The organism is Streptomyces sp. NPDC088794, assembly GCF_044750545.1.
In the GTDB taxonomy this organism is placed as follows: domain Bacteria; phylum Actinomycetota; class Actinomycetes; order Streptomycetales; family Streptomycetaceae; genus Streptomyces.
Window position 1 is genome coordinate 222429 of record NZ_JBIVKB010000001.1, and the last position, 110117, is coordinate 332545.

Sequence of the window (110117 nt, forward strand, 5' to 3'; positions counted from 1 at the left end):
CCGCAGCATCGACACCGCCGCGATCTACGGCAACGAGGCCGGCGTCGGCGCCGCCCTCGCCGCCTCGGACCTCGCCCGCGACGACCTCTTCGTGACCACCAAGCTGTGGAACGCGGACCAGGGTTACGACGCCACGCTCCGCGCGTTCGACGCGAGCCTCGCGAAGCTGGGCCTGGAGTACGTCGACCTGTACCTGATCCACTGGCCGACGCCGGCCCGGGACCTGTACCTCGACTCGTGGAGCGCCATCGAGAAGCTGGCCGCCGACGGCCGGATCCGTGCCGCCGGTGTCTCCAACTTCCAGCCCGCGCACCTGCGTCGGCTGGTGGACAACTCGTCGCTGGTGCCCGCGGTCAACCAGATCGAGCTGCACCCCGGCCTTCAGCAGAGCGAACTGCGGGCGCTGCACGCCGAGTTCGGGATCGTCACCGAGGCCTGGAGCCCGCTGGCCCAGGGCGCGGTGCTGGGTGAGTCCGCGCTGACAGAGATCGCCGGGCGGCACGGCAGGTCGCCGGCCCAGGTGGTGCTGCGCTGGCACCTTCAGCTGGGCAACGTGGTGATCCCGAAGTCGGTGACGCCCGCCCGTATCCGCGAGAACATCGACGTCTTCGACTTCGTGCTCGCCGACGAGGAGATGGCCGCGATCGCGGAGCTGGACCGCGGGCTGCGCACGGGTCCGGACCCCGACACCCTCAACTGACCGTCGAGCGGCCCTGGTTCATCAGATCCAGGGCCGCGTTCGCGGCCGCGGTGACGACGTCCGGCCGGGCCCCCGCCGCCTCGGCCACGTCGGTCACCAGCCGGACGTCCTTGCGGAGCAGGGGTCCGGCGTGGGCGGCGATGCGGTCCAGGGTGCCGCCGGCCGACGCGATCCTGGTGAGGGCGAAGCTGGCGCCGCTGCCGTGCGCGACGACCTGGGCGAGCGCGCCGGCGTCCACGGCCAGGTCCCGGCCGAGGGCGAGGGTGTCGGCGGCCGTGGCCAGGTTGGCCGTGAACAGCACGTTGTTCAGGAGCTTGGCGAGCTGGCCGGTGCCGAGCGGGCCCATGTGGACGACGGGATCGGCGTAGGTCTCGAACACGGGACGGCAGTAGGCGACCGTGCCGGGCTCTCCCCCGGCCATCACCACCAGCCGTCCCTCGGCCGCCGCAGGGCCGCCCCCGCTGACGGGAGCGTCGATCAGTGTGACGCCGTGGGTCCTGGCCCGGTCGGCGAGGCGCCGGCAGGTGTCCGGGTGGACGGTGCTGTGCACGGCGACCACCCCGCCCTTGCGCAGACCGGCGAGAACTCCGTGCTCGCCGGTGAGGATCTCCTCCACGTCGGCGTCGTCCACGACACAGACGCAGACCAGGTCGCTGCCGGCCGCCAACTCCGCCGGGGACGAGGCGCGTTGGGCGCGGGTGTCGGCGAAGGGGACCAGGGTGGCGGGGCGGCGGGCCCACAGGGCGGTCTCGTAGCCCGCGTCGACGATACGGCGGGCCATGGGGCCGCCCTGGCTGCCCAGGCCGATGAATCCGACGCGCATCAGCGGGTCTCCTGTTCATGGGGTGCGGGGGTGGGGGTCGGCTCCGGTGCCGGCGGGTTCGGACGCCAGCACGTGCCGAGCAGGCCGGTGGTCGCCGCCACGGCCGCGCCCAGCGCGATGGCGCCGCCCGCCCAGCCGGTCACCGCGATGCCGGCCGCCTCGTCCACCGAGACGTCCCCCGGCCCCAGCACCGCGAGGGCGAGGGACAGGACGGCGAGGGTGAGGACGTACTCGTAGCCCTCCTTGAAGACGAAGAAGCCGTTGGGCCGGTGGGCGAGGAGGCCGGCGACCAGCATCACGGAGATGACGGCCGCGCAGGCCAACGGGGTGACCAGGCCCGCCAACAGCAGGACCCCCGCGCCGACTTCGGTGAGCACGCTCGCCCACGCCTGGAGCGTGCCGTGGCGCAGGCCGAGGCCGGTGAACCAGCGGGCGGTGCCCTCGATGCGGCCGCCGCCGCGCCAGTGGTTGAGGCCGTGCGCGATCATGACGGCGCCCAGGACCAGGCGGATCAGCAGCAGCGCGGTCGTGTCGGCGTGGCTCATCCGGCCCTCCCCTGCCGTGAGTGCGCGGCGATGTCGCTCTCGTGGGCCACGGCGCACTCCTCGGCGAACGACAGCACCTTCAGGTGGTAGGCGCGGGCCGAGTGGCCGAGGCTCAAGTTGTGGCCGCTGTCCGGCTGTTCGTTCGTCCGGACCCGGGGTGCGGCGGTGAAGAGGGCGGCGATGTCGGCCAGCACCTCGGGCCCGGAGCTCCACACCTCCTCGTGGTCGCCCAGGCTGAACTGCACGGGAACCCTTACACGAGCGGCCAGTTCGGGGAACTCATGACGCCAGCCGCGCGCCGCCGACTCGTACTCCGGAGAGGCGGCGGCGATGCTCGCGCCGCCCAACACGTCCGGCGGGTAGAGGTGGTTGGGGCCCCACAGCACCTTCCACAGGAGCGACCGGGCCCGCCCGGCGGGACGCAGTTCCTCGTCGTTCAGCTCCAGGAAGCCGGTGGAGCGGGGGTGGTGGTGCCGGCCGGTGCCGGCCAGCTCCAGACCGAGGAGTTCACGGCCCCGCGCGTCGGCGGCCATCCGTACGGCGAGTTCGCTGCCCGCGGAGTGGGCCAGGACGAAGACACCGGAACCGCGCGGGCGCGTGGACAGCAGCCGGTCCAGGACGCCGAAGGCGAGGTCCACCCGGCGTGCGGGGTCGGTGAGTTGCCGCGCGTCGGGCAGCGAGGCGCCGTAGCCCGGGCGGTCGAGGGCGAGGACGGAGAAGCCGAGCGCGGCGCCGGTGCGCAGCAGCGAGAGCCGCGCGTGTCCCGGGCAGTCGAAGTACGTCGATCTGGTCCCGCCGCCGTGCAGCGCGAGGACGACGGCACGTGGCTCGGAGACCCAACTCGCCCGGTACGAGAGGGAGATGCCGTCGATGTCGACGACTCCGGGCACGACGGGCGGGTCGCCGTCCGCCGCCGTCGGCCGTGTCACGTGTCCGTCCTGAGGAGGATGACCCCGCTGGGCGTGAGGCCGCCCGAACTGACGACGGCGACCCGGGCGTCCGGGACCTGGCGGACTCCGGCCGCTCCTCGCAGTTGGACGATCGCCTCGTGGACGAGGCCCATGCCGTGGGTGCGTCCGTGCGAGAGCTGGCCGCCGTGGGTGTTGAGGGGCAGTACGCCGTCCCGTGCGATGTTCTTTCCTCCGTCCAGGAAGTCCTTCGCCTCGCCGATCCCGCAGAAGCCCAACGCCTCTATCCAGGAGAGGCAGTTGAAGGTGAAGCCGTCGTAGAGCTGGGCCACGTCGACGTCGGCGGGGCGCAGCGAGGTGCGGGTCCACAGATGCGCGGACTGGCCGATGACCTGGGGTTCGTGGGTGAGGGTGCTCTGGTCCCATTCGAGGCGCTCGGTGATCTGCGTGCCGACGGCCTCGACGAGAACGGGGGGTCGGGCCAGGTCGCGGGCGGTGTCGACGGCTGAGACCACGACGGCGACGGATCCGTCACAGGGGACGTCACAGTCGTAGAGCCCGAAGGGTGTGGTGATGGGGCGGGCCTGGAGGTAGTCGTCCATGGTCATCGGGTCGCGGTAGATCGCGGTGGGGTTGAGGGCCGCGTTGGCGCGCTGGTTGAGGGCGATCCAGCCGAGGGTCTCGCGGGTGGTGCCGTAGCGGTGGAAGTGGCGTTGGGCGTTCTGCGCGAGGGTGTGGGCGGCGGAGACGGCACCGAAGGGCTTGAGCCAGCCGGGGTCGGAGCCGCTCGGTGCCGGGATCCTGCCCTGCTTCACCAACTCGCCGTACGTGGACTCCCATACGGTGCGGAAGCAGAGCACGTGCCGGGCGAGTCCGCCGGCCACGGCCAGCATCGCGGCGATGAGCGAGCCGCCGGGGCCGAAGGTCTCGCCGCCGCCGTTGTACCAGCTGGGCCGGATACCGAGGGCGGACTCCAGCGCGGTGACGCCGCCTTCGGCGAAGCCGCCGTACGCCCCGGCTCCGGGGTAGGTGGACAGGCCGTCGATGTCGTCGAGGGTGAGTCCGGCGTCGGCGACCGCCGCCCCACAGGCCTCGACGGTGAGGGAGAGCGGCTGGACCATCAGGCGGCGGCCGAGCCGTGAGCTGCCGATGCCGGTGATCGCGACCTTGTCCTCGAACTTGTCGACGGTGGCCATGGGCCGGGACCTGGGCGGCGGCCCGTCCTCGGGGAGCGGCGCCGGGTCGCCCTGGTCGGCCGCGGGGCGGAACAGCGGCAGCCATACGTCGTCGTCGACGGGCTCGAAGACGACCTCCATCCGCATGCCCAGGGCGAGTTGGCCGGGGTCGCACTCGACGGCGTTGGTGGTGAGCCGGACCCGGGGGTCCTCTTCGAGGGCGACCTGGGCGACGACGTACGGCGGTGGCAGTCCTGGCGGGGCGAAGCGGTGGTTGACGGTGAAGCCGATGAGGGTGGCGCGGCCGGAGACGGTCCGGACGCCCAGGTCGTGGCCGCGGCAGTAGCGGCACACGGGCTGGGGCGGATGGATCAGGGAGGCGCACGAGGCGCACTCCTGGATCCGTAGCCGTCCGTCCGCCCCCGACGTCCAGAAGAACTCGTTCTGTTCGGTGATCAGGGGGACGGGACGTCCCGGGGCTCCGGCCACCTGCACTCCTTCGTCTCTGACCTGTGTCTCGGCGGACGCGTCTCCCGGCCCGCGGCTCAGCGCGCGCGTCTCTCGGCCTGCGGTTCAGCGGACGATCCGCGCCTGTCCCGCCCGTACCGTCACCGGCTCGGCCAAGCGCTGTTCGTCGCAGGCGCGTTGGAGGATCTCCAGCGTCTCGTCGAGCGGCGGACCGAGCCGCTTGCCCGGGGTGAAGGTCGCCGGGAGGTGACGCATGCCCTGGATGATGCCGATGGTCTCGTAGTGGACGGTGCCGGCCGGGTCGCAGCTGAAGTCGGGCATCCGGTCCAGCACGGCCGTCACCATCCGCTTGAACACGGTGCGCGCGACGTTCGAGCCGATGCAGCGGTGGATGCCGAGGCCGAAGCTGCTGTGCCGGTTGCCCCTGCGCTCCAGGTCGACCCGGTCGGGGTCGGGGAAGACCGCGGGGTCCCGGTTGGCCATCGCCCAGGACAGCCACAGGCGTTCACCCTCCTTGAACTCCTGCCCTGCGATCTCGCAGTCGGCGGAGAACGTACGGCCGTCGCCCGGCGCCGGCGTGAAGAAGCGCAGGAACTCCTCGGTGGCCGGGTCCAGCAGGGTGTCCCGCTCGCTGCTGAGCCGGTTCCGCTCACCGGGGTTGTCCGACAGCCATTCCAGGGCGTGCGCGGTGAGCGCCGTCGTCGTGTCGAAGCCGCCGCCGATCAGCAGGGCGAGGACGCCGACCAACTCCAGGTCGGACGGGGTCTTCCCGTTGATCTCGGCCCGGGCCAGTGCGTCGATGAGGCCGGGCCTGGGGTTCTCGCGGATCTCCACGAGGGACAGGTACAGGGCCTGGCCCATGGCGCGGCTCAGGTCCGCGACCCGGGGCATGTCCGGCGAGTTGGGCGGGGTGTAGACCGAGGCGTGGGCGGGCTCGTTGTAGACGGTCCAGTCCTTGAGCGGGATGCCCATCATGGCCAGCGTGAGCACGGCCGGCACCACGTTGGCGAGGTCGTCGACGAAGTCGATGCGGCCTTCCTCGATCTTCGCGTCGAGACAGGCGCGGACCACCTCGTCGACGACGGGGATCCAGCGGGCGACGGCCGCCGGGGAGAGGTAGGGGTTGAGCGTCTGGCGGTAGTAGCGCTGTTCGGGCGGGTCCATCTCCAGGAATCCGCCCTGCACTTCGCGGGCGCGGGGCGGCGAGGGGATGGTGATGCCCTTGTAGCCGCGCCGTATGCCCTGCACGTCGTGGTCGTTGGACAAGTACTCGGCGGAGCGCGCCAGTTCGAAGACCTCGCGGTTGCCGCTGGCGACCCAGTGGCCGCCGTGGGTGTCGGTCCAGGCGATGGGGCACCTGCCGTGCAGTTCGTGGGTGATCTCCTCGAACCGGTGCCGGTACTCGGGGGTGTGCCGGTCGAAATGCACCCGGTCCTTCTTGCGCTCGTCGTCCTGCTCGCGCCTACTGACGTTCTCGCGCTCGTCGCCACTGGCCTCGCTCATGGGTTCCGCCCTCCCTTCAGAACAGCTGGATGGCTCGTTCCGGGCAGGAGTGCGCGGCTTCCCGCACCTCCGCTTCCTGGTCGGCCGGGACTTCTTCGCTGACGGCCGAGGAATGGCCGTCGATCTCGTCGAGCTCGAACGCCTTCGGAGCGATCATGGCGCAGAGCGTGTGGCCCTGGCAGCGCTCCGGGTCGACCCGGACCTTCACTTCTTCAACTCCCTCTATTTCTGCGCGACTTGGCTCCATCGGGCGGCGTCGGTTCACTTCCGCCAGTCGTACCACTTGAGGTAACCGCCGGCGTCGACGCGCAGTTGGGTGCCGGTGATGTAGCGGGCCTCGTCGGAGGCGAGGAAGAGCACCGCGTTGCTGATGTCGACCGGTTCGACGAACGAGACCGGCATGGCCTGCTGCACGGAGAAGGCCGGCTCTGCGTCCTGCCGGGTGGGGTGCTCGAGGTCGGGCCGGAAGGACTTGTACATCGGGTCGCTCTGGAGCATGCGGGTGTCGACGTTGGTGGGGTGGACGACGTTGGCGCGCTGGTTCAACGGGGCGAGATTGCGGGCGAGTTCGTGCACGTACTCCGACAGGGCCCGCTTGGCGAACGCGTAGCCGGAGCCACCGGGGTTGGCGCCCGGGGTGTCGACGATGCCGTGTTCCATGAGGGCGGCGGTCGAACCGGTGGCGATGACCGAGGCGCCCTCGCGCAGGTGCGGCAGGGCGACCTGGATGGCGTTGATGGTGCCGATCAGGTCGACGTCGACGGCGTCGCACCACGCCTGTAGCTTGGGCTCGCCGTGCAGCGGGGCGATGCCCGCCTGGGCCACCACGATGTCCAGGCCGCCGAGTTCGGCGAGCCCGGCCTCCAGCGCCTCGCGCAGTTGTGCCGCGTCGCGTACGTCGGCCTGGCGGGCGACGATCCGCCGGCCCCGCTCCTCCACCAGCCTGGCCGTCTCCTTCAGGTCCTCGGGGGTGGCCATGGGGTAGCCGACCGTCTCGAAGTCGCGGCAGATGTCCACCGCGATGATGTCGGCGCCCTCCTCGGCCAGCCGTACGGCATGGCTGCGGCCCTGTCCGCGCGCGGCGCCCGTGATGAACGCGACCTTGCCCTCGACTCGTCCCATGGCGGGTTCCTTTCCTGTCCTGTAGCAGTGGGCAAGAATCACCCTTCCGAATGCGAGAACCATACTTTCAACGACGTGTCGGCCGGAAGGGCCGTGTCCGGACTTTGTGTCATCGCGCGACAGCCCTGGGAAATGCCCTGCTCGGGTCGTGACGGACCCCTGGCGCCACGGTAGGGTTCTCACCTGAATACTCACGCGATCTCAGCCTGAGAGAACCTCATTTCCACACGGCGTGGAGGAGTTCATGGAGCGCAAGACCTTCGGAGAGGTGATCGCATGAGCGGTGAAGGACCGCTCGCCGGGATCCGGGTGCTGGAAGTGGCGATGTACGGCTTCGTGCCGTCCGCCGGCGCCGTGCTCGCCGACTGGGGCGCGGACGTGGTCAAGGTCGAGCACGCGGTCACCGGCGATCCGCAGCGCGGGCTGCGGCAGACCGGCACGTTCAAGGTCGAGGGCGACCCCAACCCCAATGTGGAGCACGCCAATCGGGGCAAGCGCAGCATCGGCCTCGACATGGCCAGGCCCGAGGGCAAGGAGGTGCTGTACGAGCTGACCCGGCGGGCGGACGTCTTCCTCACCAGCTTCCTGCCCTCCGCCCGGCGGAAGTTCGGCATCGACGTGGCCGACATCCGCGAGGTGAACCCGGACATCGTCTACGCCCGCGGCAGCGCGCTCGGTCCCCGGGGCCGGGAGTCGGACCGGGGCGGGTACGACATGACGGCGTTCTGGGCGCGGGCCGGCACCGCGGCCAGCCTGACGCCGGCCGGCACCGAGGGCATGATCACCCCGCCCGTGCCCGCCTACGGGGACACCATCTCCGGCACGAACCTCGCCGGAGGCATCGCGGCGGCGCTGCTGAAGCGCGAGCGCACCGGCGAACCGTCCGTCGTGGACGTGTCGTTGCTCGGCAGCGGCGTGTGGGCGATGGGCCACGGCATCGCGCTCTCCCTCCACCTCGACCGGAGCTGGGTCGCCTCGCCGCCCGGGGCCCACAACTCCCCCGCCAATCCGCTGACGGGCCTGTACCGCACGGCCGACGGCCGCTATCTGTCGCTGGTGATGCTCCAGCCTGGCAAGTTCTGGGCCGACGTGTGCCGTCACCTCGACCGGCCCGAACTGGCCGAGGACCCGCGCTTCGCGACGGCCGAGCAGATCGCCGCCAACACCGAGGAGGCGGTCAAGATCCTCCGCGAGGTGTTCGCCACCCGCACGCTCGCGGAGTGGACGGAGCGGCTCGCGACACTGGCGGGGCCCTGGGCGCCCGTACAGGACTCCGTACAGGTGGGCGTGGACGCGCAGGTCCGGGCGAACGAGTACATTCTGCCGGCCGGCGAGCTCGAACTCGTGGCGAATCCGGTGCAGTTCGACGTCACCGCCCCGCACCTGGGCCCGGCACCCGAGTTCGCGGCGCAGACCGAGGAGATCCTGCTGGAGCTGGGGCTGGACTGGGACCGGATCCTGGAGCTGAAGGCGGCGGGCGCCATCACCTAGTGACCGGCCTTCGGTACCGTACGGCTGTCAACGCGCGTGTCAGCGGGCCCACTTCGGCGTCCAGAGGTCACCGCCCGAGCGTGCGGTGCCGAGATGGGCACGGAGCAGGGCGAGCGTGGGGTGCGGGTTGTCGGCGCGCCACAGGAGCGAGTGCGGGTACGCCGGTGTCGGGCCGTGCAGTGGGATGCGCCGCAGGTCATGGTCGGCGGGCCAGACCATGCGCGTTCCTTCACCGACGAGGGTCGCCAGGTGCGGGGAGTCCGCGATCGTGTCGAGGAGCGGCTCGGTGCCGAAGTCGGGGCCCGTCACCTCGATGGTGAGTCCGAAGGCGGCGGCCAGGTCGTCGTAGAAGACGGCCCATTCGGTGCCGGCGACATTGCCGGGCATCCAGATCCGGTGCCCGGCCAGCCGCGCCGGAGTCACCTCACGGGCGGCGGCGAGCGCGTGTCGCGGGCCGGTGAGCAGTTGGAGCGGCTCGTGGTGGACGCGCGCGGCCGAGAGTCCGTCGGGCAGTTGCCGGGCGGGGCGGGTGAGCGCGCGGAACGACGCGTCGACGGTGCCCGAGCGGACCGCGGCGATCGCCGCCTCGGCGTCGAAGAGGGTCACGACGTCGAGGGCGGCCTCGGGGTGGGCCCGGTGGAAGTCCCGTAGCAGGTCGGCGGGTGCGAGTCGGCGTCCGATCACGTCGACGCGGAGCGCGCGTCGGCCGGGTTGCACCGAGGCCGCGGCCCGCTCCTCGGCGCGCAGCAGGTCGCGGGCGTGCGGCAGGAGGACCTGCCCGTCCACCGTGAGGACGGCTCCGCGCGCCGTGCGGGTGAACAGCCGCACGGCCAGTTCCCTCTCCAGCGCGGCGACCCGCTTGGAGACCGCCTGCTGGGTGATCGACAGGGAGAGGGCGGCCTCCCGGAACTGTCCGGCGTCGGCGACGGCCACGAAGGTGCGTACGGCATCGAGATCCACGGGGTCAGTTCTACCGCCGACTCCAGGGCTCGTCGGCCACTTCCGGAGTTCGCCGGCCCCACATGGGCGGCTGCGCGTGACAACTACCGGTTGTCGCGTGCCGGGCAGGATGGTTGTTTGATCTGCTCCCGGTTGACCGCTTTGATGTGCGGGTCGGCAACGGGTGCGGGAGGGGTTGTTCGTGGGCACGGGGGAGAAACGGTCGCTGGGGCGGCGGTTCAGGTGGTTGTGGGGGGCCTATGCCGTCAGCTCGCTCGGCACCTGGCTCGCCTTCGACGCGTTCGCCTTGATCGCGGTGCTCGTCCTGCATGCCGGACCCCTGGAGGCGTCGACCCTGGCGGCGGCCGGGCTGGCGGTCGGGGCGGCGGTCGCGGTGCCGCTCGGGCCCTGGATGGAGTTCCGGCGCAAGCGGCCGGTGATGATCGCGATGGACCTGGTCCGGTGCGGGGCGCTGCTCACGGTCCCGGCCGCCTACGCGTTCGGCGCGCTCACCTTCGTACAACTTCTGGTTGTGGCGGTTCTCACCGCGGCGGCCGACATCAGCTTCACCGCGGCCAGTGGGGCCTACCTCAAGGCCCTGGTGCCGCCGGAGGACCTGCTCGTCGCCAACAGCCGCTTCGAGGCGACGATGTGGACCACGACCGTGCTCGGCCCGCCGCTCGGCGGCGCCGCGATCGGGTTGTTCGGCCCGGTGCTGACGGTGCTGACGAACGCGGTCAGCTTTCTCCTGTCGGCGCTGGGGCTCCGCGCCATCGGCGGCAAGGAGCAGCCGCCCGCGACCGGGGGCCGGGCGTCGACGGGCGGTCTGCTCGACGGGTGGCGGTACATCCTGGGCCACCCCGATCTGCGCCCGCTGTTCTTCAACACGGTCCTCAACAACGGTCTGATCATGGCGGTCTCGCCGCTGCTCGCGGTCCTGATGGTCGGCGACCTCGGATTCCCGCCCTGGCAGTACGGGCTCGCCTTCGCCGTGCCCTGTCTGGGCGGCCTTCTCGGCTCGCGGATGGCCCGCGGACTCGTCGCCCGCTACGGCCGACGGCGCGTTCTGCTCACCTCCGGGACACTGCGCGCCCTGTGGCCGGTCGGGCTGGCCTTCATCGGGCCCGGCGTGTCCGGCCTGGCGCTCGTCATGGCCGTCGAGTTCGGGCTGATCGTCTGCTCGGCGGTGTTCAACCCGGTGTACTCCACCTTCCGCCTCGAACGGACGGCGAACGACCGGATCGCCCGTACGCTCTCCGCCTGGTCGGTCACCAGCAAGGCCTCGATCGCGGCGATGACCGCGGTGTGGGGGCTCCTGGCCGGCGTCATCGGTATCCGCCCCGCGATCGCGCTGGCCGGCGTACTGCTGCTGGCGACACCGCTGTTGCTGCCGCGCGTCGACCGGGATCCGGCGGCACGGGAGGCCGAGGCGGCGCCGGCTTCGCCGTGACAGGAGTCGATACGCGCGCATAGCGCCGCTGGGCGCCCTCGGGGTAATCTGACGCGTCGGAAACATCGTTCTCCATCTCAGAGAATCTCCCTGGCGAAATTGAGAGAAGGGCCTCAGCGATGGCAGTCACCGTCACCGAACTCACCCCCACCACCGGCGTGGAGATCTCGGGCCTGTCCGGGAGCCGGCTGGTCGACCCGGGGGTCGCGGCGGAGTGCCGGTCCGCCCTGGAGCGGCGCGGGGTGGTGATCTACCGCGAGGCCGACGTCGACGACGACGAACTGGTCGCGTTCAGCCGCCTGTTGGGCGAGGTCGTCCCGCTGCCGATGGGCGGTCACGCCACCCACCCGGAGATCCAGCGGATCACCCGCGACCCGTCCAAGAGCCCGCTGGCCGCCTACCGCGAGTCGACCTTCCACTGGCACATCGACGGGACGACGGAGGAAGTGCCCAACAGGGCGACGCTGTTGACGGCACGTCGGATCGCGGACGACGGCGGGGGCGACACCGCGTTCGCCAACACCTTCGCCGCCTACGAGGCGTTGTCCGAGACGGAACGGAAGGAGCTGGACGGCGTGCGGGTCGTGCACAGCTTCACCGCCTCGCAGTTGCTGGTCACCCCGGACCCCTCGCCGAAGGAACGGGCCGCCTGGGACCGCAACCCGGCCCGCGAGCACCCGCTCGTCTGGACCCGGCGCAGCGGCCGCAGGTCCCTGCTGATCGGGGCCACGGCCGGCGAGGTGGTCGGCCGCGAGGCGAAGGAGGGCCGGGAGTTGCTGGACCGGCTCCTCGACTGGGCCACCCGGCCGGAGTTCACCCTCCGCCATCGCTGGCGTCAGGGCGACCTCGTCATCTGGGACAACACCGGCATGCTGCACCGGGCCCTGCCCTATGGCGAGGCCTCCGCCCGGCTGATGCACCGCACCTCCCTGGCGGGCGAGGAGGAGGTGGCATGAGCGAGCGACGCACCGCGATCGTCACGGGCGGCGGATCGGGCATCGGGCGCGCGATCGCGCAGCGGCTCGCCGAGGACGGTTTCGCCACCGCCGTACTGGACCTGAACGAGGACTCGGCCGAGCGGGTCGCCGAGGAGTCACGGCAGAAGGGGGGCGAGTCGGTCGCCTTCGGGGGTGTCGACGTGTCCGACCGTGGGCAGGTGAACGCGGCGGTACAGCGGGTGCGGGACACGCTGGGCGGTCCGGTGGTCGTGCTGGTCAACAACGCCGGGGTGAGCGGCTTCGACCCGTTCCTGAAGATCGCCGACGAGACCTGGGACCGGATCATGGCCGTGAACCTCAACGGCCCGTTCTACTGCTGCCAGGCGGTCGTGCCCGACATGAAGGAAGCCGGGTGGGGGCGGATCGTGAACATCTCGTCGTCCAGCGCCCATTCGGGGCAGCAGTTCATGACGCACTACGTGGCGTCCAAGGCCGGTCTGGTCGGCTTCACCAAGTCCCTCGCGCTGGAGCTCGGTCCGGCGGGCATCACCGTGAACACCATTCCGCCCGGCTTCGTCGACACCCCGATGCTGCGCGCCTCCGAGGAACGGGGCCTGCTGGGCGGCTCGGTGGACCACCACGCGGAGCGCACGCCGGTACGGCGGCCGGGGCGACCGGAGGACATCGCCGCCGCGTGCTCGTTCCTGGTGTCGGAGGAGGCCGGCTACATCACCGGTCAGGTGCTCGGCGTCAACGGCGGACGCAACACCTGACGTTCAGCGGAGGTTCGAGGCTTCGGAGATTCGGGGGCTTCGAGGCTTCGAGGCTTCGGGGCATCGGGGCATCGGGGCATCGGGGCATCGGCGTCACCGCAGACAGGTCGAGCCGAAGCCCTCCAGGAACTCCAGCGTGAACGAGGCCGCCCGCGCCGGGCACGACACCACCGTCCACGTGACACCGGCCTTCTCCAACTCGGCGAACGCCTCCCGGTGTCGGTCGGGCTCGACGGCCGGTTCGACGTCACCGTAGGAGTGGACGACGTCGATCCCGCCGGAGCGCCCGGCCGCCGCTTCACGCAACTCGGCGATCTGCACGGCCAGTTCGGCCACCGACCCGAGCACCGGCGTCCGTGCCGTGGCGCTCAGCTGCGCCCCTCCGGACATCGGCATCCAGCCCTGCGCCCGTTCGGCGACCCGGCGTCGGCTCAGCTTCGAGTTGCCGCCGATCCAGACCGGGATCGGCTGCTGCACGGGCCGGGGCCGGGCGATCACGTCACGGGCGCTGAAGTGCCGCCCCTGGTAGCTGAACCGCTCACCGCTCCAGTGCAGCGGGAGGACGTCCAGGACCTCGTCGAACAGGGCGTTGCGTTCGTCCATGTCGACGCCCAGGGCGTGGAACTCGCTCTTCTGGTAGCCCGCGCCGAGCCCGAGGATCAGGCGTCCGCCGGAGAGCTTGTCGAGGGTGGCGGCGGCTTTGGCGAGCAGGAAGGGGTTGCGGTACGGGGCGACCGCCAAGTACGTGAGCAGGCGCAGGCGTTCGGTCGCGGCGGCCGCGTAGGCGAGCGCGACGAAGGGGTCGAGGGTCTGGTGACCGCCGTTGTCGAGCCAGCGGGCGCCGGGCACGGGGTGTTCGCTGAGCGACAGCCCGTCGAAGCCGGCCCGCTCGGCCGCGGCGGCGACCTGGTGCAGGGGGCCGGCGTCGAGCACGTCTCCGTCGGTTCCGGTCGTCTCCGGGTAGTGGAAGATGAAGCGCATCGGTCACCTCCGTGGCCGCTCGGCGGGTGCGAGCGACGCTTTGTGGGGCGTCCATGCTCTCGCGGGCCGCCCGAAATTCATCCACTGCGGGGGCGAACACCACTTCGGTCAGGGGGACTTGACTCGATCGACGGCCTCCCAGCCGTCGAAGCCGAGCACAATCACCCCGTCCAGGGCATCGCGCGCGCCCGTCTCGACGTCGATGATGTCGTCGTGACACCAGGGAGTGTCGGGGCCGTTGAAGCGGACGGCGCGGAGGGGCGGACCCCGGTCCGGGCTCGGCAAGGCTCCGACGGCGATGGCCCGTGCCGCCTCGGCCGGTTCCGTACGCCCGGCAAGAGGTTGCCCCACCGTCCGCTCCCGGTCGTTCATCTCCGGCGGGCCGTGAGCCGCTCCGCCGCAGCCCAGTGGGCGTCCGCCGCCCACAGTCGCGCGAACGCGCGCACCGCGTCGTCCGCCGAACCGCCCTCTCCGACCACGCGTTTGACCTCGCCGGCCGGGCCGGTCGCCAGGGACCGGGCCAGTGCGCGCCAGCCCTCCTCGAAGGCGGGCCGCGGCAACACGCGGTCGATCAGGCCGAGTTGCTGTGCCTCGACGGCGTCGAGGACCATGCCGGAACCCGCGAACATCAGGGCGCGCCCCCTGCCGACCAGGGCGGCGAGCCGTTCTGCGCCGCCCCACGCCGGCATGATCGCGAGCGTCACCTGGTTGAAGCCGATCCTGATGTCGTCCGCGGCCACCCGGATGTCGGCGGCGACGGCGACCTCGGCCCCGCCGCCCAGGGCATGCCCGTTGAGCGCGGCGACCACGGGCGCGGGGAAGCCGGCGATGCGGTCGCAGATGCCCCGCATCCGCCATGCCATCGCCGCCGCGTCCTCCTCGGTACGGATGGCGGCCAGTTCCTTGAGGTCGCCGCCGGAGACGAACGCCTTCTCGCCCGCTCCCCTGATCACCAGGGCCAGTGCGCCCGCCGCCGCGTCGAGCGCCTTCTCCAACTCGTCCATCGTGGCGAGCGAGATGGCGTTGCGGGCATGGGGGCGGTCGATCGTGAGGACGGCCAGGCCGTCGTCCAGTTCGAGGTCGATCACGCGATTCCCCCCGAGGGATATTGGCATTCTCCAAATCCGAGAATAGCGTATGCGCCGCCGATCGCCACCTCGAAGAGCCGCCCGCGTACGGAGGTAGCACCCACATGCGAAAGATCCCCGCCGAGCTGGTCGAACGCTACGAAACCGAGGGCTGGTGGACCCGGGACACGATCGGGGAGCTGCTGGCCCGCGGCCTGGCCCACGCGCCGGACGTCCCGTTCCGGGTGCACTCGGCCGTCCGCCCCTGGTCCGGCACCTTCCGGGACGTCGAAGGGACCGCCCGCAGACTGGCCGGCGGACTGCGCGAGCGGGGCGTGGGCCCCGGTGACACCGTCGCCTTCCAGCTGCCCAACTGGATGGAGGCCGCCGCGGTCTTCTGGGCCTCGGCCCTGCTCGGGGCGGCCGTCGTGCCGATCGTCCACTTCTACGGGCGCAAGGAGGTCGGCTACATCCTCAACGCGGTCCGGCCACGCGCATTCGTCACCGCCGAACGGTTCGGTCACCTGGAGTTCCAGCCGGACCTGTGCGCGGACGTGCCCGTGGTGGGCGTGGTGGGTCGCGACTTCGACGAACTGCTCAGCGACGCGCCGCTCACCGGCACACTCCCCGCCGACCCGACGGGCCCCGCCCTGATCGCCTTCACCTCCGGCACGACCCGTGACCCCAAGGGCGTCGTCCACAGCCACCAGACCCTCGGCCACGAGACTCGCCAACTGGCCGCGAGCTACCCGCCCGACCGCGGCGACCAGCTCACCGCCGCGCCCGTCGGCCACTTCATCGGCATGGTCAACGCCTTCCTGATCCCAGTCCTCGACGGCACCCCGGTCAACCTCACCGACGTATGGGACCCGGGCCGGGCGCTCCGGCTGATGACCGGCCACGGGCTCCACATCGGCGGCGGCGCCCCGTACTACGTCACGAGCCTCCTCGACCACCCCGACTTCACCACCGACCATCTGCGGTTCATGCGGTACGCGGGACTCGGCGGTTCGTCGGTCCCGGTCGCCGTCACCACACGCCTGGCCCGCCTCGGGATTCACGTCTTCCGCGCCTACGGCAGCACCGAGCATCCTTCGATCACCTCGTCCCGGCACTCGGCTCCCGAGGCCAAGCGGTTGTTCACTGACGGAGACGCGCTGTCCGGGGTGGAGATCAGACTGGCGGAGGACGGCGAGATCCTCAGCCGGGGTCCCGACCTCTGCCTCGGCTACACCGACCCGGCCCTGACGGCGCGGGTGTTCGACGACGAGGGCTGGTACCGCACGGGCGACATCGGTGTGCTGGACGAGGACGGCTATCTGACCATCACCGGCCGCAAGTCCGACCTGATCATCCGGGGCGGCGAGAACATCAGCGCGGTCGAGGTGGAGGACGTGCTGCTCGCGCTGCCCGGCGTCGCGGAGGCCGCGGTCGTCGCCGCGCCCGACGCACGGCTCGGCGAGCACGCCGCCGCCTTCCTGCGGATGCTGCCCGAGCACCCCGTACCCACCCTCGACGAGATGCGCGCGCACTTCGAACAGGCCGGTCTGGCCCGGCAGAAGTGGCCCGAGGAGCTGCACGAGGTCGAGGACTTCCCGCGGACCGCCAGCGGCAAGGTGCAGAAGTTCCGGCTCCGTCAGGACATTGCCGTACGCACGTGAAGAGAATACGATTCTCTCAATTCGCAAAGGAGGATCTCATGTCGTCGCGTGCTCTGCCGTATCCGCTCTTCGACGCGGACAACCACCTGTACGAGACCGAGGAGGCGCTCACCAGGCACCTCCCGAAGCAGTACGCGAGTGCGATCCAGTACGTGCAGGTGAAGGGCCGTACGAAGATCGCGATCCGGGGTCGGATCAGCGACTACATCCCGAACCCCACCTTCGAGGTGGTCGCCCGGCCGGGTGCGTGGGAGGACTACTTCCGCAACGGCAACCCGGAGGGCAAGTCGCACCGCGAGCTGTTCGGCGAGCCGATGCGGTCGATCCCCGCCTTCCGTGAGCCCGGGCCGCGGCTGGAGCTGATGGACGAGCTGAGCATCGGGCGGACGCTGATGTTCCCGACGCTGGCCAGCCTGATCGAGGAGCGGTTGCGGGACGACCCGGAGCTGATCCATGTGGTCGTCCACGCACTCAACCAATGGCTGTACGAGACCTGGCAGTTCAACTACAAGGACCGGATCTACACCACCCCGGTGATCAGCCTGCCGATCGTCGAGAAGGCGATCGAGGAGCTGGAGTGGTGCCTGGAGCGTGGGGCGCGGGTCATCCTCGTACGCCCCGCGCCGGTGCCCGGGTTCGGCGGGTCGCGCTCGTTCGCGCTGCCGGAGTTCGACCCGTTCTGGAAGCGGGTGGAGGAGGCCGGGGTGCTGGTCGCCATGCACTCCTCCGACAGCGGCTACTCCCGGTACGCGAGCGACTGGGAGGGCCGGCAGCAGGAGATGACCCCGTTCCAGGCGCAGGTCTTCCGGATGCTGGGCGAGTGGCGGCCGGTCACCGACGCGGTGGCGTCCTGGGTCTGCCACGGGGCGCTGTTCCGGTTCCCGGAGCTGAAGGTAGCCGTCATCGAGAACGGCTCCTCCTGGCTGGTGCCGCTGCTCGACCAGCTCACCGACATCTACAAGAAGCAGCCCAAGGGCTTCCTGGGCGACCCGGTCGAGGAGGTCAAGCGGCGCATCCACATCAGTCCGTTCTGGGAGGAGGACATGGCCGCGCTCTCCGGGATCGTCGGGGTGGAACGGGTGCTGTTCGGCTCGGACTACCCGCACCCGGAGGGCCTCGCGGACCCGGTCTCCTACATCGACGCCCTCCAGCGCATGGACCCGGCCGACCAGGCGAAGATCATGGGCGGCAACCTCGCCCGGCTGATCGACGCGTGAGAGCCGATCGACGCATGACGGTCGATCGGCGCGGGACATGGGAGAGCATCCCCGAGATGGTGCTCAGCGCGGGCGACCGCTTCGGTGCCGCCGAAGCGGTCGTCGACGGCCCGCTCCGTCTCACCTTCTCCCAACTCGTCGAGCGGGTACGGGTGGCGGCGGGCGCGTTCGCCTCGCTGGGCGTCGGGAAGGGCGACCGGGTCGCGATCTGGGCGCCCAACTCGGCCGAGTGGATCGTGGCCGCGTTCGGGCTGCTGACCGCCGGGGGCGTGCTGGTTCCGGTCAACACCCGGTTCAGGGCCGAGGAGGCGCACGACATCGTCGTACGCAGCGGCGCCAAGGCCGTGCTCGTCCAACAGGGCTTCCTGGGGCTTGAGTTCACCGGACCGCCGGGTGTGCCGGTGATCGACCTCACGTCGGACTTCCTCACCAGCGGCTCGCCGTTCGAGCGCGCGGTGGCCGGCGACGACGTGGCGGACATCGTGTTCACCTCGGGCACGACAGGGCGCCCCAAGGGCGTGCTGATGACGCACGCGCAGACGCTGCGGCTGTACGCCGAGTGGTGCGACCTGGCCCAACTGCGGCAGGGCGACCGGTACTTGATCGTCAACCCGTTCTTCCACATCTTCGGCTACAAGGCCGGCTGCGTGGCCTCCCTGATCCGCGGTGCCACCATCCTGCCCGTCCCGGTGTTCGACGTGGACGTCGTGCTCGACCTGGTGGAGCGCGAGCGGGTGACGATGCTGCCGGGCCCGCCGACGCTCTACCACTCCCTCCTGGAGGCGCAGTCGAAGGGCGGCCGGGACCTGTCCTCACTTCGTACGGCGGTCACCGGGGCCGCCGACATCCCGGTGGAACTCATCCGCAGGGTCCGCGAGGAGCTGCCCTTCCGGTCGATCATGACGGGCTACGGGCTGTCCGAGGCCGGCACGGTCACCGCCTCCCGCCCGGGCGACTCCTTCGAGGACATCGCCACGACCGTCGGCACCCCCTGCGACGGCGTCGAGATCCGGATCGCCGGCGACGGCGAGGTGCTGGTGCGCGGGTACAGCGTGATGCGCGGCTACCTCGACGACCCGGCCGCGACGGCCGAGGCGATCGACCCGCACGGCTGGCTGCGCACCGGTGACCTCGGCTCCCTGGACGAGCGGGGGCACCTGAGGATCGTCGGCCGCAAGAAGGACATGTTCATCGTCGGCGGCTTCAACGCCTACCCGGCCGAGATCGAGGGCTTCCTGCTCAAGCACCCGGCGGTGGCGCAGGTCGCGGTGATCGGCGTACCGGACGACCGGATGGGCCAGGTGGGCAAGGCCTTCGTGGTCCGGCACGGCCCGGTGTCGGAGCAGGAGCTCATCGACTGGAGCCGGGAGCACATGGCCGGGTTCAAGGTGCCGCGGACCGTGGAGTTCCGTGAGGAGTTGCCGCTGACCGCGACGGGCAAGGTGTTGAAGGACCGATTGCGATGAGGGACGAGGACGGGAGCGGACGGCCGCTCCCGCGGGAGAACGGAGATCCACCGTGACGACGACGAACCACGAGGCCGACCTGACGGCACGGTTGCCACTCGCCGGCATCGAGCGCCTGGACGACGAGATCATCGCCCTCCTGGCCCGCCGCCGCGCGATGGCCCAGGAACTCCCGCCCCCGGCCCGCTCCCGCGCCGCCGACCCGGACTTCGCGGAGACCGTACGCGGAATGACGGACCGTTACCGCCAGGAGCTGGGCGGCGCGGGCGAACTGGTCGCGCGTGCGGTGATGGTCCTGTGCGACCCCAGCCGGGAGTCCTGACGCGGCGCTCTCGCACACCGTCCACGGCACCGGGCGCCCTCGTCCACTCGACGGGCACCGGTGCCGCATTGATGTGCACAAAGGCGTCCCGACGTTGACACCCTCGCGTATTTGGCCGTACAAATCTGCGCAGAGGAGACAAGGCCGCCGCCTGCGGCCCGGGGCGTACCAGGACCAGGAGGCACGACCGTGCAGCAGCTCCCCCTGTCCGGCATCACGGTGGTCAGCCTGGAACAGGCCGTGGCCGCCCCCTACGCCACCCGCCAACTGGCCGACCTGGGCGCGCGTGTGATCAAGATCGAGCGGCCGGGCGAGGGGGACTTCGCACGGCGCTACGACACCACCGTGCACGGCCACTCCAGCTACTTCGTCTGGCTCAACCGCTCCAAGGAGTCCCTGACCCTGAACGTCAAGGACCCGCGCGGCCGGGAGATCCTGCACCAACTCCTCGTCGGCGCCGACGTGTTCGTGCAGAACCTCGCGCCGGGCGCCGTCGGCCGGCTCGGACTCGGCGTCGACGTCCTCACCGAGCGGTACCCGCGGCTGATCCCGTGCACGATCTCCGGCTACGGCACGGACGGGCCGTGGGCCGACCGCAAGTCGTACGACCTGCTGGTGCAGTCCCAGACGGGCCTGGTCTCGCTGACCGGCACCCCCGAGGAGACCGCCCGGGTCGGGATCTCCGTCGCCGACATCGCCGCCGGGATGTACGCCTACACCGGCGTCCTCACCGCCCTCTACACCCGGGCCACCACCGGCCGGGTGCACCCCGTCGAGGTGTCCCTCTTCGAGGCGCTCGCCGAGTGGGTGAGCCAGCCCGCCTACTACACGCGCTACGGCGGCACCCAGCCCGCCCGCCTGGGCACCCAGCACGCCACGATCGCCCCCTACGGCGCCTTCCCGACCGCCGACGGCAAGCAGGTGCTGTTCTCCATCCAGAACGAACGCGAGTGGGCGATCCTGTGCGAACGGTTCCTGCTGCGGCCGGAGTTGACCGACGACCCGCGTTTCGCCACCGGTCCCGACCGGGTCGCCCACCGCGCGGAACTCAACGCGATCGTCGCCGACCGGTTCGCCCGCTCCGACGCCGAGGAACTCCTCAAGGACCTTGAGGCGATGGGCATCGCCGGTGCCGGGGTCAACGACATCGCCGCGTTCCTGGACCACCCGGTGCTGTCGGGCCGCGACCGCTGGCGGGAGGTGGCCGTGCCCGGCGCCACCGTGCAGGCGCTGATGCCACCCGCCGACCTCGCCGGAGTGCCCGCGCGCATGGATCCCGTGCCGGACGTCGGCGAGCACACCGAGGCGATCCTCACCGACCTCGGCCGTACCCGCGACGACATCGAGGCGCTGCGCGCCGACGGCGTCGTCTGACCAACGCCGAACAGGAAGGACCCCGATGAGCGTTCTGGACATCCTGTCCGACGACGAGCGGCTGATCGTACGCACCGTGCGCGAGTTCGTGGACAAGGAAGTCAAGCCCGTCGTGCGGGAGTTGGAGCACGCGGACACTTATCCGGAGCACCTCGTCGAGCGGATGAAGGAACTCGGCGTCTACGGCCTGGCGATTCCGGAGGAGTACGGCGGCACCCCTGTCTCCACCCCCTGCTTCGTGCTCGTCACCGAGGAACTCGCGCGCGGCTGGATGAGCCTGGCCGGCGCGATGGGCGGCCACACCGTCGTCTCCAAACTCGTGCTCCTGTACGGCACCGAGGAGCAGAAGCGACGCCACCTGCCGCGGCTCGCCACCGGCGAGGTCCGCGCCACCATGGCGCTCACCGAGCCGAGCGGCGGCTCCGACCTCCAGGCGATGACGACCGTCGCGCGCCGCGAGGGCGACGAGTACGTCGTCAACGGAGCGAAGACCTGGATCACCAACTCCCGCCGCGCCGGCCTGATCGCGCTGCTGTGCAAGACCGACCCGGCCGCCGAACCGCGCCACCAGGGCATCTCCGTCCTGCTGGCCGAGCACGGCCCCGGCCTGATCGTCTCCCGCGACCTGCCCAAGCTCGGCTACAAGGGGGTGGAGAGCTGCGAGCTGTCCTTCGAGAACTATCACGCCCCCGTCGACGCCCTGTTGGGCGGTGTCGAGGGTCGGGGCTTCGGTCAGATGATGAAGGGTCTGGAGACCGGACGGCTCCAGGTCGCCGCCCGTGCGCTGGGCGTGGGCCGCGCGGCCCTGGAGGACTCGCTGCGCTATGCCCAGGAACGGGAGTCGTTCGGCAAGCCGATCTGGCGTCACCAGTCGGTCGGCAACTACCTCGCCGACATGGCGACCAAGCTCACGGCCGCCCGTCAACTGACGCTGCACGCCGCCCGGGAGGCCGACGCCGGGCGCCGGGTGGACATGGAGGCGGGCATGGCCAAGCTGTTCGCGTCGGAGACGGCCATGGAGATCGCGCTCAACGCGGTCCGGATTCACGGCGGTTACGGCTACTCCACCGAGTTCGACGTCGAGCGGTACTTCCGGGACGCGCCGTTGATGATCGTCGGCGAGGGCACCAACGAGATCCAACGGAACGTGATCGCAGCCCAGTTGGTGGCGCGAGGCGGGCTCGATGGCTGAGCGGGCGCAGCGGGAGAGCACGTATCTCAGACTCGCGCGCGAGCTGCGGACGGCGATCCTGCGCCACGACTTCCCCGACGGGGTCCGGCTGCCCACCGAGGCCGAACTGGCCGCGCGGCACGAGGTGAGCCGGCAGACCGTGCGGCGGGCGTTCCAGGACCTGGTCGCCGAGGGGCTGGTCCACCGGGTGCCGGGGCGCGGGACGTTCGCGATGCCCCGCGAGGAGCAGTACCTGCGCCAGTTCGGCTCGGTGGACGACCTGATGGGGCTGTCCGTCGACACCCGCATGGACGTCGTCACTCCCCTGCACGCCCGGGTCGACGTCGACGCGGCGGGCCGGCTCGGCCTCAACACCGACCGGGTGCACAAGCTGTCCTTCCTGCGGCTCCACGACGACGTGGCGTTCTGTCACACCTCCGTCTGGCTGCCGCCCGCCGTCGGCCGGTTGCTGGAGCCGGTGCCGGAACTGGCCTCGCCTGGCACGCCGAACGCCTTCACCGTCATCGGACTGCTCGACCAGCGGCTGCCCGAGCCGATCGCGGAGGCCGAGCAGAGCATCACGGTCGCCGAGGCCACCGCGGAGATCGCCGGACACCTGGGCTGCGCGCCGGGCCGACCGCTCCTGCGCATCGACCGCGTCTACCGGACCGCCGCCGGACAGGTCGTCGAGCTGGCCATCAGCCACTTCCTGCCCGAGCACTACTCGTACCGCGTGCGACTGCGGCGCAACGACCGCTGACGCGACGTCTCTGACCCGGTGTCTCCGGCGCGATCCAGCGGAGTTGTCCGCCTCAGGAGCCGACTCAGTACGACCTCGGCAGTCCCAGCACGTGCTGGGACACGTAGTTGAGCACCATCTCCTGGCTGATCGGGGCGAGTCGCAGCAGCCGTGACTCCCGGAAGTATCGCTCCACGTGGTACTCGCGGGCGTAGCCCATCCCGCCCAGCGTCTGCACGGCCCGGTCCGCGGCCTGGAAACCGGCGTCCGCGCAGAGGAACTTGGCCATGTTGGCCTCGCGTCCGCAGTCCAGGCCGCGGTCGTAGCGCCAGGCGGCGTTGCGGGCCATCAGGCGGGCCGCGTCGAGGCGGGTGAGGGCCTCGGCCAGCGGAAAGGCGATGCCTTGGTTCTGGCCGATCGGACGGCCGAAGACGACCCGGTCGCGGGCGTAGCGGGTGGCCGCGTCGAGGGCGGCCCGGCCGAGGCCGAGTGCTTCGTGGGCGAGCAGGATGCGTTCGGGGTTGAGGCCGTCCAGCAGGTAGCGGAAGCCTTCGCCCTCCTCGCCGATCCGGGCGCTCACCGGGACCCGCAGGCCGTCGATGAAGATCTCGTTGGACGCGACGGCGTTGCGGCCCATCTTGGGGATGGGCCGGATGTCCATGGCGGTGCGGTCGACGTCGACCAGGAAGACCGAGATCCCCTTGGTCGGCTTGTCCACGTCCTCGCGCGGGGTGGTGCGGGCCAGGAGAACCATCTTCTGCGAGTCCCCGGCCTTGGTGATCCAGATCTTCCGGCCGTCGACGACGTAGTTCTCGCCGTCGCGGCGGGCGAAGGTGGAGATGCTGGTGGTGTCGGTGCCCGCGTCGGGCTCGGTCACGCCGAAGCAGACGTGCAGTTCGCCGGTGGCGGCGTGCGGGAGGACCTCGCGGCGCAGTTGCTCGCTGCCGTGCCGGGCCAGGACGTTGAGCCCGAAGATGGTCAGGTGCATGGTGGAGCAGCCGTTCATGCCGGCACCCGAGGCGGCGACCTCCTCCAGGAGCAGCGAGGCCTCCAGGACGCCCAGTCCCCCGCCGCCGTACTCCTCGGGGACGGCGATGCCGAGCCAGCCGGCCTTGGCGAAGGCGTTGTAGAACTCCCAGGGGAACTCCGCCCGTTCGTCCTGCCCGGCCCAGTACTCCGGCCCGAAGGAGGCCGCCAGCTCGCGGACGCCCCGGCGGATGTCCTCCTGCTGCTCGGTCAGTTCGAAATCCACGAAGCCCCCTGCCGAACAGGTATGGAGAATGTTATTTCCAGGATAGTAGAATACCGTTCGCAGTCGAGGAGCGGAAGGAAGGGTGCGCACCTTGAACATCGCGATGCTGCTCGACATGGCCGTGGCGGGCGATCCGGACCGGGTGGCGATGGGGTCACGCGGTCCTGGGACCGGGACGACCTGCACCCAGCTCCGTCGTACCGCCGCCGGGGTCGCGACGGTCGTCCATCGCACCGGTGCGCGGGAGTTGGTGTTCGCCGGCGTCAACGGCCCCGCGTTTCCCGTCCTGCTGTTCGCCGCGGCCCTCGCGGGCGTGCCGCTCGTCCCCGTCAACTACCGCTTGTCCACACAGGCGTTGACCAACCTGCTCGTGCACACCGAGCGGCCCCTGGTGGTCGCGGACGAGGCGTTCGCCGCCGGGTTCGAGGGGGTTCGGGTACGGACACCCGAGGCACTGTTGGTCGAGGGGCGGGCGGCGGATCCCGCCGAGGGGCTGGAAGGGTCTCCGGACGACCCGGCGGTACTGCTGTTCACGAGCGGGACAACGGCCGCGCCCAAGGCGGCTGTGCTGCGCCACCGGCATCTCTCCAGCTACATTCTTCAGACGGTCGAGTTCGGCTCGGCCGCCCCCGATGACGCGGTGCTGACGAGCGTGCCGCCGTACCACGTGGCGGGCGTCGGCTCGGTGCTCAGCAACCTCTACGCCGGACGGCGCATCGTGCACCTCGGTGCCTTCGAGCCGGCCGCCTGGCTGGCGCTGGTGCGCGCCGAGGGCGTCACCTCGGCCATGGTGGTGCCGACCATGCTGGCCCGTGTCGTCGAGCACCTGGGCGGCGGCCCGGCCGACGTACCGACGCTGCGCTCACTGGCGTACGGCGGAGCCCGGATGCCGCACACGGTCCTGGAGGCCGCGCTGCGGGCGTTCCCCGACGCCGGGTTCACCAACGCGTACGGCCTCACCGAGACCAGTTCGACCATCGCCCTGCTCGGTCCGGACGACCATCGGGCGGCGCTCGGCTCCGACGATCCCGCCGTGCGGGCCCGGTTGCGCTCGGCCGGGCGGATGGTGCCGGGAGTGGAGGCGCGGATCCGGGACGAGACGGGGGCTGTCCTGCTGCCCGGGGCGGTGGGCCAGTTGTGGGTGCGCGGCCCGCAGGTGTCCGGCGAGTACAAGGGATCGGGCGAGCACAAGGGGCCCGCGACGACGCTGGACGGCGACGGCTGGTTCCACACCCGCGATCTCGCGCACTTCGACGACGAGGGCTATCTGTTCATCGAGGGGCGCGCCGACGACACCATCATCCGGGGCGGCGAGAACATCGCTCCCGCGGAGGTGGAGGACGTACTCCTGCGGCACGACACGGTCCGCGAGGCGGCCGTCGTGGGCGTGCCGGACGAGGAGTGGGGCGAGCGGATCGCCGCGTTCGTGGTCGTCCACGAGGGTGCGGCCACCGACGCGGAGGCGCTGCGTGCCTGGGTGCGTGGCCGGCTGCGCGGCTCGAAGACACCGGACGTGATCGTCTTCCGCGCCGAACTGCCGTACACACCGACGGGAAAGCTGCTGCGGCGCGAGCTGCTGACGACGATGCAGGGAGGCTGACGCGGGTGACGTCCTTCACGGAGCTGCACGACCTGACCGGCAAGGTGGCGGTCGTCACCGGCGGTTCGCGCGGGATCGGCCGGGCCATCGTGCGGACGTTGGCGGCGGCCGGTGCCGATGTGGTCATCGCCTCGCGCAAGGTCGAGGCGTGCCGGGCGGTGGCCGAGGAGATACGGGCGTCGACCGGGCGCCGGGCCCTGGGCGTCGCCTGCCATGTCGGGCGGTGGGAGGACTGTGAACGGCTGGTGTCCGCGACGCTGGAGGAGTTCGGGCGGCTCGACGTCCTGGTCAACAACGCGGGTATGTCACCGCCGTACGAGAGTCTCGACGCGGTGAGCGAGGAGCTCTACGACAAGACGCTCGCCGTGAATCTCAAGGGACCGTTCCGGCTGGCGGTCCTCGCCGCGACGCACATGGCGGATCACGGCGGCGGTTCGGTCATCAACATCGGTACGGCGGGCTCGCTGCTGGCGAGCGTCCACGAACTCCCTTACGCCTGCGCCAAAGCCGGGCTCAACGCCCTCACGGTGGGCCTCGCGGAGGCGTACGCGCCGAAGGTCCGCGTCAACGCCATCCTGCCGGGACCGGTTCTGACGGATGCTCACAAAGCGTGGGCGGCCGAGGACTTCGACACCTCCTTCGTCCCGCTGGGCCGCCTCGGCGTCCCGGACGACGTGGCTCCCCTCGCCCTGCACTTCGCGAGCGCGGCGTCGAGCTTCACGACCGGGGCGATCGTGCGCGTGGACGGGGGCATCACGCGGAAGGTATGACCTCACCCTCGAACTGCCCGTGCGCAAAAGCCTCGTACGGAGAAGGGCCGCGGCTCCCACAACAGCCGCGGCCCTTCTCCGTGCCCCCTCGGCACGTCAGCGGCCGGCGTCGTCGTGCCGGTACACCTCCCCGCCCTTCATCACGAACCGCACGTCCTCCGTCACGCCGATGTCCGTCAGCGGGTCGCCGGGGACCGCGATGATGTCGGCGAGGAGCCCTGGCTCCAGGCGGCCCCGGTCGTCGGCGTCGACGAGTTCGGCGGCCACCGTCGTCGCGGCCCGCAGGGCGGCGAGCGGGGTCATGCCCCGGTCGACGAGGGCGACGAGTTCGCGGGCGTTGCGGCCGTGCGGGATGGCGGGCGCGTCGGTGCCGCAGGCCACGCGGACACCGCGCTCGATGGCACGGCGGGTGGTCGCCTTGGCCCGCGGGAAGACGTCGGCGGCCTTGGCCTGGAGTTCGGGGTCCGCCTTGGAGACGTCCATGCCGTCGGCGATGTACGTGGTCGCGACCAGGAACGTACCCCGCTCGATCATCAGGTCGAGGGTCTCGTCGCTGACGAGGAACCCGTGCTCGACGCAGTCGATGCCCGCGTCGAGGGCGGCACGGACCGCGCGGTCGCCCATGCAGTGGGCGGCCACCTTGAGCCCCGCGCGGTGTGCCTCGTCGGCGATGGCGCACAGTTCCTCGTCGGAGTACTGCTGGGCGCCGGCCGGTCCTGTGTGGGACATGACGCCGTTGGACGCGCACACCTTGATGACCCGCGCGCCGTGCTTGATCTGGTAGCGGACCGCTTTGCGCACCTCGTCGACGCCGTTGGCGATCCCCTCCTCGACGGTGAGGGGCATGATGTGCGGCGCGAACGCCTGGAACATGGTCGGGTCGAGGTGCCCGCCGGTCGGGGTGATGGCGTGCCCGGCGGGGACGACCCGAGGTCCCTCGATCCAGCCGTGGTCGATCGCCTTCTTCAGCGCCACGTCGAGGAGCAGTCCCCCGGTCTGCACGAACAGACCCAGGTTGCGTACGGTCGTGAAGCCGGCCCGCAGCGTGCGGCGCGCGTTGGCGACCGCGCGCAGGGTCCGTACGGCGGGGTCGTCCTGCACCGGGTTGAGCGGGCTGCGGTGGTCGGGGCCGCCGAGCAGCAGGTTGACCTCCATGTCCATCAGTCCGGGCAGCAGGGTGACATCACCGAGGTCGACGACCGTGACGTCCGCCGGGACGGAGGTGGGCGCGAGCGCCACGATGCGCTCGCCGTCGATCAACAAGTCGCCCGGCTCGACCAGTTCACCCTTGTCGATGTCGAGCATGCGGGTGGCGCGCAGCCGGACGGGCGGCTGCGGGGTGCGCGGACGTGGCATCAGACGGCCGGTTCGAAGACGGCGTCGATGCTGGCCGCCCCCGTGTCGGGCACCTTGGGCTGCCGCCAGGCCTCGACCGAGAAGGCGATGGTCACCAGCGCGCAGAACGCCCACAGCAGGTGCTTGTCGGGTTCGGAGATGTCGTCCATGGAGACGGCCCGGAGGTACTCCGTGCCATCCTTCAGCAGCGGGAACGCCGTGTTGTAGAAGGCGTCCAGCTCGTCCATGGTCGAGCCGATCCGCTTGGCGTAGCGGGCCTTCTCGGTGGCCACCGCCCAGTCGGCGAACGGCTCCAGGGCGGCGAACTCGGGGGGAAAGACAGTGGCCATGCTGAGGTCCTCCTAGGCCGTGCGCTGCTCGTTGTCACGGACGTACTGGCGGGCGGTCTGGTGCAGATGGCGCAGCAGGACCTCTTGGTCGTTGAGCGGGAACTCCCCCACGGCACGCGACTCGAGCATGCTCTGCGTCGCCTCCAGGGTGTTGCCGTCCTGGAGCCCGTACTCCTTGAACGACACGACGGCCAGTTCCTGTTGGAGCCGCTGGAAGGCGTTCTCCGGCGGCACGAAGTAGCAGGCGGCCTCGAAGATGTGCGTGTTGTACGCGGTCGGCCAGTAGTGGTAGGTCAGCACCCAGTTCGGCCGCCAGATCAGCAGCATGAAGTTGGGGAAGAAGACGAACGAGTCCATGCCCCAGCGCGGGTCCCGGGTCGGGTTGACGGCCGGTGGCAGCTGCTCGGTGGTGAGGCCGATGTCCGGCGCTTCCCAGGGGCCGAACAGGCCGCTGCGCAGGGCGCCTTCGATGGGCTTGACCATCTTGCGGTCGTGCGGCGGGGCGATGCCGCCCCAGGAGGACACCATGCTGTGCGGGCCGTCGATGTCGTAGTGCAGCGCCTCGTAGCCGTACTTCTGGATCTTGCGGGCCTCGTCGGCCATGTACTGCCCGGCGTGCAGGATCGGCGCGTGGTAGAACTCGGCGAACGCGTCGATGAACAGCTTCCAGTTGGCGCCGATCTCGGCGCGGTAGCGGTGCGCCTGGGTCATCTTGTGGAACGGGTAGCCCTCGATGCCCTTGGCGAACTCGCCCAGGTACTCCCGCAGCGGTGTGGTGTTGTCCGGGTCGAGGTTGACGAAGACGAACCCCTCCCACACATCGGTCTGTACGTCCTTGAGCCCGTAGCGCGACTTGTCCAGGTCGAAGAACTCCTGCTCCTGCTGGACGAAGGTGAGCTTGCCCTCCAGGTCGTAGCGCCAGGCGTGGTACTTGCAGGTGAACTGGCGGCAGACCCCGCTGGTCTCCTCGCGCGGGAAGTCGTTCCACACGAGCTTGTTGCCACGGTGGCGGCACACGTTGTGGAAGGCACGCACCTCGTCGTCCATGCCGCGCACCACGACCACCGAGGCGCCGGCCGCGTCCAGCTCCTTGGTGAAGTAGCTGCCCCGCTTCGGCAGTTGCTCGATCCGCCCGACGTTGAGCCAGGTCCGCTTGAAGATGGCCTCGCGCTCCACCTCGTAGTGGGCGGGCGAGATGGAGTCCTCGTACGACACCGGCTCGGTGCCGATCTTGAGGTGTGCGGTCCAGCTGCCCTCGTCGGGCTTCTTGAAGTGCGCCATGGGGTCTGGTCCTCCAGTCGCTTGTACGGAGGGGACTCACGATAATCTCAGTCTCTCCGAATGAGAATGCTATTCTCACTCTCGATCGACCGTCAAGTCAGCGGTCTGTCAGGTTGAGGTCAGGAACCGTTGAGGTCAGGAACCTTCGACGAAGGGGAAGATCCGGGTGAAGTCGGCACCGGGCTCCGCCTCGGCGAACCTTCGCCACACCGCCGCCGTCACCTCGCCGATCGACACCGGTCCGCCCTGCTCCTCGACCGCGCACAGATAGAGCCGTACATCCTTGTCCATCAGGGAGTTGGCGAAGCCGGCGGCATAGCGGCCGGTCAGCACGTGGCGCGGGAACTTGTCACTGGTGGCCGCGCTCTGCCCGCTGGAGCCGTTCAGCACGTCGAGCATGGTGGCCAGGTCCAGGCCCGCGGCGAGGCCGAAGGCGACGGCCTCGCTGGTGGCGGCGAGCGTGGTGGCGGACAGGAAGTTGTTGGCGAGTTTGAGGGCCTGCGCCATGCCGGGGCGGTCGCCGACCCGACGGCGGCGGTCACTGAGGCCGGCCAGCACGCCCTCGGCCTGTGCGCACGCGGCGTCGTCCCCGGCGTACATGACGGTGAGGGTGCGCGCCCGCGCCCCGGCCACACCGCCGGACACGGGGGCGTCGACGTAGCCGATGCCGTCACCGGCCAGCAGTTCGGCGACGGCACGGGACGCGGCCACGCCGACCGTCGAGGTGTCGACCACGCACCGGACCCGGCGGCCGGACGCCTTCACGATCTCCCCGGCGACCTGCTCCGACACCGTTCCGTCGGGCAGGCTCAGCACCAACACCGTTGCACGGCAGGCGACTTCGGCCACGGCGGGGACGTGGACGGCACCCTCGGGCGACCGCGCCGGTCCAGCGGCGTCGTGCGTGACGACCGCATGGCCGGTGTGTACGAGGTTGGCGGCCAGGACGGAGCCCATGTTGCCGAGGCCGACGAAGCCGACGCGCTCCGCGCGCACCGGGGTCATTCCCCTTCCCCTCGCTCTGCTCGCGCCGCCCGTACGACTCGGCGGGCCGCGCTCCCCGCCGGGACTCCGCAGTAGGCGGCGACTTGGAAGAGGAGTTCGTCGAGTTCGGCGTCGGTGACGCCGGTGCGAGGCGCGCTGTCCACGTGGACGCGGAACTCCTCCATGCGGCCGAGCGCGGCGGTCATGGCCAGCACCAGGAGGCTGCGGTCACGGAGACCGAGAGAGCCGCCTCGGGCCCAGACACCCCAAGCCGTAGTGGTCAGGTAGTCCTGGAACTCGGCGGCGACGGGGGCCGGGTCGGCGGTCGCGGCGTCGACGTAGGCATCGCCGAGGATCTTCCGTCGCATGTCGCGTGCGGCACGCAGGGCGTACGTCTCTTCTGTGTCGTCCATGGCTCTCCCTGGTGTCGCCAGTTGCTTTGAGAATGACACTCTCCAAAAGCTTCAAGCAGCATTCCAGCAAAGTGAGAATTGTGCTACCGTCCCTCGTCGTCGAGGTGGTGACGGAGAAGGGGCCGGAGCAGACCGTGGACGACTTCGAGGCGATCGACTTCTTCCGGGACGAGGCGCAGGTCGCCGACCCCTATCCCTACTTCGACGCCCTGCGCGGGCGGTGCCCGGTGCAGCGCGAGCCGCATCACGACGTGCTGATGGTGACCGGGTACGACGAGGCGGTGCAGATCTACAACGACACCGACACGTTCTCCTCCTGCGTCTCGGTCACCGGCCCCTTCCCCGGGTTCCCGGTGCCGCTGGAGGGCGACGACGTGAGCGAGCTCATCGAGCGGCACCGCGACGAGCTGCCGATGAGCGACCAGTTGCCCACGCTGGATCCGCCGGCGCACACGGACCACCGGGCGCTGCTGATGCGGCTGATCACGCCGAAGCGCCTCAAGGAGAACGAGGCGTCGATGTGGCACCTCGCCGACGGGATGCTGGAGGAGTTCCTGGCCCCGGGCCACGGGGAGTTCATCGGCGGGTTCGCCGGTCCGTTCACCCTCCTCGTCATCGCCGACCTGCTCGGCGTGCCCGAGGAGGACCGCGAGGACTTCATGGACACGCTCCAGCGCCGCCCGCCGGCCGGCGGGGGTGTCGGCAGCACCGGCGACGACACGCTTCACCACTCCCCGCTGGAGTACCTGTACGGGCGTTTCACGACGTACATCGAGGACCGCCGCCGCGAGCCCCGCGAGGACGTGCTCACGGGCCTCGCCACGGCGACCTTCCCGGACGGGTCCGTACCCGAGGTCATCGACGTGGTCCGGGTCGCCACCAACCTCTTCGCGGCCGGTCAGGAGACCACCGTCCGGCTCCTCGGCTCGGCGCTCAAGGTGCTCGCCGAACGCCCGGAACTCCAGCGGCTGTTGCGCGCCGAACGGGACCGCGTACCGAACTTCATCGAGGAGACGCTGCGTGCGGAGAGTCCGGTGAAGGGCGACTTCCGGCTGTCGAAGGTGCCGACCACGGTGGGCGGCGTCGACATCCCGGCCGGCACCACGCTGATGGTGCTGAACAGCGCGGCGAACCGCGATCCGCGCCAGTTCGAGGACCCGGCGGAGTTCGAGGTCGGCCGGGCCAACGTCCGGCGTCATCTCGCCTTCGGTCGCGGCGTCCACACCTGCCCCGGCGCACCGCTCGCCCGCGCCGAGGCCCGGGTCACCCTGGAACGGCTGCTGGACCGCACGTCCGAGATCAGGATCGCGGAGAGCGCGCACGGCCCGGCGGACGCCCGCCGCTACTCGTACGTCCCCACCTTCATCCTGCGGGGCCTGACCCACCTCGAACTGGAGTGGAGTCCTGCCCGATGAAGGTCACCGTCGACGACGACCGCTGCCGCGGGCACGGGGTGTGCTGCACGATCTGCCCGGAGGTGTTCGACCTGAGCGACGACGGATACGCCGTGGTGGAGAGCCCGGACGTGCCCGCCGAGTACGAGGACGGGGTACGCTCCGCCGCGGGCATGTGCCCGGAGCGCGCCATCACCGTCAGCTGAGAACGAGGAGAACCATGCCGAAGGGTTACGTCATCTTCACCGAGGCGATCAAGGACCCGGCCGGCATGGCCGCCTACAGCCGCGCCGCCGGTGCCACCCTCGCCGAGAGCGGTGGGCGGGTCCTGTCCGCCGACCCGGAGCCGCAGACCCTTGAGGGCGAGTGGTACGGCGACCAGACCGTGGTCCTGGAGTTCGACTCGGTCGAGGCGGCCCAGGCCTGGTACGAGTCGGCCGGGTACACCGAGGCGCGGGCGCTGCGGCAGGCGGCGGCCACGACGAACGCCGTCATCGTGGCCGGGTTCGTGCCGCCGACGGCCGGCTGAGCAACGGCCCTCGTGGCCGGCCGGCTCATCGACCGGCCGGCCCGCTCATTGACCAGCCGGTCACCTGACCAGGGCCGCACTCAGGACCGCCTCGCCGCCAGCCCCGCGATCACGCCTCCGTCGACCAGGATGTCCACGCCGGTCAGGAACGAGGCCTGGTCCGAGAGCAAGAAGGCGGCGACCGCGGCCAGTTCCTCGGGTCGACCCTCGCGGCCGAGCGCCGACTGGTCCACGAGCCTTTTCATGGAGGGGTGTTGAGCCGCCTCCTGCCGTCCTTGAGGTGTGCCCACGACCCCGGGCGACACCGAGCAGACCCGCGCCCCGACCCCGCCGACCCGCACGGCCTCGCGCTGCACGAGGCGCTGGACGCCGCGTTTGGCCCAGGAGTACGCCACACCGGTGTCCTCGATCTCCGGTCCGACGGCCTCGCGGAGCCGGTCCAGGAAGTGCTCGTCCAGCGGGTCGGCGAGCACGGCCTCGATGTCCGGGCGCGGCTCACCGGCCCCGAACCGGGCGGCCATGGAAGCGAAGCAGACCATCGCCGTGCCCTCGGTGACGAGCGGGCGCAGTGCCTCGGCGAGCAGGGCCGTGCCGACGAGGTCGACCGTGAGGATGCGACGCCAGTCGGCCATGGTGGGTGAGATGCCGGCGGCGTGGGCGACGGCTCGCAGGGTGCCGAGTTCCCTTGCGCGCGCGGCGAGTTGGGCCAGTCCCTCGCGGTCGGTGATGTCGAGGACGAACGGTTCTACGACGGTGCCGTGCGCCGAGGTCGCCAGTTCGTCGGCAGCCGTGGCCAGCGTCCCGGCGTCCAGATCGACCAGCAACAGCCGGTCCACGGCACCGAGTTGTCGTCGCGCGCACTCCAGGCCCATGCCGCGTCCGGCGCCGGTCACGATCCCTATGGTGGTCATGCGCCCGGCCTCTTCCCCGTCGCCCAGTACTGCTCCAGGACCGGCTGGAGGGCCCGCGTCACGAGTTCGACGCGCGGGCCGCTGCGGCTGTGGTGGAACGCCCAGTACGGCGTGCCGTCGGGGCGTCTGCCGACCGCCTCCACGGTGTGGCCGCGCCGCGCGAGTTCGGCGGAGTCGGCGGCCACGTCGTCGGACCAGTACCCGAGATGGTGGACCCCGGACCCGGTCACCGGTTCCCACAGGGTGCCGGGCACGCGGCGCACCAACTCCAGCCGGGGCGTGGACATCGAGTACGTGGACAGGAGGTCGAGGACGACGTCGTCGCCTTCGCCTTCGTCACCGCCGCCGCCCGGCAGGCTCACCCGCACGGGTCCGCCCAACGGCTCGGCCCACTGGTAGCCGAACACGGCCGACAGCTCGGCCGCCGCCGCGTCGATGTCCTCGACGACGATCCCGACGTGGAACTGATCGCTGCTCTTCACGCGTGCCCTCCCTGAGATGTGACCGTGCGCAGGCAGAACCGGACGACGTGGTCGACCTCGGCGTCCGTCGGCGCCGCCCGGCGCCACAGATGGTCGGCGAGCCTGCCCACCGTCGCGTGGGCGGCGAGGGACGCGTCCAAGTCCGGGTCGGCGCTGCCGAGTTCGGCGTACGGGCCGCGCAGCAGAGCCGCCAACAGTCCGTCGACCGACGACGGGCCCGCCAGGAACCCCTCCCCCACGCTCTGTGCGTTCCACATGACCGCCAGCGTGGTCGCCGCCGTCTCCTCGTCCGTCGCCTGGGACAGGACGCCCTCGACCCACCGGCGCACCTTTCCCTCGGGCGAGGGCTCCTTGGCCATCTGGTGGGAGAGGTAGCCGCACAGCCGCTCGGCGCCGTCCTCCATGAGAGCGGCGACCAGGGCGTCCTTGGAGCGGAAGTGCCGGTAGAACGCCTCGTTCGAGAGTCCGGCCGCCGTCACGATGTCGGCGACGCGGGGCCGTGCGGCGGTGCCGCAGCGCCGCATGACCTCCAACGCGGCGTCCAGCAGCGCCCGTACCTCGCCCGCGTAGTGCGCGCCGCGCCGGGCCAGCGCCCGCCGCGCGATGCGGTCGGCCACATCGCCGGTGCCCCCGGGGTCTTCCGCAACGCCGTTCCGCGTCGGGGGAATTGTGTTCTCTTTCATGAGAACGCTATTCTGGCATCTGCCGGAAGGAGACACAATGTCGTGGGACTTCGAAACAGACCCGGACTACCAGGCACAGCTCGACTGGGCGGCCGAGTTCGTCCGGGAGGAGGTCGAACCCCTCGATCTCCTGTGGGACGGGCTGCAGTTCACCCCGCCCGACGAGAACCTCCGCCGCGTTCTGGACCCGCTCAAGAAGGAGGTCCGGGCCCATGGGCTGTGGGCGACGCACCTCGGCCCCGACCTGGGCGGTGAGGGCCACGGGCAGGTCAAGCTGTGCCTGCTCAACGAGATCCTGGGCCGCTCCTCCTGGGCCCCGATCGTCTTCGGCTGCCAGGCCCCGGACACGGGCAACGCCGAGATCCTCGCCCACTACGGCACCGAGGCACAGAAGGACCGCTATCTGCGCCCGCTCCTCGACGGCGAGATCTTCTCCTGCTACTCGATGACCGAGCCCCAAGCCGGCGCCGATCCCAAGGAGTTCACGACCCGGGCGGTCCGCGCGGGCGACGAGTGGGTGATCAACGGCTGGAAGTACTTCTCCTCGAACGCGAAGACGGCCGCCTTCTTCATCGTCATGGCGGTGACGGACCCGGCCGGCGACCCGTACAAGAGCATGTCGATGTTCCTGGTGCCGGCCGAGACCCCGGGCATCCGCATCGAGCGGAACGTCGCCCTGGCCGGCGAGCCTCAGGAGCGCGGCTCGCACGCGCTCGTGCACTACGAGGACGTACGGGTGCCGGTGGACGCGGTGCTCGGCGGCGAGGGACAGGCCTTCGTGATCGCCCAGACGCGGCTCGGCGGCGGCCGGATCCACCACGCCATGCGGACGATCGGGCTGGCGGGCAAGGCCTTCGACATGATGTGCGAGCGGGCGCTGAGCCGGCACACGCAGGGCACGGTCCTGGCCGACAAGCAGTTCGTGCAGGGGCACATAGCCGACTCGTACGCGCAGCTCACCCAGTTCCGGCTGGCCGTGCTGCACACCGCGTGGAAGATCGACAAGTACAACGACTACCGCAAGGTCCGCAAGGACATCGCCATGGTCAAGACGCAACTGCCCACCGTGCTGCACGACATCGCGCACCGGGCGATCCAGGTACACGGCGCGCTCGGCGTCAGCGGCGACATGCCCCTGTTCCGGATGCTGCTGGGCGCGAGCGTCCTCGGCATCGCCGACGGCCCGACCGAGGTGCACAAGGTGACGGTCGCCCGGCAGGTCCTGCGCGACCACAAGCCGAGCGACGACCTGTGGCCGAGTGCGTATCTCCCGAAGCGGGTCGCGGCGGCCCGTGCCAAGTACGCCGAGTTCCTGGAGTCCGAGGCGGGCGGCCGATGATCGACGTCGAGCGGCTGGCCGGCTGGCTGGACGAGTCCGGGCTGCCCGGCAAGGGCGAGCCGATCGAGCACCGCCATGTCTCCGGCGGTGCTCAGAACGAGATCTACGAGATCCGCCGCGGCGAACTCCACTGCGCCCTGCGCATCCCGCCGGTGACCGCCCCGGCCACCCGGGACGAGGGCATCCTGCGGGAGTGGCGCATCATCGAGGCGCTGAACGGCACGGACGTACCGCACACCGAGGCCATGGCCGTCTGCACGGACCCGGCCGTCCTGGGCCGGACCTTCTACCTGATGGAGTTCGTCGACGGCTGGTCCCCCATGGGGGTTCGCGGCTGGGCGGCGCCCTTCGACACGGATCTCGCCGCGCGGGCGGGGCTCGCGTACCAGCTCACCGAGGGGATCGCCCTGCTGTCGAAGGTGGACTGGCAGGCGAAGGGACTGCACGACCTGGGCCGCCCCGACGGCTTCCACGAACGCCAAGTCGACCGCTGGACGCGGTACTTGGACCGCGTCAAGAGCCGTGAGCTGCCCGGCTTCGACGAGGCCGCCGCCTGGCTGCGCGCGCACAGGCCGCTCGACTACGTCCCCGGCCTGATGCACGGCGACTACCAGTTCGCCAACGTGATGTTCCGGCACGGCGCCCCGGCGCGGCTCGCCGCGGTCGTCGACTGGGAGATGGGGACCGTCGGCGACCCCAAGCTCGATCTCGCCTGGATGCTCCGCGGCTGGCCCGAGGACACGAGCGCCCCCGAGGCGGCGACCGCCCTGTACGTCGACCTGACGGGCATGCCCTCGCGCACCGAGCTCGTCCGGCACTACGCCGCGGTCTCGGGCCGTCAGGTCGACGACATGGACTACTACGACGTCCTCGCCCAGTGGAAGCTCGGCGTCGTCCTGGAGCAGGGCTTCCAACGGGCCGGCGACAACGAGAAGTTGCAGGCCTTCGGTCCGATGGTCCTGCACCTGATGGAGAGCGCCGCCGAGTTGGCGGCGACCACCCGCTACGGAGTCTGAAGGAAGGACGCGAGGCCGGAGATGAGCCGGTCCACGTCCTCCGTGTCGTTGTAGGGCGCGAGGCCCACGCGCAGTGAGGGGTTGTCCAGTTTCAGCGCGGCGAAGGGTTCGTAAGCGTAGAACGACCCGGCCGGGGCCACCACCTTGAGGGCCGCCAGATGCACCTGCGCCTCGTACGCGTCTCGGCCTTCGAGGCTCATCAGGAGGGTCGGGGTGCGGTCGGCGGCCTTCGAGTGCACCGTGACCGCGGCGCCCAAGGACCGCAGGCCGTCCTCGATCCGGGCGCGCAGCACGGACTCGTGCTCGTGGAGGGAGCGCAGCGACGCCGTCAGCCGCTCCTTCCGCGACACCCCTTCCCCGGGGTCGATGCCGGCGAGGAAGTCCACGGCCGCGGTGGCGCCGGCCAGCATCTCGTAGGGCAGCGTGCCGAATTCGAAACGCTCGGGCACGGTGTTCGTGGACGGCAGCAGCTTGTCCGGCTGGACGGTCTCCAGCAGTTCGGGCGCCGCGGCGAGCACCCCGCAGTGCGGGCCGAGGAACTTGTACGGCGAGCACACGAACAGGTCCGCGCCCAGCGCGGGCACGTCCACCTGGACGTGCGCCGCGTAGTGCACGCCGTCCACGTAGACCAGCGCGCCGACGCCGTGCGCCAGGTCGGCGATCGCGCGCAGCGGCGGCTTGGTGCCCAGGACGTTGGAGGCCGCGGTGACCGCGACCAGCCGTGTCCGGTCGGAGAGCACCCGCTCGAGGGAGCCCAGGTCCAGTTCCGTGGTCTCGGGGTCGATGTCGATCCAGCGGACCGTCACCCCCGTGTGGTCGGCCGCCTGGACCCACGGCCGGACGTTGGCGTCATGGTCGAGGCGACTGACGACGATCTCGTCGCCGACGCGCCAGTCCTTGGCCAGATGCCGGGAGAAGTCGTACGTGAGCTGGGTGGCGCTGCGCCCGTGGACGATGCCGTTCGCCGGTACGCCCAGGAAGTCGGCGTAGGCGGCCCGGAACTCGGTGACCGCCCGCTCGGCGTTCTGCTCGGACGAGCTCACGCCACCCCGGTTGGAGAGGGGCCCGGTGAGCGTTTCCGTGATGGCGGCGGCGACCGGGCGGGGCGTCTGGGTGCCGCCAGGGCCGTCGAAGAAGGCGAGGCCGTGGTCGAGGGACGGGAAGTGGCCCCGCAGGGCGGCGATGTCTACGGCCATGACCTCGGCCTCGGCTTTCTGCGCGGGTGCGGACGACGGACCGCACGCCCGTCTGAATCCGACCGTAGTCGACCTTGGCCCGCAGACCGCGCGACTTCACGGACCGAGCTACTTCACAGACCGAGTGACTTCACAGACCGAGCGACTTGGCGATGATCACCTTCATGACCTCGCTGGTCCCGGCGTAGATCCGGGTGATGCGGGCGTCGGCGTACAGCCGCGAGATCGGGTACTCCGCCATGTACCCGTAGCCGCCGAACAGCTGGAGGCAGCGGTCGACGGCGCGGGCCTGCATCTCGGTGCAGAACAGCTTGACCTTGGCCGCGTCGGCGCCGGACAGCACGCCGTCGACGAGGTCGAGCACCGCCCGGTCGAGCATGGTCTGCGCGGCCTCGATCTCGGCGGCCACGGCGGCGAGTTCGAACTTGGTGTTCTGGAAGGCCGCCACCGGCCTGCCGAAGACCCGGCGCTCCTTGACGTAGTCGATGGTCGTGTCGAGGGCGGCGCGCGCCTGCGCGACCGAGCCGACGGCGACGGTCATGCGCTCCTGCGGGAGGTTGTGGCCGAGGTAGCGGAAGGCCGCGCCCTCCTCCCCCAGCCGGTTCGCCGCCGGCACGCGCACGTCGTCGAAGGCCAGCTCGACGGTGTCCTGGACCTTGATGCCCATCTTGTCGAGCACCCGCCCCCGGCTGAACCCGGGCATGCGGTCCTCGACGACCAGCAGGGTCAGTCCGGCGCGCCGGTCGGCGGGGTCGGTGGACGTACGGGCGACCACGATCACCAGATCGGCCAGGAGGCCGCCGGTGATGAAGGTCTTGGCGCCGTTGACGACGTAGGTGTCCCCGTCGCGGACGGCGGTGGTGCGGATGCCCGCGAGGTCGGAGCCGGTGCCCGGTTCGGTCATGGCGATCGCGGTCAACAGGCGACCGTCGGCGAGGCCCGGGAACCACTGCCGGCGCTGCGCCTCGTCGGCGTAGGCGAGGAAGTACGGCAGGACCACGTCGAGTTGGGTGCGGACGGTGCCGAGGGTGACCAGCGCGCGGGCGGCCTCTTCCTGGAGGACGACGTTGTAGCGGTAGTCGTCGAGGCCGGAACCGCCGTACTCCTCCGGCACCGCCATTCCCAACAGGCCGAGCGAGCCGAGCTGTTCGAAGATCTCGCGGGGCAGCCGTCCGGCCCGCTCCCAGGCGGAGTAGTTCGGGACGACCTCCTTGGCCACGAACTCCCTTACCAGCTTGCGGAATTCGTCGTGGTCAGGGGTGAAAATCTCTCGGCGCATCGAAGACTCCGTCAAGGTCCGTCAAGATCCGTCAGGAAGTGAGTTCGAGGAGCGTGGCGTTGGCCGTGCCGCCGCCCTCGCACATGGTCTGGAGTCCGTGGCGGATCCCGTGTTCGCGCATGTGGTGGACCAGGCGGGTGGCCAGGACCGCGCCGGACGCGCCGAGCGGATGCCCGAGCGCGATGGCGCCGCCGAGGGGGTTGAGCAGCGCGGGATCGGCCCCGGTCTCGGCGAGCCAGGCGAGCGGTACGGGCGCGAAGGCCTCGTTCACCTCGAAGACGCCGACCTCGGACAGCCGTACGTCCGTCTTGGCGAGCACGCGCTCGGTCGCCGGGATCGGGCCGCTCAGCATGAGCACCGGATCGGCACCGACGACCGCACCCGCGCGGTAGCGCACGATCGGCGTCAGGCCCAGCTCGCGCGCCTTCTCGGGCGTCGTCACGAGCAGGGCCGCCGCGCCGTCGGAGATCTGCGAGGAGTTGCCCGCGTGGATCACCCCGTCGTCGAGGAACGCCGGCTTCAGCCCGGCCAGCCGCTCCACGGTGGTGCCGCGCCGAACGCCCTCGTCCGCCGTCACCGACCCGACGGGCACAATCTGCGCGTCGAAGGCACCGGCGTCCTGAGCCGCGGCGGCCCGCTCATGGGAGAGCGTCGCGAACTCGTCGAGCCGCGTGCGCGAGAACCCCCATTTCTGCGCGATCTTCTCCGCGGAGACCCCCTGATCGAAGGAGAAGCCGTGGTACCGGGCGAGCACCTTCGGCCCGTACGGCATTCCAGTCGCCCGTGGCGAGCCGAGCGGCACCCGGCTCATCACCTCGACCCCGCCCGCCACGACGACGTCCTGCTGACCGGACATCACGGCCTGGGCGGCGAAGTCGAGGGCCTGTTGGCTGGATCCGCAGGCCCGGTTCACGGTCGTGCCCGGAATCGTCTCGGGCCACCCCGCCGCGAGGACGGCGTAGCGGCCGATGTTGCTGGACTGATCACCGACTTGCGACACACAGCCCCAGACGACGTCGTCCACGACCGCCGGGTCGATCCCGGTGCGCTCGGCGAGCGCGGTGAGGACGACGGCGGAGAGGTCGGCCGCGTGCTGGTCCGACAGGCCGCCGTTGCGTCTGCCGACGGGCGTACGGACGGCCTCGACGATCACTGCTTCGGGCATGCGGGGTCCTCCGAAGGGGGCTGTCGGTTCCAGTGGCCGCTGAAGCGCGGCTCGCGTCGCCCGGCGAACGCCGCGTAGGCCTCCGGTACGTCCGCGGTCGCGAAGTTGGCCACCTGGGCACGGGCCTCACCGGCGAGGGCCTCGCGCAGGGTGCGGTCGGCGCCCTCGTTCAGGAGCGCCTTGGTCTGGGCGAGCGCGACGGGCGGCCCGGCCGCGAGCCGGTCGGCGAGGTCTTTCACGTACCCGTCGATCCGCTCGGCGGGGACCACCCAGGTCACGAGGTTGAGAGCGCACGCTTCCTCCGCGTCGATCGTCTCGGCGAGCAGCGCGAGCCGTTTCGCCTGTTGGAGGCCGACCAGCTTGGGCAGCAGCCAGGTGCCGCCGCAGTCCGGGGAGAGCCCCCGGCGCGTGAAGATCTGCGAGAAGCAGGACTCGGGCGTGGCCACGACCAGATCGCAGCCGAGCGCCAGATTCCAGCCCGCGCCGACGGCCACGCCGGTCACCTTGGCGATGGTGGGGATGGGCAACTCGTGCAGCAGCAGGGCCACTTCGGTCAGGTCGCGCAGCTTGTCGAGTGGATGCCGGGTGTCGTCCGCCGCGGCCGTGAGATCGGCGCCCGAGCAGAACGCTCCCCCGGCGCCGGTGAGGACGAGGGCCCGTACGTCGTGATCGCGGGTGGCCGCAGCGAGGAACTCCCGTAGGGCGGCCCATAGTTCGCGGTCGATCGCGTTCCTGCGATGTGGACGGTTCAGGGTCAGGGTCCGTACGCCGCCGCTGTCGTCCGACAGCAGTACGGGCTCGTCGGTCACGCGCCACCCCGCAGTTCCGCGATCTCCTGGGCGCTGAGCCCGAGTTCGGCGAGGACCTGTTCCGTGTGTTCGCCGAGCGCGGGGACCGCGCCCATCATCGGCTCGTAGCCGGAGATGACCGGAGGCGGCAGGAGTGCCGGGACCGGACCGCCCGGTGTGTCGATCTCGCGCCAGCGGTCGCGTGCCTCCAGGTGCGGGTGTGCGACGACCTCACTCGGCGTGTTGTAGCGGGAGTTGCCGATGCCGGCGTCGTCGGCGCGCTGTTGGACATCGGCCAGGTCATGGCGTGCGCACCACGCGCCGATCTCCTCGTCGAGCAGGTCGCGGTGTTCGACGCGGCCGGGATTGGTACGCAGTCGCTCGTCCTCCGCGAGGTCGGGTCGGTCCATCAAGTCCCGAGCCAGGCGCTGCCATTCGCGGTCGTTGGTGGTGCCGAGGACGACGGTGTGACCGTCCGCCGTCCGGTAGGCGCCGTAGGGGGCGACGGCCGGTGAGCCCATGCCGCGCGGCTGTTGGTCGATGCCGGAGTGGAGGGTGTAGGTGAGGGCGTAGCCCATCATGTCGGTCATCGTGTCGAAGAGGCTCACCGCGACCGGGCCGGGCCGTCGGGCGTAGAGCAGGGAGACGATCGACAGGGCCGCGTAGAGGCCGGTGGTGGCGTCGGCCATGGGCGGGCCTGGTTTGGCGGGTTCGCCGGGGCGGCCCGTGATGGCGCAGGCCCCGGACTCGGCCTGGACGAGGAGGTCGTAGGCGCGTTTGTGGGAGAGGGGGCCACCGGGGCCGTAGCCGTCGATCTCCACGGCGATCAGGTCCGGGTGACGGGTCGTCAAGTCGTCGGGGGCGACGCCGAGTTTGGCCGTGGTGCCCGGGGTGAGGTTGGAGACGAGGACGTCGGCGCGGTCCAGGAGGCGGTGCAGCACCGCCATCCCCGCCTCGGACTTGAGATCGAGGGCCACCGACTCCTTGCCCCGGTTGCACCATACGAAGTGCGCCGCGAGGCCTTTGACCACGTCGTCGTAGTGGCGGGCGAAGTCGCCGCCCGCCGGGTTCTCCACCTTGATCACCCGGGCGCCGAGGTCGGCCAGCGCCCGGGTGCACAGAGGCGCGGACACCGCCTGCTCAAGTGCCACGACCGTGACGCCCGACAGTGGCCCCCGGTGATCCGTCTGCGCCATCAGATCACCAGGCCGCCGTCGACCGGTAGCACCTGGCCGGTGACGAAGGAGGCCGCGTCCGAGGCGAGGAAGACGAAGGCGCCGGCCACCTCCTCGGGTTCCGCCCAGCGGCCGAGCGGGATGCGGGCGAGCATGGTCGCCGCGAACTTCTCGTCGGTGCGGATGGTCTCCGTCATGGGGGTCGCGGCCAGTGGGGCAAGGGCGTTGACCTTGATCTGTCTGCGGGCGAGTTCGCGGGCCAGCGACTTGGTCATGCCGATGATCGCGGCCTTGGCGGCCGAGTAGTTGACCTGGCCGAGGGTGCCGGTGAGGCCCGCCGCCGAGGTGACGTTGATGATGCGTCCGGTGCCGTCGGTGGGCAGGAATGGGAGCGCGGCCTGGGTGCAGGTGAACGTGCCCAGTATGTGGATGTCGAGCAGTCGGCGGAAGTCGTCCTCGTCGAGGTCCGCGAACATGCCCGGCGCGGTGACGCCGGCGTTGTTCACCAGGACGTGCAGGGTCCCGTCGGCGAGCGCGGCGGCCCGGGACACGGCGGCCTCGGCCGCGCCCCGGTCCCGTACGTCGAGTTCGGCGGCGTCGGCCGTGCCGCCGGCGGCCGTGATCTTCCCGGCGACGGCCGCCGCGGCCGACCCGTCCAGATCGGTCACCAGGACGGACGCGCCGGCTCGGGCCAGGGCGTGGGCGACGGCGGCGCCGATGCCGCCCGCCGCCCCGGTGACCAGGGCCGCGCGCCCGGTCAGGTCGAACAGTCCGTTGTCGTACGCCATCACAGTCCCGCGGCCGCGGCGGCGCGTGCCTTGGCGCGGAAGGACGCCAACTTCTCGGCCGGTTCGACGAGTTGGTGGCTGCGCGAGCGGACGCTGACGTCGTGGCCCTCGGACGCCTTGCGCAGGGCACCCACGGTGGCCTGGTCGCGCGGGATGTGCGCGAAGGGGTCGAAGGAGTACCAGCGCATGGCGTTCTCGTAGGTGATCTTCGCGGTGTCGGAGTCCGGGACGTCGCACGCGCCGAGCACGTCGTGGAGCTGTTCGGGCGCGTCGGGCCAAAGGGAGTCGCTGTGCGGGTAGTCGCCCTCCCAGCAGATGTTGTCGATGCCGATGTCGTGGCGCAGCCGCACCCCGAGCTTGTCGGTGATGAAGCAGGTCAGGAAGTGGTCGCGGAAGACCTCGCTGGGCAGCTTGCCGCCGAAGTCCTGGAGGGTCCAGGTGGAGTGCATCTCGTAGGTGCGGTCCAGGCGTTCCAGGAAGTACGGGATCCAGCCGGTGCCGCCCTCCGACAGGGCGATCTTCAGGTCGGGGAAGTCCTTGACCGGGCGGGACCAGACGAGGTCGGCCGCGGCGGAGACGATGTTCATCGGCTGGAGCGTGATCATGACGTCCGGCGGGGAGTCGGGGGCCGGGATGGCGAGGCGGCCGGAGGAGCCGATGTGCACCGACATCACGGTGTTCGTGTCGGACAGGGCCTGCCAGAGCGGGTTCCAGTACTCGTGGTGGAAGCTCGGGTAGCCGAGGACGGCGGGGTTCTCGGTGAAGGTCAGCGAGTGACAGCCCTTCTCGGCGACCCGGCGCACCTCGGCGGCGCACAGTTCGGCGTCCCAGATGGCGGGCAGCGCCATGGGGATGAAGCGGCCGGGGTAGGCGGCGCACCACTCGTCGATGTGCCAGTCGTTGTAGGCGCGGACCAGCGCGAGGGAGAAGTCGGCGTCCTCGGTGGCGAAGAGGCGGGCCGAGAAGCCGGGGAAGGACGGGAAGTTCATCTGGGCGAGGATCCCGCCGGCGTTCATGTCCTTGATGCGCTCGTTGACGTCGTAGCAGCCGGGCCGGATCTCGTCGAGGCCCTGCGGTTCGACGCCGTACTCCTCCTTGGGGCGGCCGGCGACCGCGTTGAGGGCGGAGTTGGTGATGGTGGTGCCGCGGAAGGTCCATACGTCGGTGCCGTCGTCGCGGTGGACGAGTTGGGGGGCGTCGTCGCGGTACCGCGCGGGCAGGTGGTTCACGAACATGTCGGGCGGCTCGATGATGTGGTCGTCGACGCTGATCAGGATCATGTCGTCCTTGTTCATGCGAAGTCCCTTTCAGGCGTGGGTCGTTCAGGTCTCCGGGGGGGAGTTCAGTCGGAGGCGGGGAGGGGTTTGGCGGCCTTGAGGGTCATGGGGACGCCGTCGCAGGCGAGTTCGCCGGTTCCGGGGCTGGTGCACAGCAGTTCCAGGGACTCTTCGGCGTCGACGTAGCGCTTGCCGAGGAGGGTGACCGGTGCGGCGCCGGTCGCGGGCCCGGGCGGCGCGGTAGTGGCGGGGACCATGGGGGCGCCGCCACAGGTCAGGGCCGGCCGGCGGTCGGCCGGGGCGCGGACGACCACCACCCGGGTGGTGCACACCGTGCTCGCGAGCTGGTCACCTGGGCGCAGCGTCGGTGCTGGTGAGGTCATGGTTCAGGTCCTTTTCGGCCGGGGGTCCGGGGGTTGTCCCCCGGGAAGGCACAGCACGCAGGCGGTCGGCGAGCACGGCGAGGTCGTAGGACTGGCGGGCCATCCAGAACCGCAGGAAGCCGGTGAGGGAGTAGCGCAGGAACAGCGCGGCGCCCACGACGGTGGCCGCGATCCCGCCGAGGCCGAGGGCCAGGGCGTCGCGCTGGTCGAGGGGGTTCTGGGTGGTGTGCGACAGGAAGTAGGCGGAGAGGGCCAGCACCAGTCCGAGGGCCATCAGGGTGCCGCCGAGGCGCAGCCAGAGGCCGGCCCGGGCGGCGGCCGGGTCCGGGATCCTGAGGTCGGCGAGTTCGCGGACGAAGCGGTCCGCGCGCGATTCGCCGTCCTGGGCGCGGGAGGTGCCGCCCTGGGCGCGTGGCTCGCCGTTCTGGGCGCGTGGCTCGGTGGGTGTCATGCGGAACTCCCCAGGTAGAGGGCGGACAGTTCGTCGCGCAGCCCGCCGTCGGGGCGGCCCTGGCGTTCGATGCGGCCCCGGACGAGGACGGCCGCGTGGTCGGCGATGCCGAGGACGGCGGACGCGAACTGCTCGACGACCAGGACGGCCACGCCCTGCCGGGCGATCTCGGCGACCTGCTCGTAGAGCCGGGAGACCACCAACGGAGCGAGTCCCATGGAGAGTTCGTCGAGGAGCAGCACGGCGGGGTCGGTGGCCAGGCCGCGGGCGAGGGCGAGCATCTGCTGTTCGCCGCCTGAGAGGGTGCCCGCCGCCTGGTGCGCGCGCTGTCCGAGGACGGGGAAGCGGGCGAAGGCGATCTCCTCGATCTGTTCGCGGGTGCGGCCGGTGAACGTCATCATCAGGAGGTTGTCGCGGACGGAGAGGTTGGGGAACACCCCGCGTCCCTCGGGGATCAGGCAGACCCCGGCGCGGGCGAGGTCGCGCGGGTCGGCGCCGGTCACCTCCCGTCCGCCCAGCAGGAGTTGGCCGGACTGGGCGGGGTGCAGGCCGGCGGCGACGCGCAGGGTGGTGGTCTTGCCGGCGCCGTTGGGGCCGAGCAGCGCCACGACCTGCCCGGCGCCGACGGTGAGGTCGACGCCGTGCAGGACGGTGATGCCCTCGTGGGCGGCGCGCATCCCGCGCAGTTCGAGAAGAGCGTTCACACGTCCCCCAGATAGGCGGCCAGCACGGTCTCGTCGTGGCGGATCAGGTCGGGTGGGCCGACCGCGATGACCTTGCCGAGGTCGAGCACGTAGACCTCGTCGCACACGCCCATGACCAGCCCCATGTCGTGCTCGACCAGGACGACCGCGGTGCCGTCCGCGGCGAGCGCGCGCAGCAGCGCCGCGAACCGCTCGGTCTCGTCGCCGTCCTGCCCGGCGGCGGGCTCGTCCAGGAGCAGCAGACCGGGGCGTACGGCCAGGGCGCGGCCGACCTCGACGAGGCGGGCCACGCCGGTGGGCAGGTTGTCGGCGCAGGTGTCGGCGACGGCCGACAGGCCCAGCCGGTCGAGCAGTTTGTCCGTCACTCGGTCGGCCCGGCGCCGTTCGGGACCGAGTTCCGCGGCGACGAGAAGGTTGTCCCGGACGCTCAACCGGCCGAAGAGTTCCAGGCGTTGGAAGGTGCGGGCCAATCCGTGCCGGCAGCGCCGGGCGGGCCCGAGCCGCGTCACGTCGCGCCCGCCCAGGACGACCCGGCCCGCCGCGGGCCTGCGCAGCCCCGAGACCACGTCGAACAGGGTGCTCTTCCCTGCCCCGTTGGGCCCGATGAGCCCGGTGACCCGGCCGCGCTCGGCGCTCATGCCGACGCCGTCCAGGGCGCGGTTGCCGCCGAAGGCGACGGTCACCCCGCTAACCTCCAGCAGTGCCACGGGTCAGCACCTCCCCGTCCTGCGCGCGCCAGGGACGTCGTACGCCCCACCACTCGACGGGTACGTCCGCCTCGGCCTTGGGCGCCTGGCGTGCGGCGGCCCAGGCGCGCAGGACGGAGGCCACGACCAGCGAACCGATCAGGAACGTCCAGCCGTTGATGACGTCGGTCAGTCGCAACACCCAGCCCAGCACCAGGACCGCGAGGAGCGTCGGCAGGGCGATCCGGTCGCGGCCCAGTGGGTTCCACTCGCGGCGGAAGCGGGAGACCAGGCCCTCGGGGTTGTGGCCGAGGCCCATGCCGGCCAGGGCGGGCAGGACGGTGACGATGTTCTGCGTCCAGGAGGCCAGGCCGATGAGGATGTTCGGGCCGATGTAGGCGGTCCCGGCGAACAGGCCGTTGCCGACCGCGCCGAGGCCGCCGATGACGGCGACCAGGAAGATCGGCAGTCCGGCGACGAGGTTGAACTGCTCTGCGGTGATGGACCGTTGCTGCATCCCGTAGAGCGCGCCGCCGAGTCCCGCGATGCCGGCGGACAGCGCGAACACGAGGACCTTGGTCACCAGCAGGTTGCCGCCGAGCGTGGCGTACGCGGCCTCGCTGTCACGCAGGGCGATCAGCCGCCGGCCGAAGCCGCCGCTGCGCAGCCGGGCGACGGCGAGCGAGGCGAGGCCCAGGCAGATGGCGGCGAGGACCATGAGGTCGGCCGCCGAGTCCAGTCGTAGGCCGAGGAGTTGGGGTCCCGCCATCTCCACCGAGCCCTGGTCGAACAGGGAGATGTGCACTCCGGCGAGGTCGAAGGCGGGCAGGGTGAAGATCCACCGGTCCAGGACCACGGCGACCGCGGCCGTGCCCAGGGCCAGATAGACGCCCGAGAACCGCAGTGCGGGCACCGCGATCAGCGCCCCGACGGCGGCGGACACGGCGATCGCGGCGGCCAGTGCCCACAGTTGGCCGTGGCCGCCGAGGTGGCCCCAGACGACCGCGCCGATGCCGGCCATGCTGAGCTGGCACAGGGAGATCTGTCCCGCGTACCCGGCCAGCGGTACGTACGACAGGGCGACGATGCCGAGCGAGAAGATCGGCCCGTACGTCACGAGGTCGGATTCGTCGAGCACGGAGGCGAGGACGACCGCGAACAGGACGGTCGAGGCGGCGAAGACGAGGGTGCCGCGCGGGCTCGGCGCGGGCACCTGCACCAGCCGCCGGTCGCGGCCGCGCAGCCGGGGGTGCGGGAAGCAGAGCAGGGCGAGGAAGAGGAGCAGGGCGGGGGCGGCGAGGCGGAGGCCTGGCAGGTAGTCGTTCTGCGGGAGGTAGCCGGTCAGATAGCTCTCCAGGCAGCCGACGACGACCGCGCCGACGAAGGTGAACGGCAGGCTGCGCAGCCTGCCGAAGACGGCCGCGGTGTAGGCGCTGACGATCAGGAGGGAGAGCTGGGAGGCGTCGAGGGCGACCGTCGGGGCGATCAGGATGCCGCCGATCGCGGCGAGTTGGGTGCCGAGGATCCAGGCGACGCGGCTGGCCCGGACCGGGTCGGCGCCGGTGAGTTGCACGAGGGCCCGGTCGTCGACGGTGGCGCGCATCTCGGCGCCGGTGCGGGTGCGGTTGAGCACGAACCACAGGCCGGCGGCGACCAGCAGGGCGACGGTCATGGTGAGGGCCTGGTGCCAGGTGACGGTCGCCGGACCGATGTGGAACGGCTCCCGGTCGGCGAAGAACACGGAGAGCGGGCGCGGGACGTTGGGGTCCCAGATCCAGCGGGCGGCGGCGATGGCGCCGCTGAGCAGCGCCACCGTCATCACCAGCCGTTCGGCCTCGCCGAGCCGTTGCACGGGCCGCATCAAAACGCGTTCGACGGCGAGGCCGAAGCCGGGGGCGAGCACCAGCAGGACGAGGACCAGGGCGACCGGCACGGGCCAGCCCCAGCCGACGGTGAACTGCCAGTAGCAGAACGCCGCCAGCATGCCGGCCGCCCCGTGCGCGAAGTTGAACACGCCGGTGGTGACGTAGGTGAGGACCAGCCCGCTGCCGATCACCGCGTAGATGGCCGCGGTGCTCAGGCCGACGATCCCGAAGGTGAGGAACTGCTCCATCAGGTCACGTCACTTCACGTCGCTCATGCTCTTGCCGACGTCGGCGAGGGTGAGGGGCTTGCCGTAGTCGCCCTTGAACTCGTAGGCGGGCTCGTCGCAGCGGTAGGCGCCGTCGTTGGGCGCGAAGTCGGCGGGCTCCCAGCCCTTCGATGTGGCCTTCTCGATGTTGAAGCAGGTCAGCGGCGCGTCCGGCTTCGACAGGTCGACCGGGGCGAGGAGTCCCCCGCCGGTCCATGAACTCTCCTTGCGGGCCGCCTCGTAGACACAGGTGCGGGTCAGCTTGTCGCCGCAGGAGGCCGCCGCCTTGGCGAACAGCAGCCAGGCCGCGAAGCCGCGCGTGCCGGGAAGAGTGATCTGCGCCTTGGGGACGTACTGCTTGTAGAGGGCGACGAGTTGCTCGGTCGCCGGGTTGTCCGCGGCCTTCTCCAGCGGGTGGACCCCGCTGAGATCGGCGAGGTTGTTCTGGTAGTCGAGGGACTTGCCGGCGAGTTGGAGGAAGGCGGAGTTGTAGGCGTTGTTGTTGGCGTCGATCCAGTCGAGCTTGTAGTCCATGCCGGTGAGGATCTGTTCCAGCTTGGACAGGCTCGCGAAGTCCCCCAGGAAGACGAGGCCCTTGACGCCCTTGCTCTTGATGGACTGCGCGTAGGGCGTCCAGTCGGAGACTCCGGCGGCCGGGTAGAGGTCGTGGTACGTGATCTTCGCGCCGGCGGCCTTGAGGCTCTCCTGGGCCCTGGCGTCGATGACCTTGCTCACCGCGGCGTCGCCCGCGATGGTGCCGACGGCTCCCGCGGACTTGGGGTAGGCGGTCTTGAGCAGCCACTGGTAGTAGCCGGGGTAGCGGTCGTAGGAAGCGCCGCCGGTCTCGTTGAGCTGGAGGTCGGAGCCCTGGTTCTGGATCTGGCTGACCTGGGCGGGGAAGTCGGGCAACAGACACTTCAGGCGGTCCTGCACACCGAGGGCGTCCAGCGCGGAGCCGCCGCCGACGAGTGCGAAGTCGGACTTGCACGCCTCCAGCATCCGCTGGCGGACCTCCATCAGCTTGGAGTCGCGGGTGGTGGCGACGAGCTTGCGGCCGTTGATGCCGCCCGCCGCGTTGCACCAGGAGGTGAACACCTTGGCGGTGTCGACGAATTCGGAGTTCTTGGTGAAGCCGACGTCGGAGAAGACACCGACGTCGATGGAGTCGGCGGTGACACCCTGGGCGGTCGCGCTCTTCGCGTCGCCGGGGCCGCACACACTCTTCAGGTCGCCGAAGTCGCCGGACGTCGCCTGCTGCGCGGCCTTCGTGGGCGACGGCTCGCTGTCGCTCTCGTCGCCGGCGCTGTCGTGGCCGCCGCAACCGGCCACGGCGAGCAGCGCGCTCACCGCGAGCGCGACGGGGATTGCCTTGACTCTCACAGGTGGTGCCTCCTCGGTGGTGTCCCCGAACTGCCGATCTCCCCGAACCGCCGATCTCTCTGAACCGCCGGTGACCTCGAACTGCCGCGCGGACGAGGGGCGTTACCGCTCCACCACGGCAAAGGTCTTGAGCTCCAGGAACTCCTCCAGGCCCGCCACACCCATCTCCCGGCCGATACCGGACTGCTTGAAGCCGCCGAACGGGGCGTCGGCGGCGAAGTAGTTGCCCCCGTTGATGCTGAAGGTGCCGCTGCGGATCCGCCGGGCCACGGCGGTCGCCCGCTCGTCGTCGGCGCCGAGCACCGCGCCGGACAGCCCGTACACCGAGTCGTTGGCGATCCGGACGGCGTCGTCCTCGTCCTCGTAGGGGATGACGGCGAGCACCGGTCCGAAGACCTCCTCCTGGGCGATCTCGGCGCGGGGGTCGACGCCGGCGAGCAGCGTCGGCTCGTAGAAGAAGCCCTCGCGGTCGGCGGGTCGGCCGCCGGTGACCAGGCGGGCCCCGTCGGCGACGGCGCGTTCGACCATGGCGTGCACCTTGGTGCGCTGCTTCTCGCTGATCAGGGGGCCCATGTGGGTGGCCGGGTCGCCGGGGTCGCCGTACTTGACCTTGCCGAGCATGGCGGCGACCAGGCCGACCATCTCGTCGTGCCGGTCGCGCGGGACGAGGAGCCGGGAGGTGAGCGCGCAGCCCTGTCCGGAGTGGGAGCAGATGGTGAACGCGGCGAAGACCGCGGCGTTCGCGAGGTCGGCGTCGTCCAGCACGATCATGGCCGACTTGCCGCCGAGCTCCAGGAAGACCCGCTTCAGCGTGCCCGCGGCGGCGGCCATGATCGCCTTGCCGACCGGGGTCGACCCGGTGAAGGTGACCATGTCGATGTCGGGGTGCGTGGTGAGGAGTTGGCCGGTCTCGGGCCCGGCGGAGGTGAGGATGTTGACGACGCCCGCGGGGATGTCGGTCCGCTCGGCGATGATCCGGCCGAGCGCGAGGGTCGTCCACGGGGTGTCCGGGGCGCCTTTGAGTACGACGGTGCAGCCCGCGGCCAGAGCGGGGGCGAGCTTGGCGAGAGCGAGCTGGTTGGGGAAGTTGTACGGCAGGATCGCGGCGACCACTCCGGCCGCCCCCTTCTCCACCCAACGGCGATGGCGCCCGCCGCGGATCTCGGCGATGCCCAACTCCTCCTGGAACGCGTAGCCTTCGAGCAGGTCGGCGTAGTACCTGACCATCTCGATCGGCTCGTCGAGCTGTGCTCCGCGGGTCAGCTGGCGGGGTGCTCCGACCTCCGCGATGGTCAACTCCCGCAGTTCCTCGCGGTGTTCGTGCAGCGCGTCGTAGAGCTGGCGCAGGCAGCGCAGCCGCAGATCGCGGTCGCGCATCCAGTCGGTCGTGTCGAACGCGCGGCGCGCGGCCGCGACGGCCGTCTCGACATGGCCGGTCCCCGCGTCGGATGCCGTCCCCAGCACCTTCCCGGTGGACGGATCGACGGTTTCGAAGGTGCGCCCCGCGTGCACGAGTTCCCCGTCGATCAACAGCCGGTCCTCATGGAAAAGACTCACGGCTCCCCATCTCTTCTGGGTGTGTCTGGTCCTGCCTCGGTCCTGTCTTGCGGTCCTGCCTTGCCACGGCCCTGCCTGCGGTGGAAAGTAGCTTCTCGCCAGAGGAGAAGCAACCTGTCGCGCAGGAGAATTAGGCATTCACACAAGAGGGGGAGGAATCATGCCCGGTCAACGCAGGGGGACCGCCATCGCCATGTCCGAGGAGGAGCGGGACGCCTTTCTGCGCTCCCAGCCCGTCTGCCGCGTCGCCACCGTGGGCCCCGGCGGACATCCGCACGCCGGCGCCCTGTGGTTCGTCTGGGACGGCACGGCGCTGTGGCTCAACTCGCTGACCCGCAGCCGGCGCTGGACCGACCTGGGCCGCGACCCGCGCGTGAGCGTGCTGGTCGACGACGGCGGCTTCGACTTCCTGCGGCTGCGCGGCGTCGAGCTGCTGGGCAGCGCGGAGGTCGTCGGCGAGGTCCCCCGCAAGGGTGTGCCGACACCCGAACTCGACTCCCCCGAGCGGCTCTTCGCGGACAAGTACTCGGGCGGCGGCGACTTCCGCCACGACGGCCGGCACGGCTGGCTGCGCCTGCGCCCGGAGAAGATCGTCAGTTGGGACTTCGGCAAGCTGCGCGCCTGACGGTTGACGCCACCGCCACTCGATGAAAACCTGACACCCACAATGCGAGAATCTAATTCTCACCGACTGTGCTTCTCGCGATTCTCACCAGGACACCGACGTCGAGGGAGTCCACATGCCGCCTCGCCTGCCCCCACTGCCCGACGACGAGTGGGACGAGCGGACGCGCGAGGCGCTGGCCGCCCTGCTCCCCCGCCCCATGCGCACCGCGGAGGGGGCGGGCAACGCCCTCTCCGTCCTGGCCCGCCACCCCGAACTGACCTCGCGCTTCCTGCCGTTCAGCACCTACGTCCTGATGCACTCGACGCTGCCTCCGCGCCTGCGCGAGCTGGTGGTCCTGCGCGTCGCCAAGCGCCGGAACTGCGCGTACGAGTGGGCCCATCACCAACATCTCGCCGAGGAGGCCGGGCTGACCGAGGCCGAGATCGAGGCGGCCGGGCAGGGCAAGTCGGCCGAGCCGCTGGACGCCCTGGTCCTCACCGCCGTGGACGAGTTGGAGGACGCCTCCGCCCTGTCGGACGGCACGTGGGCCGGGCTGGCCGAGCACCTCGACGAACAGCAGCGGATGGACCTGGTGTTCACCGTGGGGGCGTACGCCCTGATGTCCATGGCCTTCAACACCTTCGGCATCCGCCCCGAGGACGACGCGCGCGAACGTGCGGAGAGAAGGAGGGCCCGTGACCACTGACCACGCCACCGCCGACCATGCGCGGAACTCCGCCGGCGACCAGGTGCGGGACATCACCGACGACCTCGTGGGGATCGAGCAGCTCCTCGCCCGCTACGCGGTGACCATCACCCGCGGCGACATGGACGGACTCCTCGCGGTCTTCACCCCCGACGGCACCTACAGCGCCTTCGGCGACACCTACCCCCTGGCCGATTTCCCGGATCTGGTCGCCGCCGCGCCCAAGGGCCTGTTCCTCACGGCCACACCCGCCGTCGAGCTGAACGGCGACACGGCGACCGGCACCCAACCCCTGTGCTTCGTCGACCAGTCCACGCACGACATGCGGATCGGCTACTACAACGACACCTATGTACGGACGCCGGAGGGCTGGCGGCTGCGGACACGGGCCATGACGTTCATCCGGCGCAGCGGGGCCCACGACTCGGGGCGCCCGCACGCCTTCCGGCGTCCCGCCGTATGAGCGACTTCCCGACCACCGCGAACTTCCGCGCCGCGCTGCGGACCTGGCTCGACGAACACGACCTGTCCCCCGGCCCCGACCACTCCCTGGACGCGCAGGTCGCGCAGTTGGAGCGGGTGCGGCGGGCGCTGTTCGACGCGGGCTGGATGCGGTACGGCTGGCCCGAGGAGGTCGGCGGGCTCGGCGGACCGGCCGCGTTCCGGGCGGTGCTGGGCGAGGAGGTGGCCACGCGCGGCCTCGCCGAGCCCGGCATCTACTCCATGGTCGAGGTCCTCACCCCGACCCTGATCTCGTACGCCCGTCCCGAACTCGCCGCCGAAATGGTGCCGTTGCTGCTCGGCGGCCGGGAGCAGTGGTGCCAGGGCTTCTCCGAACCGGGCTCCGGAAGTGACCTCGCGTCCCTGACCACGCGCGCCGTGCCCCGCGAGGACGGCGCCTGGGTGGTCACCGGCCAGAAGGTCTGGACGAGCCTGGCGCAGTACGCGGCCCGCTGTGTCCTGCTCACGCGCACCGCACCCGGCCACGACGGCATCACCGCCTTCTTCGTCGACATGGACACCCCGGGCATCACGGTCCGCCCGCTGCGCACGATGCACGGCGTCGACGAGTTCGCGGAGGTCTTCCTCGACGACGTGGTGGTGCCCGCCGACCGGATGCTCGGCCGCCCCGGCGACGGCTGGCGCCTGGCCATGGACCTGCTCCCGCACGAACGCTCCACCTGCTTCTGGCACCGCGTCGCCCATCTCTACACGCGCCTGGACCGACTGCTCACCGAAACGGACCCCCCGGACGATGCCGCTCTTGGCGCCGCGTATCTCGCCCTCCACACCGTCCGCTGTCGCTCGCACGCGACCCAGCGCCGGTTGGCGGCGGGCGCGCGGCTCGGCCCGGAGACCTCCGTGGACAAGGTGCTGCTGGCCACGGCGGAGCAGCGGTTGTTCGACACGGCACGGGACCTGCTGCCGGGCACGCTGGAGCTGACCGACTCGCCGTGGCGCTCGGAGTACCTCTACTCCCGCGCGGCGACCATCTACGGCGGTACCGCCGAGATCCAGCGCAACATCATCGCCCGCCGGCTGCTCGAGCTGGGGAGGGAGTGACCGTGGACCCCGCCGAGGTGGAACTGCTGTCCGAGACACTCCGCAAGACGATGACCACGACGCCACCGGGCCCGACTCTCGACACGGCGCTGGCCGAGTTGGGCTGGGCCGAGCTGCTGGCGGAGTTCCCCGGCGTGGCGATTACGGGGGTGTTCCGGCTGTTGGGTGAGACGGGGGCGCATGCGTCGGTGCTCGTCCACGTGGTGGGTGCGGAGACGCTGCCGTACGCGGGTGGTCGGTGGGTGGTGTGGTCGCGGGACGGTGCGGCTGCCGGCTCGGGGCTCGACGAGGAACTGCCGTTGCGGTTGGCCGACCCCGGTGCGGCCGGTGCGGAGGGCCCCCTCCCGGTGGAGCGACTCGCCGCGGGCCGTCGTGCCGTCGGCTGGTGGTTGCTCGGCACCGGGCGGGCGATGCTCGGCCTGGCCCGGACGCATGTCCTGGACCGGGTGCAGTTCGGCCGGCCCCTCGCGTCCTTCCAGGCCGTACGGCACCGGCTCGCGGAGACGCTCGTCGCGCTGGAGGGCGCCGAGGCGACCCTCGTCGCCGCCGCCGATCCGCTCGGCTCGCTGCTCGCCAAGGCCGCGGCCGGGGAGGCGGCGCTGACCGCCGCCCGGCACTGTCAGCAGGTGCTGGGCGGCATCGGATTCACCGCCGAGCACCCGCTGCACCGGCAGGTCCGGCGGGCCCTCGTCCTGGACGGGTTGCTGGGCAGCGCGCGGGAGCTGACGCGGGAGGCCGGGGCGGTGCTCCGGGCAGAGGGCTCGGCGCCCCGGTTGGTTCAGCTGTGAGGTGTCCCGTCGGCTCGGCTGAGCGGTGTCCCGCCGCTCACCAGGGCAGGGGCCCCTTGGCGTCGAAGTAGCCGCCGGTCGGTCCGTCCGGGCCGACCTGGGCCATGCGGACGATGATCTCGGCGCCCTGCTCGACGGTCTGTGTCCCCGTGTTGCCGTTGAGGTCCGTCTTCGTGAAGCCGGGCTCCACGGCGTTGATCCGGATCTCCGGGAACGCCTTCGCGTACTGCACGGTGATCATGTTGACCGCGGCCTTGGACGACGGGTAGGCGACGCCGAGGTAGAAGGCGGCGGGCGACTCCGGGTCGGCGAGAGTCGAGATGGAGGCCAGGCCGCTGCTGAGGTTGACCACGACGGGCGCGGCCGAGCGGCGCAGCAGCGGCAGGAACGCGCGCGTGACGCGTACGACGCCGAAGACGTTCGTCTCGAACAGGGTGCGCATCTGGTCGGCGGTGACGTCGGCCGGGCCGATGATCACGTTGTTCTCGCCGCGGCCCTCGATGCCCGCGTTGTTGATCAGTACGTCGAGCCCGCCGTCCGCCTCGACGGCCTTGGCCGCGGCTTCGACGGAGGCGTCGTCGGTGACGTCGAGCTGGACGAACCGCGCGCCCAGCTGTTCGGCGGCCCGACGCCCGCGGGTCGCGTCCCGGCTGCCGATGTACACGGTGTGACCTGCGGCGATGAGCCGGCGGGCGGCCTCGAAGCCGAGGCCCTTGTTCGCTCCGGTGATGAGTGTTGTCGTCATGTCCTCCAGCGTGCGACGCGGCGGCGCGGTCAGCCAGACGTACCTGCTTCCTGGGACTGCGGGTACCAGGCACGGGCCCGGCGGACGGTGTTCACTGGACGACATGACGGCGACGGAACTGGGGCAGGCACTGCGCCGCTGGCGCGACCGGGTCTCCCCCGAGTCCGCCGGGCTGCCGGCCGGCGGACACCGACGCGCGGCCGGGCTGCGGCGCGAGGAGCTGGCGCTGCTGGCGGGCATCTCGGCCGACTACATCACGCGCCTGGAACAGGGCCGGTCGACCAACCCCTCGGCGCAGGTCGTCGAGGCGTTCGCCCGCGCGCTGCGGCTGTCGGGGGACGAGCGGGCGTTCCTGTTCCGGCTGGCCGGCCTGGTGCCGCCGGGCCCGGAGACGGTTCCCGCGTACATCACCCCGAGCGTCCAGCGTCTGCTGGACCGGCTCGTCAACACCCCGGTCGGCGTCTACGACGCGGGCTGGACCCTGCTGCTCGCCAACCCCATGTACGCGGCGCTGATGGGCGACCCGTCCGGCCGACGCGGCTTCGAACGCAACGGGGTCTGGCGCAACTTCCTCGGCCCCGGCTCCCGGGTCCGGCACACCCCGCGGGAGCTGGCGGACTTCCAGACCGCCATCGTCTCGGAACTGCGCGCGGCGACCGTCCGCTATCCCGCCGATCCCCAACTACAGCGCCTCGTAACGGAGTTGCGTACCAACAGTCCCCGCTTCGCCGAACTGTGGGAGTCGGGTGCCGTCGCCCGCAACGAGGGTTCGCGCAAGGTCGTCGACCATCCGCAGGTGGGCGCCCTCACCCTCGACTGCGACATCCTCAACGTCTCGGGCAACGACCTGCACCTGATGATCTACACGGCGGAGCCGGGCACCGAGGACGCGGAGAAGCTGGCGCTGCTCGGCGTCCTGGGCACCCAGAGCCTGGTCGGCTAGTCAACTCGGGCTGCGGCGCACCCCTTTCCTCATGCGGCTCAGCGCAGCTTCTCCTTCATCTCGTCCAGCTTCGCCAGGATCGGATAGCCGCTGACGCTCAGCGCGTTGCCGTGACCGGTCTGGTGGACGTCGAAGACCGACTGGATCGCCGCGTAGAAACCCTGCACGTCCTGGGTCTGGTTGACGGCCCGCTTGGCCTGGCGCAGACCGAAGGACGGCATCTGGGCGATCTGCTCGGCCAGTTCACGGGCTTCGGTATCCAACTGGTCCCGTGGCACGACCCTGTTGACCATGCCGACCCGCTCGGCCTCGTCCGCGGTCAGGGGCCGGCCGGTGAAGAGGATCTCCTTGGCCTTGCGCGGACCCAACTCCCAGGTGTGGCCGTGGTATTCGACCCCCCCGATGCCCATCGTGACGACGGGGTCGGAGAAGAGGGCGTCGTCTGCGGCCACGATCAGGTCGCAGGGCCAGCACAGCATCAGTCCGCCCGCGATGCAGCGGCCCTGGACGGCGGCGATCGACGGCTTCGGGACGTTGCGCCAGCGCAGCGTGTACTCCAGGTACCGGCGGTTCTCGGCCCGGTAGATCCACTCCAGGGTGATCTCGTTCGGGGCCGGCCAGCGGTCCTTGAGGTCGTGCCCGGCAGAGAAGTGTCTGCCCTCGGCGCGCAGCACGATCACCTTCACGTCCTCGTCCTCGGCGGCCCGCGTCCAGGCGGCGTCGAGTTCGTCGAGCAGCGCCGCGTTCTGGGCGTTGGCGACCTCGGGCCGGTTCAGAGTGAGGGTCGCGATGCGGTCCTTGGTCTCGTACAGGATGTGCACGGCGGCTCCTCAGCCTCGGGGCAGACCGAGCACGCGCTCGGCGATGATCGTGCGCTGGATCTCGGACGTACCGCCGGCGATGGTGCCGCCGAAGCTGCGCGCGTACCGGTGGAACCAGCTGGCGGAGTTGTCGTCGAAACTCATGTGGTGGTACGGCGCGGTCGGCGCCGGATGGTCTAGGCCGTCGGGCCCGCTCGCCTCCAGGACACGTTCCAGGGCGCGTTGGGAGGCCTCCGAGCCCAGCACCTTCAGCACGGACAGGGCCGGTACGTCCTGTTCGCCGCGGGCGGCCCGGGCCAGCGCCGCCGAGCCGAGCAGGCGCAGCGCCTGAAGGTCCATGACGAGGGTGGCGTACCAGTCCTTCTCCAGCGCGTCGGTGGGCGTGAAGTCCCGCAGGACGTCGCCCATGCGCTCGGCCTCGCCCAGCCACATCAGGGTGCGCTCGTGTCCGAGCGAGCCGTTGGCGACCCGCCAGCCCTGGTTGAGCGGTCCGAGGAGGTTCTCGGCGGGCACGTGGACGTCCTCGAAGAACACCTCGTTGAAGTCCGTGTCCTCGCGTCCGGTGTAGGAGGCGAAGGGGCGGCGCGTCACGCCGGGTGTGTCGGTGGGGATCACCAGCACGCTGATGCCCTTGTGCTTGGGGGCGTCGGGGTCGGTGCGGACGAAGGTGAGGAGCACGTCGGCGTCGTGCGCGCCGGACGTCCACACCTTCTGTCCGTCGACGACGAAGTGATCACCCGTCAACTCGGCCCGGGTGCGCAGGGATGCGAGGTCCGAACCGGCACCCGGTTCGCTCATGCCGAGCGCGGCGGTGATCTCGGCGCGCAGGATGGGCACGGCCCACCGGTGCTTCTGCTCGTCCGTGCCGAAGGAGAGCAATGAGGCGGCGATGATGCCGACGCCCTGCGGGTTGAAGCTGTGGCAGATACGACGCCGGGACAGCTCTTCGAGATGGACGTACTGCTGGATGACGCTCGCGTCGCGTCCGCCGAACTCGGGGGAGTTGCCCGGCAGCAGCCACCCCTCGTCGAACTGAAGTCGCTGCCAGCGGGCGGCCCATTCGGGGACGTGTCCGGTGGAGCGGGAGCGCTCGGTGGCCTCCGCCTCGGCGGGGAGGTTGGCCGCCAGGAACTCCGCGAACTCGGCGCGGAAGGCCTCGACTTCGGGGTCAAAGGTCAGTCGCATGGAACTCCTCGGCTATCCGCGCCCGGTGGGCGGCGGCACCCCCGAGCATCAACTCGCCCGCCTTGGCCCGCTTGATCGCGAACTGCAGGTCGTTCTCCCAGGTGTGGCCCATCGCGCCGAACAGCTGCACGGCGTTGCGGAACACCAGCGCCTGGCACTCCCCCGCCGCCGCCTTGGCCATCGAGGCGGCCGACCGGCGCCGTGGGTCGTCGGCGGCGATCGTCAGTGCCGCGTAGTAGGCGAGCGCGCGGGCCCGTTCGATCGCCACGTGCATGTCGGCCGCCTTGTGCTGCACGGCCTGGAACGACCCGATGGGGGCGTCGAACTGGTGCCGGGTGCGGGCGTGGTCGAGCACCAGGTCGAGGGCGCGGGCACACGCGCCGACCATGGTCAGGGCCAGTCCGGTGAGCGCGATGTGCCGGGCGGCCTCCGGGTCGGCGGGGCTGCGGTCCGCCCCGGTGACCCGGACGCCCGGGAAGGCGACCTCGGCGATGTGCAGGACGGGATCGAGGACGGCGGTGCGTACGGCGGTCACCTCACTCGCGGGTACGACGAAGACGCCCGCTTCGGTGACCACGGCGAACCGCTCGGCACGGTCGCCGTCCAGCACGTGCCGTGCGGTGCCCTCCAGCAGCCAGCCGCCGCCGTCGGGGCGGGAGGTGACTCCGGCATGGACGGCGGCGCCGGGACTGCCCGAGGCGCCGAACCCCGGTGCGAGCGGGGTGAATTGGGTCAGCGTCGCCAGGTACGGCGTCGGGTCGGTGGCCCGGCCCAGCTCCTCCAGGACGATCGCCAGCTCGACCAGGTCCGCCGGATCGGTCAGCTCCGTCCAGCCGAGATCGACGTAGACCCGCCAGAGCGGACCGGGGTCGGCTCCGGCGTCGGCGACGGCACGCACCAGCGTCGGCGGGCACTCCTTGAGCACGGCCTTGTGCACCGTGTCCCGCCACAGCCGCTGTTCGGCGTCGAACTCAAACAGCATCCGACCCTCCGGGATTGAGAATGTGATTCTCTCTCTAGGGAATTAACAGTCTCCCCCACCCACCCGGAGGTGTCCAGCCTGGACGCAGGCTCCTTGTCGATAGACTGCAGTAATGTTCTCCCCATGGCACAGAAGGCGGACCAGCCCGTGAGCACCCCCAGTGAGGAACCGGCCTGGAAGCAGCGCGCGGTCGAGCGCTCCACCCAGGCGGCGAAACGTCGGGCCGAGCAGAGGGTCGAACGGTTCCTCGACGCGGCGCAGGCGATCATGGCGGAGAAGGGCACGACGGACTTCACCGTGCAGGAGGTCGTCGACCGGTCCCGCCAGTCGTTGCGGAGCTTCTATCAGCACTTCGACGGGAAGCACGAGTTGCTGCTCGCGCTGTTCGAGGACGCGATGAGCAAGTCCGCGGAGCACCTTCGCACCATCGCGGCCGAGGAGTCCGACCCGTTGGACCGGGTGCGGGTCGTCGTCCAGGAACTGTTCGAGAGTTCGCGCCCCGATCCGTCCGGCAAGCAGCGTCCGCTGTTCACGGACTTCGCACTGCGCCTACTGGTCTCGCACCCGGCCGAGATGCGGGTCGCGAACGCACCGCTGCTCGCGCTGTTCACCGAGCTGATGACGGCCCTCGAAGAGGCCGACCTACTGCGCGAGGGCTTCAAGGCCCGCCGGGTGGCCGCGCTGACCATGCAGACCGTCATGTTCAACGCGCAGTCCAGCGGCCAGGAGGGATCCCACCCGCTCACCGCGGAGGAGATCTGGGACTTCGTCGCCAACGGCTTCACGCGCGACTGAGTTCGGCCGAGCTCGACCAAGGGACGCCGACCGCCCTGACGTCGAAGCACGAGAACACCATTCTCCCACTCGAAAATATCGCTTACGCTCAAGGCCATGCCGCTTGCCTTGAGTGAACTCTGGGACGACCTGCTCGCCTGTCTCGATCTGCGGGCACACGCTTCGGACGCGCTCCTCGTCTACGAGGGGCGCAACCAACTACTGGGCTACCACCGGGTGTTCGGCGGTCAGCTCCTGGCCCAGTTCGTCCGGGCCGCGCAGCTCGCCTGTCCGACCAAGACCGTCAAGTCGCTGCACGTCCTCTTCGCGCGGGCGGGCCGACCCGAGGAACCGGTCCGCTACGAGGTGGACCGCCATCACGACGGCGGGTCCTTCGCCGCACTGACGATCGTGGCCCGGCAGCGGAAGGGCGTGGTCGCCACCGCGTCGGTGTCGCTGCACGTCCCGGAGGACGGCCCCGCCCTCCAGTCGGTCGACCCCGTCCCCACCCTGCCCTGCCCGGAGCAGCGCACGGAGTTCGACCTGCTGCCCTGGGAGACGCGGACGGCCGCCGACCTGGACTCCCCGCTCTCCGAGACACCCGAGTTCGAGCTGTGGATGCGCACCCCTGCGGCCGAGCCCCAACTGGCGCCCGCCCTCACGGCGTACGCCACCGATCTCACCCTCATCGGCACCGCGCTGCGCCCGCTCGCCGGCGTGACCCAGCACGACTCCGGGAAGGCGTTCACCTCCGCCGTCACCGCGCACACGGTCTGGTTCCACCGCCCGTTCCGCGCCGCGGACTGGCTGCTGTTGCGCCAGCACAGTCCGGTGTTGGCGCACGGCCGCTGCTTCGGCCGGGGCGACGTCCTGACCGAGGACGGCACGCTGGTCGCGTCCTACGCGCAGGAGGCGTTGCTGCGTTTCACGCCGGCGGAGCCGTCGGAGGAGCGATGACGACGTACCGGGTCGTCCAGTGGGCCACCGGCACGATCGGGGCCCGCTCGCTGCGTGCCCTCGTCGAACACCCCGGGTTGAGCCTGGCGGGGGTGTACGTCCACTCACCGGAGAAGGCCGGGCTGGACGCCGGGGAACTGTGCGGGCTCGACTCCACCGGCGTGACGGCCACGCGGAACATCGAGGACGTCGTGGGGCTCGGCGCGGACTGCGTGCTGTACATGCCGCTCCAGTGCGATCTCGACGAAGTGTGCCGGTTGCTGGAGTCGGGCGCGAACGTCGTGACCACGCGCGGTGAGTTCCATCATCCGGGGAGCATGGATCCCGAGGAGCGCAAACGGGTCGAGGCCGCGTGCGAGCGCGGCGGTACCTCGATCCACAGCACGGGCAGCAGCCCCGGGTTCATCACGGAGGCGGTACCGCTGGTGCTCACGTCGATAGCGCGCCGGGTCGACGCGCTGACCATCGACGAGTACGCCGATCTCTCCCAACACCCCTCCCCCGAGCTGCTGTTCGACGTGATGGGCTTCGGTGTCTCACCGGCCGAGTTCGCCGAGGAACGGCTGTCTCGGGCGCGGACCAGCTTCGGTCCGTCGCTGCGGCTGATCGCGGAGGCGTTGTCGTTGCGGCTCGATGCGCTGGAGGCGAGCGGGGAGTTGGCGACCGCCCGGCGCCGAGTCCACATCGCGGCGGGCGAGTTGGCGCCGGGGACGGTCGCCGCGCAACGGCTGACGGTCGCCGGGATGCGCGACGGTCACCCGCTGCTGCGGTTCCGCGCCACCTGGTACTGCACCACCGACCTCGACCCGGCCTGGGGGTTGGGCGACACGGGCTGGCACGTCTCCGTCGCGGGCGACGCGCCGCTCGAAGTGAGCCTGCGGCTGCCGGTGCCGCTCGACCGCATGGCCGAGGTGTCGCCGTCGTACACGGCCAACAGGGCGGTGAACGCGGTGCCGTTGGTCTGTGCGGCGGCCCCTGGGATCCGTACGACGCTGGATCTTCCCCAGGTGACGACGACGTTGGGGTGAGCGACGTTCACGTGAGCGACGTTGGGGTGAGGTGCGGCGCTGGACCGGGGCGTTCCAGAGCACACGAACGCCCCTCCATCTCCTCGACCCCCTCTACGGGGCGGCCACCTCGATCACCATCGCCGACCCCATCCCCCCGCCCGCGCACATCGACGCGACCCCGATTCCGCCGCCCCGGCGCCGCAGTTCATGGACGAGGGTGACCAGCATGCGGGCGCCGGTGGCGGCGACGGGGTGGCCGAGGGAGCAGCCACTGCCGTTGACGTTCAACCGGTCCGGGTCGAGGTCGAGGAGGCGGACGGCGGCGACGGCCACGGAGGCGAAGGCCTCGTTGATCTCGTACAGGTCGACGTCGGCGGCCGAAAGACCCGCGCGGGCCAGCGCCTTGGGGATCACCTTGACCGGTGCGAGCCCGGTCTCCGCGGGATCGACGCCGACGGACGCCCAGGAACGGACGGTGGCCAGCACGGGCAGCCCCTCCGCGGCCGCCGTGCTGTCGCTCGCGACGACCAGGGCCGCCGCGCCGTCGTTGCCGCCGCAGGCGTTGCCCGCGGTGATGCTGAACCCCTCGATCTCGGGGTGCAGCGGCTTGAGTGAGGCGAGCTTCTCCAACGACGTGTTGCGGCGCGGGTGTTCGTCCACGGAGAAGAGACCTCCAGGGGTCTCGACGGGGACGAGTTCGGCGTCGAAGCGGCCCTCGTCGATGGCGCGGACGGCGTTGCGGTGCGAGCGCAGCGCCCAGGCGTCCATGTCGGCGCGGGAGATGTCCGCCCGTCGGGCGACGTTCCAGCCGATGGTGATCGACATGTCGTTGTTGGGGGCGTCCGGCCGGTCGGGATGGGTGGGCGGCATCCAGGGCTCGACCCACTCGCCGTCGATCCGGAAGGCGGACTTCGGCGCGGTGGACGCGGAGTTGACGCCACCGGCGATGACGAGTTCGTCCATGCCGGCACGGATGCTCGCCGCGGCCCCCGCGACGGCGGACAGACCGGCGGCGCAGTGCCGGTTCAGTGCTTGACCGGGGGCAGCGGTCAGCCCGGTGGTCAGGGCGGCGTGCCGGGCCAGCACACCACCGCCGTAGAGGCCCTCGCCGAGGATCACGTCGTCGACGCGGTCCGGGTCGAGCCCTTCCGCCGCGGCACCGACGATGCGATGGGCCAGGTCGAACGCCGTGGTGGCACGCAGGGTCCCCTTGAACGCGGTGCCGATGGGGGTGCGCAGGGCGGACACGATGACTGCCTCGGGCATGGAGGTCTCCAACTCGGCGGGGCCGGACCAGGATCACATCCGGAATGAGAATGCTACTCTCACAATTCTAGAACCATGTATGCCTCAGAGGGGAGTCGCGATGCAGGTTCAGGGCACTTCGGCGCTCGTGGTCGGCGGGGCGGGCGGGCTGGGCGAGGCCACGGTCCGCCGACTGCGCGCGGCCGGGGCGGAGGTGGTGGTCGCGGACCTGGCCGACGACAAAGGCAAGGCCCTGGAGGAGGAGCTGGGCATCCGTTACGTGCGCGCGGACGCCACCGACGAGGACGACGTACGCAACGCGATCGACCACGCCGACTCCCTTGCCCCGCTGCGGATCTCGGTCGACACGCACGGCGGCCCCGCGAGCGGCGGACGCCTGATCGGCCGGGACGGCGAGCCGCTGGACCTCGCCGGGTTCCGCCGGACCATCGACATCTACCTCACCGGCGTCTTCAACGTGCTGCGCCTGGCCGCCGCCGCGATCGCCCGCCACGAACCGCTCGACGCGGACGGCGGCCGGGGCGTCGTCGTCAACACCGCCTCCATCGCCGCGTACGAGGGCCAGATCGGCCAACTCCCCTACGCCGCCGCCAAGGGCGGGGTCGCCGCCATGACCCTGGTCGCCGCGCGCGACCTCTCCCCCCTCGGCATCCGGGTCGTCACCATCGCACCCGGCACCTTCCTCACCCCGGCCTACGGCAAGGCGGGTGACCAGCTGGAGGCGTACTGGGGCCCACAGATACCCCACCCGAGACGAATGGGCCGCTCCGCCGAGTACGCGGCCCTGGTCCAGCACGTCTGCGAGAACGACTACCTCAACGGTGAAGTGATCCGCCTGGACGGGGCGTTGAGGTTCCCGCCGAAGTGACCCGCCGGGTCCGGCCTCAGTCGCCGGCTCCGAAGTGAACCGGCACGCCGACCCTCCCCGTCACCCTCTACCGCCCGCCAGTCGCTCGATGCTCTCCCTGAAGTCCTCCGACTGGAACGACAGTTCCTCCGCCGTGGTGGCGTAGTCGAGCGTCGCGAGGACCGCGCGTTCCAGGTGCGTGTTGAGGAGGCGTTTGGTGCTCTCGGCGGCCTGGCGGGGCAGTCCGGCGATGCGTTTGGCGCAGGCCATGGCCTCGGCGAGGGGGTCGGTGACCACGTGGTTGGCGAGGCCCAGGGCGACGGCCTTCTCGGCCGGGATGCGGGCGCCGGTGAGGGCGTACTCCTTGGCGAGGAGCAGGCTGGTGTGCAGCGGCCAGGTGAGTGGGCCGCCGTCGGCCGCGACCAGGCCGACCTGGACGTGCGGGTCGGCGAGGTAGGCGGACTCGGCCATGTAGACGACGTCGCTGAGGGCTACGAGGCTGCACCCGAGGCCCACGGCCGGGCCGTTGACGGCGGCGACGACGGGGACACGGCAGCGGACCATGCCGAGGACCAGGTCGCGGCCGTGCGCGATGGTCCGGGAGCGCAGGTCGGCGTCGCGTCTGATCTCGTCGAGGTAGGTGAAGTCACCGCCCGCGGAGAAGGCCTTGCCCGCGCCGGTGAGCACGGCCGCGCGGGCGTCCCGGTCGTCGGCGAGGCGCGGCCAGAGGTGGGCCAGGCCGGTGTGGAGCGGGTCGTTGACGGCGTTGTAGGCGTCGGGCCGGTTCAGGGTGATGATCCGCAGCGGGCCGTCCGCGCGGACGTCGATCTCCTCCGGCATGCCGTACATGTTCTGACCGTCCGTCATGTCAGGCTCCCAGTCCGAGGATCCGCGCGGCGATGATGTTCTTCTGGATCTGCGAGGTGCCGCCCATGACGCTCTGCGCGCGGCTGTAGAGGTAGGCGCCGAGCAGTTCGGGGTCCTCGGTGCCGCCGACGGTCAGGGCCGCGTGTCCGACGGCCTGTTCCACCCAGGTCATGAGGAGTTTGTCGAGCGAGCCCTCGGGCCCGTGCGAGACCCCGTCGAGCTGCTCCGACAGCCGCCGCCGTACATGCAGCCGCAGCATCTCCGTCTCTACGACGGCCCAGCCCAGCTCCGGTGGCAACGCGCCCGGCGTGCGGTCCACCAACTCCCGGACGAGCTTGCCGTAGCGGGCCGAGAAGCCGAGCGTCGACGGCTCCCGCTCGTGCCCCGCGACCGTCATGGCCAGCGCCCAGCCGTCCCCGGGCGCACCCACCATCTGGTCGGCGGGCACGGTCGCGCCGTCGAAGAGAACCTGGCCGAACTCCTTGGTGGCCCCGCTCATCATCTGCAACGGCCGTTGCTCGACGCCGGGTTGGTCCATGGCGATGATGAACGCCGAGATCCCTCTGTGCCGCGGCACGTCCGGGTCGGTGCGGGCCAGCAGCAGGCACCAGTCCGCCACGTCGGAGTAACTGGTCCAGATCTTGTGGCCGTTGACGACATAGGTGTCGCCATCGCGCGTGGCGGTCGTCGTCAGGGACGCGAGGTCCGAGCCGGCGCCGGGTTCGCTGAAGCCCTGGCACCAGCGTTCGGTGCCGTCGATCATGCCGGGCAGGAAGCGGCGGCGCAGCTCCTCGCTGCCGTGCCGGCCGAGGCCCTGGACGAGGTAGCCGAGGCTGGGGCGGGCCGGAGCTGCGGCACGGGCGAGTTCCTCGTCGAGGATGACGTCGTAGACCGGCGGCAGTTCGTGGCCGCCGTACGCCTTGGGCCAGGACAGCCCGAAGAAGCCGGCCGCGTACAGGTCCCGGTGCCAGTCCCCCTGCCGCGCCCAGTACGCGTCACCGGCGGTCGGGAACGTCCCGGCCCGCTCGGCCAGCCAGGCGCGCAGCCGCTCGCGGAACGCGGCCTCCTCGGGCGCGTCACGAAAGTCCACGGTCGATCTCCTCCAGGCGGACGGGGAACAGGTCGGCGGACGTCAACGCCCGGCGCAGATACACATGGGCGAGGCACTCCCACGTGTTGCCGATGCCGCCGTGCACCTGAACGGCGGTCTCACAGACCGTGCGGGCCGCTCGGGCGCAGTAGAGCTTGGCGATGCGGGCGGCGCGGATCGCCTCGGTCGGCGGCAGTTCGTCGACGGCCCAGGCGGCGTGCCGCAGCACGCTCACCGAGCCCTCGATCAAGGCAAGGCCCTCGGCGAGGGGATGCGCAACCGCCTGATAGGAACCGATCGTTCGGCCGTACTGCTCACGGAGCCCCGCGTAGTCGCAGGCGAGGGCATGGGCGCCGCGAGCCGTGCCCACCAGGTCAGCGCAGGTGGCGACCAGCGCCAACGCCCGCCAGCGGTCGGCCACTTCGTCGGAGACGGTTCCGATCGGCTCCAGCGGTCCGCGCAGTTCGGCGTTGCGTCTGGTCAGGTCGGCGCCTGGCACGAGTCCGCCGGTCTCGGCGAACAGCAGCCGGTTCCCGTCCAGGGAAAGGGCCCGGTGCATTCCGCGTGCGTCCCGCGCCAGGCCGGACACGACGATCGCGGCCGACGAGTCGTCCCGGATCAGGTCGTCGGCGAGTACGGGCCCCAGGAGCGGTACGTCGACCAGCCCGCGCCCGAACTCCTCGACGACCAACGCCACTTCGACCCCGGTCGCCCCGTCGGAGCGCAGCGCCCGCCAGCCCGTCGCCGCCACGGCCTTCTCCAGCCGGGCGATCCGGTCACCGTCGTCCAGGTCGAGAACCGAACCGGGGCCGAGATCGGCGGCCAACCGGGCGGCGGCTTGGCGGAGTTGAAGCTGCTCAGCTGTCAGACGTACGTCCATCACGCTCCTCGGAAGGCCGTTCGTGGAGGGGCCCCTCCTGGCGAAGCCGTTCCTTGAGGAGCCGTTCCTTGAGAACCCGACGCAGCACCTTCCCGGACGGCAGCCGCGGGATCTCGCTCACGAACTCCACGTGCCGGGGCCGTTTGTAGGAGGCCAGACGCGCGCCGACCAGCTCAACGAGTTCGGCCGCCTCCACCGGCCCGGCCCGTTGCACCACGGCCACGACCGCCTCTCCGTCCGCGCCGTCAGGGATGCCGAACACCGCGCAGTCGGCGACGGCGGGATGCCCGTGCAGCACGGCCTCGACCTCGGCGGGAGCGACCTGGAACGCCCTCACCTTGATCATCTCCTTGGAGCGGTCGGTGAGATACAGCCAGCCGTCCGCGTCGACACTGCCGACGTCACCGGTGCGGTACCAGCCGCCGTGGAGGGCGTCCGCGGTGGCCTCGGCAGGCAGGTAGCCGGCCATCAGAGACGCCGACCGCACCTCGATCTCCCCGGTCCCGCCCGGGTCCACCGGCTCTCCGGTCTCCAGCGACACCACGCGCACGCGCACACCGGGGACCGGGCGCCCCGGCGTGTCCAGGCGGGCTCCGTCGAGCGGGTTGCAGGCGATGACGGGCAGTTCGCTGGTGCCGTAGGCGGGCACCCACGCGACCCCGGTACGCCGGGTGACGGTCTCGGCGATGCTCGGCGTCACCGGTGTCGCGCCCCACATGATGTAGCGCAGCGACGACAGGTCGTACCGCTCCAGTTTCGGGTGGGAGGCGATGGCGAGCGCGATGGGCGCGACGGCCATCTCGACGGTGATGCGGTCCAGTTCGATGTGGTGCAGCAGCCGGTCGAGGTCGAAGCGGCGATGCAGGCGCACCCAGGCACCCGTCTCCAGCGCGGTGACGATGTTGAGCAGGCCGAGGATGTGCGAGGGCGGTGTCGCGATCTGGATGCGGTCGGTGGAGCTCAACCGGAGGCAGTCACGCCAGTGGTTCACGGCGGCCGCGAGCGAACCGTGCGTGTGGCGGACCGCCTTGGGCATGCCGGTGGTGCCCGAGCTGAACACGAGGACGGCGTCGGACGCGGGGTCGGGCGGTGCGGGGGACGTCGCTCCCGGCGTGATCGGCGCATCCAGGTGCAGCATCGGCATGAGGCCCGCGAGGACGGGGTGATCGCCCACGGCATGAGCCGGCTCGGTGATCTCCAGGGCGTGTTCGACCTCGCCCCGCTTCCACGCCGGACTGAGCAGGACCGCCACCGCCCCCAGCCGCCAGACGGCCTGGACGGCGATCACGAACTCGGGCCGGTTGGACGACATGAGCGCGACCCGCTCCCCGGCCCGCACGCCCCGCTCCGCCATCGTCCGAGCCAGCCCGTCCGCGAGCGCCGTCAACTCACCCCGGCCGTACTCCCGCTCCTCGAAGGCCAGCGCGGCCCGTTCACTCATCTCTCGTCCCCACCCGTTGAGAGGGCCCCATCTGATTGATGAGAATAGTATTCTCACTTCGATAGAACCTTGATACCAGAGCCCGAGGAGGGCGTCCATGGCGAGCCCCGCCCTGTTCCGCCGTGCGACCGTCGTCAAGGTCGTCCACGAGACCAACGACGCACGGACCTTCGTACTCGCCCCGCACGAAGGCCCGTTCGCCTATCAGGCGGGGCAGTTCTGCGTCTTCCGGGTCCAGGTGGACGGCAGGGACCTGCTGCGCTCGTACTCGATGTCGAGCGCCCCCGAGACCGACTCCGATCTGATGACGACGGTGAAGCGCGTGCCGGGCGGCAAGGTCTCGAACTGGCTGATCGACCACGTCGTCGAGGGCCATGAGGTCGAACTCACCCAGCCCAGGGGCCTGTTCTGCCTCCGCGAGGCCGCCACCCCGCTGCTCGGCTTCAGTGGCGGCAGCGGAATCACCCCGATCCTCTCCCTGGCCAAGAGCACGCTGGCGACGACCGATCGCGGCGTCCGCCTGCTCTGCGCCGACCGCGACCGGGAGTCGGCGATCTTCGACTCGGTGCTGGCGGATCTGACCGCCTGCCACCCCGGCCGGTTGACGGTCGTACGGCACCACGATGCCGACCGAGGTTACCTCGACGCCGACGGGATAAGGGAGTTCGTCGGGTCGGACGCCGACGCGGACGCGTACGTCTGCGGTCCCGAGCCGTTCATGGAACTGGTGGAGTCGGCGCTGCCGGGGCCCGGGCGGGTGTTCAGCGAACGGTTCGGCGCCGGCCCGGCGCCCGCACCCGCGCTTACGCCCGCATCGGCACCGACACCCGCACCCGAAGACACCGGCACCGTCACCATCCTGCTGGGCAACAAGCGCGTCTCCGTGCCCAAGCACCCGAACGAGACCCTCCTCCAGAGCGCCCGCCGCGCAGGCCTCGCCCCGCCCTTCTCCTGCGAGGCGGGCAATTGCGCCACGTGCATGGCCAAGTTGACGCAGGGCACGGCGACGATGCCGGTGAACGACGCGCTGACCGAGGACGAGGTGGCGGAGGGTTACGTCCTCACCTGCCAGGGCGTTCCGGACGAGGGGTCGGTCACTGTCCACTACGAATGAGTACGAGTGGGTCGGCGGGAGTCAGCCGTGCTCGCCCAACCCCGGCGGCGGCCGATACGCGGGCTCGTACCCGGCGACCCGCACCGGGCTGCCGACCAGCCGGTACTTCCCGGCCCTCACGATCATCTCCGGTGCGGCGTCCAGGGCTTCGGGCAGTGTGCGCACGGCCGCCGCCGGTACGCCGAGGGGCCGCAGCCGCGCCTCCCAGCCACGTGCCGTGTCGGCACCGAGGGCTCGCGTGACGGCGGCGAGGACCTCGTCCCGCCGGGCCGCGCGCTCGGCCATCGTCGGAAACCCGTCGATCCCCGCCTCGCCGGCGAACGCCCTCCAGAAGCCGTCGTGCGTGACGAACAGCGCCAAGTAGCCCTCGGCGGTGGGGAACAGCTGGGCCGGCACATAGTAGGAATGTGCGCCGAAGGGCATCCGGCGCGGCTCGACCTCGTCGTTGAGGTAGGCCGACGCCCGGTAGTTGAGCTGGGCGAGCATCACGTCCCGTAGGGCGACCTCGACTTGTCCGCCGCGCCCGGAGACGATCTGCGCGAGCAGGCCCAACGCGGCTGTGAGAGCGGCCGAGTTGTCGACGGAGGAGTATCCGGGCAGGGTCGGCGGCCCGTCCGGGTGGCCGGTGAGCGCGGCGACGCCGGTCGCGGCCTGGATGACGTAGTCGAAGGCGGGATCGTCGCCCGCGTCGAGCCCGTGTCCGGTGACGGCGACGCACACGATCCGCTCGTTGAAACGGCGCAGGGCGTCATAGGTGAGACCGAGCCGGCGTATGACCGAGGGCTTGAGGTTCACCAGCAGAGCGTGGGCGTCGGCGGCCAACTCCCCTACCCTTGCCTGCCCTTCAGGGGTGGTGAGGTCGAGGCAGATGCTGCGCTTGTTCCGGTTGATGCTGGCGAAGTAGGCGTCGCCGACCTGGCGGGAGAGGTCACCGCCGGGCGGCTCGATCTTGGTGACCTCGGCGCCGAGGTCGGCGAGCAGCATGGTGGCGAACGGGCCCGCGAGGATGTGGCCGACCTCCAGGATCCGGATGCCCGCCAGCGGTCCCGGGGTCACCGGAACTCCGCCGCGAGCGAGGCGATCATCTCGCGCGTACGGAGCTTGGAGGCGACGAGTTCGTCCCGGCCCTGGCCGATCGGCAGCAGCCGTACGGACAGGTCGGTGACGCCCGCGTCCGCGAACCGCTTGAAGCGCGCGGCGATCGCCGCCTCGTCGCCCGCCGCGCACAGGTCGCCGACGTCCCGGGCGTCGCCGTAGTCCAGGAGACGTTGGTAGTTGGGCGAGATCTCGGCCTCGCCGAGAATGCGGTTCGCGCGTTCGCGGGCCGCGTCGACCTCGGCGGGGCGGCAGAGGCAGACGGGGATGCCGGCGACGACCCGTGGGGCCGAACGCCCGGCCGCCTCGGCCGATTTGGTGATGCGGGGTACGACGTGGTCGGCGACGGCCCGTTCGTCGGCCATCCATAGGATGGTTCCGTCGGCCCGCTCGCCTGCGAGGCGCAGCATGACCGGGCCGAGGGCGGCGAGCAGGACGGGCAACGGGGCGACGGGGGCGAGGTCGAAGGGGTTGTGCACGGTGTAGGTGGGGTTCTCGACGTCGATCGGGCCCGGGCCGTTGCGGGCCGCGTCCAGGACGTCGAGGTAGTCGCGGGTGAGGCCGGCCGGACGTTCGTAGGGGAGGCCGAGCATGTCCTGGATGATCCAGTGGTGCGAGGGTCCGACACCGAGCGCAAGACGGCCACCCGCCGCCGCCTGCGCGGACAGGGCCTGGCGGGCGAGGGCGACGGGGTGTTGGGCCTGGAGCGGCACGACGGCCGTCCCCAACTCGATGCGGGAGGTGCTCGCGCCCATCAGCGCGACGGCGGTCAACGCGTCGAAATCAGAGGGGACTTGGGGCACCCAGGCGGTGTCCATGCCGGCCGACTCGGCCCACCGCACGTCCGCGATCATCCGCGAGACCTTCCGCGCGGAGTCCCCCCGCTCGGGGCCGATCATGACACCGATCCGCACGTGCCCTCCAAGGTTCAGGGTGAGGTGAGGGCGCGAACGTCCGCCACCACGACGTCAAGAGGTGTTCCGGTGGGGAACACGGCGACGGCGCCCACGGCCTTGAGGCGCGGGACGTCCGCCGGGGGGATCGTGCCGCCGACGACGACCCGGATGTCGTCCGCGTCGGCGGCCCTCAGCCCCTCGACGGTCCGGGCGGTGAGCGCCAGATGGGCGCCGGAGAGCATGCTCAGGCCGACCAGCGCCACGTCCTCCTGGACGGCGGTCGCCACGATGTCGTCGACGCGCTGCCGGATGCCGGTGAAGACGACCTCGAACCCGGCGTCGCGCAGTGCCCGCGCCACTATCTTGGCGCCCCGGTCGTGACCGTCGAGACCGGGCTTGGCGATCAGGATGCGAACTCCCATCAGAGCACCGCCGGTTGAAGAGAGCGGGTGCCCATCGCGATCAGCACCACCGGCAGGTCGCGGGCGCCCATCAGAACACCACCGGCTGTTGGAACTCGCCCCACACGCCCTTCAGGGCGGTCACCATCTCGCCGACCGTGCAGTAGGCGTCGGCGCAGTCGATCAGCGGGCCCATGAGGTTGTCGGTGCCCTCGGCGGCTCGGGAGAGGGCGGCCAGGCGGTCGCGGACGGCGGCCGGATCACGTTCGGCCTTGACCCGGGCGAGCCGCTTGAGCTGCACCTCGCGGCCTTTGGCGTCGAGTTCGTAGGTGGCGATGTCGGGGGCGGGCTCGTCCTCGGCGACGTACCGGTTGACCCCGACGACGGGCCGGGTGCCCGCCTCGACGTCCCGGTGCACCCGATAGGCCTCGTCGGCGATCAGCCCCTGCAGATAGCCGTCCTCGATCGCCCGGACCATCCCGCCGTGCGCCTCCAGATCGGCCATGATCTCGACGATCCGTTCCTCGGTGGCGTCGGTGAGCGCCTCGACGAAGTACGAGCCGCCCAACGGGTCGGCCACGCGGGCGACTCCGGTCTCGTGGGCGAGGATCTGCTGGGTGCGCAGGGCGAGCGTCGCGGACTCCTCACTGGGCAACGCGAACGGCTCGTCCCAGGCCGCCGTGAACATCGACTGCACACCCCCGAGTACGGAGGCGAGCGCCTCGTAGGCGACCCGGACGGTGTTGTTGCGGGCCTGCGGTGCGTACAGCGAGGCCCCGCCGGCGACGCACCCGAAGCGGAACATCGCCGCCTTGTCGGGCCCGGCCCCGTACCGCTCCCGCACGATGGTCGCCCAACGCCGCCGCCCGGCGCGGTACTTGGCGATCTCCTCGAAGAAATCACCGTGCGTGTAGAAGAAGAAGGAGACCTGCGGGGCGAACTGATCGATCGTCATACGTCCACGGGCCAGCACCGTGTCGCAGTACGTGACCCCGTCGGCCAGCGTGAACGCCATCTCCTGCACGGCATTGGCGCCCGCGTCGCGGAAGTGCGCGCCGGCCACCGAGATCGCGTTGAACCTCGGCACCTCGGCCGCGCAGAACTCGATCGTGTCGGCGATCAGCCGCAGCGACGGCTCGGGCGGCCAGATCCAGGTGCCGCGCGAGGCGTACTCTTTGAGAATGTCGTTCTGGATGGTCCCGGTGAGCTTCGCCCGGGGCACTCCCCTGCGCTCGGCCGCGGCCACGTAGAAGGCCAGCAGGATCGCCGCGGTCCCGTTGATCGTGAAGCTGGTGCTGATCCGGTCCAGGGGGATGCCCTCGAACAGCACCTCGGCATCCGCGAGCGTGTCCACGGCGACCCCGACCCGGCCGACCTCCTCGCTCACCTCCGGGTCGTCGGAGTCGTAACCGCACTGCGTGGGCAGGTCGAGCGCCACCGACAGGCCGGTGCCGCCCTGAGCCAGGAGGTAGTGGTAGCGACGGTTCGACTCCTCGGCGGTGCCGAACCCCGAGTACTGCCTGAGCGTCCACAGCCGTCCCCGGTACCCGGTGGCGTAGTTGCCCCGCGTGAAGGGGAACGCGCCCGGCGCGGGCGGCTCGGCGACCCGGTCCGCCGGTCCGTAGACCGGCTTCAGCGGGATGCCGGACGAGGTCTGGGCGAAGTCATTCATCGCCGGATACGGTACTTTCGAAAAACGAGAATGCCAATACCGTACGAGAGAATCAGATCCCATCCCGCGGAGTATCCGGATACGCTGGGTGAATGGACCCGGTCGACGTCGACGAGGGGTTGACGATCCGCCCCGACGGGCGCCCGCAGGCTCCGGTGCGGCGCCTGCTTCTCGACGACTGGGCCGACGGCGACCCCGCCCGAGCCGCCGCTCGTGTCCGCGACTCCCCGGCCCTCACGATCGGCATCGCGACCCGCCGACCTCCCGAACGACTACGCCCACTACTGGAAGCACTGACGCTCACCCTCGCCGCCGATCCGCAAGTGGACGCGTCCGACCGGACGTTGGTGCCCGTGCCGGATCCGCACACGGCCTTCGCCGACCTGGCCTCGGCCGCCTCGCGCCATCCGCAAGCGAGCCTGGCGCTGGGGCAGTTGCTGCGCCAGACACCCTCGCTCGACACCCTTCAGGGGCTGGCCGCGGAGGCAGCGGTGTACTCGATGCTCCTGGGCGGGGCGGAATTCGGAGCTTGGCTGGCCGATCGGAGAGCGACCCCGGCCCCCGCGACCGGCCACCCACTCATCCGCGTCGACCGGGAAGGCGACAGGCTGTCGATCCTGCTCGACCGACCGCAGCGACGGAACGCGTTCAGCTTCCGGATGCGGGAGGAGTTGTACGCGGCCCTGGAGATCGCCCTCCTCGACGACACCGTCAAGGAGGTCGAACTGGCCGGTGCCGGGCCGGTGTTCTGTAGCGGAGGCGATCTCGCCGAGTTCGGCAGCGCCCGGGATCTCGTGGCCGCGTACCTGGTGCGCCTGGACCGGGCGCCGTGGCGGTTGATCGACCGGATGCGGGAACGGGTGACCGTGCGGGCGCAGGGTGCGGCGGTCGGCGCGGGCATCGAACTCGCCGCCTTCGCTGGGCGGGTGACGGCCTCGCCCGAGACGTTCTTCCAGTTGCCCGAGCTGGGGATGGGCCTTGTGCCGGGCGCGGGCGGGACGGTGAGCGTGCCGCGCCGGATCGGGCGGTGGCGGGCCGCCTGGATGGTGCTGAGCGGGGCTCGCATCGACGCGGACACCGCGCTGCGGTGGGGGCTGGTGGACGAAGTGGCGCAGGCGGACGAGGTCGACGGCCATGGACGGTGACGTACTGCTGGCAGGCGTGGAGCTGTATCCGCTTCGGCGCGTGGCGGATGTGCGGCTCCGGGGAGGGGCGATCACCGAGATCGGGTCCCGACTCCCTCCTCGCGCCGACGAGTTCGTCGTACGAGGGGACGGCGGCGCACTGTTGCCCGGCCTCGCCGATCATCACCTCCACCTCGCGGCGATGGCGGCGGGCGACACGTCGTCGGACCTGACCGGGGTCTCGCGGGGCGAGCTCCCAGCGGTGCTTGCGCGGGCCTCTGTGGGTGAAGACGGGTGGGTACGGGCGGTCGGGTACGACGATGTCGTCCACGGGACCCTGGATCGCGACGTGTTGGACGGGTGGAGCGATGGCATGCCGGTGCGGGTGCAGCATCGGTCCGGGGCGTTGTGGGTGCTCAACTCGGCCGGGCTTGAACGGTTGACAGGGCTGGCAGGGATGGATCAGGACTCGGGGCGCGAACAGCCGGAGCGAGGCTCGGGTCGAGGACAGCTGGACCGGCTCGCGGCTCACGAAGGCATGGAGCGCGACAGCGCCGGTCGGCCCACCGGGCGCCTGTGGCGAGCCGACGCCTGGCTGCGGGACGCGCTCGGCGGACGACCTCCGTCGTTGCGGACAGTGGGCGCGCGGCTGGCTGCCCTCGGTGTCACCCATGTCGCCGACGCGACGCCGGACGCGGGCGCGGCCAAGGTCGTCGCCGATGCCGTACGGCAAGGTGAACTCCCCCAGCACGCCTTGCTGATGGCGGCCGACGCCGCTCCGCCCGACCACCCCCGACTGAGCCTCGGCCCGGTGAAGCTCGTCGTCGCCGACCACGCGCTCCCCGACCTCGACGGCCTCGCCGAGCGGATACGCCGGGCGCATGCCGACGGTCGCCCGGTCGCCGTGCACTGCGTGACACGCACGGCACTCGCGCTTACCCTCGCCGCGTTCGACCAGGCCGGCGGACTGGCCGACGACCGCGTGGAACACTGCGCCGTCGCCGACCTCGCCGCGGCCGAGGAACTGGCGGCCCGCGGTATCCGCGTAGTGACCCAGCCGACGCTCATCGCCCGGCGCGGCGACGACTATTGGGCCCGCGTCGACCCCGAGGACCGCCCTGACCTGTGGCGTTACGCCGGCCTGCTGCGAGCGGGCGTCCAGGTCGCGCCCAGCAGCGACGCGCCCTACGGCGACCCGGACCCCTGGGCCTGTCTGCGGGCCGCCGCCGAACGGACGACACCCTCAGGCCGGGTACTCGGACCGGCCGAACGGGTCGCTGCCGCAACCGTGCTACACGGCATGCTGTCGCCGCTGCACGACCCCGGCGGCCCTCCGCGCAGAATCGCCGAAGGGGACCCTGCCGACCTCGTACTGCTGGACCGGCCACTGGCCGATGCTCTGCACTCGCCGGACGCCGGGCAGGTGCGGGCCACGTTTATCGAGGGCCGGGTCGTGTACGGCGACCTCAGGTGACAGCCAACTCGCCGAGGACTCGGTCGGTGTCGGCACCCAACTTCGCTGCCTGCCCCGTCGGTTGGGGTACACGCGGCGGCAGTACGGCCTGACTGCGCCCGAGGTGCCGACACTCTACGACGTCACCCCTCACCGAATGTGCACCGTGCCCACCGGATTCCACCCCGGCGAACACCGCGGCCACATCCCTCATCGACACATCGATCAACTGCCCACCCCCACACGCCAAAGAACCCAGCGCACCCGCCGCCGCCGCCATCCCCGTCAGCGGATCAGCGACAGCATCCGCACAGAACACAGGCCGAATCGGCCCACCCTGCCCACCACTTGTCCAACCCACCAGCCCACCCGCAACAGCAGCGTCGTCACCGAACGCGACCCGCTCCGGCCGCCCACGCCCGTACCCGGTGATACTCACCCACACCTTCCCGGCACGGTGCTCGAGCCGCTCCGGCGCCAACCCCAACTGCGCCAGTGCACGCGGTCGAGAGGCTTCGATCACGACATCGGCCGCGCGTACGAGGTCAAGGAGGACCGCGCGCCCCTCGGCCGTGGCGAAGTCGACGGCGACACTCTCGTGCCCGGCGTGCAACCAGTCGTAGAAGCGTGGGCTCCCGCTGCGGGCGCCGTCGGGGCGGCTGGTGCTCTCCACCTTGACGACCCTGGCTCCGGCCTGGCCCAACAGGTGGGCGCACAGGGGACCGGCCCAGAGCGAGGAGAAGTCCACGACGAGCGCCCCCTCCAGCCGTACACGCCGGACAGGTGAAGCGATCCGCACGACTCGCCACGGCGCCTCAACGGCCAAGGGCGCGTCCGGCAGCGAAGCAGCAGGAACCCCGAACAGCCGTACATGCTCGGCGAATTCACGAGCCGCCGTGGCGCGTACAGCCGTCCCGAGCTCCCGCCAAGGGTCTGTCACGTCGGCACGGCCCAGGATGGCGGGGACGAGTTCGAGGTCGTCCGGGCGGCTGAGAGTGATCGCACACCAGCCGTCCGACGCGCGCAGCAACCGGGTTGCGCCACCGGCCGACGTACGGCCTCGCCGGGTCAACTTCCTGACACCGGCCCGACCGGTGAGAAGCAGCGCCGGGTCGACCTCAACCCTGCGTCCCGTCTCCGCGCTCAACGAAGCCAACGCCCCACTCACCTCGCCCAGCAGCGACCACATGGACCCCGGCGACAGCACGGGCGGGCCACTCGCCTCACCCGTGAGCGCCATGGCGCCGGACGCCGCCCAGTCGAGAAGGGCGCAGTCGGGCAACTTGGCGGCGGGGAGCGGCAGTTCACCTATGGCCCGCAACCATCGGCGTACGCTCATCGCCCCTCCGGCCTCCGGACGCCCCGTCTCCGGGCGTCCTGCCGCCGGATTTCCGGTAGCAGACATCGCATCGACCGCCCCCGAACCGCCCCCGCCCACAGCCCTGCCCCATAGGCGATGTCGTCAAGGCGGCGGGCGACGAGGAAGCGGATCAGGTCCAAGTCCGGTGCCCGGCGCCGGTGTTCGAGGAGTCCGTCGGCCACAGCGGCCAACACAGTGGCCCGGCGCACTCGGCGTGAGACAAGGCAGCCCGCAGCAGTCAGCGGCCACCAATGGCGCAGCAGTAGAGCCGCCGTCTGTTCGGCGGTCGCTGCCAGGGCCAGCCCGGTCAGGGAGGCCGCGAGTCGTTGCGGCTGTTCGGTACCCGCGGTCACGTCACGGGCGTAGCCGCGGCAGACAGCGCCGGCGACGATGGCGGCCACCGGGACGGACCAACGGCGTTGCGCGAGCAGGGCGATCGCCACCACCGCAGCCCACGGAGTGAGGGTGGCCGGGGCGATCGCCGAACCGTGCCGCTCGGCGAGGGCGCGCGCTCCGGAACCGTAATAGACCTTGCGAGCCGCCCAGTTGGCGAGGTGGGTGCGATGGTCGTGCCGGACCGTCACCGTCGGGTCGTAGCGGATCCGTCGGCCCTCGGCGGCCAAGCGCCAGACCAGGTCGACGTCCTCCCCGACCCGGAGGGCTTCCGTGAATCCGGCCCCGAGCGCGTCGACCCGGGCGACCAGACAGGCGCTGGGGAGCCACGACACACGCGAACGTGGGTGTACGAGGGCCGGGTCGAGGCCGAGGTCCAGCGAGGAGCGTGCCGCTTCGTACCGGGACAGCCAGCCGGGGCCCGCTTCGGCCAGGCCGAGGACGCGCGGGGCGACCATCGCCAACTCCGGGTCGTGGAAGTGGCGCAGGAGGGTGGACAGGGTATCCGGGTCGATGACCATGTCGGAGTCGGTGAACGCGACGTACGGCGTGCGGACTTGGCGCAGTCCTGCGTTGCGAGCCGCCGCCGGGCCGCAGTTGGTGTCGAGGACCACGAGGCGGGTGGCATGGCGGGCGGCGACGCGCGCCACGGAGAGCGGGTCTCGCGAGCCGTCGTCGACCACGATCACTGGTGCGTGGCCGCCTAGTCCGCTCAGCAGGCGGTCCAACTCCCGTGGTCGGTCACAGACCGGGACGACGACGGTGAGGAAGGCACCGTCCAGGACGGGCAGTTCGGCAGCGGCTGCGTGGGCCATGCCGAGGGCGAGGAGACGGTGCGCGAGGCGGTCCGCGGTGGGCCTTTCGATCCGGATCCGGCGGCCGGTCAGTAGAGGCACCGCGCGGGGCGCGAGTCGTACGAGCCGGGGTGGGCTGCCGCCGACGAGGACCCGGCCGTTGTCGTACTGCCTTACCTGGGGGCCGAGTCGGAGCACCGCGCCGAACGGCAGGCCCGCTCCTCCTCCCCCGCTCCCCCAGGACGAACCAGCACTCCCCCAGGACGAACTCGCCCCGCCACTCCGCCCAGGCGAGCCCACCCCGGCACTCATCCCCGGAAACCGCCTTCCGCGCTCATCACCGCTCCGTTGGCGACACCGCCGCCCGGCGAGCAGCAGTACGCGACCAGTCCGGCGACCTCCTCCGGCTCGATGAGGCGTCCCTGGAGCTGGGACTCGGCGAAGGCCTCGACGTCGTCGAGCCCGTAGAACCCGGTCGCCGCCGCCAACATGGCGGTGCGGGTCGAGCCCGGCGACACGGCGACGGCGGTCACGCCGGTGTTGACGAGGTCGGCGGCGAGGCCGCGCACGAGGCCGACGACGGCGTGCTTGGCGGCGCCGTAGCCGCCGAGGTGGAACAGGCCGCGGGTGCCGGCGGCCGACGCGATGGCGACGAAACGGCAGCCGCTCGGGGCGGGTTGGGCGAGGAAGTGCGGTATGCAGGCCGCCGCCGTGTTCCACACGCCCATGACGTCGACGTCCCACAGGGTCCGCAGGTCGGCTTCGGGTGTCTCCCAGAGGGGCTGTCCGCCCCGGATGACGGCGGCCGCGGTGACGGCGGCGTCGAGGCGGCCGAAGTGTGCGACGGCCTTGGCGGCTGCCGCGTCGACGGCGTGCCGGTCGCGGACGTCGGCGACTTCGGTGAGTACCTGGTCGGGGTGTTCGGCGCCGAGTTTCTCCAGGTCCTCGCGGGTCGCGAGGGCGTACGGCAGGTCGTCGCCGGTGCCCTCGCAGCTGTCCAGCGCGAGCACGCCGTACCCCTCGGCGCACAGGGCGCGTACCGTGGCCGCGCCGATTCCGCGGGCGGCGCCGGTGACGAGGGCGACCCTCCTCTCTTCGGTCACGTCGGAGCGCCCCTTCTCCTCGATCACGTCGGTGAGCCCTTCTCGTCGGTCATGGAAGTGCTTCTTCTGCTCGGTCCAGGAGTTCGGCGAAGAGCCGCGCACCCTCGGCGGCCGTGGCGGTCGTCGGATCGCCGAGCACGCCGGAGGGGGATACCGCGCGGACGCCGGAGGCGCGGAGTGCGGGCATCAACTCCTTTAGCGGAGCCGTGTTCCCGGCCTCGGCCCGCTTCAAGTCGACCAGTTCAGGGGCGAGATGGAGCATCAGGGAGGTCTCGGTGTGGCCGGCATGCGCGTCGCCGCGCTCGGGGAAGCACGGAATCCAGGCCGCCTCCCGCCCCTCCTCCGCGAGGCGGGCGACCACCGACGTCAGGCAACCGACGTTCCCGCCGTGGGCGTTGACGATCACGACGCGCCCCGACCAGAGCGTGAGCGAGCGGACCAGCTCCACGAGCAGGAAGCCCAGCGCTTCGTTGCCGATGGACATCGTGCCGGGGAAGTCCTGGTGCTCGCCGCTGGCCGCGTAGACGACCGGCGGTGCCACCAACCACCGCTCCCCCGGCCGCCGTTCCTCCCGTCTCCGCGCCACCGCGCGTGCGACGGCGTCGGCGATCCGGGTGTCGGTGTCCAACGGCAGGTGGGGACCGTGCTGTTCGATGGAGCCGAGCGGCACCAGCACCGGCGGCCGGTCCGGCAGGTCCGTCCAGCTGAGGTGTGCCAGGTCGGTCATCGGTGCTCCGTGGCACCCGCGGTGCGGGTGAAGCCCGGGGGCAACAGCACGTCGTCCGGGCCGAGTTCGTGGATCGAGGAGCGGCCGAGTCCGCGCAGGGTCGAGTCGATGCCGCCGGCCATGATGTCGAGCACGTTCTCGACTCCGGCCTGTCCGGCCGCGGCGAGGCCCCACAGGTAGGCGCGGCCGATCAGGACCGCGCGGGCGCCCAGTGCCAGTGCCTTCACGACATCACTGCCGCGCCGGACGCCACCGTCGAGCAGTACCTCGACCTCGTGGCCGACGGCTTGGGCCACGCCGGGCAGCAGGCGGATGGGCGCGGGGGTGGTGTCGAGGTTGTTGCCGCCGTGGTTGGAGACCGAGAGGGCGATGACGCCGATGTCGACGGCCCGGCGGGCGTCGTCGATCCGCGAGATGCCCTTGAGCAGGAAGGGACCCTGCCATTCGTCCCGCATCCATCGGATGTCGTCCCAGGTGGGCGGCGGGGTGCCCATCCACTGCCCGTACGCGCCGAAGAAGGCGGGGGAAGTACCGTTCTCGTCCGTCAGGTTGGGGGTGGTGAGGTCGGGGAGGCTGCCGGAGCGGGCGTAGTCGAGGAGCCAGCCTGGGCGTGACAGGCCCTGCGGGGCCAGTTTCGTGAGCGCCTTGAGGTCCAGGCGCTCCGGGATCCAGGGACTGCCCCAGTCGCGGCCGTGCGAGAAGGACCAGTCGAGGGTGACGATCAGACCGGCCGCGCCGGCGGTGCGGGCCCGGTCCATGGTGCGGATCATCGAGTCCTTCGAACCCATCCAGTACATCTGGAAGAAGGTGCGCGGGTTGGCGGCGACGACCTCCTCGACCGGTTTGCTCGCGAAGGAGCTGAGCCCCATCGCCGTGCCGCGCGCGGCTGCGGCCCGGGCGACCGCCAACTCGCCGTCCGGATGCACGGCTTGGACTCCGGTGGGCGAGATGATCACGGGCAGCGCGATCTCCTGGCCCATGACCGTCGTCGCGGTGTCGCGTTCGGTGGCGAGGCCGGCCACGTGCGGCGCGAGGCCCAACTCCTGGAAGGCGGCGGTGTTGTCCCGGTAGGAGACTCCGGCCTCGGAACCGGCGAGCAGCGCGCCGTACACGGATTTGGGAAGCCGTCTCTTCGCCCGCCGCTGGGCGTGCGCGACGGTCTCGAACCAGCGGTTGCGCATGGGTGGCTGCCTCTCGCTATCGCTCGCGCGAAGGATTACGGGAGTTCGACGGACTGGCCTTCGGCGGGCCGGAACCCAGCCAAGGGGTGTTCGGCGCACGGGGAGACGGGAGGAGTACGGGAGTCGTCGGGGCGCTTCCCGATCGTCACGAAGACCGCCTCTGGCTTCGCCTTGGGCTTACGGCGGTGAGAGTGGTCCTGGCCCTGCGCGGGAACCGTACGTGCCGGATCCGCCAACCCCGTTTCGCCGTACCCCCGCACGCACTCCGGGTCCGGGCCGTCCAGCGGCAGCCCGGTGAAGAACTTCGCCGCCATGCAGCCGCCCCGGCAGGAGTCGAAGGCCGAGCAACTTGTGCACGCGCCGTCGGTCTGCGGGTGCCGCAGGTCGACGAAGAGCGAGGACTCGCGCCATACGCGGGTGAAGCCGCCCTCGGCCCGTACATTCCCGGCCTTGAAGGTGTCGTGGATGGCGAACGGGCAGGCGTAGACGTCCCCCACCGGGTCGATCAGACACACCACGCGCCCGGCTCCGCAGAGGTTCAGCCCGGGCAGCGCAGCCTCGCCATAGCCCGCCAGATGGAAGAAGGAGTCCCCGGTGAGGACATCCTCGCCGTGCTCCAACAGCCAGTCGTAGAGCTCCCGTTGCTGTCGCGCGGTCGGATGGAGTTCGTCCCAGACGTCGGCGCCCCGGCCGGAGGGGCGCAGTCGGGTCAGGCGGAGCTGGGCACCGTACTCGTCGGCTAGGCGCTTGAAGGCGTCGAGTTGGCCGATGTTGTGCCGGGTCGCCACCACCGAGATCTTGAAGCCGCGGAAGCCGGCCGCCTTGAGGTGGCCCATGGCGCGCAGGGCGGTGTCGTACGAACCGGGGCCGCGTACGGCGTCGTTGACGTCGGCGGTGGCGCCGTCGAGGGAGAGCTGGACGTCGATGTAGTCGGAGGCGGCGAGTCGGCGGGCCGTGTCCGGGGTGATGCGGACGCCGTTGGTGGAGAACTTCACGCCGACCTTGTGGGCGGTGGCGTAGTCGACGAGTTCCCAGAAGTCGGGGCGGACGGTGGGCTCGCCGCCGCCGATGTTGACGTAGAAGACCTGCATGCGTTCGAGCTCGTCGATGACCGACCTGCACTCGTCGGTGGTCAGTTCGCGTGGGTCGCGGCGGCCGGAGCTGGAGAGGCAGTGGACGCAGGACAGGTTGCAGGCGTAGGTCAGTTCCCAGGTGAGGCAGATCGGGGCGTCGAGGCCGTACTGGAAGTGGTCGACCAGACGGGTCGGGCTCGGGGGTGCGGGGGAGGTCAAGACGCCTCTCCTTCGGGGGAGTTCGTGCGCCGCACGATCATGTGGGACGTCGCCAGCGTCCCCAGGGCGGCCCGGTAGCGCGCCAGTTCCTCGTCACGGATGCCGGCGGTGCGGCAGGCCGCCGTGGCGCTCGGTCGGTCGGCCAACAGCCGTACGGCGTCGAGGAGTCGGCGGTCCTTGAGGAACGACAGGCGCCGGGTGCCGAAGTGGTAGAGCAGGGCTCCGAAGGGCTCCGGTCGCACCGCGACCTGCGGGTGCAGGGCCCAGGCTCCGGCCATGTCGAAGGACGGGCGGGTCGACATCGAGAGCGGCCGGTTCAGTACACGCCGCACATGCCGTCGATGGAGACCTCCTCGACCAGGAGCTCCTCCTCCACCAGTGACTCCGGCTCCTCCTCGCGGGGAGCCACGGCTTCACCCGCGCGCTCCGGGCTCTGGATCGCATCAGCCATGAGAAGATCCCTCTCTCGTCTGAATACTTCCGTTCTCTAATTCCGGGACGATAATTGCACCCGGTGCCGAAAGGAAGAGCGCGTGCCGGAATCGTCGAGTTCACCCACCGCCCACCGGGCCACCCGGGTCGGGCGCCGCCCGTCGACGTCCCGCGCCGAGTTGGAGACGCACGCGTTGCGACTGTTCTCCGTACGCGGCTTCGACGCGGTGACGGTCGAGGACATCGCGGGCGCGACGGGGATCGGCCGTCGTACCTTCTTCCGCTACTACCAGTCCAAGAACGACGTCGTCTGGGGCGATTTCGAGGGCGAGTTGCGCCGACTGCGGGCCACTCTCGCCGACTTCCCACCCCAAACCCCGATGATGGACGCACTGCGCGAGGCGATCGTCGACTTCAACCGCCTCGACGCGGCCCAGATCCCCTGGCACCGCCTCCGCATGCGCCTGATCCTCGAAGTACCCGCACTCCAGGCGCACTCCACCCTCCGATACGCCGAATGGCGCGCCGTAGTGGCGGAGTTCGCGGCCACGCGCGTCGCCCAGCCCCCGGACGCCCTCCTCCCCCAGGTCATCGCCTACACCTGCCTGGGCGCGGCCGTCGCCGCCTACGAACAGTGGCTACGCCAGGACGGCTCCGACCTGTCCACCTTCCTCGACGAGGCGTTGCGGGCACTGGGGCCGGGGTTCCAGGAGCATGAGCGACGGGGTTAGTCATGTCCAGAGGATCACGTGGCGTGCGCTCAGCAGCGCGACCAGGCGTCCCGGGGCAGGAATTGGGGGAGGTCGTCCAGGGCTTCCCGGGGGACGAACACCGGCCGCGTCAGGAGCTGGTCGCCCGCGCGCTGCACGTCCAGGACGACGCCCAGTGAGGCCGACCCAGGGACTCCGGCATCCATGTAGGTGAGTTCGGAGTACGGCTCGTGGGCTTCGGCACGGTCCAGCATCCACTGCTCCAGAGCGGAGGGGACGCGACCGACCAAGGCCACACCCTCAACGAAGACCTGCGGACCTCGCAGTGCGTCGACCACCACGCCTAACAGCCGTTCCTCCTGGTAGTAGAGCTTCAGCCCGAACTCCCGGTACTCGCCCTCCTCGACGGCGTCGACGACTTCGTTCGCGCGTCGGCCGAGCAGAAGCCGCTGCGGATCTCCGGTGACGCCGCCCAGTACCTCCGACACCTCACTCGGCGCCATGCCGAACGTCAGCGGCCCCACGCTCACGAACGGATCCAGAGTCCACTGCTGCCGCTCGTCGTCCGCCAGCACATGCCACCACTTGAACATGACCATGGAGGCTACGGCAGCATCATGAGTCGTTCTCCGGAGACCTCGCCGCCGCCCGCTGGTCCAGCTTTCGCAGGACCGTCTCCCCCCACCGGAGGTTGCCCTGTTCCAGGCCGATGCCGCCGAGGAGGGTGAGGTACGGGCCGATGCGGTCGGTCTTGGCCAGGTACTCGTCCTCGTCGCGTCCGTCCAGGAGGCGTTCGCGCAGGCGTTCGTAGCGGGCGAGTTTCGTGGTGGAGCGTTCCATGCGCTGGACGATGCCGGCGCGTACGGCCTCGGTGTCGCCGATGTCGATGCACTGGACCTTGACCATCAGTTCGTCCCTGATGGCCATGGGCTTCGCCGGTGTCTCGGCGACGTAGTCGCGGAGCACGTCGAGGCCGGCCTCGGTGAGGGAGAACAGGCGCTTGTTCGGGCGGCGCTCCTGCTGGACGACCCGTGCGGAGACGAGGCCGTCGCTCTCCATGCGCTCCAGCTCGCGGTAGAGCTGCTGGGGGGTGGCCATCCAGAAGTTGGCGACCGAGGCCTCGAAGCCCTTCGCGAGGTCGTACCCGGACGCCTCGCCCTCCAGAAGAGCGGCCATCACCGCGTTGCGCAGAGCCATTGCCCCAAATTAACACCGCGTTGATCAGTCAAGGGGATGGCTATCGCGCCTCCGTGGATCCGGGCCTCTCCACGGATCCGGACTCATCCATCAGACCGGACCTCTCCATGGACCCGGGCTCCCTCAGGCGTCCCGCGATCAGCGGCCCGGCCGGGAGCAGTTCGGGGCGTTTGGCCACTCGGCCGTCCCCGGAGGACCGGCCGCGGATCCGGCGTGCGAGCCAGGGGCCCAGGAAGGAGCCGACCCAGCGCAGCTCGACGCCGACAGCTCGTAGGCGGGTGGGGGTGTTCGGGTCGGCGGGCAGGGGGTGGGTCCACTGGTCGTCGCTGCCCGGCAGGCCGAGCGCGTCGGCGACCGCCGCGGCGATGCGGGCGTGGCCGAGGGGGCTGGCGTGCAGCCGGTCGGGGCTCCACAGGCGCGGGTCGGTCAGCACCGGGTGCAGGCCGGTCTCGGCGAGCGCCACGCCGTGGCGGTGGGCCGCCGTCCGGATGCGGTCGTTGAGGGCGGTGATCCGGGGTGCGAGCGGGCGGGCCAGCGGGGTGATGCGGGCGATGTCGGGGAAGGTGACCGTCGCGACCCGGGCACCCTGCCCGGTGAGCGCGGCGAACATCGCCTCCAGGTGGCCGGCCACCTCGTCGGCGTCGAAGCCGGGCCGCAGCAGATCGTTGACACCGGCGACGACGGTCGCGAGGTCGGGTTTCATCGCGAGCGCGGGCGCGAGCTGCCGGGCGCGCACCTGCCCGGCGAGGCTCCCGCGCACGGCGAGGTTGGCGTACCGCACCTCGGGGTTGCCCGCGACGAGCAGCTCCGCGAACCGGTCGGCACAGCCGCGCAGGCCCTGTACGTCGTCGCCGTCGCCGAGCCCCTCGGTCTGGCTGTCGCCGAGCGCCACGTACCGCAGATATCCGTCCACCATCGGCACGAGACCCCCTTCCGCCGTCGTCGGAGCGCATCGCGACGACCGGATAGCCAATTCACCACCTATTCGCATTGTTGACTATAGAGGACGCTGCCCGATGGCAGAACACTCGACGGAAAACCACATGCGCCCGTTCGAACACCTCTGCGACCATGCCGGAATGCCCCACCTTCTGGAACCGCTGGTCATCCGGCATGCTCACCGACTCCCGCTGTCCACCGGCCCGGCCGGTCAAGGGGACGTCGCCGCGCGGCAGTTCGACGCCGTCCTGATGTCCGTGGGCTTCAAGCTCTCGGCCGACCTGCTGGCACACCTGTCGGGGCGCTCCGAAGGCACGGTCGTCGACACCGCCGTGCGCACGCTGCGCACGGTCCGCGAGATGGCCGGCGACCACGTCTCGCACAACGCGTACTTCATCGACTTCCCGGCCAACGTGCCCGACACCTTCGACTTCTGGATGCGCTGCATCTCCGATGCGCTGGCGGACGACGCGTCCCGCGACCGTACACTCGCCCAGTTGGAGAGCGGTGTGGTGAACCTGCTCACGCTCCCCTCGTACGGCACCTACCAGCACACCTACGCCGAAATGCTCGGCCACCACGACGAGTTGATCGCCGCGGCCGGCGACCGTCTGACCGTCCTGCACCTGGGCGGCACGGCGGACGACGAGGTCACCGCCCTGTATCTGGCGCTGGCGGGCAGCAGCACTCCGCTGAACGACGACGACCTCGGCGACCTCAAGGTGCTCGCCGCGCGTTGCGTGGACGGCCCGCAGCCCGAGGCGATCCTGGTCCGGGAGAACCGTGCCGTGGTCAACGAGGCCCGGCTGACGGCGGGTTCGGAGCCGCTCCTGGACACCGTCACGGACGTGCTGCGGCTGGCCTGCGCCCTGTCCGGCGGTGACGTGACCCTCCAGGAGTCCACCAGGTTCCGGACGGTGCCGCGGCCGGTCCGGCGCGCGCTGCTCGCCGGGCTGGACTCGGTCGTCTCGGCCGCTCCGGCCAAGCTCGCCGACGTACACGCCCATCGTGAGCAGTGGAAGCGGCTCGGCGAGCGGCTGCACCCGCACGAGTACCCCCAATGGCCGTACGCCGCCCAGGTGTTCGCCGTGGCCCGGGGCGAGCAGGAGGCCCGCTCCTTCGACAGCCGGGTCGAGGAACTGCTCGGCATGCAGGACGTCCTCGGCGCGACCGAGCTGCTCAAGTCCGCGCCGGGCAAGCTGTTCCGCTCCCTGGACCGGCTGCTGCGCACGGCGATCGACGAGGAGGAGCGCGAGGCCGTGGTGGCCGCCGCCGAGCGGGTCGTCACCGACGTGTCCGGCCGGGTCGTGCTGGCGGTGCGCGAGCACCTCCACAACCGGGCCGGGGACACCGGCGAGCGGCGCGTCTTCGTCAACCGGCTCGGCCGTGCCTGGATCGCCGAGGACCAGCGGCCGCCCGTGCTTCCGGCCGAGCGCAAGCGCCTGATCACCGCGCTCGACGCGGAGATCGGCCGCCGACTCCCCGCTCCGGAGCGCCTGTTGGTCGATCCGGACGTCCTCTCCGTGGCGCTCCCGCTGTCCGGGCGGGCGACCGCTGCGGGCCTCGGCGTGCTGCCCCGCGGCTCGGTCACCCCGGTCGCCGGCGAACTGCTGCGGTTCTTCGTCTACTGGAAGGAGGCCGAGCAGCGGACGGACTTCGACCTGTCGGCGGTGATGCTGGACGCCAAGTACCGGACGGTGTCCTGGCTGGCGTACACCTCCCTCACCCAGGTCGAGGGCGAGCACTCGGGTGACATCACCGAAGCGCCCGACGGCGCCTCGGAGTTCATCAACCTGCGGCTCGGCGCCGTGCGCAGCACGTTCATCGTGCCGCAGGTCAACATCTTCGCGGGTGAGGGCTTCGAGGAGGTCGAGGAGTCCTTCTTCGGGTTCATGCTGCGCGAGGGCGAGCAGAAGGGGCAGCCGTTCGAGGCGCGTACGGTACGGATGAAGTCGGAGCTGCGCGGGCCCGGCCGGGTCGCGCTGCCGCTGGCGTTCCGGCGTGCACGGGACGGCAGTTGGACGGCCAAGTGGCTGCACCTGTACCTGAAGGGCATCCAGTCGGGCAACCGGGTCGAGGGCAACCGCGTGACGATCGCGACGCTCCTGCGCGGCATCGTCGAGCGCGAGCACATCGACGTCCGGTACATCGCCGATCTGCTGGCCGCTCGCGGAACGGAGGTGACGGTGTGGGACGGCGGGACGGTCCCGTCGGCGCCCGTCACCTACATCGGCCTGGAGCGCCCCGACGGACTGCACCCGGACTCGGTGATCATCACCCCGGAAAATCTGCGCGACTTGGTCCCGGCCTGACTGTTAGAGTTGCCGCAGGCGAGGCCATGAACGGACTTCCTTCTCAACTCCTTCTGAAACTAGTCCCTTCGCTTTCCTCGCCGCCGACATCACGTCAAGGGGCGCCGCACATCTCACCTGTGCGGCGCCCCTTGGTCGTTGTCACCCGAGCCCTCTCATGAGCCGTTCCCGCGCCCGCCGTTCTCACCCGGCGACAGCCGCCCGCGCCACCGCCAGTGCCTGCTCGGCGTACCCCCGCCCGAACAGCACCGCGTGCACGAGCAGCGGAAAGAGCTGGTGCAGCCCGACCCGCTCCCGCCACCCGTCCGCCAGCGGCGCCACATCGACGTATCCGTCGAGCACCTGGTCGAGGTGCGGGCAGCCGAAGAGGTCGAGCATCGCGAGGTCGGTCTCCCGGTGTCCGCCGTGCGCGGCCGGGTCGATCAGCCACACGTGCGCGTCAACTCCCCACAGCACGTTGCCGTTCCACAGGTCGCCGTGCAGACGCGCGGGTGGCTCGGCCGGTCCCGCGAGTCCGGGCAGGCGCTCGCAGACGTGCTCGACGAGGGCCGCCTCGGCGGAGCGGACGGTGCCCGCGTCCACCGCGTCGCGCAGATACGGCAGCACGCGGTGCTCGGCGTACCAGTGGGGCCAGTCGGTGCCGGGTTCGTTGCGCATGGGGGCGAGTCCGATGTACGCGGCCACGGGACCGCCGGGCGGTGGGGCGCCGAACGCGGGGGCGCCCGAGGCGTGCAGGGCGGCCAGTTGGCGCCCGAACCGCAGCGCCGCCTCGGCGGTGGGACGGCCCTGCGGGACCCGGTCCGTCACCAGCCAGCGCGAGTCGTCCCCGTACACACGCGGGATCCGGACCGTACCGGCGTCGGCCAGCCAGCGCAGCCCCGCGGCCTCGGCCCGCACCTCACCCGGCCCGTCTCCGCGCTTGACGACCACCGACCGCCCGCCGTCCAGGGCGACTTCGGTGAGCGCCCCGGCCATCCGGTGCACGCCGGTCACCGCGAGACCGGTGAGCCGCGCGGCCACGTCCGCGGGCTCCTCGACATCACCCCCCGCGCTCATCCCGCTCACCGCGCCACGCCCTCTCGCCACTCCGCTCACCGTCGCCGATCAGCTTCGCGCACCGTCTCATCCGCGTCCGGTCCTCGCTGAACCAGCCCTGCCACGGCTCGTCCAGGGGCAGCCAGTCGACGGGCTGACCGTCCTCGGGGGTCAGCCTCGTCCCGCGATCCACGACCGCGAGGTACGACACGCCCAGGACGGCAGGCCAGGCCGGCTTGTAGGAGCGGACGGTGGCGGTCGCGGGTGGCGGAAGGAGTGCGGCGCGGACCCCGGTCTCCTCGAAGAGTTCCCGGCGGGCCGCCTCGCGGGGCGTCTCGCCGGGATCCACCTTGCCGCCGGGCGGGACCCAGCCCCGCCACGGGTGCCGTACGAGCAACACGTGGGTCAGGGCCGGGTCGAAGACCCACACCTCGGCGCCCAACGGCCCTTTCAGCGCCGCGTCGGGGCTGAGCAGCCAGTCCAGGGCGTCGTCGTACACGGCCAGGGCCTGCCGGACGTCGGAGAGCGCGGCGTCCAGGGTGCGTCGATCGAGGCGGCGGGGAGTCATCCGGCGGAGGATACGGGCCGCCACTGACAATCGAGTCGGCCCCGTGGCCCGGGCCGCGGGGCCGCGACGGACCTACCGCGCGGAGTCCGTGTGGACCTCGTCCAGTGAGGACACGGGTTCCGTTGAGGACACGGGTTCCGTCGAACCGACGGTCTCCTGCTCCGGCCGGCCCTTTCCGCCGATCCGGAATCCGGGCAGTACCGCGAGGACGATCAGCGTGCCGGCGGCCATGATGATCCCGCCGATCAGACTGGTCTGGGCGACGCCGTGGGCGAAGGACTCGTGGACGGCGTCGACCAGGGCCTGCGCCTGCTGGGGGCCGCCGGCGGAGGGGTTCTTCGCGACCTGTTCGGCGACCGCGAGGCCGCCGCCGACGGAGTCCTTGGCGGTGTCCAGCGCGGCGGCCGGGAGCCGGCCGCCGACCAGGTCGCCCAGCTTGTCCCGGTAGGCCGTGCCCAGCAGCGAGCCGAGGACCGCGATACCGAGGGAGCCGCCCAGTTCCAGCGCGGTGTCGTTGGCGCCGCCGCCGACGCCCAGCTCGTTCTCGGGGAAGGAACCCATGATCGTGTCGGTGGCCGGGGAGACGCTCAGGCCGACCGCGAAGCCCAGCATCATCACGGGAGCCAGGAAGTCGGTGTACGTCGAACCCGCGTCGATCCGCGTCAGCAGGAGGACGGCGGCGGTGCCGATCGCCATGCCGGCCACCACCATCGGCTTCATGCCCAGCTTCGGGGTCAGCCGCCCGGTGAGCGCGGCGCCGACGAACACGGCACCGGCCAGCGGCAGCAGTCGTACGCCGGTCTCCAGCGGGTCGTAGTTCAGGACGAACTGCAGGAACTGCGTGGCGTAGTAGATCGCGCCGAAGGTGCCGAAGAAGAAGAACAGCACCGCGAGCATCGAGCCGCTGAAGGGACGCAGCCGGAACATGCGCACGTTCAGCATGGGGTGCGGGTGGCGCAGCTCCCACAGCACGAAGGCGAGCAGACCGACGCCGGCGACCACGGCCGCGGTGACCGGTCCCGCGCCCCAGCCGAAGTGCGGGCCCTCGATGGTCGCGTAGACCAGGGAGCCCACCGAGACGATCGACAGCAGGCCGCCGACGTAGTCGATCCGGCCCATCTGCGCGGCCTTCGACGGCGGGACCAGGACCAGGGCGCCGACGACGCCGACGAGCGCGATGGGGACGTTGATCAGGAAGGTCGAGCCCCAGGCGTGGTCCCGCAGCAGCCAGCCGGCCACCAGCGGGCCGACCGCGATGGCCAGACCGGAGGTCGCGGTCCAGGCCGTGATGGCGCGGGCCCGCTCCCCCTTCGGGAAGATCGCGACCAGCAGGGACAACGTGGCCGGCATGACCACGGCGGCGCCGACACCCATGATGGCGCGGGCGGTGATTACCAACTCGGTCCGGTCGACCAGGCTGCCCATCACCGAACCGGCGGCGAACACCAGCAGACCCGTGACGAGCGCGCCGCGACGGCTGTACTTGTCGCCGATCGAGCCCAGGACGAGCATCAGCGCCGCATACGGAACGGTGTAGCCGTCGATGACCCACTGAAGGTCGCTGCTGCTCAGACCCAGTTCCTGGCTCATGTCCGGCGCCGCCACGATCAGTGACGTGTTCGCCATGACCACGATCAGCAGGCTCAGACAGAGCACGATCAGGGCCCACCAGCGGCGGGGGTAGGGCGCGGACATCTTCTCCACGGGGGTGACGGTGAGGAAGGGCATTGGGGGGCTCCTAGGGACGAGTTAATTGCCCATCGATGTGCAGGCTAGTTTATTGCTCACCGATGTGCAAATATGGCGACCACCCGCAGGTCACCCGCCTGTCTCGGACACCCCCTGCGGGCTCCCGCCCATGTCGAACGTCCCCCCGCCTCGAACGCTCTCGCCGAAGGAAGGCCCATGCGGACCAACTCCCGACCGTTCCTCATCGCCCTCGCCGCCCTGCTCGCGCTCGTCCTCGTCCCCGTGGCGGTCGACCGGTTCGTGGCGGCGCGCGTCGAGTCCCGTACGGCCAAGGCCTTCCAGGAGGGCATGGGCACGCCTCTGCCGCCCCAGGTCCATGTGCGCGGTGTCCCCGTGCTGACCCAGGTGGCCTCCGGGACCCTGCGGCACGTCGACATCACGGCGCACGACATTCCCGCCGACGGGTCCGAGCGCCCGCTTCCGGTGACCGAACTCGCCCTCGATCTGCACGGGGTGAGCAAGTCGGACGACGACAAGGAGGCGCGGGCACGCAAGGCGGAGGCGACCGCCTACCTCTCCTACGAGGACATCTCGAACGCGCTCGGCATAGAGGTCGGCCAGGCCGCACAGCCCGGCCGGATCACCGCGACGGTCCTGCTGCCCCTGGACTCCAAGGTCAACATCACCACGGCTGTCTCGGCGACCTCCGGCAACCGCATCTCGTTCCACGACTTTCAGGTCACCGGCGGCACGCTCCCCGCCATCGGCCGCACCCTGCTCGACCGGGTCTTCGCGGAGCCGATCCAACTGCGCAACATCCCGGAGGGCCTGAATCTGCGCTCGGTCAGCACGACGGCCACGGGCCTCACGGCCCACTTCTCGGGCGAGTCGGTCACCTTCCGCCCGGACGGGAGTTCGGACGAGGGGTCCACGGAAGAATCCGCGGACCGAGCCGCCTGAGGGCGACCGCCGCGCCGGACATCGGCCGATCCCATCGGCCGATCCACCAGTCTCATCGGCCGGTCAGCCGGTCTCGTCAGCCGGTCAGCCGGTCGGCTGGTCTCGTCAGGCGATACGAGGGCGAAGTCGCCGCGCGTTCAGTCCGCCACCGGCGGCAGGCTCGCCGCGACCTCCCCGACCACGACGGCCGCCCGCTCCTCGGGAACACCCGCCGCGATGAGGGCGGCGATCGCGGTCCGGCTCCCGTCGTCCTCCAGCGTGCCGGAGTTGACCGACTCCAGCAGCGCGACCGTCAGCGCCTCGAGGCCGGCGCTCAGCGCGGCGGCCGGCAGCCGGGTGTGGAACACGCCCTCGCGCTGCCCGCGCTCGAGGATGGCGGTGGCCGCGGCCCGGGCGGGCGCGAGGATCTCGGTCACGCGCTCGGGACCCAGGTCGCGCCGGGTCAGGCCGAGCAGCATCCGGTATCGGTCGCCGACCGGCCAGAGGGAGAACATGAAGTACGCGAACGCCCGCTCGGCCGGTTCCCCGGGCCGCGCCCCGCGTTCCAGGGCCTCCCGCAGCACCTCGGAACCCTCCTCGGCGAGCGCCTCCAGCAGGACCGCGCGGCCCGGGAAGTGACCGAACAGCGTGCGCCGTACGACACCGGAGGCGCGCGCCAGTTCCTCCAGGGTGATGTCCGGATTCCGTCCGAGCTCCTGACGGGCCGTGGCCAGGATGCGCGCCCGGTTGGACCGCGAGTTGCGGCGCTGTGGTTCACGGGCGGCGGGCTTGGACACGGAGGAACCTCGGTGGGTCGGTGCGGGGCACGCCGGCGGGGGCGTGACCCTGCGACGGCGGCTGCGGGACCTGCACATTTTGCCATGGTTCAGCGGCTCGCCCGTGGACGTGCGGCGCGCGGTGGTGCCCGTCCGGCTTGACTGATCATGCCGTGGACGATGAGGTGGCAACAGGCCAACTGCAGGAGTTCTCATGCCACTTGACACCGCGCTCTTCAACAACGGCGTCCCGCACTCCGCCCGGATATGGAACTACTGGCTGGGCGGCAAGGACTGCTACGAGATCGACCGCCAGGTCGGTGACCAGATCGTCGAGGCGAACCCGCAGATCCTCGACATCGCCCGGGCCCAACGGGCGTTCCTCGTCCGCACGGTGGAGTACCTCGTGCGCGAGGCCGGTATCCGCCAGTTCCTCGACGTCGGCACGGGCCTGCCCACCGCGAACAACACGCACGAGGTGGCGCAGGGGATCGCGCCGGAGACCCGGATCGTCTACGTAGACAACGACCCGATCGTGCTGGCCCACGCCGAGGCGCTGCTCACCAGCTCGCCCGAGGGCAGGACGGACTACATAGACGCCGATCTGCACGATCCGGAGACCATCCTCCAGGGCGCGGCCAAGACGCTGGACTTCACGCGCCCCGTCGCCCTCGTGCTGCTGGGGATCACGGCCCATGTGGTCGACGACTCGGCGTACGACCTGGTCGGGCGCCTGGTCGCGGCGCTGCCGTCCGGGAGTTTCCTGGTGCTGTGCGACGACACCGAGGTCCTCGACCCCGAGGGCATGCGCACCATGATCGAGCAGTGGAACGAGGCGGGCGACAATCCGCGGGTCAACCGCAGCCCGGAGCAGCTCGCCCGCTTCTTCGACGGCCTGGAACTGCTCGACCCCGGTGTGGTCTCGGTCTCCCGCTGGCGTCCGACGTCCCCGGACGCGGTGGTCCTGGAGGTCGACGACTTCGGAGGCGTCGCCCGCAAGCCGTAGCGGCGCTCAAGGTGCTGCCGCCCGCAACCCGCAGCGGCAGCGGCAGCGGCAGCGGCAGCGGCAGCCGAGAGCATGCCGACATGCTCCTGCGCGGTGCGGGCCCGCGCGGGACAATGGCCGCGTGGGTGCCGAGATCGTGGACGAGGTCCTGGACGAGGCCGTACGGGCGGTTCCGTCGCCGGCGCTGCGCGGGCTGGTCGGCTGGTACGCGGGCTACCGCCAGCGCGGGGTCCCGCCGACCCGGCACCGCGGGCTGCCCTCACCCTGGCTGACGTTGATCCTCACCCTCGACGACCCGCTGAGCATGGCCGCCCACCCGGACCCCGCCGCCGCTCCCGGCGACTTCGCCACACTGCTGGGCGGTCTGCATCTGACGCCCGCGCTCATCGACATCCCGGGACGCCAGTCCGGCGTCCAGATCGGGATCAGCCCCTTGGGCGCCCGGGTGCTGCTGGGGCTCCCCGCCGGGGAACTCACCGGGATCGACGTCCACGCCGACGAGGTCCTGGGCGCGGACGTCCGCGAGACCCACGACCGGCTGCGAGAGGCCACGGACTGGCCCGCCCGCTTCCGTGTGGTGGACGGCTGGCTGCTGAGTCGACTGTTCCAGCATGAGAGCGATCCGCTCGCCCGCGCCTCGACAGTCGCCGGCGCCTGGCGGCTGCTCCTGTCCACCGGCGGCCGGCTGCGCGTCGACGAGCTGGCCGCCGAGACCGGCTACAGCGACCGACATCTGCGCACCCGCTTCCGCGCCGAGATCGGCCTCACCCCCAAGGCGGCCGCCCGGGTCATCCGCTTCGACCGGGCCCGACGCCGACTGGCCGACCGCCCCGGCCGCACCGACCTCGCAGGGCTGGCCGCCGACTGCGGTTACGCGGACCAGTCGCACCTCGACCGCGAGTTCGCGGCGCTGGCCTCCTGTTCACCGAGCGTCTGGTTGGCGCAGGAGTTCCGAAACATCCAATCCGGGCACCATCCGCCCGCGTGACGCTGGGGGTGTTCCACGGATCCACGCCTCACGGCGACGCAGCGAAAGGCGGCTCACCATGCCCGGCACTCCCGATACCGCACACACGCCCAACTCCGCACGCACGCCCACCACTTCGACCGGTCCCGACTCCGGCAAGCAGCCGCCCGCCCCGCAGGTCTGGCCGAGTCTGCGTGCCCAGGACGCCCGCGCGCTGATCCGCTTCCTGGTCGACGCCTTCGGCTTCGAGGAGACCGTGGTCCACGGCGACGGCGACCTGGTCCAGCACGCCGAACTCGCCTGGCCCGAGGGCGGCGGCATCATGCTGGGCTCGGTCCGCGAGGACCAGGACCCTGCCAACTGCCCTACTCCGCCGGGCGCGTTCAGCGCCTACGTCGTCACCGCCGACCCGGACGCCGTCCATGCCCGGGCGAAGGCGGCCGGCGCCGAGATCACCACGGAACTCCAGGTCACCGACTACGGCTCCCGCGACTTCGCCGCACGCGACCCCGAGGGCAACCGCTGGTACTTCGGCACGTATCGCGGCGAGCCGCGCTGAAGCGGAACGTGCGGGTGAAGTGACGTACGGCCGCACCGGAACGTACAGGTGAAGTGAGACGTACGGCCGCACCGGAACGTACAGCCGGATCAGCCCGTCACGTCACGCCCCGCCGCGGTCCTCCCCGACCGGCACCGGGAACAGCAGGCAGCTGCTGGTCGCGTGAGCCAGCAGGCGGTCCTTGGCATCGAGCAGGGTCGCCTCGGCCAGCGCGGTCTGGCGGCCCCGGTTGACGATCGTGCCGACGGCACGCACCCGGCCCGTGTCCACGGTGATCCGGCGCAGGAACTTCACGGTCAGATCCAGCGAGGTGTACCCCATGCCGACGGGGAGCGTGGACTGCACGGCGCAGCCCGCGGCGGAGTCGAGGAGGGTGGCGTAGACACCGCCGTGCACGCTGCCGATGGGGTTGTAGTGCTCCTCCCCCGGCAGCAGCGAGAACACGGCCCGGCCCTCGGCCACCTCGTCGAGCGTGAAGTCCAGCGTCGCCGAGACGGGCGGCGCCGGCAGCCGGCCCTCCTGCACGGCACGCAGGAGGTCCAGGCCGGAACCGTGCCCGACCGCCGCCGCCGTGATCGCGGGGTCCTCCCACTCGTACGTACGTGTACGTCCCATGTCGTGCCGCCTCCCAGCTGACTTCGTCATTCGAAGCTAGCGGGACCGTCAGCTGACTGTCAATGTCGAAGTCAGGCATCTACGATGGCGGAATGGAGTGGCTCGACGTCAGTACCGAGAACTGTCCCGTCCAGCGCACGCTCGACCTGGTCGGCGAGAAATGGACGCTGCTCGTGCTGCGCGACGCGGCGATCGGCGTCCGCAGGTTCGAGGAGTTCCGCCGGCACATGGGGTTGTCGGAGGCGGTCCTCAGCGACCGGCTGCGCAAGCTCACCGCGGCCGGGATCCTGCGGACCGTCCCCTATCAGGAGCCGGGCAGCCGGGCCCGCAACGAGTACCGGCTGACCCGCAAGGGCTGGGACCTCTGGCCGGTCCTGGTCGCCCTGCGCCAGTGGGGCGACACCCACGACCCGGACCCCGCGGGTCCCGTCCTGGACATGCGGCACACCGACTGCGGGGGGCCGGTACGCGTCGTCGTCGAGTGCGCCGACGAGCATGTCCCGCTCACGCCGAGGGACGTGACCGCGCGGCCGGGGCCCGGCGCGCGACCGTATCGGAGCTCGGTCGGGTCGGAGTGAGACACGGACGTTGACCGTTCGGCCTCTGTCCGCGAGGGCGAGGGCGAGGCAGGCTGGTGCACAGGGGATGTGACGTCCCCCTTGTGCGCCAGTCTGTGCCAGAGAGGCGAACGGCCATGGAGCAAGTGATCGTCGCGCGTACCGACCGATCGACGGGCAGCCGGGACGCGGTCGAATGGGCCAGCCGTGAGGCACTGCTGCGCGGCCTGCCCCTGTGCGTGCTGCACGATCCCCAACCGGACCCGGCCGAGGCCAAGTTGGTCGTGCTCGGCCTGCCCCGGGCAGCCTCGCAACCGCCCCTTCCGGCGAGCGTCCGCACCTCGATCACTCCGGTGGTCCTGGTACCGGAGGACGACGGCCAGACCTTCGGCCGCCCGTCGGGCGTCGTCCTCGGGATCGACGCCCACGACCCCGCGAGCGCGGCGATCGACTTCGCCTTCGACAGCGCACGGCTGCGCGGGACGCGCCTGCATGCCGTCCACGCCTGGCAACTCCCCCCGAGCGCGGCCGAGTTCCCGTTCGCCGTTCCGGAACAGGACCGGGCCACATGGGAGGACCACGAAGTCCAGCTCCTGACGGACGCGTTGCGCCCCTGGCGGAGCAAGTACCCGGAGGTTCCCGTACTTGAGGACGTCGTCCTGTTTCCGCCCGCCGAAGCACTGCTCCACCATTCGACGAACGCGGCGCTGGTCGTGGTGGGGGCGGGCGGCGAGTGGGGGGACGTGATCAGGGCGCTGCTGCGCGACACGTTGTGCCCGGTCGCGGTGGTCCGCCGGTAGCCGGTGCGGTCCAGGCCGCCCGCGCCTCCCCCGGGACGCGTCCGGTACGCGGCTAGGCCAGCCCCAGTTCCCGGTCGCCCAGCGGCTCGAAGAAGCGCTCCACGTCGGCGTCGCTCACCTTGGCGAGGGTGGCCGGGGACCAGTGCGGGTTGCGGTCCTTGTCGATGACCTGGGCCCGGATGCCCTCCACCAGGTCGGGGGCGGTGAGGGCCGCGCAGGAGACGCGGTACTCCTGGTCCAACACCCGTTCCAGGGAGTCGAGTCGCCGGGCTCGGCGCATGGCGGAGAGGGTGACCTTGAGGGCGGTGGGCGACTTGGTGAGCAGGGTCTCCGCCGTCTCCTTCGCGGCCGGGTCGCCGTGCGCGAGGAGCCGGTCGATGATCTCCTCCACCGTGTCGGCCGCGTAGCAGGAGTCGATCCACTCCCGGCGACCCGCCAACTCCCCCTCCGGGGACGGGAGTACATGCCGGTCCAGCGCTTCACGGACGGGCAGGTCGGCGAGATCCCCGACGAAGCCCGGGAGCGAGTCGGAGGGCAGGTAATGATCCGCCAGCCCGCACAACAGGGCTTCTCCTGCCCCGACTTGCGCGCCCGTCAAGGCCAGGTGGGTGCCCAGCTCGCCCGGGACACGGGAGAGGAGATACGTGCCGCCCACGTCCGGCACGAACCCGATGCCCGTCTCCGGCATGGCCACCCGTGAGCGCTCGGTGACGACGCGGACACTCCCGTGTGCGGAGACACCGACCCCGCCGCCCATCACGATGCCGTCCATGACAGCGACGTACGGCTTGGCGTAACGCGCGATACGGGCGTTCAGGTGGTACTCGTCCCGCCAGAAGGCGGCCGACGCGGTGCCGTCGCCGTCGCGGGCGTCGTCGTGGACGACCCGGATGTCACCGCCCGCGCACAGGCCTCGCTCGCCCGCACCCGTGACGACGACGGTCTCGACGGAGGGGTCGGCCTCCCAGGCGGTCAGGGCCTCGTCCATGCGGCGGACCATCGCGTGATCCAGGGCGTTGATGGCCCTCGGGCGGTTGAGGGTGAGGTGCGCGGCCCGGCCGGCGGTGGTCAACAGCACGGATTCGCGCATGGTCTCCTTGGTTCCTTCCAGAAGCCGCTGGACCCGCAGGTCACGGACGATCTTCTGGACACCGTACGCGGAGACGGACAACACAAAGGCAGGGAGGTTCCAGCACTCCCTGCCACTAACAACCTATAGCGCACGGGGGGCCTTGCGGCAAGGCCCCCTTCGTGGCGCACAATCACCGATCTGGGCCAAAAGGTGCCCATAGCCGCGTGAACCGCATGGGCCCGTCGAGCCGACGCCCAGCCACACCCCGCATTCGGAGCCTCGGAGCCAACGACGTGAACCCCCTCACCACCAGCGCGTTCGACCTTCCCGATCGCCTCTCCGCGAAAGCCGACCCGGCCCTGATCTCCGGCGACGAGAAGCACTTCGTGGCCATCGCGGAGTGCCTGGAGGAGTCGATCGCGGAGCTGACCGAGCGCCTCGACACCGCGCGCAAGGCACCCGGCGGCCTCGGCCGGGAGGCCATGGACCGGGACACCGAGGTCCACCAGGTGACCGCCCGCCTGCGCACCCTGCGCCGCTTCGGCCTGGATCTGTGCCTGGGGCACATGGTCCTCGCGGACGGCTCCGAGCCCGTCTACGTCGGTCGCCTCGGCCTCACGGACAGCACGGGCCGTCGGCTGCTGCTCGACTGGCGCTCCCCGGCGGCAGAGCCGTTCTTCGGCGCCACCCACGCCAACCCGATGGGTCTGGCGAGCCGCCGCAGGTACCGCTGGACGGAGGGCCGGATCGGCGACTATTGGGACGAGGTGTTCACTGCGGACGGATTCGCCGGGCATGCCGCGCTCGACGACCAGTCCGCGTTCATCGCCAGTCTCGGCAGCAACCGGTCGGCGCGGATGCGGGACGTGCTCGGCACCATCCAGGCCGACCAGGACGCCATCATCCGCGCGGGATCCCGCGGCACGCTCGTCGTGGACGGCGGTCCGGGTACGGGCAAGACCGTCGTCGCCCTGCACCGGTCCGCCTACCTCCTCTACTCCGACCCCCGGCTCGGGCACCGCAGGGGCGGCGTCCTGTTCGTGGGTCCGCACCGGCCCTACCTGGACTACGTCTCCGACGTCCTGCCCAGCCTCGGCGAGGAGGGCGTGCAGACCTGCATCCTGCGGGACCTGGTCGCCGAGGGAGCGGCGGCGCAGGAGGAGAGCGACCCCGAGGTGGCCGCCCTCAAGTCGTCCGCGGACCTGGTGAAGGCGATCGAGAGGGCCGTCAGGTTCTACGAGGAGCCGCCCGCCAAGGGGATGACGGTCACCACGCACTGGTCGGACATCCCGCTGAGCGCCGACGACTGGGCCGTGGCGTTCGACGCGGCGGAACCCGGCACCCCGCACAACGAGGCGCGCGAGCAGGTCTGGGAGGAGCTGCTCACCCTCCTGATGGAGAAGCACGAGGGGGACGCCCCGACCACCCTGCTGCGCAAGTCGCTGCTGCAGAACCGGGCGCTGCTGACCGCCTTCAACCGCGCGTGGCCGCTGCTCGAAGCGGACGACCTGGTCGGCGATCTGTGGACGGTCCCCGCCTATCTGCGGATGTGTGCTCCCTGGCTGGACCGCGACGACGTGCAGAAGCTGCAGCGCGCGGAGGCCCAGGCCTGGACGGTGTCCGACCTCCCCTTCCTGGACGCGGCACGGCAGCGGCTCGGCGACCCGGAGGCGGCGCGGCGCGAGCGCCGGCACAAGGCCGTCCTCGCCGCGCAACGCGAGCGCATGACCCAGGTCGTCGACAACTTGATCGAGGCGGTGTCCACCTCGGGCGACGACGGTGACGAGGGCATCGGCCTGGTGAAGATGTTGCGCGGGGAGGACGCTCAGGTCAGCCTGGTCGACGAGGCCGAACTGACCACCGTCGACCCGGACCTGCTGGCCGGACCGTTCGCGCACGTCGTCGTGGACGAGGCGCAGGAACTGACCGACGCGCAGTGGCAGATGCTGCTGTTGCGGTGTCCGTCCCGGAGCTTCACCGTCGTCGGCGACCGCGCCCAGGCCCGGCACGGGTTCACGGAATCCTGGCAGGAACGGCTCGAACGCGTCGGGCTCAACCGGATCGACGTGGCCTCGCTGAGCATCAACTACCGCACGCCGGAAGAGGTCATGGCGGAGGCCGAGCCGGTCATCCGGGCCGCGCTCCCGGACGCCAACGTGCCGACCTCCATCCGCAGCAGCGGTATCCCCGTCGTCCACGGCTCCGCCTCGGATCTGCCCTCGGTCCTCGACACCTGGCTCGCCGCACACGACGACGGGATCGCCTGCGTCATCGGCGATCCCACGTTCCGGGCGACGTCCCGAGTCCGCTCACTCACCCCGGAACTGTCGAAGGGACTCGAGTTCGACCTGGTCGTCCTCGTCGACCCGGAGAAGTTCGGCGAGGGCATCGAGGGAGCGGTCGACCACTATGTGGCGATGACCCGGGCGACCCAGCAGCTCGTCGTCCTCACGAGCACCTGACGCCTGCCGCCTGCCGCCGCACAGGGAGGCCGATGGGACATCTCGCATCCGCATGATGGACCCGTCGCTCCCCTCCGACGCGCCACCCCGTAGGCTGGCCGGTGCAGCTGGTTCGCCCCGTCCGCCAGGCGGGATGCGTCGCAAGAGGGAACCCGGTGGGAATCCGGGACTGCCCCGCAGCGGTGAGCGGGAACGACCGCCGTCATACGCACTGGGCCCACGGAGGGCTTGGGAAGCGACGGCCAGTAGGAGTCCGCCGGGAGACCGGAGGACGTGCCCGCGAGTCCGAAGACCTGCCACCTGCCCGCGTACGGCCGAATCGTGCGCGGACATCCCGGTGACCTCGTGGGCGGGTCGGCGTACATACCAGGCGGACGACCGCGCAGTTCCACTGCCGCGCGGGGTCGTGCCCGCCCGGTTCCGTCACCCTTCGCGCTCGCGTCCCGTCGCCGGGATCTCAGGGATCCATCTCGCGAAGGAGATCTCCGTGACCACCAAGACCGCAGCCGCGGCAGCGCGGGCCACCGTGTACGGCTACCCCCGCCAGGGCCCGGACCGCGAACTCAAGAAGGCCATCGAGGGCTACTGGAAGGGCCGCGTCAGCGCCGACGCCCTGCGCGCCACGGCCGCAGAGTTGCGTGCCACCAACTGGCGGGAGCTGGCGAAGGCCGGCGTCGACGAGGTGCCGACCGGCGACTTCTCGTACTACGACCACGTCCTCGACACCACCGTCATGGTCGGCGCCGTCCCCGCCCGTCACCGCGCGGCCGTCGAAGCGGACGCGCTCGACGGCTACTTCGCCATGGCCCGCGGCACCCAGGACGTGGCGCCGCTGGAGATGACCAAGTGGTTCGACACGAACTACCACTACCTGGTACCGGAGTTGGGGCCCGACACGGTCTTCGCCGCCGACTCGACCAAGCAGGTCGCGGAGTTGGCGGAGGCCCTGGCCCTCGGGCTGAACGCCCGTCCGGTGCTGGTCGGCCCGATCACGTACCTCCTGCTGGCCAAGCCCGCCCCGGGCGTACCGGCGGACTTCGACCCGCTCACCCTGCTCGACCGACTGCTGCCGGTGTACGCCGAGGTCCTCGCCGACCTGCGGGCGGCGGGCGCCGAGTGGGTGCAGCTGGACGAGCCCGCCCTGATCCAGGACCGCACCCCGGCCGAGCTGAACGCCGCCACGCGCGCCTACCGTGACCTCGGTGGCCTCACCGACCGGCCGAAGCTCCTGGTCGCCTCGTACTTCGACCGGCTCGGCGACGCGCTGCCGGTGCTGGCCAAGGCGCCGGTCGAGGGGCTCGCCCTGGACTTCACCGAGGCCGCCGCGGCCAACCTCGACGCGCTGGCCGCCGTGGGCGGACTGCCCGGCAAGCGACTGGTCGCGGGGGTCGTCAACGGCCGCAACATCTGGGTCAACGACCTCACCAAGTCCCTTGCCACACTTGGCACGTTGCTCGGACTCGCCGACCGGGTCGACGTGGCCGCGTCCTGCTCACTCCTCCATGTCCCGCTGGACGCAGCCGCCGAGCGGGACATCGAGCCGCAGATCCTGCGCTGGCTCGCGTTCGCCAAGCAGAAGACGGCCGAGATCGTCACCCTCGCCAAGGGCCTCGCCCAGGGCACCGACACGATCGCCGCCGAACTCGCCGTCAACCGTGCCAACTTGGCCTCGCGTGCGGGCTCGCCGATCACGCACGATCCGGCGGTACGGGCCCGCGCCGCCGCCGTCACGGAGGCCGACGCCCGCCGCTCCCAGCCGTACGCCGAGCGCGCCGCGGCCCAGCGTGCCCACCTCGGTCTGCCGCTGCTGCCGACCACCACGATCGGCTCCTTCCCGCAGACCGGTGAACTGCGCACCGCCCGCGCCGACTTGCGGGCGGGCCGGATCGACACGGCCGGCTACGAGGAGCGCATCAGGGCCGAGATCCAGGAGGTGATCTCCTTCCAGGAGAAGACCGGTCTGGACGTCCTGGTGCACGGCGAGGCCGAACGCAACGACATGGTCCAGTACTTCGCCGAGCAGCTGACGGGCTACCTGGCCACGCAGCACGGCTGGGTGCAGTCCTACGGCACCCGTTACGTCCGGCCGCCGATCCTGGCCGGCGACATCTCCCGCCCCGAGCCGATGACCGTGCGCTGGACGACGTACGCCCAGTCCCTCACCTCGCGTCCGGTCAAGGGCATGCTCACCGGGCCTGTCACCATGCTCGCCTGGTCCTTCGTCCGGGACGACCAGCCGCTCGGCGACACCGCCCGCCAGGTCGCGCTCGCCCTGCGCGAGGAGGTCGACGACCTTGAGGCGGCCGGGACTTCGGTGATCCAGGTCGACGAGCCCGCCCTGCGCGAGACGCTCCCGCTGCGCACCGCCGACCGCGCCGCGTATCTGGCGTGGGCGACCGAGGCGTTCCGGCTCAGCACGGGCGGGGTGCGGCCGGACACGCAGATCCACACGCACATGTGCTACGCCGAGTTCGGGGACATCGTGCAGGCCATCGACGATCTCGACGCGGACGTCATCAGCCTGGAGGCCGCCCGCTCGCACATGCAGGTCGCGCGCGAACTCGCCGCCCACGGCTATCCGCGCGAGGCGGGACCCGGCGTGTACGACATCCACTCGCCGCGCGTCCCGAGCACGGAGGAGGCCGCCGACCTGCTGCGCACCGGGCTCAAGGCCATCCCCGTCGAGCGGCTGTGGGTCAACCCCGACTGCGGCCTGAAGACCCGCGGTTGGCCCGAGACCCGGGCCTCGCTGGAGAACCTGGTCGCCGCCGCCCGCACGGTCCGTGAGGAACTGTCCGGGGCCTGATGCCGGGATCCGTCGGCCGGGGAGGGCAGTTGGAGAACCCTCCCCGGTCGGTGCACGTACGGGCCGTGTCCAATGGAGACCCGTACACCGGACCCGTACACCGTGAACCGCATCAGGAGGAGCCGCCCGTGACCAGCCGTGTCACCTTCATCTCGCCCGCGATGAGCACCTCGCTGCGCCAGGCGCGCTTCGACGACGGGGGTTCGATCGAGGCCGGCGGGGAGGCGGGAGCTCGTGCCGCGGCCGGAGCCCTGCCGTCGGCCGCACGGGTCGTCGTCTCGCCCAGCACGCGCTGCCGTCAGACGGCGACCGCGCTGGGCCTCAACGGGTCCGAGGAAGCGGCGGAGTTGGCGGGGCTGGACGTGGGGCGTTGGCGGGGGCTCACCCTCGCCGAGGTCGGCGCCGGTGAGCCCGAGGCGGTGGCCCGGTGGTTGGCCGATCCGGCGTCCGCTCCGCACGGCGGGGAGTCCGTCGAGGAGTTGTGCGCGCGGGTGGCACGGTGGCTGGAGGCGTCCCTCGCCACGGACGGCCGTACGCTCGCCGTGGTCGAACCGGACGTCGTACGGGCCGTGGTGGTGCACGCGTTGGGCGCGCCCGCGGCGGCCTTCTGGCGGCTGGACGTGCTGCCGCTGACCGCCACCACGGTCAGTGGGCGGGCCGGCCGCTGGAACGTACGGATCGGACAGCCGCTGGATACGGCCGAGGCGGCTCAAGTCCCGTCGGCCGGTGGTTCATGAGGTCGCGTCCCGGTGCCGGCGCCTAACGGACGGAAGAACGCGAGAGGGCCCCGGACGGTTCCGCGGGGCCCTCTCGTCAGGTCGGTCGTGTCAGTGGGCCGCGGGCACCGCCGTAGGCGCCGGGACCCGTGCGGGCTTCGGGTTCAGCAGCCGTTCGGCCAACTCGCCGAAGGCCAGGCCGAATCCGCCCCACAGGGTGATCTGCATGGCCAGCGCGGAGAGCCGGAAGCGCCACAGCACGGTGGCCGGGAAGTCCGCGGGGACCTCGTTGATGACCGGCAGGAACGCGTACGCCAGCCCGATCACCACGGCGAACGCGGCGAGCGCGACGACGGTCGCGTACCAGGTGCCCAGACTCGGGGCGAGCCGCTTGCCGAGGATGGTCGCGGCGACCGCGAGGAGCACGCTGAGCACCATCATCAGGAAGTACAGGGTGGTCCGCTTGCCGATGGTGTCGGGGTCGCCGACCGCCGGCGGGTTGGCCGGGTACTTCAGGAACGGGACGACGTAGACGGCCAGCAGAGCGCAGCCGGACAGCAGCAGCGCGGTCGCGCGCGGGCTGAACCTGCCGACGCGGCCGAGCGCGAAGCAGAAGCCGAGGGCGGCGATGCCGCCGAACGCGACGCCGTAGATCAGGACACCGGTGGCCAGGCCGGCGGTGGACTGCAGGGAGCGGGAGACGATCTCCATCTCGTGCTCGTGGGCGTGCGCGTCCTCGAAGGCGATCGCCTTGTCGACGTTCGGTTCACCGAGGAAGTAGGCGACGACGAGGGCGAGCGCACCGGCGGCGAGGCCGGCGAGCATGCCCCGCACGAGAAGGTTTCGCACTGTTGCGGAGTTCATGTGAGTGCTGGTTTCCCTCGGGTCAGTGGCAGGGGAAGCCGAGCAGGTGACGGGCGTCGTGCACCCACTCGTGGACGTCCGAACCGGACACGAGGGAGGTGGCGCCCTGTTCGGCGCCGACGAAGTACAGCAGGACCAGCATCAGGATGCCGAAGAAGACCGCCCAGGGGACGATCGCGCCGATCGGCAGCTTGGCGGGGAGAACGGGGGTGGTGGCTGTCGGCTGAGCGACATGCTGCGCCATGGCAGGGCCTCCTCTGGGAGTTCGCGTCCCATCTCGGTGGTGCACAGGACGACGGCTACGGGTCTGACTCGCCCCCCTCCGTTAAAGGGGTGGCACACAGTGGCGCGACCGTGCCGGACTCCCACCGGCTTCCGTTTTGGTGTCGTCGATATCAGAGTGACCGTACCGTGTGTCGCGAACATGGCCAATACCGCGCTACCTGGGGTGATGCCGGTCTCGCCCGCCGAGTGACGAGGATCATCGGCCTGGGCCGTCAAATCACCGCGTGGATACGCCGGTTCGGGCGCCCTACGCCCGGCGGTCCCGCGCGCCGGTCACACCGAGGCGCGGACCACGATCCGGCCCCGCACGGGCGTCAGGCCCTCCGAGTCGATGCCGAGGGCGGCCCGGGCGGCGAGCCGGCCGAGGGCTTCGGCGTCGATGTGGACGGTGGTGAGCGCGGGCGTGGTCAGGGAGCCGTGCTCGGTCTCGTCGAAGCCGATCACGGCCATGTCCTCGGGCACCCGAAGTCCGAGGTCGCGCAGGGCGGTCAGGGTACGCAGTGCGATGTCGTCGTCGAAGGCGGCCACGGCGGTCACGTCCGGATGGGCCGCGCGGAACGCCCCGACGGCGACCGCGCCGGCCTCTCGCGGGCGGGGGACGACGAGGCGCTCCAGGGGTGGCAGGCCAAGGCGCCGGGCGGCCTCGCGGGCGAACCCGAGGCGGGCCTCGGTGAGCGGGAAGTCGTGGTCGGGCATGGCCATGGTGATCCGGGTGTGCCCCCGTTCGGCGAGATGGCCGATCTGCAGGGCGGCGTTGGCGGCGAACCCGTTCTCCCAGTCCTCCTCGATGGGACCGTGCTCGCGCATGTAGACCTCGCCGAGTCGCAGCACGGCCCGCGGCACTATGGTGTCGAGGATCTTCTGCGTGGCCTCGGGCGCGGTGTGCCCGTGCCGCACGAGCAGGACGTGGTCGTGGGCGGCCAGCTCCTCGTCCAGGCCCAGGACATAGCTCCGGGAGAAGTTGCCCTCCAGGCCCTCGTCGACATTGAGGACGACGATGCGCGAGGACCCCTCGCGCAGTGCCCGGGCGATGCCGTGCGGGACATACCCCAACTTGTGCGCGGCGGCCAGGACCCGTTGTCTGGTCGCCCCGGAGATGGTCTGCCGGGGGTCGTCGTTCAGTACGAAGCTCACGGTCGCCCGGGAGACTCCGGACGCCTCGGCCACGTCACTCAGCGTCACCCGGCCGGAACGCCCCATGCCGGCACACTCCCGCCTCCAGAACGATTAAGCGCCGGCACTCAGCCTAGGCGAACACGATGGTGTGGTTGCCGTTCCTGACGACCCGGTCCTCGGCGTGCCACAGCACCGCCCGGGAGAGGACCGCGCGTTCCACGTCGGCGCCCCGGCGGGTCAGGTCCGTGGCGGTGTGGGCGTGGGTGACGCGGACGACGTCCTGCTCGATGATCGGGCCCTCGTCGAGGTCCTCGGTCACGTAGTGGGCGGTCGCGCCGACCAGCTTCACGCCCCGTTCCTTGGCCTTGGCGTAGGGCCCGGCGCCGATGAAGGCGGGCAGGAAGGAGTGGTGGATGTTGATGATCGGCACACCGAGCCGTTCGATGAGGTCGCCGCTGAGGATCTGCATGTAGCGGGCGAGGACGACGAAGTCGACGTTGCCCTTGAGCAGCCGCAGGTGTTCCGTCTCGGCGGCGGACTTGTCCGGCCCCTGGGAGGGCACGTGGAAGAACGGGATGCCGAAGGCGCGTACTTCCTCGGCCACATCGGGGTGGTTGGAGATCACCATCGAGACGGTGACGGGCAGTTGGCCCTGTCGGTGGCGCCAGAGCAGGTCGAGCAGGCAGTGGTCGGACTTCGACGCGAAGATCGCGACCCGCTTGGGGACCGACAGGTCGCGCAGCGTGTACGTCAGACCAAACCGTTCCACGAGGTGGGCGTCGAGGTCCGTCCGCAGGGCGGGCAACGCGGCCCGGAGGCCGTCGAGGCCGAACACCGTGCGCTGGAAGAAGGCGCCGCCCTGCGGGTTGTCGGAGTACTGGTCGAGGGCCACGATGTTGGCGCCGTGCCCGCTGAGGACCGACGTCACGGCCGCGACGATGCCGGTGGCGTCCGCGCCCTGCACGATCAACGAGGCCTGCGGCGCGGGGTTTTCCGCCGTGCCGGCGCGGGCCGGGGCGTCCTGCGTGAGGGTCATGCCGTGCTGTCCTTCCGGAAGCGGGCGGCCCAGTCGGAGGTGGCCGCGATCCCGCCGAACGTATAGAAGTGGATCTTCAACTCGCCGTGCCGGGCGGGGTCGTGGGCCGCGGCGAGGTCGCGCAGGAAGCGGTCGGGGCCGGCGGTGCCCATGAGGTTGGTCAGGGAGAACCCGTACTTCTTGACGACGGAGGCGCTGGTGCCCACGCCGAAACGGGCCGCGTAGGACAGGAGTCGGCGCGCCCCGGCGGGTCCTGGCACGCCGATCCTGATCGGGAGGTCGATGCCTCGACTCCGGACCTCCTCCACCCAGGCGAGCACCGGGTCGACGTCGAAGCCGAACTGGGTGATGATCTCGCCGTCCAGGGGGTGCGCGGCGAGGGCCTCGTGCTTGTTCCGCAGCGCGGACCACAGCGTCAGGTCGTCGATCGACGGATGGCCCTCGGGGTAT

112 protein-coding genes and 2 riboswitches (2 of these 114 cut by a window edge) are annotated in these 110117 nt (G+C 71.2%); of the genes, 43 read left to right on the plus strand and 69 right to left on the minus strand.

Going from position 1 to position 110117, the window contains the following annotated elements:
* Window positions 1-700, plus strand: partial view of an aldo/keto reductase gene (locus ACIP6U_RS01060; protein ID WP_401711031.1) — the 3' portion only. The gene continues 119 nt to the left of window position 1, outside the view; the window shows 700 of its 819 coding nt (coding positions 120-819); the start codon falls outside the window, past its left edge; its stop codon occupies window positions 698-700.
* On the opposite strand, the gene ACIP6U_RS01065 is transcribed toward ACIP6U_RS01060, so the two are convergent.
* The 7 genes from ACIP6U_RS01065 to ACIP6U_RS01095 form a co-directional block, all read right to left on the minus strand.
* Entirely contained in the window at window positions 693-1523 is an 831-nt protein-coding gene (locus ACIP6U_RS01065; RefSeq protein WP_401711034.1) for an NAD(P)-dependent oxidoreductase, read from the minus strand. The two genes, ACIP6U_RS01060 and ACIP6U_RS01065, sit on opposite strands and share 8 nt — an antisense overlap.
* Window positions 1523-2068, minus strand: a complete 546-nt coding sequence (locus tag ACIP6U_RS01070; RefSeq protein WP_401711036.1) for a DoxX family protein — start codon at window positions 2066-2068, stop codon at window positions 1523-1525. The genes ACIP6U_RS01065 and ACIP6U_RS01070 overlap by 1 nt, the downstream gene beginning before the upstream one ends.
* Entirely contained in the window at window positions 2065-2997 is a 933-nt protein-coding gene (locus tag ACIP6U_RS01075; RefSeq protein ID WP_401711039.1) for an alpha/beta hydrolase, read from the minus strand. Before ACIP6U_RS01075 ends, ACIP6U_RS01070 begins: the two co-directional genes overlap by 4 nt.
* A complete protein-coding gene (locus ACIP6U_RS01080; RefSeq protein ID WP_401711042.1) occupies window positions 2994-4640 on the minus strand; it encodes a thiolase C-terminal domain-containing protein in 1647 nt (548 codons plus the stop codon). Before ACIP6U_RS01080 ends, ACIP6U_RS01075 begins: the two co-directional genes overlap by 4 nt.
* An 84-nt stretch (window positions 4641-4724) precedes the next feature.
* The gene (locus tag ACIP6U_RS01085; protein ID WP_401711045.1) at window positions 4725-6122 is read right to left on the minus strand and encodes a cytochrome P450; all 1398 of its coding nucleotides are present in this window, start codon (window positions 6120-6122) and stop codon (window positions 4725-4727) included.
* A 16-nt stretch (window positions 6123-6138) separates the two neighbouring features.
* Entirely contained in the window at window positions 6139-6369 is a 231-nt protein-coding gene (locus ACIP6U_RS01090; RefSeq protein ID WP_401712867.1) for a ferredoxin, read from the minus strand.
* Between the two features lie 14 nt (window positions 6370-6383).
* Window positions 6384-7244 (minus strand): mycofactocin-coupled SDR family oxidoreductase, encoded by an 861-nt coding sequence (locus ACIP6U_RS01095; protein ID WP_401711047.1) that lies wholly within the window; start codon window positions 7242-7244, stop codon window positions 6384-6386.
* Window positions 7245-7520: 276 nt separating this feature from the next.
* Here ACIP6U_RS01095 and ACIP6U_RS01100 point away from each other — a divergent pair, with 276 nt between their 5' ends.
* Window positions 7521-8735 carry a CaiB/BaiF CoA transferase family protein gene (locus tag ACIP6U_RS01100; protein WP_401711049.1) on the plus strand — a complete coding sequence of 405 codons (1215 nt, stop codon included), beginning with the start codon at window positions 7521-7523 and terminating at the stop codon, window positions 8733-8735.
* Between the two features lie 39 nt (window positions 8736-8774).
* Here ACIP6U_RS01100 and ACIP6U_RS01105 read toward each other — a convergent pair whose 3' ends face one another.
* On the minus strand, window positions 8775-9695 hold the full coding sequence (locus ACIP6U_RS01105; protein WP_401711052.1) for a LysR family transcriptional regulator: 921 nt from the start codon (window positions 9693-9695) through the stop codon (window positions 8775-8777).
* Between the two features lie 181 nt (window positions 9696-9876).
* Here ACIP6U_RS01105 and ACIP6U_RS01110 point away from each other — a divergent pair, with 181 nt between their 5' ends.
* The 3 genes from ACIP6U_RS01110 (at window position 9877) to ACIP6U_RS01120 (ending at window position 12835) form a co-directional block, all read left to right on the plus strand.
* Window positions 9877-11124, plus strand: a complete 1248-nt coding sequence (locus ACIP6U_RS01110) for an MFS transporter (RefSeq protein ID WP_401711055.1) — start codon at window positions 9877-9879, stop codon at window positions 11122-11124.
* Window positions 11125-11243: 119 nt separating this feature from the next.
* Window positions 11244-12080 carry a TauD/TfdA dioxygenase family protein gene (locus ACIP6U_RS01115; protein WP_401711058.1) on the plus strand — a complete coding sequence of 279 codons (837 nt, stop codon included), beginning with the start codon at window positions 11244-11246 and terminating at the stop codon, window positions 12078-12080.
* Entirely contained in the window at window positions 12077-12835 is a 759-nt protein-coding gene (locus ACIP6U_RS01120; RefSeq protein WP_401711061.1) for an SDR family NAD(P)-dependent oxidoreductase, read from the plus strand. Before ACIP6U_RS01115 ends, ACIP6U_RS01120 begins: the two co-directional genes overlap by 4 nt.
* 93 nt (window positions 12836-12928) lie before the next feature.
* On the opposite strand, the gene ACIP6U_RS01125 is transcribed toward ACIP6U_RS01120, so the two are convergent.
* The 3 genes from ACIP6U_RS01125 to ACIP6U_RS01135 form a co-directional block, all read right to left on the minus strand.
* On the minus strand, window positions 12929-13816 hold the full coding sequence (locus ACIP6U_RS01125; RefSeq protein ID WP_401711063.1) for an LLM class F420-dependent oxidoreductase: 888 nt from the start codon (window positions 13814-13816) through the stop codon (window positions 12929-12931).
* A 108-nt stretch (window positions 13817-13924) separates the two neighbouring features.
* On the minus strand, window positions 13925-14167 hold the full coding sequence (locus tag ACIP6U_RS01130) for a hypothetical protein (protein ID WP_401711065.1): 243 nt from the start codon (window positions 14165-14167) through the stop codon (window positions 13925-13927).
* 17 nt (window positions 14168-14184) lie between these two features.
* A complete protein-coding gene (locus ACIP6U_RS01135) occupies window positions 14185-14904 on the minus strand; it encodes an enoyl-CoA hydratase/isomerase family protein (protein ID WP_401711068.1) in 720 nt (239 codons plus the stop codon).
* A gap of 104 nt (window positions 14905-15008) precedes the next feature.
* Between ACIP6U_RS01135 and ACIP6U_RS01140 the strand changes: the two genes are divergently transcribed.
* The 7 genes from ACIP6U_RS01140 (at window position 15009) to ACIP6U_RS01170 (ending at window position 22854) form a co-directional block, all read left to right on the plus strand.
* On the plus strand, window positions 15009-16544 hold the full coding sequence (locus ACIP6U_RS01140) for an AMP-binding protein (RefSeq protein ID WP_401711071.1): 1536 nt from the start codon (window positions 15009-15011) through the stop codon (window positions 16542-16544).
* Window positions 16545-16582: 38 nt separating this feature from the next.
* Window positions 16583-17761, plus strand: a complete 1179-nt coding sequence (locus ACIP6U_RS01145; protein WP_401711074.1) for an amidohydrolase family protein — start codon at window positions 16583-16585, stop codon at window positions 17759-17761.
* A 14-nt stretch (window positions 17762-17775) separates the two neighbouring features.
* A complete protein-coding gene (locus tag ACIP6U_RS01150) occupies window positions 17776-19227 on the plus strand; it encodes a FadD3 family acyl-CoA ligase (RefSeq protein ID WP_401711077.1) in 1452 nt (483 codons plus the stop codon).
* A gap of 52 nt (window positions 19228-19279) precedes the next feature.
* Window positions 19280-19549 carry a hypothetical protein gene (locus ACIP6U_RS01155; protein ID WP_401711080.1) on the plus strand — a complete coding sequence of 90 codons (270 nt, stop codon included), beginning with the start codon at window positions 19280-19282 and terminating at the stop codon, window positions 19547-19549.
* A gap of 189 nt (window positions 19550-19738) precedes the next feature.
* A complete protein-coding gene (locus ACIP6U_RS01160) occupies window positions 19739-20923 on the plus strand; it encodes a CaiB/BaiF CoA transferase family protein (RefSeq protein WP_401711083.1) in 1185 nt (394 codons plus the stop codon).
* A 25-nt stretch (window positions 20924-20948) separates the two neighbouring features.
* Complete coding sequence (locus tag ACIP6U_RS01165; protein ID WP_401711085.1) at window positions 20949-22115, plus strand: acyl-CoA dehydrogenase family protein; 1167 nt, start codon at window positions 20949-20951, stop codon at window positions 22113-22115.
* On the plus strand, window positions 22108-22854 hold the full coding sequence (locus ACIP6U_RS01170) for a GntR family transcriptional regulator (RefSeq protein ID WP_401711088.1): 747 nt from the start codon (window positions 22108-22110) through the stop codon (window positions 22852-22854). The genes ACIP6U_RS01165 and ACIP6U_RS01170 overlap by 8 nt, the downstream gene beginning before the upstream one ends.
* Window positions 22855-22918: 64 nt before the next feature.
* Here ACIP6U_RS01170 and ACIP6U_RS01175 read toward each other — a convergent pair whose 3' ends face one another.
* Window positions 22919-24085, minus strand: coding sequence for an acyl-CoA dehydrogenase family protein (locus ACIP6U_RS01175; RefSeq protein WP_401711091.1), 1167 nt, complete (start codon window positions 24083-24085; stop codon window positions 22919-22921).
* Window positions 24086-24167: 82 nt separating this feature from the next.
* Between ACIP6U_RS01175 and ACIP6U_RS01180 the strand changes: the two genes are divergently transcribed.
* Together ACIP6U_RS01180 and ACIP6U_RS01185 are read left to right on the plus strand one after the other, a co-directional pair.
* Window positions 24168-25685, plus strand: a complete 1518-nt coding sequence (locus ACIP6U_RS01180; RefSeq protein WP_401711094.1) for a class I adenylate-forming enzyme family protein — start codon at window positions 24168-24170, stop codon at window positions 25683-25685.
* Between the two features lie 5 nt (window positions 25686-25690).
* Window positions 25691-26455, plus strand: coding sequence for an SDR family NAD(P)-dependent oxidoreductase (locus ACIP6U_RS01185; protein WP_401711097.1), 765 nt, complete (start codon window positions 25691-25693; stop codon window positions 26453-26455).
* 96 nt (window positions 26456-26551) lie between these two features.
* Here ACIP6U_RS01185 and ACIP6U_RS01190 read toward each other — a convergent pair whose 3' ends face one another.
* From ACIP6U_RS01190 to ACIP6U_RS01210, 5 genes are all read right to left on the minus strand, one after another.
* Window positions 26552-27811: an amidohydrolase family protein gene (locus tag ACIP6U_RS01190; RefSeq protein WP_401711100.1), complete on the minus strand. Its 1260-nt coding sequence runs from the start codon at window positions 27809-27811 to the stop codon at window positions 26552-26554.
* Window positions 27811-28140: a hypothetical protein gene (locus ACIP6U_RS01195; RefSeq protein ID WP_401711102.1), complete on the minus strand. Its 330-nt coding sequence runs from the start codon at window positions 28138-28140 to the stop codon at window positions 27811-27813. Before ACIP6U_RS01195 ends, ACIP6U_RS01190 begins: the two co-directional genes overlap by 1 nt.
* A 12-nt stretch (window positions 28141-28152) precedes the next feature.
* Window positions 28153-29421 carry an aromatic ring-hydroxylating dioxygenase subunit alpha gene (locus ACIP6U_RS01200; RefSeq protein WP_401711105.1) on the minus strand — a complete coding sequence of 423 codons (1269 nt, stop codon included), beginning with the start codon at window positions 29419-29421 and terminating at the stop codon, window positions 28153-28155.
* A 135-nt stretch (window positions 29422-29556) separates the two neighbouring features.
* Window positions 29557-30426 carry an NAD(P)-dependent oxidoreductase gene (locus tag ACIP6U_RS01205; protein WP_401711108.1) on the minus strand — a complete coding sequence of 290 codons (870 nt, stop codon included), beginning with the start codon at window positions 30424-30426 and terminating at the stop codon, window positions 29557-29559.
* Window positions 30423-30818 carry a carboxymuconolactone decarboxylase family protein gene (locus ACIP6U_RS01210; RefSeq protein ID WP_401711111.1) on the minus strand — a complete coding sequence of 132 codons (396 nt, stop codon included), beginning with the start codon at window positions 30816-30818 and terminating at the stop codon, window positions 30423-30425. Before ACIP6U_RS01210 ends, ACIP6U_RS01205 begins: the two co-directional genes overlap by 4 nt.
* 71 nt (window positions 30819-30889) lie before the next feature.
* Between ACIP6U_RS01210 and ACIP6U_RS01215 the strand changes: the two genes are divergently transcribed.
* The 3 genes from ACIP6U_RS01215 to ACIP6U_RS01225 are packed head-to-tail and all read left to right on the plus strand — an operon-like array spanning window position 30890 to window position 32741.
* A complete protein-coding gene (locus ACIP6U_RS01215) occupies window positions 30890-32233 on the plus strand; it encodes a cytochrome P450 (protein ID WP_401711114.1) in 1344 nt (447 codons plus the stop codon).
* Window positions 32230-32418: a ferredoxin gene (locus ACIP6U_RS01220; RefSeq protein WP_401711117.1), complete on the plus strand. Its 189-nt coding sequence runs from the start codon at window positions 32230-32232 to the stop codon at window positions 32416-32418. The genes ACIP6U_RS01215 and ACIP6U_RS01220 overlap by 4 nt, the downstream gene beginning before the upstream one ends.
* A 14-nt stretch (window positions 32419-32432) precedes the next feature.
* Window positions 32433-32741, plus strand: coding sequence for a DUF1330 domain-containing protein (locus ACIP6U_RS01225; protein ID WP_401711120.1), 309 nt, complete (start codon window positions 32433-32435; stop codon window positions 32739-32741).
* Window positions 32742-32821: 80 nt separating this feature from the next.
* On the opposite strand, the gene ACIP6U_RS01230 is transcribed toward ACIP6U_RS01225, so the two are convergent.
* From ACIP6U_RS01230 to ACIP6U_RS01240, 3 genes are read right to left on the minus strand one after another with little or no spacing between them, the layout of a single operon-like run.
* On the minus strand, window positions 32822-33652 hold the full coding sequence (locus ACIP6U_RS01230; protein ID WP_401711123.1) for an SDR family oxidoreductase: 831 nt from the start codon (window positions 33650-33652) through the stop codon (window positions 32822-32824).
* Entirely contained in the window at window positions 33649-34134 is a 486-nt protein-coding gene (locus ACIP6U_RS01235; RefSeq protein ID WP_401711126.1) for a VOC family protein, read from the minus strand. The genes ACIP6U_RS01230 and ACIP6U_RS01235 overlap by 4 nt, the downstream gene beginning before the upstream one ends.
* Complete coding sequence (locus ACIP6U_RS01240) at window positions 34131-34817, minus strand: TetR/AcrR family transcriptional regulator (protein WP_401711129.1); 687 nt, start codon at window positions 34815-34817, stop codon at window positions 34131-34133. The genes ACIP6U_RS01235 and ACIP6U_RS01240 overlap by 4 nt, the downstream gene beginning before the upstream one ends.
* A 37-nt stretch (window positions 34818-34854) precedes the next feature.
* Between ACIP6U_RS01240 and ACIP6U_RS01245 the strand changes: the two genes are divergently transcribed.
* Together ACIP6U_RS01245 and ACIP6U_RS01250 are read left to right on the plus strand one after the other, a co-directional pair.
* Complete coding sequence (locus ACIP6U_RS01245) at window positions 34855-36156, plus strand: acyl-CoA dehydrogenase family protein (RefSeq protein WP_401711132.1); 1302 nt, start codon at window positions 34855-34857, stop codon at window positions 36154-36156.
* Entirely contained in the window at window positions 36153-37172 is a 1020-nt protein-coding gene (locus ACIP6U_RS01250) for a phosphotransferase family protein (RefSeq protein WP_401711134.1), read from the plus strand. The genes ACIP6U_RS01245 and ACIP6U_RS01250 overlap by 4 nt, the downstream gene beginning before the upstream one ends.
* On the opposite strand, the gene ACIP6U_RS01255 is transcribed toward ACIP6U_RS01250, so the two are convergent.
* From ACIP6U_RS01255 to ACIP6U_RS01320, 14 genes are all read right to left on the minus strand, one after another.
* On the minus strand, window positions 37160-38368 hold the full coding sequence (locus tag ACIP6U_RS01255; protein WP_401711137.1) for a cysteine desulfurase-like protein: 1209 nt from the start codon (window positions 38366-38368) through the stop codon (window positions 37160-37162). The genes ACIP6U_RS01250 and ACIP6U_RS01255 overlap by 13 nt on opposite strands.
* Before the next feature lie 130 nt (window positions 38369-38498).
* Complete coding sequence (locus ACIP6U_RS01260; protein ID WP_401711140.1) at window positions 38499-39647, minus strand: acyl-CoA dehydrogenase family protein; 1149 nt, start codon at window positions 39645-39647, stop codon at window positions 38499-38501.
* A 31-nt stretch (window positions 39648-39678) separates the two neighbouring features.
* Entirely contained in the window at window positions 39679-40812 is a 1134-nt protein-coding gene (locus ACIP6U_RS01265; protein ID WP_401711142.1) for a thiolase family protein, read from the minus strand.
* Entirely contained in the window at window positions 40797-41621 is an 825-nt protein-coding gene (locus tag ACIP6U_RS01270) for an enoyl-CoA hydratase/isomerase family protein (RefSeq protein ID WP_401711145.1), read from the minus strand. The genes ACIP6U_RS01265 and ACIP6U_RS01270 overlap by 16 nt, the downstream gene beginning before the upstream one ends.
* Complete coding sequence (locus tag ACIP6U_RS01275; RefSeq protein ID WP_401711147.1) at window positions 41618-42796, minus strand: CaiB/BaiF CoA transferase family protein; 1179 nt, start codon at window positions 42794-42796, stop codon at window positions 41618-41620. Before ACIP6U_RS01275 ends, ACIP6U_RS01270 begins: the two co-directional genes overlap by 4 nt.
* Complete coding sequence (locus ACIP6U_RS01280; protein WP_401711150.1) at window positions 42796-43563, minus strand: SDR family NAD(P)-dependent oxidoreductase; 768 nt, start codon at window positions 43561-43563, stop codon at window positions 42796-42798. The genes ACIP6U_RS01275 and ACIP6U_RS01280 overlap by 1 nt, the downstream gene beginning before the upstream one ends.
* Window positions 43563-44858, minus strand: a complete 1296-nt coding sequence (locus tag ACIP6U_RS01285) for an amidohydrolase family protein (RefSeq protein ID WP_401711152.1) — start codon at window positions 44856-44858, stop codon at window positions 43563-43565. Before ACIP6U_RS01285 ends, ACIP6U_RS01280 begins: the two co-directional genes overlap by 1 nt.
* A 47-nt stretch (window positions 44859-44905) precedes the next feature.
* A complete protein-coding gene (locus ACIP6U_RS01290; RefSeq protein ID WP_401711155.1) occupies window positions 44906-45223 on the minus strand; it encodes a hypothetical protein in 318 nt (105 codons plus the stop codon).
* Window positions 45189-45674 carry a hypothetical protein gene (locus ACIP6U_RS01295; RefSeq protein ID WP_401711158.1) on the minus strand — a complete coding sequence of 162 codons (486 nt, stop codon included), beginning with the start codon at window positions 45672-45674 and terminating at the stop codon, window positions 45189-45191. Before ACIP6U_RS01295 ends, ACIP6U_RS01290 begins: the two co-directional genes overlap by 35 nt.
* Entirely contained in the window at window positions 45671-46378 is a 708-nt protein-coding gene (locus ACIP6U_RS01300) for an ABC transporter ATP-binding protein (protein WP_401711161.1), read from the minus strand. The genes ACIP6U_RS01295 and ACIP6U_RS01300 overlap by 4 nt, the downstream gene beginning before the upstream one ends.
* The gene (locus ACIP6U_RS01305; protein WP_401711164.1) at window positions 46375-47085 is read right to left on the minus strand and encodes an ABC transporter ATP-binding protein; all 711 of its coding nucleotides are present in this window, start codon (window positions 47083-47085) and stop codon (window positions 46375-46377) included. Before ACIP6U_RS01305 ends, ACIP6U_RS01300 begins: the two co-directional genes overlap by 4 nt.
* The gene (locus ACIP6U_RS01310) at window positions 47066-49177 is read right to left on the minus strand and encodes an ABC transporter permease (protein WP_401711167.1); all 2112 of its coding nucleotides are present in this window, start codon (window positions 49175-49177) and stop codon (window positions 47066-47068) included. The genes ACIP6U_RS01305 and ACIP6U_RS01310 overlap by 20 nt, the downstream gene beginning before the upstream one ends.
* Window positions 49178-49186: 9 nt before the next feature.
* Entirely contained in the window at window positions 49187-50575 is a 1389-nt protein-coding gene (locus ACIP6U_RS01315) for an ABC transporter substrate-binding protein (protein WP_401711170.1), read from the minus strand.
* Window positions 50576-50677: 102 nt separating this feature from the next.
* Window positions 50678-52132, minus strand: coding sequence for an aldehyde dehydrogenase family protein (locus ACIP6U_RS01320; RefSeq protein ID WP_401711173.1), 1455 nt, complete (start codon window positions 52130-52132; stop codon window positions 50678-50680).
* A 160-nt stretch (window positions 52133-52292) separates the two neighbouring features.
* Between ACIP6U_RS01320 and ACIP6U_RS01325 the strand changes: the two genes are divergently transcribed.
* The 5 genes from ACIP6U_RS01325 to ACIP6U_RS01345 all read left to right on the plus strand — a co-directional run bounded on the left by ACIP6U_RS01325 (window position 52293) and on the right by ACIP6U_RS01345 (window position 55796).
* On the plus strand, window positions 52293-52757 hold the full coding sequence (locus ACIP6U_RS01325) for a pyridoxamine 5'-phosphate oxidase family protein (RefSeq protein ID WP_401711176.1): 465 nt from the start codon (window positions 52293-52295) through the stop codon (window positions 52755-52757).
* Window positions 52758-52872: 115 nt separating this feature from the next.
* Window positions 52873-53445 carry a carboxymuconolactone decarboxylase family protein gene (locus ACIP6U_RS01330; RefSeq protein ID WP_401711179.1) on the plus strand — a complete coding sequence of 191 codons (573 nt, stop codon included), beginning with the start codon at window positions 52873-52875 and terminating at the stop codon, window positions 53443-53445.
* Complete coding sequence (locus ACIP6U_RS01335) at window positions 53435-53908, plus strand: nuclear transport factor 2 family protein (protein ID WP_401711182.1); 474 nt, start codon at window positions 53435-53437, stop codon at window positions 53906-53908. The genes ACIP6U_RS01330 and ACIP6U_RS01335 overlap by 11 nt, the downstream gene beginning before the upstream one ends.
* The gene (locus ACIP6U_RS01340) at window positions 53905-55008 is read left to right on the plus strand and encodes an acyl-CoA dehydrogenase family protein (protein WP_401711185.1); all 1104 of its coding nucleotides are present in this window, start codon (window positions 53905-53907) and stop codon (window positions 55006-55008) included. The genes ACIP6U_RS01335 and ACIP6U_RS01340 overlap by 4 nt, the downstream gene beginning before the upstream one ends.
* 2 nt (window positions 55009-55010) lie before the next feature.
* The gene (locus ACIP6U_RS01345) at window positions 55011-55796 is read left to right on the plus strand and encodes an acyl-CoA dehydrogenase family protein (RefSeq protein ID WP_401711188.1); all 786 of its coding nucleotides are present in this window, start codon (window positions 55011-55013) and stop codon (window positions 55794-55796) included.
* A 37-nt stretch (window positions 55797-55833) separates the two neighbouring features.
* On the opposite strand, the gene ACIP6U_RS01350 is transcribed toward ACIP6U_RS01345, so the two are convergent.
* Entirely contained in the window at window positions 55834-56541 is a 708-nt protein-coding gene (locus ACIP6U_RS01350) for an SDR family NAD(P)-dependent oxidoreductase (protein WP_401711191.1), read from the minus strand.
* A gap of 103 nt (window positions 56542-56644) precedes the next feature.
* Between ACIP6U_RS01350 and ACIP6U_RS01355 the strand changes: the two genes are divergently transcribed.
* Window positions 56645-57484, plus strand: coding sequence for a helix-turn-helix transcriptional regulator (locus ACIP6U_RS01355; protein WP_401711194.1), 840 nt, complete (start codon window positions 56645-56647; stop codon window positions 57482-57484).
* Between the two features lie 38 nt (window positions 57485-57522).
* Here the strand turns inward: ACIP6U_RS01355 and ACIP6U_RS01360 are convergent, their stop codons facing one another.
* Genes ACIP6U_RS01360 through ACIP6U_RS01370 form a run of 3 tightly spaced genes read right to left on the minus strand, consistent with a single transcriptional unit; the run spans window position 57523 to window position 60472 of the window.
* Window positions 57523-58305, minus strand: a complete 783-nt coding sequence (locus ACIP6U_RS01360) for an enoyl-CoA hydratase (protein ID WP_401711197.1) — start codon at window positions 58303-58305, stop codon at window positions 57523-57525.
* Between the two features lie 9 nt (window positions 58306-58314).
* The gene (locus tag ACIP6U_RS01365; RefSeq protein ID WP_401711200.1) at window positions 58315-59490 is read right to left on the minus strand and encodes an acyl-CoA dehydrogenase family protein; all 1176 of its coding nucleotides are present in this window, start codon (window positions 59488-59490) and stop codon (window positions 58315-58317) included.
* Window positions 59474-60472 (minus strand): acyl-CoA dehydrogenase family protein, encoded by a 999-nt coding sequence (locus ACIP6U_RS01370; protein WP_401711203.1) that lies wholly within the window; start codon window positions 60470-60472, stop codon window positions 59474-59476. The genes ACIP6U_RS01365 and ACIP6U_RS01370 overlap by 17 nt, the downstream gene beginning before the upstream one ends.
* 123 nt (window positions 60473-60595) lie before the next feature.
* Here ACIP6U_RS01370 and ACIP6U_RS01375 point away from each other — a divergent pair, with 123 nt between their 5' ends.
* The 3 genes from ACIP6U_RS01375 (at window position 60596) to ACIP6U_RS01385 (ending at window position 63231) form a co-directional block, all read left to right on the plus strand.
* Window positions 60596-61267, plus strand: coding sequence for a TetR/AcrR family transcriptional regulator (locus ACIP6U_RS01375; protein ID WP_401711206.1), 672 nt, complete (start codon window positions 60596-60598; stop codon window positions 61265-61267).
* Window positions 61268-61363: 96 nt separating this feature from the next.
* Window positions 61364-62203 (plus strand): acyl-CoA thioesterase, encoded by an 840-nt coding sequence (locus tag ACIP6U_RS01380; RefSeq protein WP_401711209.1) that lies wholly within the window; start codon window positions 61364-61366, stop codon window positions 62201-62203.
* A complete protein-coding gene (locus tag ACIP6U_RS01385) occupies window positions 62200-63231 on the plus strand; it encodes a dihydrodipicolinate reductase (RefSeq protein ID WP_401711211.1) in 1032 nt (343 codons plus the stop codon). The genes ACIP6U_RS01380 and ACIP6U_RS01385 overlap by 4 nt, the downstream gene beginning before the upstream one ends.
* A 93-nt stretch (window positions 63232-63324) precedes the next feature.
* On the opposite strand, the gene ACIP6U_RS01390 is transcribed toward ACIP6U_RS01385, so the two are convergent.
* A complete protein-coding gene (locus ACIP6U_RS01390) occupies window positions 63325-64479 on the minus strand; it encodes a thiolase family protein (protein ID WP_401711214.1) in 1155 nt (384 codons plus the stop codon).
* Between the two features lie 100 nt (window positions 64480-64579).
* Between ACIP6U_RS01390 and ACIP6U_RS01395 the strand changes: the two genes are divergently transcribed.
* Window positions 64580-65347, plus strand: coding sequence for an SDR family NAD(P)-dependent oxidoreductase (locus tag ACIP6U_RS01395; protein ID WP_401711217.1), 768 nt, complete (start codon window positions 64580-64582; stop codon window positions 65345-65347).
* 60 nt (window positions 65348-65407) lie between these two features.
* Here the strand turns inward: ACIP6U_RS01395 and ACIP6U_RS01400 are convergent, their stop codons facing one another.
* Genes ACIP6U_RS01400 through ACIP6U_RS01415 form a run of 4 tightly spaced genes read right to left on the minus strand, consistent with a single transcriptional unit; the run spans window position 65408 to window position 69604 of the window.
* Window positions 65408-66193, minus strand: coding sequence for an enoyl-CoA hydratase/isomerase family protein (locus ACIP6U_RS01400; protein ID WP_401711220.1), 786 nt, complete (start codon window positions 66191-66193; stop codon window positions 65408-65410).
* 1 nt (window position 66194) lies between these two features.
* Window positions 66195-67283 (minus strand): acyl-CoA dehydrogenase family protein, encoded by a 1089-nt coding sequence (locus tag ACIP6U_RS01405; RefSeq protein ID WP_401711223.1) that lies wholly within the window; start codon window positions 67281-67283, stop codon window positions 66195-66197.
* Window positions 67270-68163 carry an acyl-CoA dehydrogenase family protein gene (locus ACIP6U_RS01410; protein WP_401711226.1) on the minus strand — a complete coding sequence of 298 codons (894 nt, stop codon included), beginning with the start codon at window positions 68161-68163 and terminating at the stop codon, window positions 67270-67272. The genes ACIP6U_RS01405 and ACIP6U_RS01410 overlap by 14 nt, the downstream gene beginning before the upstream one ends.
* Window positions 68141-69604, minus strand: a complete 1464-nt coding sequence (locus tag ACIP6U_RS01415; RefSeq protein ID WP_401711228.1) for a class I adenylate-forming enzyme family protein — start codon at window positions 69602-69604, stop codon at window positions 68141-68143. The genes ACIP6U_RS01410 and ACIP6U_RS01415 overlap by 23 nt, the downstream gene beginning before the upstream one ends.
* 97 nt (window positions 69605-69701) lie before the next feature.
* Here ACIP6U_RS01415 and ACIP6U_RS01420 point away from each other — a divergent pair, with 97 nt between their 5' ends.
* Window positions 69702-70718: a 2Fe-2S iron-sulfur cluster-binding protein gene (locus ACIP6U_RS01420; protein ID WP_401711231.1), complete on the plus strand. Its 1017-nt coding sequence runs from the start codon at window positions 69702-69704 to the stop codon at window positions 70716-70718.
* A gap of 21 nt (window positions 70719-70739) precedes the next feature.
* On the opposite strand, the gene ACIP6U_RS01425 is transcribed toward ACIP6U_RS01420, so the two are convergent.
* The 4 genes from ACIP6U_RS01425 to ACIP6U_RS01440 form a co-directional block, all read right to left on the minus strand.
* On the minus strand, window positions 70740-71774 hold the full coding sequence (locus ACIP6U_RS01425) for a CaiB/BaiF CoA transferase family protein (protein WP_401711234.1): 1035 nt from the start codon (window positions 71772-71774) through the stop codon (window positions 70740-70742).
* Complete coding sequence (locus tag ACIP6U_RS01430; protein WP_401711237.1) at window positions 71771-72727, minus strand: TIGR03564 family F420-dependent LLM class oxidoreductase; 957 nt, start codon at window positions 72725-72727, stop codon at window positions 71771-71773. Before ACIP6U_RS01430 ends, ACIP6U_RS01425 begins: the two co-directional genes overlap by 4 nt.
* A gap of 14 nt (window positions 72728-72741) precedes the next feature.
* Window positions 72742-73131: a cobalamin B12-binding domain-containing protein gene (locus ACIP6U_RS01435; RefSeq protein ID WP_401711240.1), complete on the minus strand. Its 390-nt coding sequence runs from the start codon at window positions 73129-73131 to the stop codon at window positions 72742-72744.
* 70 nt (window positions 73132-73201) lie between these two features.
* A complete protein-coding gene (locus tag ACIP6U_RS01440; RefSeq protein ID WP_401711241.1) occupies window positions 73202-74782 on the minus strand; it encodes a methylmalonyl-CoA mutase family protein in 1581 nt (526 codons plus the stop codon).
* A 92-nt stretch (window positions 74783-74874) separates the two neighbouring features.
* Here ACIP6U_RS01440 and ACIP6U_RS01445 point away from each other — a divergent pair, with 92 nt between their 5' ends.
* Both ACIP6U_RS01445 and ACIP6U_RS01450 read left to right on the plus strand, forming a co-directional pair.
* On the plus strand, window positions 74875-75927 hold the full coding sequence (locus ACIP6U_RS01445) for an enoyl-CoA hydratase/isomerase family protein (RefSeq protein ID WP_401711243.1): 1053 nt from the start codon (window positions 74875-74877) through the stop codon (window positions 75925-75927).
* A complete protein-coding gene (locus ACIP6U_RS01450) occupies window positions 75917-77380 on the plus strand; it encodes an amidohydrolase family protein (RefSeq protein ID WP_401711245.1) in 1464 nt (487 codons plus the stop codon). Before ACIP6U_RS01445 ends, ACIP6U_RS01450 begins: the two co-directional genes overlap by 11 nt.
* On the opposite strand, the gene ACIP6U_RS01455 is transcribed toward ACIP6U_RS01450, so the two are convergent.
* From ACIP6U_RS01455 to mftA, 8 genes are all read right to left on the minus strand, one after another.
* Window positions 77373-78698: a CoA transferase gene (locus ACIP6U_RS01455; protein WP_401711247.1), complete on the minus strand. Its 1326-nt coding sequence runs from the start codon at window positions 78696-78698 to the stop codon at window positions 77373-77375. The genes ACIP6U_RS01450 and ACIP6U_RS01455 overlap by 8 nt on opposite strands.
* Window positions 78695-80104, minus strand: coding sequence for a mycofactocin biosynthesis glycosyltransferase MftF (gene mftF / locus ACIP6U_RS01460; protein ID WP_401711250.1), 1410 nt, complete (start codon window positions 80102-80104; stop codon window positions 78695-78697). Before mftF ends, ACIP6U_RS01455 begins: the two co-directional genes overlap by 4 nt.
* Window positions 80105-80214: 110 nt before the next feature.
* Entirely contained in the window at window positions 80215-81111 is an 897-nt protein-coding gene (locus tag ACIP6U_RS01465; RefSeq protein ID WP_401711252.1) for a mycofactocin-coupled SDR family oxidoreductase, read from the minus strand.
* Window positions 81059-81736: a mycofactocin biosynthesis peptidyl-dipeptidase MftE gene (mftE, locus tag ACIP6U_RS01470; RefSeq protein ID WP_401711254.1), complete on the minus strand. Its 678-nt coding sequence runs from the start codon at window positions 81734-81736 to the stop codon at window positions 81059-81061. The genes ACIP6U_RS01465 and mftE overlap by 53 nt, the downstream gene beginning before the upstream one ends.
* The gene (mftD, locus tag ACIP6U_RS01475; RefSeq protein ID WP_401711257.1) at window positions 81733-82917 is read right to left on the minus strand and encodes a pre-mycofactocin synthase MftD; all 1185 of its coding nucleotides are present in this window, start codon (window positions 82915-82917) and stop codon (window positions 81733-81735) included. Before mftD ends, mftE begins: the two co-directional genes overlap by 4 nt.
* A 35-nt stretch (window positions 82918-82952) precedes the next feature.
* Window positions 82953-84209, minus strand: a complete 1257-nt coding sequence (gene mftC / locus ACIP6U_RS01480; RefSeq protein ID WP_401711260.1) for a mycofactocin radical SAM maturase — start codon at window positions 84207-84209, stop codon at window positions 82953-82955.
* Entirely contained in the window at window positions 84206-84541 is a 336-nt protein-coding gene (gene mftB, locus ACIP6U_RS01485; protein ID WP_401711263.1) for a mycofactocin biosynthesis chaperone MftB, read from the minus strand. Before mftB ends, mftC begins: the two co-directional genes overlap by 4 nt.
* On the minus strand, window positions 84526-84660 hold the full coding sequence (mftA, locus tag ACIP6U_RS01490) for a mycofactocin precursor MftA (protein ID WP_401711266.1): 135 nt from the start codon (window positions 84658-84660) through the stop codon (window positions 84526-84528). Before mftA ends, mftB begins: the two co-directional genes overlap by 16 nt.
* An 82-nt stretch (window positions 84661-84742) precedes the next feature.
* On the opposite strand from mftA, the gene mftR reads away from it, so the two are divergent.
* Window positions 84743-85372, plus strand: a complete 630-nt coding sequence (mftR, locus tag ACIP6U_RS01495; RefSeq protein WP_401711269.1) for a mycofactocin system transcriptional regulator — start codon at window positions 84743-84745, stop codon at window positions 85370-85372.
* A 29-nt stretch (window positions 85373-85401) separates the two neighbouring features.
* Here the strand turns inward: mftR and ACIP6U_RS01500 are convergent, their stop codons facing one another.
* Genes ACIP6U_RS01500 through ACIP6U_RS01510 form a run of 3 tightly spaced genes read right to left on the minus strand, consistent with a single transcriptional unit; the run spans window position 85402 to window position 87464 of the window.
* Window positions 85402-85950, minus strand: coding sequence for a hypothetical protein (locus ACIP6U_RS01500; protein ID WP_401711271.1), 549 nt, complete (start codon window positions 85948-85950; stop codon window positions 85402-85404).
* A 16-nt stretch (window positions 85951-85966) separates the two neighbouring features.
* On the minus strand, window positions 85967-86548 hold the full coding sequence (locus ACIP6U_RS01505) for a PadR family transcriptional regulator (RefSeq protein ID WP_401711274.1): 582 nt from the start codon (window positions 86546-86548) through the stop codon (window positions 85967-85969).
* Window positions 86549-86588: 40 nt separating this feature from the next.
* A complete protein-coding gene (locus ACIP6U_RS01510) occupies window positions 86589-87464 on the minus strand; it encodes an SGNH/GDSL hydrolase family protein (RefSeq protein WP_401711277.1) in 876 nt (291 codons plus the stop codon).
* A 163-nt stretch (window positions 87465-87627) separates the two neighbouring features.
* Between ACIP6U_RS01510 and ACIP6U_RS01515 the strand changes: the two genes are divergently transcribed.
* Window positions 87628-89799, plus strand: coding sequence for a hypothetical protein (locus ACIP6U_RS01515; RefSeq protein WP_401711279.1), 2172 nt, complete (start codon window positions 87628-87630; stop codon window positions 89797-89799).
* A gap of 183 nt (window positions 89800-89982) precedes the next feature.
* Here the strand turns inward: ACIP6U_RS01515 and ACIP6U_RS01520 are convergent, their stop codons facing one another.
* The 3 genes from ACIP6U_RS01520 to ACIP6U_RS01530 form a co-directional block, all read right to left on the minus strand.
* Window positions 89983-90855, minus strand: a complete 873-nt coding sequence (locus tag ACIP6U_RS01520; protein WP_401711281.1) for a fructosamine kinase family protein — start codon at window positions 90853-90855, stop codon at window positions 89983-89985.
* The gene (locus tag ACIP6U_RS01525) at window positions 90839-91402 is read right to left on the minus strand and encodes an NUDIX domain-containing protein (protein ID WP_401711284.1); all 564 of its coding nucleotides are present in this window, start codon (window positions 91400-91402) and stop codon (window positions 90839-90841) included. The genes ACIP6U_RS01520 and ACIP6U_RS01525 overlap by 17 nt, the downstream gene beginning before the upstream one ends.
* Window positions 91403-91474: 72 nt before the next feature.
* Window positions 91475-93130: an MFS transporter gene (locus tag ACIP6U_RS01530; protein WP_401711287.1), complete on the minus strand. Its 1656-nt coding sequence runs from the start codon at window positions 93128-93130 to the stop codon at window positions 91475-91477.
* Between the two features lie 177 nt (window positions 93131-93307).
* Between ACIP6U_RS01530 and ACIP6U_RS01535 the strand changes: the two genes are divergently transcribed.
* The gene (locus ACIP6U_RS01535) at window positions 93308-94051 is read left to right on the plus strand and encodes a DUF2993 domain-containing protein (protein WP_401711290.1); all 744 of its coding nucleotides are present in this window, start codon (window positions 93308-93310) and stop codon (window positions 94049-94051) included.
* A gap of 137 nt (window positions 94052-94188) precedes the next feature.
* On the opposite strand, the gene ACIP6U_RS01540 is transcribed toward ACIP6U_RS01535, so the two are convergent.
* On the minus strand, window positions 94189-94827 hold the full coding sequence (locus ACIP6U_RS01540; protein WP_401711293.1) for a TetR/AcrR family transcriptional regulator: 639 nt from the start codon (window positions 94825-94827) through the stop codon (window positions 94189-94191).
* A 193-nt stretch (window positions 94828-95020) separates the two neighbouring features.
* Between ACIP6U_RS01540 and ACIP6U_RS01545 the strand changes: the two genes are divergently transcribed.
* The 3 genes from ACIP6U_RS01545 to ACIP6U_RS01555 all read left to right on the plus strand — a co-directional run bounded on the left by ACIP6U_RS01545 (window position 95021) and on the right by ACIP6U_RS01555 (window position 97338).
* Window positions 95021-95812, plus strand: coding sequence for an SAM-dependent methyltransferase (locus ACIP6U_RS01545; RefSeq protein ID WP_401711295.1), 792 nt, complete (start codon window positions 95021-95023; stop codon window positions 95810-95812).
* Window positions 95813-95933: 121 nt separating this feature from the next.
* Window positions 95934-96800: a helix-turn-helix domain-containing protein gene (locus ACIP6U_RS01550; protein ID WP_401711297.1), complete on the plus strand. Its 867-nt coding sequence runs from the start codon at window positions 95934-95936 to the stop codon at window positions 96798-96800.
* Window positions 96801-96858: 58 nt separating this feature from the next.
* On the plus strand, window positions 96859-97338 hold the full coding sequence (locus ACIP6U_RS01555; protein ID WP_401711299.1) for a VOC family protein: 480 nt from the start codon (window positions 96859-96861) through the stop codon (window positions 97336-97338).
* Window positions 97339-97440: 102 nt separating this feature from the next.
* Here the strand turns inward: ACIP6U_RS01555 and ACIP6U_RS01560 are convergent, their stop codons facing one another.
* Entirely contained in the window at window positions 97441-97953 is a 513-nt protein-coding gene (locus ACIP6U_RS01560) for a PaaI family thioesterase (RefSeq protein ID WP_401711301.1), read from the minus strand.
* 92 nt (window positions 97954-98045) lie between these two features.
* On the opposite strand from ACIP6U_RS01560, the gene ACIP6U_RS01565 reads away from it, so the two are divergent.
* Both ACIP6U_RS01565 and ACIP6U_RS01570 read left to right on the plus strand, forming a co-directional pair.
* Complete coding sequence (locus ACIP6U_RS01565; protein ID WP_401711303.1) at window positions 98046-98531, plus strand: winged helix-turn-helix transcriptional regulator; 486 nt, start codon at window positions 98046-98048, stop codon at window positions 98529-98531.
* A gap of 116 nt (window positions 98532-98647) precedes the next feature.
* Complete coding sequence (locus ACIP6U_RS01570) at window positions 98648-99310, plus strand: universal stress protein (RefSeq protein WP_401711305.1); 663 nt, start codon at window positions 98648-98650, stop codon at window positions 99308-99310.
* Between the two features lie 52 nt (window positions 99311-99362).
* On the opposite strand, the gene ACIP6U_RS01575 is transcribed toward ACIP6U_RS01570, so the two are convergent.
* Complete coding sequence (locus ACIP6U_RS01575) at window positions 99363-100439, minus strand: enoyl-CoA hydratase/isomerase family protein (protein ID WP_401712870.1); 1077 nt, start codon at window positions 100437-100439, stop codon at window positions 99363-99365.
* A gap of 236 nt (window positions 100440-100675) precedes the next feature.
* Between ACIP6U_RS01575 and helR the strand changes: the two genes are divergently transcribed.
* The 3 genes from helR to ACIP6U_RS01590 all read left to right on the plus strand — a co-directional run bounded on the left by helR (window position 100676) and on the right by ACIP6U_RS01590 (window position 106387).
* Complete coding sequence (gene helR / locus ACIP6U_RS01580; RefSeq protein WP_401711307.1) at window positions 100676-102844, plus strand: RNA polymerase recycling motor ATPase HelR; 2169 nt, start codon at window positions 100676-100678, stop codon at window positions 102842-102844.
* A gap of 91 nt (window positions 102845-102935) precedes the next feature.
* Window positions 102936-103160: riboswitch (cobalamin riboswitch) on the plus strand.
* 171 nt (window positions 103161-103331) lie between these two features.
* Entirely contained in the window at window positions 103332-105650 is a 2319-nt protein-coding gene (gene metE / locus ACIP6U_RS01585) for a 5-methyltetrahydropteroyltriglutamate--homocysteine S-methyltransferase (protein WP_401711309.1), read from the plus strand.
* 128 nt (window positions 105651-105778) lie between these two features.
* A complete protein-coding gene (locus tag ACIP6U_RS01590; protein ID WP_401711311.1) occupies window positions 105779-106387 on the plus strand; it encodes a histidine phosphatase family protein in 609 nt (202 codons plus the stop codon).
* Window positions 106388-106477: 90 nt separating this feature from the next.
* Here ACIP6U_RS01590 and ACIP6U_RS01595 read toward each other — a convergent pair whose 3' ends face one another.
* The 5 genes from ACIP6U_RS01595 to ACIP6U_RS01615 all read right to left on the minus strand — a co-directional run.
* The gene (locus ACIP6U_RS01595) at window positions 106478-107230 is read right to left on the minus strand and encodes a CbtA family protein (RefSeq protein WP_401711313.1); all 753 of its coding nucleotides are present in this window, start codon (window positions 107228-107230) and stop codon (window positions 106478-106480) included.
* Between the two features lie 22 nt (window positions 107231-107252).
* Window positions 107253-107474 carry a CbtB-domain containing protein gene (locus ACIP6U_RS01600; RefSeq protein WP_401711315.1) on the minus strand — a complete coding sequence of 74 codons (222 nt, stop codon included), beginning with the start codon at window positions 107472-107474 and terminating at the stop codon, window positions 107253-107255.
* 35 nt (window positions 107475-107509) lie between these two features.
* A riboswitch (cobalamin riboswitch) is annotated at window positions 107510-107659 on the minus strand.
* A gap of 129 nt (window positions 107660-107788) precedes the next feature.
* Window positions 107789-108715, minus strand: a complete 927-nt coding sequence (locus tag ACIP6U_RS01605) for a LacI family DNA-binding transcriptional regulator (protein WP_401711317.1) — start codon at window positions 108713-108715, stop codon at window positions 107789-107791.
* Between the two features lie 46 nt (window positions 108716-108761).
* Window positions 108762-109667 (minus strand): formyltetrahydrofolate deformylase, encoded by a 906-nt coding sequence (purU, locus tag ACIP6U_RS01610; protein WP_401711319.1) that lies wholly within the window; start codon window positions 109665-109667, stop codon window positions 108762-108764.
* Window positions 109664-110117: the 3' portion of a methylenetetrahydrofolate reductase gene (locus tag ACIP6U_RS01615; protein ID WP_401711323.1), read on the minus strand. It continues 419 nt past the right edge of the window; 454 of the gene's 873 nt are visible here — the last part of the coding sequence; its start codon lies beyond the right edge, outside the window — the gene reads right to left on this strand; the stop codon is at window positions 109664-109666. The genes purU and ACIP6U_RS01615 overlap by 4 nt, the downstream gene beginning before the upstream one ends.

Coding starts and splice junctions, on each gene's coding strand:
- ACIP6U_RS01065 (WP_401711034.1), bottom strand. CDS start 1,523: ATGCGCGTCGGATTCATCGGCCTGGGCAGCCAGGGCGGCCCCATGGCC.
- ACIP6U_RS01070 (WP_401711036.1), bottom strand. CDS start 2,068: ATGAGCCACGCCGACACGACCGCGCTGCTGCTGATCCGCCTGGTCCTG.
- ACIP6U_RS01085 (WP_401711045.1), bottom strand. CDS start 6,122: ATGAGCGAGGCCAGTGGCGACGAGCGCGAGAACGTCAGTAGGCGCGAG.
- ACIP6U_RS01090 (WP_401712867.1), bottom strand. CDS start 6,369: ATGGAGCCAAGTCGCGCAGAAATAGAGGGAGTTGAAGAAGTGAAGGTC.
- ACIP6U_RS01095 (WP_401711047.1), bottom strand. CDS start 7,244: ATGGGACGAGTCGAGGGCAAGGTCGCGTTCATCACGGGCGCCGCGCGC.
- ACIP6U_RS01100 (WP_401711049.1), top strand. CDS start 7,521: ATGAGCGGTGAAGGACCGCTCGCCGGGATCCGGGTGCTGGAAGTGGCG.
- ACIP6U_RS01115 (WP_401711058.1), top strand. CDS start 11,244: ATGGCAGTCACCGTCACCGAACTCACCCCCACCACCGGCGTGGAGATC.
- ACIP6U_RS01120 (WP_401711061.1), top strand. CDS start 12,077: ATGAGCGAGCGACGCACCGCGATCGTCACGGGCGGCGGATCGGGCATC.
- ACIP6U_RS01125 (WP_401711063.1), bottom strand. CDS start 13,816: ATGCGCTTCATCTTCCACTACCCGGAGACGACCGGAACCGACGGAGAC.
- ACIP6U_RS01140 (WP_401711071.1), top strand. CDS start 15,009: ATGCGAAAGATCCCCGCCGAGCTGGTCGAACGCTACGAAACCGAGGGC.
- ACIP6U_RS01145 (WP_401711074.1), top strand. CDS start 16,583: ATGTCGTCGCGTGCTCTGCCGTATCCGCTCTTCGACGCGGACAACCAC.
- ACIP6U_RS01150 (WP_401711077.1), top strand. CDS start 17,776: ATGACGGTCGATCGGCGCGGGACATGGGAGAGCATCCCCGAGATGGTG.
- ACIP6U_RS01165 (WP_401711085.1), top strand. CDS start 20,949: ATGAGCGTTCTGGACATCCTGTCCGACGACGAGCGGCTGATCGTACGC.
- ACIP6U_RS01170 (WP_401711088.1), top strand. CDS start 22,108: ATGGCTGAGCGGGCGCAGCGGGAGAGCACGTATCTCAGACTCGCGCGC.
- ACIP6U_RS01190 (WP_401711100.1), bottom strand. CDS start 27,811: ATGCCACGTCCGCGCACCCCGCAGCCGCCCGTCCGGCTGCGCGCCACC.
- ACIP6U_RS01195 (WP_401711102.1), bottom strand. CDS start 28,140: ATGGCCACTGTCTTTCCCCCCGAGTTCGCCGCCCTGGAGCCGTTCGCC.
- ACIP6U_RS01200 (WP_401711105.1), bottom strand. CDS start 29,421: ATGGCGCACTTCAAGAAGCCCGACGAGGGCAGCTGGACCGCACACCTC.
- ACIP6U_RS01205 (WP_401711108.1), bottom strand. CDS start 30,426: ATGACCCCGGTGCGCGCGGAGCGCGTCGGCTTCGTCGGCCTCGGCAAC.
- ACIP6U_RS01210 (WP_401711111.1), bottom strand. CDS start 30,818: ATGGACGACACAGAAGAGACGTACGCCCTGCGTGCCGCACGCGACATG.
- ACIP6U_RS01220 (WP_401711117.1), top strand. CDS start 32,230: ATGAAGGTCACCGTCGACGACGACCGCTGCCGCGGGCACGGGGTGTGC.
- ACIP6U_RS01225 (WP_401711120.1), top strand. CDS start 32,433: ATGCCGAAGGGTTACGTCATCTTCACCGAGGCGATCAAGGACCCGGCC.
- ACIP6U_RS01230 (WP_401711123.1), bottom strand. CDS start 33,652: ATGACCACCATAGGGATCGTGACCGGCGCCGGACGCGGCATGGGCCTG.
- ACIP6U_RS01240 (WP_401711129.1), bottom strand. CDS start 34,817: ATGAAAGAGAACACAATTCCCCCGACGCGGAACGGCGTTGCGGAAGAC.
- ACIP6U_RS01245 (WP_401711132.1), top strand. CDS start 34,855: ATGTCGTGGGACTTCGAAACAGACCCGGACTACCAGGCACAGCTCGAC.
- ACIP6U_RS01250 (WP_401711134.1), top strand. CDS start 36,153: ATGATCGACGTCGAGCGGCTGGCCGGCTGGCTGGACGAGTCCGGGCTG.
- ACIP6U_RS01255 (WP_401711137.1), bottom strand. CDS start 38,368: ATGGCCGTAGACATCGCCGCCCTGCGGGGCCACTTCCCGTCCCTCGAC.
- ACIP6U_RS01260 (WP_401711140.1), bottom strand. CDS start 39,647: ATGCGCCGAGAGATTTTCACCCCTGACCACGACGAATTCCGCAAGCTG.
- ACIP6U_RS01265 (WP_401711142.1), bottom strand. CDS start 40,812: ATGCCCGAAGCAGTGATCGTCGAGGCCGTCCGTACGCCCGTCGGCAGA.
- ACIP6U_RS01275 (WP_401711147.1), bottom strand. CDS start 42,796: ATGGCGCAGACGGATCACCGGGGGCCACTGTCGGGCGTCACGGTCGTG.
- ACIP6U_RS01280 (WP_401711150.1), bottom strand. CDS start 43,563: ATGGCGTACGACAACGGACTGTTCGACCTGACCGGGCGCGCGGCCCTG.
- ACIP6U_RS01285 (WP_401711152.1), bottom strand. CDS start 44,858: ATGAACAAGGACGACATGATCCTGATCAGCGTCGACGACCACATCATC.
- ACIP6U_RS01290 (WP_401711155.1), bottom strand. CDS start 45,223: ATGACCTCACCAGCACCGACGCTGCGCCCAGGTGACCAGCTCGCGAGC.
- ACIP6U_RS01295 (WP_401711158.1), bottom strand. CDS start 45,674: ATGACACCCACCGAGCCACGCGCCCAGAACGGCGAGCCACGCGCCCAG.
- ACIP6U_RS01310 (WP_401711167.1), bottom strand. CDS start 49,177: ATGGAGCAGTTCCTCACCTTCGGGATCGTCGGCCTGAGCACCGCGGCC.
- ACIP6U_RS01325 (WP_401711176.1), top strand. CDS start 52,293: ATGCCCGGTCAACGCAGGGGGACCGCCATCGCCATGTCCGAGGAGGAG.
- ACIP6U_RS01330 (WP_401711179.1), top strand. CDS start 52,873: ATGCCGCCTCGCCTGCCCCCACTGCCCGACGACGAGTGGGACGAGCGG.
- ACIP6U_RS01340 (WP_401711185.1), top strand. CDS start 53,905: ATGAGCGACTTCCCGACCACCGCGAACTTCCGCGCCGCGCTGCGGACC.
- ACIP6U_RS01350 (WP_401711191.1), bottom strand. CDS start 56,541: ATGACGACAACACTCATCACCGGAGCGAACAAGGGCCTCGGCTTCGAG.
- ACIP6U_RS01355 (WP_401711194.1), top strand. CDS start 56,645: ATGACGGCGACGGAACTGGGGCAGGCACTGCGCCGCTGGCGCGACCGG.
- ACIP6U_RS01365 (WP_401711200.1), bottom strand. CDS start 59,490: ATGCGACTGACCTTTGACCCCGAAGTCGAGGCCTTCCGCGCCGAGTTC.
- ACIP6U_RS01370 (WP_401711203.1), bottom strand. CDS start 60,472: ATGCTGTTTGAGTTCGACGCCGAACAGCGGCTGTGGCGGGACACGGTG.
- ACIP6U_RS01375 (WP_401711206.1), top strand. CDS start 60,596: ATGGCACAGAAGGCGGACCAGCCCGTGAGCACCCCCAGTGAGGAACCG.
- ACIP6U_RS01380 (WP_401711209.1), top strand. CDS start 61,364: ATGCCGCTTGCCTTGAGTGAACTCTGGGACGACCTGCTCGCCTGTCTC.
- ACIP6U_RS01385 (WP_401711211.1), top strand. CDS start 62,200: ATGACGACGTACCGGGTCGTCCAGTGGGCCACCGGCACGATCGGGGCC.
- ACIP6U_RS01390 (WP_401711214.1), bottom strand. CDS start 64,479: ATGCCCGAGGCAGTCATCGTGTCCGCCCTGCGCACCCCCATCGGCACC.
- ACIP6U_RS01395 (WP_401711217.1), top strand. CDS start 64,580: ATGCAGGTTCAGGGCACTTCGGCGCTCGTGGTCGGCGGGGCGGGCGGG.
- ACIP6U_RS01400 (WP_401711220.1), bottom strand. CDS start 66,193: ATGACGGACGGTCAGAACATGTACGGCATGCCGGAGGAGATCGACGTC.
- ACIP6U_RS01410 (WP_401711226.1), bottom strand. CDS start 68,163: ATGGACGTACGTCTGACAGCTGAGCAGCTTCAACTCCGCCAAGCCGCC.
- ACIP6U_RS01415 (WP_401711228.1), bottom strand. CDS start 69,604: ATGAGTGAACGGGCCGCGCTGGCCTTCGAGGAGCGGGAGTACGGCCGG.
- ACIP6U_RS01420 (WP_401711231.1), top strand. CDS start 69,702: ATGGCGAGCCCCGCCCTGTTCCGCCGTGCGACCGTCGTCAAGGTCGTC.
- ACIP6U_RS01435 (WP_401711240.1), bottom strand. CDS start 73,131: ATGGGAGTTCGCATCCTGATCGCCAAGCCCGGTCTCGACGGTCACGAC.
- ACIP6U_RS01440 (WP_401711241.1), bottom strand. CDS start 74,782: ATGAATGACTTCGCCCAGACCTCGTCCGGCATCCCGCTGAAGCCGGTC.
- ACIP6U_RS01445 (WP_401711243.1), top strand. CDS start 74,875: ATGGACCCGGTCGACGTCGACGAGGGGTTGACGATCCGCCCCGACGGG.
- ACIP6U_RS01450 (WP_401711245.1), top strand. CDS start 75,917: ATGGACGGTGACGTACTGCTGGCAGGCGTGGAGCTGTATCCGCTTCGG.
- ACIP6U_RS01455 (WP_401711247.1), bottom strand. CDS start 78,698: ATGAGCGTACGCCGATGGTTGCGGGCCATAGGTGAACTGCCGCTCCCC.
- mftE (WP_401711254.1), bottom strand. CDS start 81,736: ATGACCGACCTGGCACACCTCAGCTGGACGGACCTGCCGGACCGGCCG.
- mftD (WP_401711257.1), bottom strand. CDS start 82,917: ATGCGCAACCGCTGGTTCGAGACCGTCGCGCACGCCCAGCGGCGGGCG.
- mftA (WP_401711266.1), bottom strand. CDS start 84,660: ATGGCTGATGCGATCCAGAGCCCGGAGCGCGCGGGTGAAGCCGTGGCT.
- ACIP6U_RS01500 (WP_401711271.1), bottom strand. CDS start 85,950: ATGGTCATGTTCAAGTGGTGGCATGTGCTGGCGGACGACGAGCGGCAG.
- ACIP6U_RS01505 (WP_401711274.1), bottom strand. CDS start 86,548: ATGGCTCTGCGCAACGCGGTGATGGCCGCTCTTCTGGAGGGCGAGGCG.
- ACIP6U_RS01510 (WP_401711277.1), bottom strand. CDS start 87,464: ATGGTGGACGGATATCTGCGGTACGTGGCGCTCGGCGACAGCCAGACC.
- ACIP6U_RS01515 (WP_401711279.1), top strand. CDS start 87,628: ATGCCCCACCTTCTGGAACCGCTGGTCATCCGGCATGCTCACCGACTC.
- ACIP6U_RS01520 (WP_401711281.1), bottom strand. CDS start 90,855: ATGAGCGCGGGGGGTGATGTCGAGGAGCCCGCGGACGTGGCCGCGCGG.
- ACIP6U_RS01525 (WP_401711284.1), bottom strand. CDS start 91,402: ATGACTCCCCGCCGCCTCGATCGACGCACCCTGGACGCCGCGCTCTCC.
- ACIP6U_RS01530 (WP_401711287.1), bottom strand. CDS start 93,130: ATGCCCTTCCTCACCGTCACCCCCGTGGAGAAGATGTCCGCGCCCTAC.
- ACIP6U_RS01535 (WP_401711290.1), top strand. CDS start 93,308: ATGCGGACCAACTCCCGACCGTTCCTCATCGCCCTCGCCGCCCTGCTC.
- ACIP6U_RS01545 (WP_401711295.1), top strand. CDS start 95,021: ATGCCACTTGACACCGCGCTCTTCAACAACGGCGTCCCGCACTCCGCC.
- ACIP6U_RS01555 (WP_401711299.1), top strand. CDS start 96,859: ATGCCCGGCACTCCCGATACCGCACACACGCCCAACTCCGCACGCACG.
- ACIP6U_RS01560 (WP_401711301.1), bottom strand. CDS start 97,953: ATGGGACGTACACGTACGTACGAGTGGGAGGACCCCGCGATCACGGCG.
- ACIP6U_RS01565 (WP_401711303.1), top strand. CDS start 98,046: ATGGAGTGGCTCGACGTCAGTACCGAGAACTGTCCCGTCCAGCGCACG.
- ACIP6U_RS01570 (WP_401711305.1), top strand. CDS start 98,648: ATGGAGCAAGTGATCGTCGCGCGTACCGACCGATCGACGGGCAGCCGG.
- ACIP6U_RS01595 (WP_401711313.1), bottom strand. CDS start 107,230: ATGAACTCCGCAACAGTGCGAAACCTTCTCGTGCGGGGCATGCTCGCC.
- ACIP6U_RS01600 (WP_401711315.1), bottom strand. CDS start 107,474: ATGGCGCAGCATGTCGCTCAGCCGACAGCCACCACCCCCGTTCTCCCC.
- ACIP6U_RS01605 (WP_401711317.1), bottom strand. CDS start 108,715: ATGGGGCGTTCCGGCCGGGTGACGCTGAGTGACGTGGCCGAGGCGTCC.
- purU (WP_401711319.1), bottom strand. CDS start 109,667: ATGACCCTCACGCAGGACGCCCCGGCCCGCGCCGGCACGGCGGAAAAC.